Below are 115,343 nucleotides of genomic sequence, written 5' to 3'. Positions count from 1 at the left end.
ATCCGCAATTTTGATACGTATGACGATACAGAAGGCGTAGATGGCGAAACGACAGGCTTGCGCCAGCCGTCTTTCGTTACAAAGCTGGATCATCCGGTCCCTTATCTGGTAACGGAATATAACGGGCATATGTACCCGACCAAGCGTTTTGACCAGGAGGAACGGGTAATGGAGCATGCACTGCGCCATACGCGGGTCCAAAATGCTTCCTATGCCGATGAGGGCATTGCCGGAGCGATTGGCTGGTGTGCTTTTGACTATAACACGCATGCTGATTTTGGTTCCGGTGATAAAATCTGCTACCACGGTGTCATGGATATGTTCCGCCTGCCTAAATTTGCAGCGAGCGTGTACCGGAGCCAGAAGAACGTCGAACAGGAAGTCGTTATGGAGCCGGTCACTTACTGGTCGCGTGGCGAGCGGAATATCGGAGGCATCGTGCCGCTGGTCGTGTTCACCAATTGCGATGAGGTGGAGTTCATCTACGGTCATGAGCGCAAAGGTGTTTATCGTCCGAACCGAGAGAAGTACCCAGCGCTTCCTCACCCCCCTGTCGTGATCGACGAGTTGACAGGCCACTGGAGCATGAAGTGGGAAGACGCTGTATTCATTGGGTACGTAAATGGGCAAGAAGTAATACGTAGATACTATTCACGTAATCCGGTGCCGACAGAGCTGCGCGTAGCTGCAGATGATACAGTGCTGGAAGCCGGCGATTGGGATGTCACTCGAGTGGTAGTCGATGCTCTGGACGAATACGGCAATGTATTGCCGTTCTATGCAGATCCCGTTTCGGTGGAGGTCGAGGGAGTGGGTGAATTGATCGGTCCTTCGAGCTTATCTCTGATTGGAGGACGTATTGCATTCTGGATTCGGTCGAAGGGGGAGGCTGGACAAATTCGTGTGAAGGTTTCTGCGCCTTCCCGTTTCGGTCCGCAGGAATTGAGCCTTCACGTGCAATAATGAAGCAAAGGCAACATACAATCCTACTAGCCACTTTTTATAACGTTTGAGCCTTCCATTATTTAAAAAAGGAGTTGTCCGCAGATTCTGTAAAGGATCTGAGAGGGCAACTCTTTTTTACATATATAGGGTACGTTAATCTATGAGTCTTTTAAATTGTGTCTTATTACTGAGTCACTTAACGTTACGTTCATAGATTGGAAGCATAGAATACACTATCAAAAGCAAGGGAGGTGAAAACTATGGCGATTCTTTTACCTTCGCAATTCTACAATCTTGCTGCTGGTGTGGGTAAGTCCTTTTTTGAAAACCTGAGAGGCGGTAATAATGCTACAATTACCGTGAATAATACGGGTGCCAATCCGGTTGATCTTGTGGTTACCCGTGTCAATGCTCCTGTGATCACTTATGTTATCCCGGCGGGCAACAGTCTAACGTTAGAAGTTGCTTTGCTGCTGGTAGCTGCTCTTCAGGCGACTCCAGTTGGAGCAGTAACAGGTACAATCCAAATTGCTACATCTGATTTCTAACTTGTAACGACCTGACTCTCTAACTCTAGCTTTGCCGAAAGGCAAGGTTAGAGCTTTTTTTGTTTGAAATTTTCTGAAACTTTTTTCATATTGTGCCGATATATACATATAGCATAGCAAACAACAACATCGAAAAGGAGTACCCTGTATGAGCTTTAGCAATCCGGTTTTACGTGATGACATCTTTTTGCGCGAAGATGAAAGAGAAGCTAGTGAACAACGCATGACCATTGGAGGAACGGTGAACAAAACGTTGCTTCTGCTGGTTCTGCTCATCGTCTCTGGCAGTATTACCTGGTACATGACCTATGAAGGAACTGTAGAGGTGCTATCTTTGCTGACGGCAGGATTTATTGGTATGGCAGGCGTAGCACTTGCGATATCCTTTTTTCCCAAGACGGCTCCGTTACTCTCTCCTGTATATGCGATTCTGAGTGGTTTTGCTTTGGGTGGCGTTTCAGCCTTTATGGAGTATGAGTACCCGGGAATTGTGGCTAATGCCATTTTGCTGACCGTGGGTATTTTGTTCTTGATGCTCTTTATGTATACACAGCGAATCATCAAGGTGACACGCGGCTTTATCTCATTCGTGGTCCTGTGTACGATGGCGATTTTTCTGGTGACACTGGTTGATTTTATTTTGAATTTTTTCGGTATGAATGTTCCGTATATCCATGAAACGGGTTGGCTGGGCATCGGCATCAGTTTATTTATCGTGATTATTGCGGCATTGAATCTGCTGGTTGATTTTAATTTTATTGAAGAGCAAGCAGATCAAGGCGCACCCAAATATATGGAATGGTATGGTGCTTTTGCATTGCTGGTGACTCTGGTATGGCTGTATGTACGGATTTTGGACCTGTTGGCCAAGTTCAGTAAGAGGGACTAAGTGCAGGGTGAGAAGAAAGGGATGGCTGAATGCCGTCCTTTTTTGTATTTTAAATAGACGGTTTAAAAATTGCATTTTACGTTAAATACATAGAAGTTGGGTAAAACATTAAGACAGACAGGAGAGGAGTGAGTACATGTATCAAGTAGTGCTGGTTAGGCATGGAGAAAGCGTGTATAACCGACAAAACCTGTTTACGGGCTGGACGGACGTGGACCTGACTGAACAAGGGACTCATGAGGCCATTGAGGCGGGACGTATTCTCAAGGAGGCTGGATATACGTTTGATTTGGCATTTGCCTCTGTGCTAAAACGATCTATCCGCACGTTGTATCACATCTTGGATGAACTGGATCATCTGTGGATACCTGTGCAGAAGTCATGGAAGCTGAATGAACGCCATTACGGTGCCCTTCAGGGGCTTAGCAAGCTGGATTCTGCCGTTGAATACGGCGAGGAGCAGGTTCATATCTGGCGGCGTAGCCTGACAGTGCGGCCCCCCATGCTGGATGAGAAAGACGAGCGGAGTCCGCATCGGGAAGAGCGTTATCGCAATATTAAGCCAGAAGAGCTGCCGCTTGGGGAAAGTCTGGAGGACACAGTGCATCGGGTCGGCGAGTTTTGGAAGCAGCGGATTGTACCTTTGATTCTCAAAAAGGATCGAGTTATCATTTCTGCACATGGTAACACTTTGCGGGCTTTAATCAAGTATATGGAGAATCTGGACGAAACCGCATTGCTGGATTTGAATATTCCGACAGGTATTCCGCTGGTGTATGAGCTGGATGAGCATATAGATCCCATCCGGCGCTTTTATCTCGGTGATCCGAGTCATGTAGAGGCTAAGAAGCAGGCTGTGGCCAACCAAAGCAAGGTAACGGAGTGAGTTTTCATACACAAAGAGGACAGGGCGCTTCCTCGCATCCTGTCCTCTTTGTGTTGGGTATAGATTAAGCGTTCGCTTCTTCTTCTTCTGATTCCTGGCTGTCTTCCTCTGCGGGAAGTGCCCACACCGACACACTGCCGGCACGAACGGGAAATATGCCGTAGCCATCCTGCCCGATCTTTACGATATGATCGTGATGCCCGGTCAAATCTATCCATTCTTCCCCTGCACGTTGTTTACCTACGAACATGCGCTTTTCCCCGTCATTTGCGTTGGTGATCACCACAGCACATCCGGAGCCTTCCAACTCAGGCACGCCTTGACGAACCCATCCAATCGTATGGGGATCATCGAAATAATCTTTTTGCTCACCATAAGCTTTATGGTACCGGGCATATAGTAGCGGGTCTAGCTCAGCTTGCTTGCCTTTCACGGGCGTTTGCCCCTGAATACCGTAGTAATCGCCGTAGAACACGCAGGGATAACCGTCCTTGCGCAGCAAGATAAGTGCATAGGCGCTGGGCTTAAACCAGTCCTCCACCCAGGATTCGAGCGCTTCGTGCGGCTGGGAATCATGATTATCGACAAAAGTAACCGAGTTCAGGGGATGGGTATGAACCAGCGTATCCTCGAAAATGGTGCTTAGATCGAAATCCTTGCCACCCAAGGAAGCGCTATGTAGTTTGTAGTGGAGGGATACGTCAAACAGGTCGATTTTATAATCAATGGTATCCAGGAACTTTTGACATGATTCCAGATCCGGTTTCCAAAACTCGCCTACCATATAAAAATCCTGCCCGCGTTTTTTAATCATTTCTGTAGCAAACTCTCGTACAAATTCATGATTAATATGCTTGATTGCATCCAGACGGAATCCGTTGCATTGCAGAGTGTCCACCAGCCATTTGCCCCAGCGGATCATCTCTTTGCGCACATCCTGATGATTATAGTCAATATTGGCGAACATTAAATAATCATAATTGCCGAATTCATCATCTACATTTTCGCTCCAGCTTTTATTTTTACCTAAAATACGATAGATTCCTGTCCGGTCCTGGCTCGCATCGTAATCGGTTCCGTTAAAATGTTCAAAGTTCCATTGAAATGTGGAATACTTCCCTTGTCGGCCGGGGAATGTAAATTTAGTCCAGCCTTCGATATCAAAGGGCTCGGAAATGACCTCATTGCGGTTATCCGGGTTGACCTCGACGACCTTGAATACTTCGGTTTCATCCGCACCAGCTTTATGGTTCATGACCAGATCGACATAGACGGCCACACCGTGACGAACGCAGGCAGCAACAGCTTCCAGCAGGTCTTCCCTGGTTCCGTATTTGGTGCGCACCGCGCCTTTTTGGTCAAACTCGCCCAGATCGTAAAGGTCATAGACGCCGTATCCCGTATCCTCGGGCGACTGGCCTTTGGTGACAGGTGGAATCCATATCGCGTCAATTCCTTTGGCCTTCAGTTCCGGTGCCAGGCGGGCAAGCTTCTTCCAGTGAGAACCGTCAGCTTCGACATTCCACTCGAAAAATTGCATCATCGTATGGTTCCTTTTCATGTGCGTCCCTCCTTTATATATAACAAGTTACCCACCAAGTGAGGGGGGCTAAACGTCAGACGGTCAATATGATGCTGAATGAAGAACAAGGATCGCTGTATAACGTATGCTAAATCATTAAAATTTGTTATACCTGAGTGTTCATAATGTCTCAATAGCTAGAAAAGGGAACGTGAAAACGGTAAAATGAATCTAACTTAACAATAGTTCGGGTTTTGGGCAAACCGTGGACCGCGAGTAATAGAGGAAAGGAGGGGTGGACGTGACAGAACCGCAGCAGAACAAGGATGAAGCGAGCAAACCGCTGATAAAAAAATGTACGTATTGTCAGGAGATGAAACCTTTAACGGACTTTCAGCGCAGAACGGGTCGCCGGGCGGGTCCTTATTCCCGGCGTGGTCCTTGCCGTTCCTGCCGGGGGTTGGCCCCGCAAGAACGTGCGGCTACGTCCGCTCCTTCCGGCGAGGAAGCGAACCTCTCGGCTGCTCCCGTGACGCAGCATAGCCTTGAAGCAAATACGGCTGTGCACAGCCTGGAGGCGTCACTACCTATGGAGGCACAGCGCCCCCGCAGGAAGCCGGTCACGGATAAAGCACGCGAGCGCCATCGGCAACGGGTTCGGCATCTGCTTAGCAGGCTGAAGCCTGCGGATACTCGGGCGTTGCGGCTCAATCGTAATGGCATGATTCGGCTAAGAGGTAAAACCGATCAGGGGAGACGCTGGCATCAAGAGATTGAGCTTGATCTGGCCATGACCCTGGTCAGAGAGCGTATGGCGGTGATTGTTAATCCATACACCGTGCGCAGACTGTATAGCAACAAGGAATTTCGTCAATATGTGCTTAAGCGTGACCGCTATACTTGCTTTTTTTGCGGGGGCTACGGTGACACGATTGATCATTTACTGCCTCGGGCAAAAGGGGGGCACACGACGCCGGTCAATTGTGTATGTGCTTGCAATGAATGCAATCAAGTTAAGGCTGCCCGTGATGTAGATGAGTTCATCGAGTCTGGTGTGCTGCAGCCGTCTCCTAATGATTTCGAACCATCTGATATTCCTGATGCTTCTGAAGACACCCTACGTAGGTAGGGCGATTCTGCCAATGCAGCTTGTTCGCCCGACCCACAAGTGGTGATGATCGGGCCTCTGTATGAATATATTTTGGGTTATTTTCATATTATCGAACTGAAACGTACGCTCTCTATTACCCTCCTCTAGTCTAAAATGACCCTTTTTCAAGGGAAACTTGGACAAAAATCGAGCTTATTCTAATTTTTATCTAAAATAACAATAAAAAATCTGCAGAAATTTGTGCAAATTTAAAATTTCTTCGACGATTGTGTTGTGAAAGGTGTAATATAGAGGTATAGGGTTCCGTTTCGGCCTGTTGTAGTCACGAAGGAACGCTTCGTGAGATATTCCGCAGCAGTAACAACAGAATAACGTCTGAGCAATATACAATTGGCATCTGCGATAAATCAGTCTTGCCCTTTAGGGTATAGGCCGGTTTAAGCTGTGCTTCTTGTATGTTTAAGGGCGTGAATTCAATGAACGTTTTATTGCTAGAGTTTATGGATACAGGTTACGAGAGAGGATGGACTTCTATTTTCACAGTAAAGGAGGACGTTCACGCATGTCTGAAAACCAACAAGAGGTGGCAGTAACACAAGAAGCTACCAAAGAGTCTCGGGATGTACTGGACCAATTGATGAAACCGGAGGTTCAGCAATCGCTGACCGTACTGGTAGAGAATCTGCCAAAGTTGACTGAGATGGTTACTTTGATGACCGACGCTTATGATGTAGCTCGCAGTCTGGCAACTGACCCTGTCTTTATCGGAGATATGAAAAACTCCATGGGAGAGTTTGTGAAGCCTGTAACAGAATCGGCTAAAGGATTGGCTTCTGCTGCGATTGAAGCAAATGACCGTGTACAAACTACGGATGGCAGTGTAGGTCTGTTCGGTCTGCTCAAAATGCTTAAAGATCCGAATGTACAAAAAACGCTGCGTTTCAGCCAGGCTTTCCTGGATATTCTGAATGAGCGCCAACGCGAAAGCAAATAATTACCTGATCGAGAACGGAGGATGGACATGTCGAAGCAAATTTTGATCTTGGGCGGCGGATACGGCGGATTGCTGGCCGCTCTTACAGCACGCCAGCATATGGACGCTAGTCAAGCCACCATTACAGTGGTTAACCGCTTTGCGTCGCACCAAATTATTACGGAACTGCACCGTTTGGCGGCAGGTACAATTGCCGAAAAAGCTGTGGCGCTTCCTTTGGAAAAACTGCTGCGTAACAAAGAAATTATCCTGAAAGTGGATACGGTTTCCGAAATTAAGCCTGACGATAAAAAAGTAACCCTGGCCAGTGGTGCTACATTGAGCTATGACGCTCTCGTTATCTCCCTGGGCAGCGAAACGGCATACTTCGGTATTCCGGGACTGCAAGAGCATAGCTTCACGCTGAAATCCGTGGCAGAAGCCAATCGCATTCGCGCACATGTGGAAGCTCGTCTGGATGCTTACAAGCAATCCGGTAACCAAGCGGACGCTACAATCGTTATCGGTGGTGGCGGTCTGACAGGCGTTGAGCTGGTGGGCGAATATGCTGACAAATTGCCTGCAATTTGTCGCGAAAAAGGTATTAACTACGAAGATATCAACTTGTATTGTGTAGAAGCTGGACCATCTATTTTGGCAGGCTTCCCTCAACCACTAGTTGATCGTGCAGTAACAAGCCTTGAAAAACGTGGCGTTCAAATCGTAGCGGGTGTTCCGATTACAGAAATGAAAGCAGACGAAGTTCTCTTGAAAGACGGACGTTCGATCAAAACGAACACACTGATCTGGACAGGCGGCGTACAAGGTAATGCACTGGTTGGCGCATCTGGTATCGAAGTAAACCGTGGTCGCGCAACTGTGAATAGTGCACTGCAATCGACTTCTCACGAAGACATCTTCCTCGCTGGCGACAGCGCAGTGGTGTTCCCGGCTGAAGGCGAGCGTCCATACCCTCCAACGGCACAGTTGGCTTGGCAAATGGGCGAATTAGTTGGTTACAACATCTTCGCTTATTTCAACGGGGCGAAAATGGAAAGCTTTACACCAGTATTCTCCGGTACACTGGGCAGCTTGGGCAGAACAGACGCGATCGGCACTGTAGGCGCGAATGGCACCCAACTGAAAGGCGCTGTAGCCACTTTGATGAAGGAAGGCAGTAATATCCGTTACTTGTCCCACATCAAAGGACTTTTTGCATTGGCCTATTAATATTTCTTACTTTTATATGCTTTATTCAAAGAGAGTGCAATTCTGTGCTCTCTTTTTGTTTTGCAGTTTAATCCATTATAAACCAGTATATGTAAAATGTCATGTGTATTTTTGGATATATGTTGAAAATTATGGTTGATCTGATATTTCTGTGGCAGTACACTAGTAACGAACAATACGAGGAGGGCATTATGAAAATCAGGTTATTAATCAGCCTTATGATTGTATTAAGTTTTGGTGCTACAAATATGAATTTGGTATCTGCTCAAGCTCAAGGACAAACGCCCATACACCTGAAGGTCAATGATCATTACGTTTTATACACCTACCCTGCATCACCTTTTGTGGATAAGAAGGGGAGACTGCTTATACCGCTCCAAGCGGCTGAGGATATACTGGGCGGCAAAGTAAGTTATAATGCAGCGAACAAGACGGCTGCTGTTGATCTGTTGGGGCGTAATGTAACGGCTACGATCGGATCACCCGAAATATCGGTTAACGGCGAACCGGTGACAATGGATACAGTCCCTATCATGCTGAGTAATGCAATGTTTTTACCGGTATCCATTTTGTTGAAGGATACAGATGCGAAGATGGAGTGGGATCCCCAACGTGGCTTATTGAAGCTAAGACATGATAGCTTTACAGAGAGTCCCGTTCTTATGAGGTTTAAGGGACAAGACTTGGCTCAAGTCATTGATGCGAACGCGTTTAATCTTACTTCCTTTGATTGGGATCGAAAAAAAGGCGTATTGGATATTTATGCTACGTACGAGAGCAGCTTATCACCCGACTTCAAGCAAATCGACTTTAATCCCATGATTGTGTACAGCAAAGGGGGCCATAGCGTATATCCTTATTCTAAACCCAGTATGTTTTACAAAGTCCAAATAACCAGTCCTGGTCATTTGGTTTATACAATAAATATAGGCGCGAACAATGCGGATAAAGATTATATAAAATATATTACTTCTGTAGGCAGATTGATTGAGTAGTGGAATGTATGTTGCTTGTACATCACAAAAAAGCGACAAAGGCTTAAGGGCCTTTGTCGCTTTTTTGTGAAAGATTAATCTTAGAAAGTAATGATTTGACTATTGTTTCCTTTATTACGTACATATCCAACGACTTTGGATACAGACTGTTTATCTTTAAGATAATCAGTAACGCCATCTGTCAGGTTGTTTCTTTGATTGTTCGAAAGTTTATTCCAGTCATCCGAATTTACATAAACCTCGACGATAGCTTCATTGCTGTCGCCTCTTACGGTGAAATCAAAGCCGACTCCATTATAGGTGCCATATCTATCGGACAAGTTACGTTGGATCGTACTTGCATCCAGAGAAGAAGCTACATCCTTCAAAGTAACATCGCCTCTGCTGTTGGTTGTAAAGGTCGCCATTTTATCCCTATTACTGGAGTTTTTAACCGTACCCTCTACATCAGCATCTTTATACTCTTTCAAAATATCATCCACGATGTCCTCCAGGAAGCTCTCTTTTCTGCTGTTGGATAGGTCAGTCCATCTGGATTTTGTCATTTCGATGGTCACCGTAATATCGTTTTTGTTACCATCCAGCGTGATATCTGAGTTGGTGTTGTAGTCATCGCTGTGATCATCGTTCAGTTTCTTTTGAAGATCCTTCAAGGAGCTAGAGCTATTTTTGCTCGCTTCATCTTTTAGCGTCTGATTGTCTTTTTGCAGTTGAGCAATGGTAGCGTCTTTCGTCGTGTTTGCTGCTTTCGCTGTGTTGAGCTCTTGAGTCAGCGTCGTAATTTGGTTGTTCAACGCCGTAACTGTAGACTGATCAATCGGAACGCCGTTGTCAGCAATGACTACGCGTTTGTTCGTGCCATCCCATGTTACTTTTTTATCCAAAGCTGTACCTGCCAGCTTCAGCGGGATATACGTCACGCCATCCAGCAGAAATGGTTCTGTTTTAGCATCAGTAGGAACCTCGGTTCCGTTGTAGATAATTTTAATATTGTTATATACTGCTTGGATCGGCTTAGTCACTTGTGCGGCATATGTGGATTGGCTGAAAAGAGCCCCGGATATGGCCAAGGCGGATACGGCAGTGATGATGACAGGTTTTTTGATAGATTTCAGTGATTTCATTCGTTGGTCTACCCCTTTATTTAAGAATTATAGCCTGGTTCATAGACTAGAGTAACATTAATGCCTACAAAATCCAACAGCTTGGAGAGTCATTATGGGTTGTGCTTATATTGGTTAGACGCAACAGCAACCATAAAAGTTGCCCTGTTCGCGCAAAAGTTTTTCCAAAAGTATCCGAACAACACAAAACAAGCCCGCTGCACAAGACAGCGAGACTTGTAGGTAAAACAGTGCGCCGAAGTTATCCATTCAGGATTATTTGCCGTCCTTCAGTTTGCCTGCTGTTTTCTGAAGATGGCCTTTGGCCTTATCCAGTTTACCTTCGGCTTGAAGGGATTTATTATCGGTAGCGTTTCCGATTTGGTCCTTGATTTCACCTTTGGCTTTGTTCACATTACCTTTGATTTTATCGCTAATTCCGTTATCCTTCATGTTGAAGCCCTCCTTATGTGATCGAACTTTCATTCAGCATGCTGTAGTTAGTCATTACCCGAGCAAGGGTAATACGAAACCAGAGGCTGTATATCACAGACGGGGGTATAATGTTGGATACGGGTTAAATCAGAACGTGAAGTGGGGAGTGAGCGCATGCTCAAAATTTTATTATTTATTCTCGTTATTCAAATTATTTACGTATCGGCGTATACACTGCGCATGATTCTGACGCTGAAAGGACAGAAGTACATTGCTGCGCTCATTAGCACCGTAGAAGTTACGGTCTATGTATTGGGCTTGAATGTTGTGCTTAAGTATCTGGATCAAGTGGCAAGTCTTGCGGTATACGCCATTGGCTATGCATTGGGTATTCTGATTGGAGCATGGATTGAGGAAAAAATAGCGCTTGGTTATGTCACCGTTAAGGTGATCAGCAATGAGATTAATGGAGGAATTGCCAATGCGCTGCGGGACAAAGGATACGGCGTTACAGCCTGGCTGGGCAGTGGGCGTGATGGAGAGCGCCTGGTGATGGAAATTTTGGCTAAACGGAAAAACCAGAATAGGCTGTATCAGTCCATTCTGGAGCTGGACCCTAAGGCTTTTGTCATTACGGTAGAGCCGAAGCAATTTCATGGCGGCTTCTGGACCAAGGCTATCCGTAAATAAACATTTTGGTAAATTGCGCATATTTTTTGGAGCTTGGAGCATATTAATACCCGCACAGGTGAATTTTTCAAAAATCCTGGCACAGGTGGGGATTAACAGTAAAATGACAGGGGATATTACCCTATAAAAAACCGAGGGGGGATATAGATGTACAGACGCCAGGCCCCGGAAATCATTCCAGAGGAAAATACGGCTATTTGGTCGTGTACAAATGAGGGTTGCAATGGCTGGATGCGAACGGATTTCACCTTTTTGAACGAGCCAGCTTGTCCATTTTGCCAAGCCTCGATGGGGCAGGAAATGCGGATGTTGCCGATTCTCAATCGGGCGGGCAATTCCTTTGTCGCCCAGCGCTCCTAATCCAGGATTCTGCAAGATCCACAATGGAAAGTGAGTACGATGATCACACTGCAATACTTATGAACGTCAAAAGCCGCTCCAGCGACATGCTGAGCGGCTTTTGGTTGTGATATTGGAGTAGGGGTGACCTGTTCCAAAGTAAGGTACACGTTGATCATGGCCTCTCGATGGGCTGCACGGAGTCACGATATACAATATGACCCTGCACCAGGACCCGACCAAAGCGACTGCCGGGATGGCTTATTTTTTTCATCATCGAATCAATTGCGGTACGTGCCATCTGCTCGATGTCTACTCCGACTGTGGTCAGTTGCGGAACAATAAGAGTGGCGTATACATCATTGTCAAAGCCGACCACAGAGCAGTCTTCAGGTACGCGGTATCCCAGAGCAATGAGCTTGTGCACCAGATTGTGAGCGACCTGATCGCAATTACATACAAAGGCAGTCGGCAGCGGCTGAGGAAGCTCCATTTCAACATAAGAGCCTTCGTCGTCCCGGTCACTGAGCACCCACTCGTTACGGAGAGGCAACCTGTGCTCCAGCAAGGATTTATAGTAGCCGAGGAAACGATCCTGAATACTACTGGTGGAATAGAGGTTGCCCACATATGCAATATCCCGGTGTCCCTGGGCGATCAAATAGTTGGTCAGCTCGTAGGCCCCGTAAAAATTATCCGTCACCACGGAGTCGATATCGGCATGCTCATCATAAAAATCGAGAAACATTTTGGGCAGTTCCATGGTTTGTACAAGCTCAATATATGGCTTGCTCACTTGGCCTAGGAGAATGAAGCCGTCCACCTTACGGTCGTAATAGATACGTGGGAGATTAAGCTGTTCTTCGTCTTCGCGATGGAGGATGTGAAGAATGCCGTAGTAGCCGTATGGCTCCAGTGCCCGTGAAATTTGCTGGTAGATGTGCAGATAAAACGATTGGCCAGGGCCGGTAAAACGTTCGGGAATGACAACACCAATGTTATAGGTGAGGCCCTCCTTCATGGACTTGGCAACGGTATTGAAACGATAACCCATTTCGCCCGCGAGCGTCTTAATACGCTCTTTTAGCTCCTCGCTAACCCCATCCTTGTCATTGAGCGCCTTCGACACGGTCACGCTGCTTACTCCCAGCTTATCTGCAATATCCCGCATCGTTACGTTGCTCTTCATTCCTGTTCCGCCTTCCAATTTTAAAAAGATAAGCATCTTGCCTAAATCCAAAGAATGGATGCAAAATGCTGGGGGGATATATTAGTAGCTTAGCTGCCTGTAAAGATACAAAGACTGGCAGCGTAGCTGCCCATAGAACAACAATTAGCCTGCGGGTAACAGTTGTTCTATGGATAGTATACATGGTTCCGCAAGCAGGATAAAGCCTGCGGCTTATGTCTGCTGAGAAGGACGGGAGTGCGCTTTCAATAGCGCTTCATTGTGATGAATCAGATCACGGCGAACAGCGGCGCTGCTGAGAGAGCGCAGCGGGTCGGATGGTGTATTGAAGGTGTAGTCCTCCAGTCGAGCGATGGTGGTCGTCGCCACGTGGATACGGGTATCACTAGATGCGTAGTAGATAAAGACTTCATCTTGCTCGTTAACAACAGCCCCGTTGCAAAAAATAACATTCGAAACGTCGCCCACGCGTTCCTCATCATAAGGAGCTAGAAAGTGCCCGCCGGGCTTAGCAATGACGCGCGTAGGGTCTTCCAGACTGGTGGCAAAGGTATACAGCACATACCGCAGCCCGGCGGCCGTATTGCGTACCCCGTGAGCGATATGAATCCAGCCGCGGCTGGTCTTAATCGGGGCAGGCCCCTGTCCGTTCTTGGCTTCGTACACCGTATGATAACGGCGCTCATCAATGACGGTTTCGTGTTCAATCACGGGCTGTGTAATATCTTTGCACAGGCCGAAGGCAATGCCACCGCCCGAGCCGGTGGAAATAAACCCGTCCTGAGGACGAGTATAGAAGGCGTATTGACCGTCCACAAATTCAGGGTGCAGGACAACGTTGCGCTGCTGTGGGGACTGGGTAGTAATGTTGGGAAGCCGGGTCCATGTACGCAGATCACGAGTACGGACCAGTCCGGCCTGAGCGACAGCACTGGAGGTATCGTGAGGTGGCGCGTCAGGGTCCTTTTTTTCCGAGCAATAAATACCGTAAATCCAGCCGTCCTCATGCTTCACCAGCCGCATATCGTACATATTTGTTTCTTCCGGGTCGATATCTTCCCATACTAGGGGAGCGTCAATGAATCGAAATTGATCAATGCCGTTATCGCTTTCTGCCAAAGCGAAAAATGATTTTCGATCCAGTCCTTCGGTACGCGAAACAAGAATATATTTTCCTTCATGATAGATCGCCCCTGGATTCAATGCCGCATTTACACCCAGCCGCTCCATGAAAAAGGGATTAGTTTGCGCATCCAGATCGAACCGCCAGTGAAGTGGAACATGATGGCGTGTGAGCACTGGATAGAGGTAGCGCTCGTAGATACCATTGTAAAAGGTAGTTTTAACCTCATTAGGGCGTGTAATCAGTTCCTCTTGCTGCAATAGCAGCTCATCGTATTTGCTATGAATCATTGGTTTTCCATCCTTTCTAGCATTTCTATGCAAAATCGGCTGTTGTGATAAGGGCACTTCCAAGGGCCTGCAATCTCTCTCGCATCAGGCTTACCATCCGCTTGAACTGACCAGAACCATTCGCCTCCGGGGCGCGGATCTATGATATATTGCCGAGTATAGGCCCACAGATTACGCACAATTTGCAGAAATCGTTCGTCATTTGTACGTTGAAACGCATTGTAAAAACCAACCATCCCCTCGGCCTGTACCCACCAAATACGTGAGGTGTCTACCCGCTCTCCTTCCCGCTCGTTGATGAGCGATCCGTCTGGCTGAACAGCGCGCTCTGCTACCGCATTGGCAATATCCATCACCATATCCACGTATTCTGACGGGTAATAACCCAGCACATTCATAGCGTCCTCAATCAACCAGCTGGCTTCGATGTCGTGACCATATGAGGTCAGGTCAAGCAGAGAGCGCCATTCACGATCGAAGAATACCCCCAATCGTCGGGCAGAAGCATCGTAAACACGACGATATAAAATATCCAGTACGTTCGTCAGTGCATCTCGAACCTCTTCATTTGGCCAGACGCGCAGCAATTGGGTATACGCTTCCAAAACATGAATATGCGTATTCATGGTGATATGCGCGGTAACTCCATTTTCGCTGAGCAGCTCATTAGGCTGCGTGTTCCACAAGCGGTCATATTGTTCGCCGTATGCCTGCCGGGCGGGATCATATCCTTTTTGCTCCAGCAGGTGGAACAGCTCCATAGCTAGTGGCAATGCACTCGGGTCGTCTGTGGCACGTGCATACTCTGCTAGCGCATAGATCGCGAATGCCTGCGCGTATACATGCTTGCACGTGTCCACGGGTTGCCCGGTGTAGTCCACCATCCAATACATTCCTCCATGTAATGGATCAAGCAGGTGATCTCGCAGGAATGTGAATGCATCTCGTGCGGCTTCTGCATAGGTATCTTCCCCTGTTACACGGGCAGCCGCCGAGAAGGACCAGAGTAGCCGTGCAGTGGCAATCCCGCCTTTGTCGGCTTGGTTATGAGTGTGCAGATCCACATCCACCTCGCCGTAAAACCCACCGTGTGTCTCATCCTTCAGTCCAAGCCAGAATGGGAGTATGTGTTCCTTCCATTCCTGTCTAATTTCGTCCAGTAGTGTTGCCAAGAGACAAAGCCTCCTTCGGGAAAAATATTAGGTTATCGTTAACTTTACAGAATTATCATATCTAGCTGTTTGTAAACTGTCAACCATGCTAAATTGGTGTTTTTTCATAAGGTGTGACCGATTCCACTTCACAAAAAAAGAATATTGCAATTGACATAGTAAGCGCTAACATAATAAAATGATTTTGTTACTTTAACGATAACCTTATTAAAAAACAACAGGAGGAGTCGTCTCATGAAGTTGTCCAAGGTTTTGATGTCATTACTATCTGTGGTTTTGTTAGCTGGGCTGTTTACTGGCTGTACCTCAAAGAAGGATGAGCCAGCTGCCAGCTCTGATCCAAAGGCCGTGGAAGGTGAAATTACGGTTATCACACAGCGGACAGATATTGTGGATACGGTATTTCAGGACTACGCCAAGGAATTTAACAAGCTTTATCCGAACGTGAAGGTCAATTTCCAGGCATTGGCCGATTATGATGGTCAAATTAAAATTCGAATGGGGACCAGGGATTACGGGGATGTTTTGCTGATCCCTGGCAGTATTCCAGTTGAAGAGCTGCCCAATTTTTTCGAACCACTGGGTACTTATGAGGAGATGAAAAACAAGTATACCGGCATTGAAGAACGTACGGTGGATCATAACAGCTACGGTATTCCGATTGCGATGGTTTACTCTGGTGTGATTTATAACAAAAAGGTGTTCAAGGACGCAGGAATCACGCAGCTTCCCAAAACACCGGACCAATTCCTGACAGCGTTACAGCAGATTAAGGACAAAACCAAGGCAGTGCCGCTGTTTACGAACTATGCCTCTGGTTGGGCACTGACCCAGTGGGAGTCTAGTCTGGCAACATTGGCGGGTACAAAGGAATACGTGAATGTCACACAACCGAATACAGATGACAATTTCACAAAGGGCCAGCCTCACTATGAACTGTATAAGGTCCTATACGATGCAGCTAAAAAAGGCCTGATTGAAAAAGATCCAACGACTACGGATTGGGAGACCTCCAAGGCAGATCTTGCTCAAGGCAAAATCGGTACGATGGTGCTTGGCTCTTGGGCAATTGACCAGATCAAAAGCACAGCTCCTAACAAGGATGATATCGGTTTTATGCCATTCCCGACGAATGCCTCCAAGGTACTTGTACCGCTAGCTGGTGATTTTAATCTCGGTATTAACGTAAACAGTGAAAATAAAGTGGCGGCCCGTGCCTGGGTGGACTGGTTTACCGAAAAGTCCAACTATGCTGTAGAGCAGGCAGGCAGTATTAGTCCGCTGAAGGGTGCTCCAATGCCTAGCATTTTGAAGCAATACGAAGATCAGGGGGTCGTTTTTGAAACACTTACTCCATCTCCAAAAGGACAGGAAGGAATTGTTGATAAAATAGATAAAATGGGAGAAATTGGTCTATGGCAGCCTGATTTCAAGAAACGCATTATTGAGGCAGCGGTGGGTAACCGCCCGGAATCGTATGACGCCATTATGAAGGATCTGAACGATGCATGGGTGAAGGCGCGTGCTGAAGTGGCTGCTAAGGAAGCAAAATAGCCATCTGAACTGACGAAAAGAAAGGATCGACGTAGCAGTCGATGGACGGATAGCCAGGAGGTGCAGCATGTTAAAATTTTCGAATCTCAGCTACTCCAAACAAAGATTGGCGATTATTGTTGCCTTTTCATTTATTCCGCTAGCGCTGCTGATCACTTTTGCGTACTTGCCAGTGATCAATATGTTTAAGTACAGCTTTTCGGACTGGAACGGCTATAGTAAGCGTCTGGAATATGTGGGTTTTGAAAACTATATCAAAATCTTTACCGATCCCGAGTATTTCTCGGTGTTTAAGGTCAGTCTGTATTACTTTGTAGCCACGTTTGTACAGATGGGTCTGGCCCTTTATTTTGCAAGCATTCTCAGCTTTCAGACCTGGTTTAAAAATTTCTTTAAAGGCGTTTTGTTTTTTCCTTCCCTGATGAACGGGGTGGCCATTGGTTTTATTTTTCTATTCTTTTTTAAGCCAGACGGCACGCTCGATACACTGCTTCAGGCAGTGGGGCTGGGTTCGTATGTCAAGCTGTGGCTGGGCAACCCGGAGATTATCAATATTTCGCTGGCGGGCACGTCGATCTGGAGATACATGGGCTTTAACTTTATTGTGTTTCTAGGTGCGATTTCTTCCATATCCAGTGATCTGTATGAAGCAGCCGATATCGATGGGGCCAACCGCTGGCATCAGTTCCGCTCAATTATTTTGCCGAGCATCAAGCGGATTTTGCAGTTGAACCTCATCTTGGCCATTAGCGGTGCGGTCAGTGCATTCGATATTCCGTATATTATGACCGGTGGCTCCAATGGTAGCGAAACATTCGTCATTCAGACGCTTGATGTGGCATTCAAATACAGCAAGGTCGGTTTGGCCTCGGCGATGGCGGTTGTTCTGCTGCTGATCGTAATCGCTGTTACGCTGCTTCAACGGTTGCTAATTCGGGGAGAGGAGGACTAATCATGTATAAGCTGAAAAGAATACTGGCTAGCAGCATCAAGTATGCGGCGCTACTACTAGGTGCGTTCATTGCACTGCTGCCGATTGTCGTAATTTTGTTTGCATCTTTGAAGACGAAGACTGAATATGCGGCAACCAGTCCTCTGACTCCCCCCGTGAACTGGCTGAATTGGGCTAACTATACCAAAGCCTTTATTAACGGAAATATGCTGACCGGATTTGTGAACACAGCTTTTATCCTGTTGATTTCGATCATCGGAGCCACGTTAACGGGTTCCATGATCGCGTATATTTTGAACCGTTTTAAATTTAAGGGCAAAAGTCTTATGCTAGGTGCGTTCCTGCTCGCGACCCTCATTCCGGGGGTAACGACACAGGTATCAACATTCCAGATTATTAACAAGCTGGAGCTGTTTAACACGCCTTGGGCGGCGATCTTGCTGTATTTGGGAACGGATATTATTGCGGTGTATATTTTTCTGCAATTTCTGGATTCCATTGCGGTGGCGCTGGATGAATCGGCCATGCTAGATGGGGCCTCCTATCTGACGATCTACTGGCGGATTATCTTGCCCCTGCTGAAGCCTGCCATTGTGACGGTGATCATTATCAAGGGCGTTAATATTTACAACGACTTTTACACCCCGTTCCTGTATATGCCCAAAACAAGCCTTCAGGTCATATCGACGGCGCTGTTCAAGTTTAAAGGCCCCTATGGATCACAATGGGAAGTCATTAGCGCGGGCATTATCATTGCCATTATTCCGACGTTGATTGCCTTTTTATCCTTACAAAAATATATCTATAACGGATTCGCTCAGGGTTCGGTGAAATAGAATAACGACGAAATAAAAAAAGATGAGATCAAGTATCTCGGTGAGAGGAGAATATACGTATGAATAAATTGAATGTGGATTTGGGAGTAAATAGCGTGCGAATCGTGGGAGAGAGTCTGCCGAAAATGCCGTGGCAGGATAAGCCTGAGGGCAGTGAGGCTCCGGTATGGAGACATACTGAGAATCCGGTCATTGGGCGGAATCCGGTGCCGGGCATTGCCCGTATTTTCAACAGTGCAGTAGCTCCGTATGAGGGACGGTTTGTAGGGGTATTCCGGGCTGAAACAATTAACGGACGTCCGCATTTGCATCTAGGCTGGAGTGACGACGGGTTGGCTTGGGACATTGAGACAGAACGGTTGCATTTGGTTGATGAGGAAGGGAACGATTACCAACCTAATTATGCTTACGATCCGCGTCTGGTCCGCGTGGAGGATACGTATTATATCATCTGGTGTACAGATTTTTACGGTGCAGCGTTGGGGATAGCCCAAACAAAGGATTTTAAAAGTTTTGTACGATTGGAAAATCCATTCTTGCCGTTTAATCGTAATGGTGTGCTGTTGCCCCGCAAGCTAAACGGAAACTTTATGTTGCTATCCCGTCCGAGTGACAGTGGACATACACCGTTTGGCGACATTTTTCTGAGTGAAAGTCCTGACTTGGTCTATTGGGGCAAGCACCGTCATGTCATGAGTAAGGGCGGACAGGGCTGGTGGCAATCGGTAAAAATTGGCGGCGGACCGGCACCGATTGAGACGACCGAGGGCTGGCTGATGTTCTACCACGGGGTGACAGGCACGTGCAATGGGCTGGTATACAGCATGGGGGTAGCCGTTCTTGATCTGGATGATCCATCTAAGGTTAAATATCGTTCCTCCAACTTCGTGCTGACCCCGGAGGAATGGTACGAGGAGCGGGGCTTTGTGCCGAATGTGGTGTTCCCGTGTGCTACGCTGCATGATGCGGACACTGGAAGAATCGCAATTTATTATGGAGCCGCTGATACGTATGTAGGTATCGCATACACGACAGTATCCGACATTATGAAGTATGTCATCGCAACGGATGAAGTGGTCGGAGACGACCGTGAGTCGGGCCGGATGTAGCATGTAGGAGGGAACGTGAATGCCGGAGGATATGTCTTTACAGCAATTGCAGTCGTACATGGGGAGCAGCCCAAAGCCACCGGATTTTGACGCATACTGGGAACGGGCGCTACTGGAGCTGGAGCAGCAGCCACTGAAATATACACTGGAGCCTGCTGATTTTGTCTCTCCGCTGGTGGAGTGTTACCATCTATATTTTACCGGAGTGGGCGGAGCAAAGATTCATGGGAAGCTGGCTCGTCCCAAGCATCTTACGGAACAAGGTCCAGCTTTGGCCATGTTTCATGGATATTCCTGCGACAGTGGTGATTGGTTCGACAAGGTAAGCTACGCGGCACACGGATTCACCGTGCTGGCTATGGATTGCCGGGGGCAAGGAGGGCTGTCCGAGGACAATTTGCAGGTTCAAGGAACGACGGTGCGCGGCCATATCATTCGAGGGATTGACGACCCGGACCCGGATCGGTTGTATTACCGCAATGTATTTTTGGATACGGTACAGGCGGTGCGCATTCTAATGTCTATGGAGCAGGTCGACCCTGAACGGATCGGGGCATTTGGCTGCTCTCAGGGAGGGGCCTTAACGGTTGCTTGCGCTGCATTGGAGCCACGTGTCCGTATGGCAGTTCCGGTATATCCGTTCCTATCGGACTATAAAAGAGCCTGGGCGCTGGATGCCACTACATCCGCATATGAAGAACTGGTTTATTATTTTCGTTGGTTTGATCCGAACCATGTGCGCGAGGAGGAGCTCTTTCACCGACTAGGCTACATCGATATTCAACATTTGGCAGACCGTATTCGTAGTCGTGTGTTGTTTGTGACAGGGCTGTCGGATATCATTTGTCCACCCTCCACGCAGTTTGCGGTGTACAATAAAATCGTATCAGACAAGGAAATACTCCTGTATCACGAATACGGTCATGAGTATCTACCTTATCTGTCGGATCGTGCCATGATTGAATTTTTGCGGCTGTAGGGGGTTGAACTTAGCCACAGGCTCCTTTATAGTAATAGCTATAACCTTCGTGAATGCGTAATAAATGAATGCCCCATTTGTATAACCTCAATAATATGGTTTGAGGGTCTCTACCAGGAACCGATAAATCCTGATTACAAAAAGTGTACGTCTTGTACATTTCTTGTGGTCAGGATTTTTTTGCGTAATACGAGGGAATTTACATGACAGCAAAGGAGCTAATGTAATGAACTTCAAAGTAGTTATTTTAACGATTGCGACCTTTACGGTGGGGTTGGTGGAGCTGATTATCGGTGGCGTGCTGCCCCAAATTGCACAGGATTTGAATGTCTCCGTAAGTACGGCAGGACAGCTTATCATGATCTATGCGCTCGTGTACGCTATTGCTGGGCCAACTTTGTTGGCGTTGACCGCCAAAATCGAACGAAAACGACTGTACCTGTGGTCGATGTTTATCTTTATTCTGGGAAGTCTGCTGGCCTTCTGGAGTCCGAATTATGCAGTCTTGTTTGTATCCCGTATCATTACCGCTGCAAGCGGGTCGCTGATCGTGACATTGTCACTGACCATTGCAGTCAAAGTGGTGTCCAAGGCTTATCAGGCCCGTGTCCTCGGTGTCATCTCCATGGGGGTTAGCTCCTCCATCGTGCTTGGTATTCCAGCCGGGGTGCTGATTGGAAATGCGTTTGGCTGGCGGGTGCTTTTCCTGATTATTGCCTTGTTGACGGTCGTTGCTATGATCGTTATCAACTTGTTTATGGAACGGATTCCGACGGAACATGTTGTGCCTATGCGTGATCAATTGAAATCCTTAAAAAATGTTAAAGTCATCAGTGCTCATCTGGTGACCACGCTGACACTGGCGGGCCACTACACGCTATATGCGTATTTCACTCCGTTTTTAGAAAATATGATGGGTTTAAATGCTTCGTGGGTTAGTGTGGCCTATTTTGTCTTTGGGCTGGCGGCAGTGAGCGGTGGTTTTATTGGCGGTTCTTTGGCAGATCGGTTCGGGACAGCGAAAAGTATTCTAGTCGTCGTAGGCGTGTTTATCTCCGTGATGTTCCTGCTGCCACTCTCAATCCACTCGGTTTATGTATTTGCGCCACTATTGATCATCTGGGGCATACTGAGTTGGGCCTTGTCGCCCCCGATGCAAAGCTATCTTATTGAAAATGCACCCGAATCGGGTAGTATTCAGCAAAGCTTTAATTTCTCCGCACTCCAGGTCGGGATCGCTCTGGGTTCTGCCCTGGGAGGCGTAGTAATTGAGAATAGTGAATCTGTTGCTACGAACGCTTGGGTGGGTGGGGCATTTGTGATTGTTGCTTTTGTCTGCGGCGTATTTTCCATTACCAGAGCCGGGACATCGCAGGCTGTCAGAGGGCACCACTCTGTTTCATAGTTCGCTGGACCATCGCCCTCTTTTATAATACGAGCAAACATGTTATACTACACACAATTATGAAGAAGGAGGTGAGGTAGGTGAATCACGAGATGCTGAACAACCGTATTAGCCAGCTGCCGATTGCTATGGCTGGCATTGTTCATGCTTTTCCATACAACGGGAGAAGTCTGTCCAATTTTAATCATATGGTTGTAAACATCGCAAGAAGACGCCTACCTTAACTCGAACGGATTGCTGTATCTTCCGAAGAGTCGCGGGGTTGCTCCTGCGGCTCTTTTTGTGTTGCCCGGGTAAGGGTCTTCCTAAATAAAGGAGAGCCTGAACATGTATATAGTTAACGGTCAACAATTGAAAAAATACCACGCTGCCAATCTAATTTTGGATGGTGCATCGTTTGATATCCATACGGGAGAAAAGGTGGGACTTATTGGCCGCAACGGAAGCGGTAAAACCACCCTATTACGCCTAATCGCACGCTTGTCCCGCCCGGATGAAGGGCAGCTCGTCATCGCCAAGGATACGAAGATCGGCTATTTACCGCAAATTCCGGCGGAGTTTGAGAGCTTCACCGTGTACGAAACGCTGGCTTACGCCTATCGTGAGCTGAAGGATTGCCGCAATCAGATGAGCACACTGGAACGGGAAATGTCAGATCCGATTGTGGTAGCGGATACGGGTCTTCTGGAGAAGCTGCTGCAATCGTATGCTTCCCTACAGGAACGGTTTGAGCGCAACGGCGGCTATGAAATGGATGCAAATATTGATCAGGTAGCGGATGGTCTGCGTATTCCCAAAGGAATGTATACGCGCAGCTTCGGCTCGCTGTCTGGTGGAGAGAAAACAAAAATAGCGCTGGCATCACAGCTCATCGGACGACCGGATTTGCTGCTGCTGGATGAGCCGACCAACCATCTGGATTTGAAAGGGCTGGAATGGCTGGAGCATTTTTTGCAGGGCTACACAGGCGCGTGTGTGGTTGTGTCCCATGATCGTTATTTTCTGGATCGGGTCGCCGTTAAAATGATTGAGCTTGAGGATGGCGAGGCGTTTACGTATTATACGAACTACAGCGGCTACGTTAAGGAAAAGGAAGAACGATTGCTACTGCAATTTGAAGATTATAAGGAACAGCAAAAGCGAATCAAAAAGATGAAAGAGGCCATTCGGCGTTTTGAAGAGTGGGGTCGCAACGGCGATAACGAAAAGTTTTTCAAAAAAGCAGCCTCCATTCGTAAAGCACTGGAGCGTATGGAGCTGGTGAAACGACCTGTACTGGACCCACAGGGGGCAGAATTTCACTTAAAGCTGGAGGATCGTTCCGGTCGCCGAGTGCTACAGTTTGAAGATATTGTTAAAGCTTATGGAGAGCGTCAGATATTAAGCGGGGCAACGGGCAGCCTGGAATTCGGTGAAAAGGTAGCCTTGTTGGGCGATAACGGCGCAGGTAAAACGACGCTGCTCAAGCTGTTGCTTGGTCAGGAAAGCGTAGATGCAGGCACGGTCCAATGGGGTGCGCGCGTGGAGTATGGATATTTGGCGCAGCAAGAGAGAGAGCGGAATAGCCGGGCGACTGTGCTTGCTTACTTCAAGGAGGAAGCAGGGCTGGAAGAAGGTGAAGCACGCGGATTGCTAGCGAAGTATTTATTTTACGGTGCTGATGTGTTTAAACCCGTGAGCATGCTGTCCGGTGGCGAATGGTCCCGCTTGCGGCTGGCGTTGCTGGTCATGAAAAAGCCAAATTTGTTGGTGCTGGATGAGCCGACGAACCACCTGGACATTGACTCACGCGAGGCGCTGGAAGAAGCGCTGGACACCTACACGGGAACGGTGCTGGCGATTTCGCATGACCGCTACTTTGTGAACAAGCTGGCAGGGCGCGTGTGGGAGCTGGAGGCTGGAAAGCTGACCTTTTATCTAGGTAGCTTTGATGAGTACCGAGCGAAGAAGCGTGAGCTGGAGAACGCTCGTTTACAGAGCGACGGAGATGCCGGGGTACGCTCGGCATCTGCAGGTAGAGCCGCATCGGGTGGCGGCTCAGGCTCGGGCACAGCTGCACATTCTAGCGCAGCGAGCAATGGCGCGGGGACGGCTGCGCGGGCAGGAGCGACCAGCGGAGCCGATGCGAGCCGTGCTCGCTCCGGGTCGGCTGGTCGCTTGGGGGCACCCGATGCCCGGGGTGGGGCACGCGGAGCGAAGGCCGCGAAGCCAACCCGCTCGCCCGCTGTGTCCAGCGAGCGCTTGGAGCGAGCGATTGCCGCCAAAGAAGCAGAATTGGCGGTAGCGGATGCCGAGCTGGAACTGCTCGGCACAAGCGACGACACGATCCACATGGTGGAGCTGTGGGACGCGCGTGAGCGACTGCAAGCCGAGCTGGACACGTTGCTCGGCGAGTGGGTTGAGCTGGAGTAGGTGACAGACCGGTTGCTGGAATGGCAACGGTATATTTACTATAGAGGGTAGTCCTGAGGTAGAACGTTTACTGAAGGGCTACCTTTTTTACAGTGTAAAGAAAGACAAAGATATCATACAAAAATTAATGACCATTAATTAAGATAAATGGTATTGATATATTATTGTTATTATATTTTACATATAAAGAGAGTTGTTTGCATTTCGCAACATGTGATACTTTTTAAATGAATAAATAATATGAGTCATTGTTAAAAGAAGTTTATGTTATCCATCATGATCTTACATATCAAATGCACGCGTTGGGACTATGTTGTGATTTGTTATGGATGGAGGGAATTGTATGTCGGACTTCTTACTGGAGGTCAGTCAGGTAACGAAAAAAATGGGGAAAAGGCATTTGTTAGACCGTGTTTCCTTTAAGCTTCAGAAAGGGAAGATATATGGATTCATCGGACCTAATGGAGCTGGCAAAACCACAATGATGCGAATCATGACCGGATTAATGCAGCCAACCAGCGGCTCTGTAAAGATAGCTTCATATGATGTACAGACGGATCGGGAAAAGGCGTTGTCCAAGGTGGGGGCTATTATTGAATCTCCAGTCTTTTTTGATTATATGACAGGCAGACAGGTTTTGCGCAATTTGTCGCGGTTACACTCTAAGATTGCGCCCTCAGATCGGGAGATACATATTGAAGAGTTGCTTACAAAGGTGAGGCTGGAAACACGGGGAGATGACAAGGTGAAAACCTACTCGCTGGGAATGAAGCAAAGGCTAGGTATTGCGCAGTCCATGCTGGGTGCTCCAGAACTTTTGTTGCTGGATGAACCGTCCAATGGACTTGATCCTATGGGAATGCGGGAGCTGAGAGATATTGTGCTTCAACTACGTGATTCAGCGAATTATGCCTTTTTTATCTCCAGTCATCTGTTGGATGAACTGCAACAGATGTGTGACGAACTCATTGTTATCAAAGAGGGCAGGCTAGTTTGGCAGGGGCCTGCTGATCAACTCGTGGAGGACGGTCAACGGCTAGAGGATGCTTTTATGGGATTGATGGGACTATGAAATCATTAATATACAGTGAGTTCGAGCGATTATGGAGACGAAAGTGGTTCTGGCTCATGGCGTTATGTACGCCGATCCTAGCCTGTTCAACAGGAGTATATTTCTTGCGCACGAGGAAGATTCCTGTAGAGGTATTATCTTTAAACTTTGTCGTTACTGGTCTGCGTGAGAATTTGTTTTTAGTATGCAACATAGCTGTAGCTGCTTTAGCTGCTGCTGTATACACAGAGGAATTTCGAAGCGGGCAACTGCGTTTGTTATTTGTGCGCCGATTTACCCGCGGGCAGATTTTCTGGAGTAAGTTACTGGTTTTGAATGCGTCTATCTTGTTTCTTCTCATTGCATTTGCAGTATCCTCGCAGGTGATCGTCGAAGTATGGACTCTGTCATATGATATAAGTGATGCGGGGCTGTCTGGATCTCAAGGACTGCAGATGCTTGAATACTATGGTTGGGCACTTGCCTCATTATTAGCAATAAGCTCCTTCTATTGTTTTATCGCGATGTACAGCAAAAGTGTAACGTATGCCATCGGTGTTTGTATGGTATACAATCTGGGCTCTCTGTTGTTTGATTCATTGTATTTAAAACTGGCCTCTTTTGTTTCTCATATCCCATACCTGCACAATGTGATCGCATTTATGATTGTTCCGTATATGCAGCATACAGGATTAGACAGGTCCTTAAAGGGGAATTTGTCTGTGAATGGGGCGATTATTACCGTTGTTAGTCTATATCTTATCTTGTTTACTTGGGGCGCATACCGCCGTTTTGTGACCGATGATTATCTGTATTAGGGGGATTTCCTCATGCTAGCAATCTGGCAAAGTGAAATGGAACGGATTTGGAATCGCAAATCCACTCTTTTATTATATATAGCCTATATATTCCTCGTGGTTGCAATTATATGGAGCCATAAAGTAACGGGTACGAAGGTCTTACGTTTTGGTGAAGGAACTGTGGTCGTAAATAATCTGAACCTGCCGTGGCTGATGATGAGTGAGGTTGCTTTATTTCTAATTACAGCAATCCTGCCCATTCTGTACGTGGATCAGTTAAGCGGCGATCTCTATTCTGGAGCGTATAGGCTATATATGCTACGACCGTATCGACGTTTTCAGTTTTGGCTTGCCAAGTTGCTCGCACTATCGGCCTCAACGGTCATTTTTATGGGAACAAGTTTGCTTATAGGTGTTTTCGCTGGATGGCTGTTTTTCCCGCACAGCTCTACTTTTTTTAAATATGGTTCATCTATTGCCTCTTCCCCCTCAGACGCCGTAATCTACATACTTTCGTTTTATTTGGTATTAATGCTGGTTTGCTTGGTAAAGCTCATGTTGAGTAGCGCTGTATGTTTATTTATGTCACGGCCGCTATTTGCTTATATAGTGATTCTTATCCTATCTGTATTTCTCTTCGACTTGTTTAGGCCACTCATTATGTTAATGGACCCATTTCAGCAAATAATGCTTGCTTTAAGAGTAGAGGGTTCCTTTAATTTTTGGATGTGTGCAGGAGGGTTGATTCTGATAAGTATCATGATTAGTTTTACACGATGGCAAAAAAAGATTATTTAGAAATAAGACTATGTAACCTGAACATCATAAAGTAAAAGAAAGATCCAATCGACCGCTTGAGGTCGATTGGATCTTTTTTTAACATTCAGTCCCCCAGAGCCGATTTTATTGTTGTAATGCTTGAAATCCGTTGTATCGTTTCTTTTCCATAAGGGACGGGTATTAATTGTTTAGTCCTGCATAGATTGACATAGGGGAAAAGGAGGTATGAGCATGTGGAGTTGGGCCAAAAAGCTGTCTACACTGGCGGCGATCCTTTTGTTGGCTGTTTTTGTGAGCGCATGCAACAAGGGCGATGATTCAGGTAAGGTGAAAATTGAATTCTTTCAAAACAAGCCGGAGGCCAAGGGTTCATTCGATAAGCTAATCTCTCAATTCAATCAGGAACATCCCGGTATTGAAGTGACACAGGTCAACCCGCCAGAGGCAGAGACCGTGTTATTGACACGGGTTGTCAAAAACGATGTACCTGACATTGTGGGGCTTGGGGCTACCGATACCTACTCCATTTTGGCGCAGAGCGGTATTTTTACGGATCTGGCGAATACAGAATTGCCACGTACGGTGGACCCGATTTACCTCAAGATGCTTAAGGATGTGACCGGGGTCGATCCCGTGTATGGAATTCCTTATGCTGCGAATGCGAATGGTGTGATGTATAACAAAACGCTTTTTAAAGAAATGGGATTACAGGTGCCCAAAACATGGGATGAGCTGATTGCAACAGCGCAAAAGATCAAGGCTGCTGGCAAAATTCCTTTCTATTTTACATATAAAGATGATTGGCAAACGAACCTCCCTTTTAATGCACTGGGTCCGAATCTGGTGGGTATTGATTTTTTCCTGCAACGGCGTGAAAATCAAGTCACCTTTCAGGACAAGTATCGCGAGGTTGCTGAAAAGCAGCTGGAGCTATTGAAATACGGGCATAATGATAATTTTGGCAAAAACTATGCCGACGGCAATCGTGCCTTCGCTAACGGGCAGGGATTGATGTACATTCAGGGCTCGTGGGCCATTTCTGAGATTCGCAAAGCCAACCCGAAAGTGGAGCTTGGTTTTTTCCCGTTACCCACAGGAAATGACGCAAAGGCGGTCAAACTGGTGTCCGGGATAGATACGCTATTAGCCGTATCGGAGAGCACTCCGCATAAAAAGGAGGCCGAGGAGTTCATTGCCTTTTTGTTGAAGCCAGAGAATAGCAAGCAATACATTACAGAGCAAACGCTGTTTTCGGCGGTGAAGGGAGTCACGCAGGATGATCCAAGTGTGGCGGAGTTGTTGCCGTATTTTAAATCGGGTCGAGTCATTGATTTTGCCGATCACTATATTCCCAAAGCGGTCCAATTGAATTCGATTGTACAGGCCTTCCTGCAAAACAGAGATATCGACGCTTATCTAGCCAAGCTGGACCGAGAATGGGATAAGGTAGCTAACCGCCGATAAGAGAGGAGGAGGAGACATGAATAAGCGACTAACGACTTTTTACTGGATGACGGTGCCGGCGGTGCTTTTGTTTTTTTTATTTTTGACCTTGCCTGCCTTGCAGGGATTTTATTATTCACTCACGAACTGGAACGGCTTTGGTCATCAGTATCACTTTGTCGGGTTTAAGAACTATATTAATTTGTTTCAGGACGACAATGTGGGGAACGCATACTGGTTTACTTTCAAATTTGCGATTGTGGTTACCATTGCGACTAATATCCTCAGTTTGCTGATTGCAATGGGGCTAAACGCTAAAATACTGTTTAGCAACTTTTTCCGCGGTATTTATTTTCTGCCTAATATTTTGAGCGTGCTGATCGTGGGTTACATATTCAATTACTTGTTCTCGAACGTGTTTACAATTTGGGGGCAAAATTTAGGTATTACCTCATTGTCGACGAACATTTTGGGCAGCGAACAACTGGCTTGGGTGGGGGTTGTCATCGTAGCTGTATGGCAGGGGATTGCCTTTAATACGATTCTCTATCTGGCTGGGCTGCAAACCATTCCGACAAGTCTGTATGAGGCGTCCAATTTGGACGGTGCGGGTAAATGGCGCGAATTCTGGAGCATTACCTTTCCATTAATTGCCCCGTTTTTTACGATCAATATGGTATTGGCGATGAAAAATTCCTTGATGGTGTTCGATCAGATCGTGGCTTTGACGAATGGCGGGCCGGGACGGGCCACTCAGTCGATATCCCACCTGATATACACCGGGGGCTTCAGAGGCGGAGAATTTGCTTATCAGTCGGCTAACTCTGTTATTTACTTTATTGTGATCGCGATCATTTCCATCTTACAGCTGCGATTCCTCCAGAGAAGGGAGATGGATAACTGATGAAAACAAGCAGACGTACGAACTGGCCTGTACTGCTTCTGGTAGCATTGGGGACAATATTTATTCTGTTTCCTCTCTATATGACGGTGACGATAGCCCTTAAAAATCCCGAGCAGATGGCACATTCTGCCTTTGCCTTTCCGACCGAACTGCATTGGGAAAATTTTAGTCGTGCAGTGGAAATGACCAATTTCTTCAGCGCTTTTCAGAACAGTGTGATGGTCACGACATCGACGGTCATACTCACTTTGCTAACCAATTCGATGGTCGCTTATGCGATTGCCCGTAATATGCAGCGACGCTTTTTTAAGGGATTATATTTTTATTTTGTGAGCGCCATGTTTATACCGTTCCCCATCATCATGTTGCCGATTGTAAAACTGGCCTCGGGCCTTCATATGACTAATCTGTTGGGTCTCATTGTGCTGCATACGGTGTATGGTTTGGCGTTTAATGTCTTCGTGTATGTCGGTTATATTCGCTCCATACCGGTGGCATTGGAAGAGGCAGCTACGGTAGATGGTGCGACGACATGGGGGACATTTTGGCGCATTATATTCCCGCTGATGGCGCCGATTAGTGCTACGGTGGGGATTCTCACTTGTCTGTCCACCTATAACGACTTCCTGCTGCCGCTCATTATTATTAGCGATGCGGAGCAGTATACGCTACCGCTCGTCCAGTATGTATTTCAGGGGCAGTTCAATACCGACTTTAATTTGGCCTTTGCCTCGTATCTGATGGCCTTGCTGCCGATGATTATCGTCTATCTGATTGCACAAAAATGGATTATCAATGGCGTTACACAAGGTTCTGTGAAGTAGGGCGGGAGTCAATCGGTTTAGGCAGACTGTGCCTTACTAGGAACATAAAAAGGGGTTCGCTATACCACGGTTCACACAGGTATAGAGGACCCTCTTTTTATAGCATTGCTATTTAGATGCTTCGCTGTTGCTTGTCAGAGGCTGCAAGGATACGCTTGTCTCTGCTTCCGGGTCGTCCGTTGTATAGTAGAACATATAAATAGAAGCTTCCTTCCCTTTGAAGTTCTTGTAGACATCCACTGCCTTGTTATTGCCGTCTCCGGCGAAATTGACTGTGATCGGCTTGCCAATGATCCGTTCTTTACCCAGGCCAATATGCGTCTGGTTAATCCCTCCAAAGTGGGTGTCCTCGCTTTCGGTTTCTACGAATAAGTCTGATCCCTGTTTGTAGTAGGTCCACTTCACAGGATAGCCACCGATTGGCGTCGTTAGCGTCTGCTTTTGCTCAGAAATATCGGTTAAACGCTGTGGTGTTTTATCATCCGAATGGGTCGTAACCTTGTATTTGCCTGCAAAAGTAATAGGAGTGTCCTGGGTAATCACAAGATCGGACGGTCGTTCAAAACGGATTGTATTCAGATCGTGTTCCTGATCAGGTGAAGACCAGCGACTACCTTCTAACGTTGTGCCGTTCACAGAAAGAAAGTATTTTTGATAAGGTAACATGGCGAATTTCTTCTCGCTTCTGATTGTGACACGGATTTGTGTAGGTGTGACAATCATTTGTTCCAGCATGAAATTCGGATTACCGTTTTCCAGTGGAATATGCAGTACGCTTTTCATTGTCCCGCTCTCCATTTCCTTTTTACTTAGCTGCAAGTCAAAGTTTATGGGTTCATCTATATTTTTCTCAGTTTGCGCATATTGCAGTTTGAAAGTAGTCTGCCCTTTTGCTATATCCCCTTTAGTAAAATACTGTTGTGCCGTATATTCCCCGTTCTCTCCGGGTGTGCCAAAAGCCCCTCCAGGCTGCGACATTACAGGCTCGCCGCCTTTGTAAGCAACGATTTGCGGATTATCCCATCTCTTGGGTATCGACGAATCGAAGGTAATTGCCGAGGACAGCATCAGCTTATCCTTACCTTGTTCGAATACCTGTACCTTCATATCTTGTAAGCCGTTACGATCCAGCTTGAACGTCTGCATCTGAGGCGAGGTGATGTCGAGCGGCAAATCCAGTTCCTGCATGCTGGTGAGCTCAATATGATCTACAGTCAGCCGCACGTTCTCTACTTCTTGCTGCGGTGTCCAATCGCTTTCAAAGTAGCCGTTATAGCGTTGGTTTTTCTCGTCCCATTGCTGAAAGCTATATTCCCCTTCACTGCTTTTGCCCGCAGCACTTTTTAGCGATATGCCTTTGACATTCCAAAACTCGTTGTCTGCGCGTTTTCCGACCTCCAGGCTGTACAGAATCACGGTCCGGTTCTCATCAACTATAGCGGTATGCAACGTCAGCTTCATACCGTCTTTGGTGACAGACTGTTCTAACGGTTGTCCTAGGTTTTGAGCTAATGCCGTCTCGATCCCACTTCTTCCGTGCAGCAGATCGCCCCAATTATAATGGATGGCGGCATAGACGGGAACGGCAACGAGAAGCGCACTCAGAGAGGCGGCGATAGCTATTTTGCGCCAATTTCTATGTCGGTGCGGAGTGAATGAATCGAAAGTGTCGGTTAGCGTAGGGGCAGTATGCCCTGTCTGTTCCATCCGGTTCCACATCTCATCGAAGTCAGGATAGGCCATTTCCGAATCATTATTTAACTTGCGCTTCAATGCCTTTTCTACGTTGTTCATAGTTCTCTCCTTCCATCTCGGGAATTTCTACACCTGCATCCCGCAGTATTTGCTCCAATAACTTTAGCCCTTTATGAGTCCTCGATTTGACGGTTCCCAGCGGAATTTCCAGCAGTTTTGATATTTCTGCCAGTGTGAAATCATGCATATAGCGGAGGGTCAGCACAGCGCGGATTTTGGCTGGAAGGCGATTCATATAAACGATCCATTCTTCTGTCGATTCGCGTTCTTCCACCAGCTTGTCTACAGGCTTACCTTCCGCCCCGCTAAATAAATAGGGATTAGCCGATACTTTCAAATGCAGGCTTTTCCGGCGTTTAAGGTAATTCAGACAATGATTGACCGTAATTTTCATAATCCAGGCTTTTAGTTGTTCGATCTGTTCACGATTGCTGCGAAACAGGGTGATAAACACTTCCTGCGTTAAATCCTCTGCATCCGATGCGTTATGTACCATGTAGTAGCAGGTTCGGTATACATCTCGTTGATACAAATCAAACAACTCTCGATTACTCTCCAATGATGTGCTCTCCTTTCTTGTGCAGTTTATCTATATAACAACTGAGGCCCTCATAAGGTTCATTTGGTTGCGAAAAGTAAACCGTCTGATTCGATATATTTTGTTTTTCTTCAAATGTATCACACGAAAAAAGAAGCCTGTAAATCTCAAAAGTTCAGATTTACAAGCTTCTTATGTTTTGCAAAGCTAGACTCTACGGAATGAATATTTCCTCACGCAAAACCAGGTTAACAGATAGATTGCCGATATCTTTCTGCTTAGTCAGCCAGTCGTACAAGCGTTCTTCCTTGCGAGCGGGCTGCAAGGATGTCTTCGAGCGCGCTGGGCAGGTCGGCCAATCCGACTTCGCGCTCAACGAGCTGCTCTAGCTGTTCCGGCTTCCATTCGCTGCCAAGTCGCTTCCAGATCGCTACACGGGTGTCGTATGGGCAGAAGACAGAGTCTATGCCCAGCAGACTTACGCCGCGCAAAATAAACGGCAGCACCGTCGTAGGCAGCTTGGTTCCTGCCGTCAGGCCGCTCACGGCAACGGAGCCGTTGTAGGCGATCTGGCTGAGCAGCGAAGCGAGCGGCTTTCCGCCTACAGGATCAACAGCCGCTTGCCAAAGCTGCTTGCTCAGCGGGCGGATGCTCTCCGCGCCGTCGTAGACCTCCTCGCGAGAAATAACCTCGGCTGCTCCGAGCGCCTTGAGGTAATCATGCGCATCGGCCTTGCCACTGCTGGCTACGACATGATAGCCTCTCTTGTTCAGCAAGGCAATAGCTGCCCCGCCTACGCCGCCCGTCGCTCCGGTGACAAGTACCTTCCCCTGCTCCGGAGTAACGCCGTTTTGCTCCAGCCGATATAACGACAGGGCCGCGGTGAATCCGGCTGTCCCGAAAATCATCGCCTCTCTCGGCGTGAGTCCGTCTGGAAGTGGAACCACCCAGTCCGCAGGCACGCGTGCATATTGGCTGAATCCTCCGAATTGAGACACACCCAGCCCGTATCCGGTAACGAGCACCGCTTGTCCTTCGCTAAAGCGGCTATCCTCCGAAGAGACGACGGTTCCTGAGCAATCTATGCCTGGTACGAACGGATAGGATTTGACGATATTGCCATCCTTGCGGGCAGCAAGCCCATCTTTATAGTTGATGCTGGAATAAGCGACACGAATCAATACTTCTCCAGCAGGTAAACTGCTAGCTTCCAGAGAACGCACCTCTGCTTGAACTTCACCGTCCTGCGTCTGATCGACGACAAGGGCTTGAAATGATTGAGTCATCTGTAAAAGCCTCCTTTATTACCTTTTAACCCTATGAATGTCCTATATATTCCCTCTTTAATTCGTGAATTATGCTTAGGAAGCGTACAACAATTTTCACAACCTGTCAGCCGCAATGCTCACAGGCTCGTATTCTATTATACTCTTTAGCTCATAATTGCGTCGATAAGCCCAGATTTGCCGGTATATTCTTGTAATATCCTGTTTCAATAAAGTTCGATAATCAATTATAAAGAGGGTGATAAATGAATTCTTACGCATTTTGCAAATCATTTTACGTAAACGGGATGTATTTTCAGAATGACTATGCTAACATACCTTTTGATCGTTAAATAAATCTATGAAGAAAGGTGAATGAATGACAACCAGAGCACTAAAAAATGGTTCGGTATTGTCCGAAGCCAAGGAACTGAATTTGTTCCGTTTGACATGGCCTATTTTCCTTGAATTATTCCTGTTTATGTTAATGGGAAGCGTCGATACATTCATGCTCAGCTCTGTATCTGATAATGCAGTGTCGGGTGTGGGCGCGTCCAATCAAATTATTTCAATCGCTATCCTTGTACTGGAGGTTATCGGCAACGGCGCTGCTATCGTCGTAGCTCAATATATCGGTTCTAAGAAACTAGTCGAAGCGGCCCAGGTTACAGGTACGGCCATTACGTTGAATTTGATGGTAGGTCTTTTGCTAAGCGTAATTTTTCTTGTGTTTGGTACGCATATGTTGCAATGGTTGAATGTCCAGGGGGACATTCTTACGTATGCGGAATCCTATATGAGCATCGTCGGGGGGGCTATTTTCCTTCAGGCATTGATTAACGCGCTGGCGGCGACCATTCGTACGCACGGTTTTACCAAAGAAACGATGTATGTATCGGTTTTTATGAACGTGATCCACGTGGTCGGCAACTATGTTTTGATTTTGGGGCATTGGGGAATGCCAGCACTCGGTGTAGAAGGTGCTGCTATTTCTACAGTAGGTAGCCGCTTTATTTGTCTCTTGATCTTCTTCTGGCTGATGTACCGGGTCACTGAGGTTCGTGTCGAGTGGAAATATTACGTTCACTTGTCCAAAAAGTTTATCTCTAAAATATTGCGTATTGGTGTACCATCCGCGCTGGAGTCTATCATGTATCAGTCGTGTCAGCTCATATTCACACTGTATGTGACCTATCTGGGCGCAGAAGCGATGGCGACACGTCAATATGCCAATAATATTTCGAGCTATATTTATTTGTTCAGTATGGCCGTCGGTATGGGAACGGCTATCGTAGTGGGAAGGCTCGTGGGAGCCAGAGAGAAGGATACGGCTTATAAACGTGTATTGAACAGTGTGAAATGGGCGCTACTCGTGACTGTGATTATTGATGCGGTGGTTATCTTTTTCCGTGTACCTTTGCTCGGTTTATTTACAGAGAACCCTGAAATCATTCGTTTGGGAGCGCAAGTCATTTTACTTAGCATTCTGCTAGAAACTGGCCGGACGACGAATATCGTCATTATTAACTCGTTGCGTGCTGCTGGAGATGCCAAGTTCCCGGTTTTTATGGGACTAATCTCTATGGTCTGTATGAGCTTGCCGCTGGGTTATCTGCTGGTGTTCAAGCTGGATATGGGGCTCGCCGGTGTGTGGCTGGCGATTGCTGCTGATGAATGGACTCGTGCTGTCATCATGTATGCCCGCTGGAAAAGCCGGTTATGGGAAAAGCATGCGCTGATCGAGCACGATACACCAGATCAGTCTGCAACGCCTGTTCCAGCACACTGATCCGAGTAGTATTTAGGGCCAACTGGAACCTAGCTTTTCGATAGAGTTGTATACGTGGAGGCAGTTCAAGAGAACATCTTGAACTGCCTCTTTTGCTGCCGGGAGAACCATCCTTTTATACAGTGGCACGATAGGCAATTTTGAAGTTCAACTTATATCATAATGGCTTTCATAAATAGAAGTCTGGTAAATTTACTAAAAAAAAGATATACTTTTGTTGCACTAACGCAGTACATGAAAGACAAGGAGTGTACCGATGAAGAAGCCGACGATTGAAGATGTTGCCCAGAAGGCAGGAGTGTCTAAAAGCACTGTCTCGCAATTTCTGAACAAACGATATAAATATATGAGCGACCAGACAAGGGACCGGATTGCCGAAGTTATTCAAGAGCTGAATTATCAGCCTAACGGGCTGGCCCGCAGCTTGAAGCAGAACCGGACATTTATGGTGGGAGTCATTGTAGCCAACATTGATTATACGCTGTCGATCCAGTCTATCCGTGCGATTGAGGAGGAATTGCAGCTTTTCGGCATTCAGGTGATCATTTGCAACGCCGATGAAAACCCCGACAAGGAAGGCCAGTATATTGAGATGCTCAAGGCCCGTCAAGTGGACGGCTTAATTATCTTCCCGACAGGCAAGCATGCAGACATTTACAACCAGCTCATTCGTGAAAAGTATCCATTGGTGTTTTTGGACCGCTTGGTGGACGGTGTCAATACACGTAGCCTGCTGTTGGATAACGAAATGGCGATTAAGCTGGCGATTCAGGAACTTGTGGCTCACAAGCATGAGCGAATTGCGCTGATTACCTTGCCCCTTGGCTTGAATCGGATTACTCCACGAGTGGAGCGGCTCAGCGGATACAAGAAGGCATTGGAAGAGCATGGCATGCCATTTCGAGAAGAATATATGCACAGCGTGCCGAGAGAAGAAATCCAGCAGACGCTGAAGGAGCTTTTCCAACTGCCTGAGCCGCCGACTGCGCTGTTGGCCGGGAATGATATCGTGTTGGCTGAGGTGTTGAAGTATGTGAATGCCCGCCGTATACGCATTCCGGCAGAGCTGTCCATTATCGGAATTGACGATGCGGAGTTTGCCCATATTTACAATCCGCCGATTACGACCATTACGCAACCGATTGCGGATATGGGGAAGCAGGCGGCAAAAACGCTGCTGTCCAGTATTGAGGAAGGCGGCGAATCGGTTCCGATTATTTACCGATTTGTGCCGGATATCAATCGGGGAGAATCCGTCAAAACGCTGTAGACGAGCATCATGTCTTATATTATAAAATAGCCCGTATTCCTTTGTACGACCTGAGTATGCATATGCTGCTCAGGTCACACAAATGCGAATACGGGCTATTGGAAGTTAAGCCGACTTTGGATGCGGCCTTTGTTGAGCTTGCGCTCATAGTAGTGAAGGTTACGCGGGGGATGATCCCGGACTAATTTGTGCTGGCGCTGAGCAAAAAAGATTCCAGTTCGGCTCGCGTCGGATAGCCATCCATGTCTCCGGCTGACATGACAGCCAGCGCACCAAGTGCATTACCGCGTTTGACTGCCTCTGCCAGGGGCAAGCCTTCCAGTAGCGCGCTGATAACACCTGCGGCAAATCCGTCACCCGCACCGACGGTATCCACGACATGATCTACGCGGAAGCGTTTGACATATCCCTCAGCATCTGCGGATTTGTAATATGCGCCTTCGGTTCCCAGCTTGATGATGACCAGTGAGGTACCACGGTCAAGGTAGAACGAAGCAATATCCTCGGGCGAAGTATAGCCCGTCAATATTTTACCTTCATGAATCCCCGGTAGAAGCCAGTCGCATCCCTCAGATGCTTCGTTAATCGCCTCCACCATCGTTTGTGTGTCAGGCCATAATTTGGGTCTTAGGTTAGGGTCGAAGGATACAGTTTTGCCTGCCTTCTTCATGAATTGCCGCGCATGTCGTGCGAATTCGCGGCATTCAGCGGAGAGGGCAACGGAAATACCTGTAAAATGCAGATGGCGAGCCCCGGCAAAGTAAGCTTCGTTAAAATCAGCGATGCTCAGTGTGGAAGCGGCGGAATGCTTGCGGAAGTATTCCACCTCGGGGTCCCCACTTATAACTTTGGATTTAATCAGCATCCCGGTAGAGTGGTCTTTGGTAAACATGACATTCTGGGTGTCGATTCCTTCCTGACGTAGCGCATCGGCAATGAACTTGCCGAACGTATCCTCGCCGAGTTTGGTTACGAGTCCGGCTCGTAGCCCCAAACGCGACAAACCTGCCGAAACATTCGTCTCTGCCCCGGCCAACGCTTTGGTGAATGAACGCACCTCATCCAGAGAGCCTGCTTCATTGGCGTAAAACATGGCCATCGGTTCTCCGAAGGTAACAGCATCCAATGTTGCGGTCATTTGAATTCCTCCTTGTGTTTAGTAAACTTAATCTGTAAGCGCATGCACCAACTGAATAAATTGAAATTATCACATAAATCGGTTTTTCACAATGATGAAGTTGATATATTTGCTAAAAACTTTTTGGGTAATATAGATAAAAAAATGTGGTTTTGTTTATCAAAAGGTAAAAAACGTGTGAAACTTCGTGTGTATTAAGGGTTTTTCTAGGAAAATCGAAGTTTTAGGTTGACACCCCCTTAGATAATTATTACAATTCTAGCTAAGAAGTAGAGTTAGAAACCGCTTTTATAACAATTCCGTTGATAAAAAAGTTTATCTAAACAGGAGGAATGTTTTTATGGAAATGCGTTATTCAACTCATCCCGAACATGCCAAACATTTTACGACTGAAGAGTTGCGTCAGCACTATCTAATCCAGGAACTGTTTGTACCTGAGGAGGTAAAGCTGGTCTATACGCATGAAGATCGTGTCATTATCGGGGGCATTTATCCCGTGAATAAATCTGTTGCACTGGAAGGTAACGATCAAATCAAAGCGGAAACTTTCCTGGAGCGCCGCGAACTGGGCATTTTTAATGTTGGGGGTAGCGGTACGGTCAAGGTGGACGGTGAAACTTACGAGCTGGCCACAAAAGACTGTCTCTACGTAGGTAAAGGTGGCAAGGAGTTGATCTTTGAAAGCGATTCCAGTGGAAAGCCTGCGAAATTTTATATCGTTTCGGCCCTGGCTCATACCACGTATCCGACGACGAAACAGTCTTTTGCCGATGTACCGTCTGAAAGTCTGGGTTCGCAGGAAACAGCTAACAACCGTACGTTGCGTCGCTTTATCCATGATGAAGGCATTCAAAGTTGCCAATTGGTTATGGGGATGACGACGTTGGAAAACGGCAGTGTATGGAACTCTATGCCGACACATGTTCATGACCGTCGGATGGAAGTATATTTCTACTTTGAACTGGATGAGAACGCAAGAATGTTCCACCTGATGGGTGAACCGAACGAAACGCGACATCTGGTGATGAAGAATGATGAAGCCGTTATTTCTCCGCCTTGGTCTATCCACTGTGGTGCGGCTACGGGCAGCTATACCTTCATTTGGGGCATGGCCGGTGAAAATAAAACATACAAAGACATGGATCAGGTTGCCATGAGCGAGTTGCGTTAATCCGATTAGTGTATTGGAGCGTAAACCTGCAAGCGGCTGAGGTACATGGTCATCCCATTCGTGGAAAGGATCAGGAACATGACGAAAAAGAAAGTTTTGGAACATATCACTTCGGTAGGTGTCGTCGCAGTCATTCGGGGAAACACAGCGGAGGAAGCGTATCTCATGTCTAAAGCCTGCATTGAAGGCGGCTTGGATAATATTGAGCTTACATTTACGACGCCGGATGCGGATCAGGTCATTCGAAGATTGAAAGACGAATTTAAGGATCGGGCAGTGATTGGTGCAGGAACGGTACTAGAGTCACTGACGGCGAGAATTGCTATTCTGGCCGGAGCAGAGTTTGTCGTGAGTCCTTCTTTTGAAGAAGAAACAGCGAAGCTATGCAATTTGTACGCGATTCCTTATATGCCTGGCTGTATGACGCTGAATGAGATCAAGGAAGCCATGAAATTGGGTAGCGATGTCGTGAAGTTGTTCCCAGGCAGTGCAATGGGGGCGGACTTTGTGAAGGCCGTCAGAGGTCCAATGCCTCATGTGCAGATTATGCCAACGGGTGGCGTTGATCTGGACAATATGGAAACCTGGCTGCGTAACGGATGTGTAGCCGTGGGAATTGGGGGTAATTTGACGGCTCCAGCCAAGGAAGGTCGCTACGACTTGATCACAGAAAATGCAGCACGTTATGTAGCTAAATATAAAGAAGTACGCGCAGCGCTGTAGGCTTCAGGAAATATAGGTTTTTATACTAATTTGTGATGGAGGCGTAGACATGGGTCTGGACCATTTTTCATTGGATTTTTTCAGTCTAAAAGGTAAAACGGCGATTGTAACAGGAGGCAACACTGGTTTGGGTCAAGGGTATTCCGTAGCTTTGGCCAAAGCGGGTGCAGACCTGTTCATTGTAGCTAACAATGATGAGTATGAAGAAACAAGACGTTTGCTGGAGCCAACGGGTGTGAAGGTTGCCTTTTATCAGGCAGATCTGACAGAGAAAGAATCCATTAAAAAAATTGTAGAAGAATGCGTCAATGAATTCGGTAAAATTGATATCCTTGTAAACAATGCAGGTACGATTCGTCGCGCCCCTCTGCTGGAGTATAAAGATGAGGATTGGGACGCTGTCATGGAGATTAACCTGAATGCCGTATATCATCTGAGCCAGGAAGTGGCAAAGGTGATGGTAGAGCAAAAAAGCGGGAAGATTATCAATGTCGCTTCTATGCTTGCTTTTCAGGGCGGCAAATTCGTTCCGCCGTATACAGCGAGCAAGCATGCGGTAGCTGGTTTGACCAAGGCATTTGCGAACGAGCTGGCAGTTCATAACGTTCAGATTAATGCGATTGCGCCGGGTTATATTGCTACGGCAAATACAGCTCCAATCCGTGCGGATGAAAATCGCAATCAAGAAATCCTGTCGCGTATTCCTGCGGGTCGTTGGGGCGATCCGTCTGATTTGATGGGAGTTGTGGTTTTCCTCGCCAGTCAGGGTTCCGACTATATGAACGGTCATATCTTGGCGGTGGACGGCGGCTGGCTGGTACGTTAAGCAGCGCTGGTCGCATCGAAGTTTATGAACTGAAAGCTGCCTCAAAAGGAAACTATCCTTTCAGGCAGCTTTTATTTTTTCAATGAAGCTATATGCTGAACCTGATTTGGAGTGCTGTGTCGATCTGTCCTATGCATATGGTACGAATGCCTTTATAATTTAATGAGATAAAAATTGCTAGGCTCCAGCCGTACACTTGGTTGGAGCCTTTGAGCATAACACAGATAGATTGGAGAATGGAGAGATGAGTTCACAGCAACACCAACGAGCTTTGGTATACAAATCTTTGTGGCATGCCGGTCCTTGGGTGCTTGCCGTAGGGATCATTCTGGTAGGTGCCAATCTGCGCGCCTCGATTACCTCGGTAGGACCTCTTATCGGTTTGATTAAGGATTCTTTGCATATTTCGAATACACTGAGTGGCCTATTAACGACATTGCCGCTGCTGGCTTTTGCCCTGTTGTCGCCTTTTGTAGCCAAACTGTCGCGCCGCTTCGGATCGCCTCTTATTATTTTTGCAGCTTTGCTGCTGTTGACCGCAGGTATTGTAGTGCGCTCAACGTTAGGGGTTACTGCATTATTTGTCGGGACCGCCATGCTGGGACTGGCTATTGCCGTGTGTAATGTGTTGCTGCCCAGCTTGATCAAAGAGGAGTTTCCTCGCAACAGCGGACTGATGACCGGCGTATACTCAGTATCCATGAATGTGGTCGCAGCAACCGCATCTGGCCTGAGTATACCGCTGGCTATAAATGGAGGTATGGGCTGGCGAGGTGCCTTGGGAATATGGGCGATTGTGGGTGTCGTAGGTATTTTACTCTGGGTGCCCCAGCTCCTTAAGGCTCGCAAAACAGCTAATAAAGCAGCAGTATCTGCCCAAACCGTGAATGTGTATAAATCGTCTTTGGCCTGGAAGGTGACGCTGTTTATGGGGCTGCAATCTGCCTTGTTCTATGTTCCTGCCGCCTGGTTTCCTGAAATGATGAGCGGACAGGGAATGGATTCAGAAACTGCGGGCTGGATGCTGTCTGTGATGCAGTTTGCGCAAATGCCATTTACTTTTATTGTGCCTATTTGGGCGGCGCGAGTGAAGGATCAGCGGGTATTGGTTCTGATTATGGCTGCGCTCTATTTTATCGGTCTGGGTGGATTTCTGCTTGGGGCTACACAGTGGAGCGTGATTTGGGTCATATGTATCGGTATAGCGGGTGGTTTTGCCTTCCCGTTAGTGATGATGTTCTTCAATTTGCGGACGCGGACACCGCAGCAGGCAGCAGAGTTGTCGGGTATGGCGCAATCCTTTGGGTATTTGCTGGCAGCGACCGGGCCGACACTGTTCGGTTATTTGCATGATGCGACACAAGGCTGGACCATTCCGCTGCTGCTGCTCTTGTGCCTGAGTGTTCTGCTTATGTTTATAGGGCTGGGTGCAGCCAAGAAACGATATGTCGGAGGCGAGGTGGATGATCAGGCTACAATTTAATGCAGATGGCTACAGTGTCGTTTGTAATGCAGATCGTGTTATGTTGTTGGCTAAAGAATTTGCGCTGTTGCGCTTTCTGTACGATAACCGGAACCAGGTGTTCACCCGTGAACAACTGCTGGATCGGGTGTGGCCGCTGGAGTATCCGGTGGAGCGTACGGTAGATGATCATATCTACAGATTGCGCAAAAAACTTAAGTCATGGGATGGTCTCCGTATTCATACGGTCAGAGGGTATGGCTACAGCTTGACCTTGACTGACGTGCAGCCACAGAATCATCCGTCCTTGCACGATCAGGAGGTGCAAGACGCCGTACATGGACTATTCCGCAAATACCAGCTGTTGGGGCAGGGAAATTCCATCGTAGCGCTGGCTGCCCAGCAGGAGCAGATGGGTTTTGAATTGTCTGTCTTTTATCAAATGTATACCCGTTTTGTACAGGCGGATGTGCCTTGGTTCTTGGAACGGGAGGACTTTGCTCCCGCAGATCGATTGTATTGGATGCTACTGCTATATATGTGCACAGCAGGGGTGACGGATGAGGGGCTTGTCCTATGTGAGCGTGCGCTTTCCAGTGGATTGCTATCTGAAGCGCAGGAGCGGGAATTGCGTATTCTCAACATTCTGGAGGCTTATGTAGAGAACGGACAACCTGAACACGCCCAGGAAGGTCTGCCACTGACCATGATGGTCATGGAACGGGATAATCTCGATAATTTTGTGATGCCTGTTGCGCTGATGGAGATGTATATGCATCTGGTTGCCAATCATATGGAAAAGGCTGCCGAACTGTCTGATCGTCTGGAAGGCATGCTGTCGGAGGCCCCATTTTTGCGCGAGCTGGGCCGTTATCGGATGATGCGCGGGCTTATGCTGTTGCGTACTGGAGATGTGGATAACGCCGAGCGGCTCATGGATGAGGGATTGGATACCCTTGATATGGCTAAACAGGAATTGCTACAAATCAAAGCGGTATGTCAAATTCGCTCGTTCCTGAAGCTTTGCGGTTCCTATCCAGCGCTGGAAGAGAAGTATGCCGCTCAATATGACCAGCTTGACCGGGATAACAGTTTAATACTGCATCGTCCAGCGCTAAGGCGCTGGCTGGAGCAGACAATCTCAATGGCCTGATTTTTTAGCTGTCTGACTTTTCTCTGATATAGACCCGCTAGAATGTTCTTATTGCTAAAAAAGCTGAAAATGAGAGCAGGGTGAGTAGATAATGAAGGAAAAGAAGGAATTGCAATCCGCGCCTAGCATTTGGCGCAATGGCCGTTTTCGGCGGATGTTTGCGGCGCACACGGCTGCTTCTTTTGGCGATTGGTTTGATGCTATCGCCATTCAGGTGCTTGTTGCTTATCGCTGGGAAGCTGACCCTATGCTGATTGCGCTGATTCCGGTAGTGATGGCGCTACCGGGTCTGTTGCTCGGTTCCATCGCAGGCACGTTAGCTGACCGGGTACACAAGGCACGGCTGATGATCGTCTGCGATGCAGCTATTGCCTTATTGACGCTGGCCATTCTCGCCGTCCCGGGTCCGGTGTGGCTACTGCCTTTGCTCGGTCTGCGCGCGGCGGCTGGCGTATTTCAAATGCCTTCACAGCAAGGCTTGACCCGCACGGTAGTCGCAAGCGACGACCTGTTTCGGGCGACCTCGCTGAATGGGTTGGTCAATCAGGCCTCCAAAGTGGCAGGGCCATTACTGGGCGCTATGACCTTGACTGTGTTGTCTCCCCAGGCATGCATTATTCTCAATGCATTGCTGCGCCTCTGTTCCGGACTGCTGCTGTGGCCGCTGCGCGGAATCGGTCCGGCGCTGGTCAGCGCAGACCAACAAGCTGTTGCAGCCGAGCAGCAAGGAAAGTCGGCTACGCATACAGCGCCTGAGGCTGATGAAGTCCAAATGCGGGAGGAGCATGTTCGCGCATCTCGTTTTTTCAACCAATGGCGTGAGGGCTGGGCGTTCTTATGGCGCAGTCGAATGCTTTTGCATACGCTCATATTCGGACTTTTCGGCTTAATCGCCATTCTCATGATCGACTACCAGTTCCCTACGCTGCTGCGAGTGCTCGCTCCGGGTAATGAATCGCTGCTTGGCTGGCTGGTTTCAGCCATTGGTGCTGGCGCCGTCGGCTGCATGCTTGTGCTTAATCGCTTGAATCGCATAAGCGCAGGCTGGGGGCTCGGTGGTGGGTATGTACTGGTTGGCGGAGCTATTGCTGCTTTAGGCTGGGCGCAGCCCGGAACAGGATGGCCCGTCCTACTTATGATCGGAGCTGTGCTGGGCGTGGGCAACGGCCTGTACATTATCACCCAGAACTATATATTACAAGCCAAAACCCCTGCTGATATGGTAGGACGCGTCTTCGGTATCCAAAGTACCGTGATTGGAGCAATCATGGTCGTTTCGCCGCTTGCCGGGGGAGTATTGATCCGAATAGCAGGGGCGGGAACGGCTTTTGTCTGGATCGGAATGACTGTTGGAATTCTGGGTTTGGCAGGACTACTGCTTCAATCCGTAATTTGGCGCGAGTCCCTCGCTGATTCTAGCCTGACTACGGAGCAAAATGCAGACCTTGCGTAGTCGAACTTGCGCAATAATTTACTTCGATTTACGTTATTTATATTTTTAGCATGGGAGAGATCATGATGACTCAACAAACTTCAGCCCCAGAGCCTGTGGCACGGTTACTTGAAGGATCACGGGTATACTTGCGTCCCGTTAACGTGGAGGACACCGAGTTATACTATAATACATTGTTCCATCAGGATGTGCGGAGGCTGACAGGCACACAACGCAGCTTTACCAAGGATCAAATTGCTCGTTATATTGAAGCTAAAGGACAGGATTCCTCAAGCCTGCTGCTCTTGATTGCGCTTCGCGAAGATGATCGTGTCATCGGAGATATAGCTCTGCAGGATATGGACAGCCTGAACCGCAGTGCCAACATCCGTGTTGCGATCAATGAGCAGGGAAATCAGGGGAAGGGCTACGGCACTGAAGCGCTTGTACTCATGCTGGGTTACGGATTCGGTATCTGTAACCTGCATCGGATTGAGCTGAATGTATTTGACTTTAATGAACATGCCATTCGTTGCTATGAAAAAGTAGGCTTTCAGCGTGAAGGTGTACAGCGGGATGCTTTATTCTACAATTATGAATACCATGATTCGATTCTGATGAGTATGCTGGACCACGAATACCGCGACCGCTATGTGAAAAAAGCAGAAAATTGATTCAACACGTTTACACGGGTGGCACAGCAATATTTTACATCGGTGATCATTGCCATCATTCTGACGACCTTGGCTTCGCCTCCGATTCTCAAGCTGTGTTTTAGCGATAAGAGGGAGACTTCCGCTCACGATACAGAAAAGAAGGCCAGCATTGATAAGTTGTAATGAGAGTATCAACAGGTCATAACAAAAAGACCCTTCGGGTTCAGTTTCTCATAGTGTGCATGGAAAGTCCGATTTTAGAGTAGAGCGGACTTTCCATGCAGCATGAGAACATGGGCGAAGGGTCTTTTTTATGCTAAATGTGCTGCAAGAATAGAGAAATTAGGACTCGGACACCACTGTGAAGCGTTGGTTCAGATGTTGTGGTTTTTCGATTTCGTCCACTACGGCAACCGCATAGTCCTCGTAGCTGACATAGCTTGCACCTTTGGAATTAACCAACAGCGTGTCTTTTCCTACTTGGTAAGAGCCTGTACGTTTACCCAGTGCAAATTCCGCAGAAGGGCTAATAAAGGTCCAGTTCAGGTCGTTGGTACCACGCAAAATTTCCAGGTTTTTTCCTTGGTTGTTGGCTGTTGGATATACGAAATCAGGGAAGCCAGGAGCATCTTTTACCAAAAGTGTTTGGGATTCGTCAGTGAACAAGCTGCCTGCACCACCTACGACAATCAGGCGAGTACCGGATACATTACGCAGGGCTTCGATCAGTACGTTACCTGCATCGACATGCAGATGCTCTTGTCCGAGTGGAGCGGCAAATGCATTAACGACTACGTCAAAACCTTTCAGATCATCTGTTTTCAGATCAAAAACGTCTTTTTGTACCACAGTAGCACGACTTTCTGTTACTTTGGACGAGTCACGGACGATGGCGGTTACTTCATGCCCTCTATCTAATGCTTCTTTTACGATATTATTTCCTGCTTTACCGGTTGCACCAATAACTGCAATTTTCATAATAGATAGCCTCCTATAAATATGATGTGGATGATTCATTCGTTTGATCGTAAGTGTACTCAGTGCATTTACGAACTTTAATATGTAACAATTATAGTTACAACATAAAATAAAAGTCAAGCTCTTCTGTTGGGCAAACTAAAGTCCTCCGATTGGAAGGAGAGGAACTCGTTTAAATATATAAAGTGAAACTGAATGAGCAAACTTAAGCCATATTGGATATATGTAGACCACAGATAAGAAAGGAAGAGTGAATCGATATGAGTAAAAAAGTACAGCTTGAACCCGCAGCACAGAAATTTGCAGACGATAATGCCAAGCCTCCATTTCTATATGATTTGGGTCCTGAAAAAGGACGTGAAACGGTCAATGAGGTTCAATCCGGCCCAGCAGACAAACCTGCCGCAGATGTAGAAGATCTAACCATTCCAGGCGGGCCTGGCGGTGAGGTGAAGGTCAGAATTGTTCGCCCACAACAGGTGACAAGCGATCTCCCGGTCATTGTATATATTCACGGAGCAGGCTGGGTATTCGGTAATGCTCATACGCATGATCGCCTGATTCGTGAATTGGCAGTCGGCTCACAGGCAGCAGTTGTATTTCCAGAATACAGCTTGTCCCCTGAAGCTAAATATCCGACGGCGATTGAGGAAATTTACGCGGTCGTTCAATGGGTGGCACAGCACGGACGCGAGCATGGGTTGAAGCCCGATACGCTGACGGTAGCCGGAGACAGTGTGGGCGGTAATATGACGGCGGCCGTAACACTGCTGGCCAAAGAACGTAGCGGCCCTACCATTCGCCAGCAGTTGCTGTTCTATCCAGTGACGGATGCTTCCTTTGACACAGAATCATATCATGAGTTCGCCACAGGATATTTCCTGAGCCGCGAAGGAATGCAATGGTTTTGGGATCAATATACGACGGATCCCAACGAACGAGCGCAGATCACGGCGTCCCCATTACGTGCCACCACAGAACAGCTCGAAGGGCTACCACGTGCGCTGGTCATTACAGGTGAGGCCGATGTGCTGCGCGATGAAGGCGAGGCCTATGCGGACAAGCTACGTGAAGCGGGGGTGGATGTGACCGCTGCACGCTTTCAGGGCATCATCCACGACTTTGTGATGCTGAACCCATTGTCTGAAACCGCGGCCAAGCGCGGTGCGATCATGCTCGCTACCTCATGGCTGCGCCAAGGGTTTGAGGGCTAGTACACTATAGAGCATTTTAAGGGTGTCGTCGTGTGATTTGATCCAGTTCTTTGAATGATTAGGCTGTCTTCTTCCTGCTGACATCTATTGCAGGGAAGGCAGCCTTTATACATATCTGCAATGAAACCGCTTCACGTTCGTCGAACAGAGTGATAATATAAAATTTGAACGAGTTTGACCGACATTCAGCCTAAGGGGGATATCCATGCCATTTCAGGGACAACGCATTTTACCTGCAGCTAAGCATATGAAGCAGCTGGAGGGTATTTTGGACAGTTCTTATGAGTATGCGGTTTTTCTGGATACGCATGTAGCGCAGCTGCGTAGCCTGTACCAGATGGCTAGAAGTCGCAGCAAGCAAATGCTCCTGCATGCCGATCTGGTGCAAGGCTTGAAGAATGACGAGTATGCGGCTGAATATTTGTGTCAGGAAATTAAGCCATTTGGGATTATTTCGACCCGGTCCGGGGTGATCGCAACTGCTAAAAAGAAAGGAATTCTTGCTGTACAGCGGGTGTTCCTGCTCGATACGATTGCACTGGAAAAAAGCTACGCGCTGGTAGAAAAAACGCGCCCGGATTATATTGAGGTGCTGCCCGGTGTTGTTCCACCGATGATTAAGGAGGTCAGCGAACGCACTGGCATTCCTATTTTGGCAGGCGGACTTATTCGCACCCCTGAGGATGTGGAAGCGGCGTTGGCTGCGGGAGCCACAGCAGTTACGACCTCCAATAAACAATTGTTCGAGCATTATAAGCCATAGCCTTTATTTGAATCAAGTGGGCAACAATACATAAAATGCAAGGAGGCTGGAAAACGATGGAGCAATACATCCTTGCCTTGGATCAGGGCACAACCAGTTCGCGGGCCATCTTGTTTGATCGGCAGGGAAAAGTGGTATACAAGGCACAACGGGAGTTCCCACAGTATTTTCCCAAGCCCGGGTGGGTAGAGCAAAACGCCAATGAAATATGGAGCTCTATTTTGGCCGTCATCGCCTCCTGCTTGTCGGAATCAGGTGTGAAAGCCAGCCAAATTGCCGGGATTGGTATTACGAATCAACGGGAAACCGTAGTGGTGTGGGATAAACATACGGGTCTGCCTGTATACCATGCGCTGGTATGGCAGTCACGGCAAACAGCAGGGATCTGCGAGGAATTGAAAAGCCGTGGATTTGATCATATTTTTCATAGCAAAACGGGACTACTCATTGATCCCTACTTTTCTGGCACCAAGGTCAAATGGATACTCGACAACGTCGAAGGGGCACGAGTTCAAGCGGAGCGTGGGGATTTGCTGTTTGGTACGATTGATACCTGGCTAATCTGGAGATTGTCTGGTGGTAAAGCACATGTAACGGACTACTCTAATGCGGCCCGCACACTCATGTACAACATTTATGAGCTAAAATGGGATGAGGAGCTACTGGATATTCTCGGCGTTCCTGCGTCTATGCTGCCAGAGGTGAAATCATCTTCTGAGATATATGCGCATACGGTGGATTATCACTTTTTTGGACAGGAAATTCCTATTGCCGGAGCGGCGGGTGATCAACAAGCAGCTCTGTTCGGTCAGGGATGCTTTGACAAAGGTATGATTAAAAATACATACGGTACGGGATGCTTTATGCTGATGAATACCGGAGATGAACCCTGTGACTCGGAACATGGACTGATTACGACGATTGCATGGGGGCTGAATGGTCAGGTGAAGTATGCGCTGGAGGGCAGCATTTTTGTAGCCGGGTCTGCTATTCAGTGGCTGCGTGACGGGTTGCGCATGTTCCGCGAGGCCAGAGATAGTGAAGCGTATGCGGCGCGTGTGACCTCGACGGAAGGGGTATATTTTGTCCCGGCCTTTGTGGGTCTGGGCAGCCCGTATTGGGACAGTGACGTGCGCGGTGCGACATTTGGTTTGACGCGGGGAACGACCAAGGAGCACTTTATACGAGCGGTACTGGAATCGCTGGCCTACCAGACTAAAGATGTCCTAACTGCCATGGCGAGCGATTCGGGTGTACCTGTGCGTTCAATGCGTGTAGATGGAGGTGCAGTGATGAACGAGTTCCTGATGCAGTTCCAGAGCGATATTCTCGATCTGCCTGTAGAACGACCTGCTGTGAACGAGACAACTGCACTCGGTGCGGCGTATTTAGCGGGACTGGCAGTCGGCTTCTGGAGCAGTCTGGATGAAGTCCGGGGATATGCGCAAAGTGATCATACCTTTACTCCGTCCATGAGTGAAGACGTGCGGGCTGATCTTTATGGTGGCTGGAAAAAGGCAGTTCATGCCGCAATGGCGTTCAAGTAGCAGGCAGATTTCCCTTTTCATAGCGTATCGTGTGTGCTACGATATAGATAAGTTAATACTCGTCAGGAGACTTGGAGAGACCATGAACCGCTCGGCATCCGCCGCAGCGATGTTCGTGGTCTTTTTTTGTACCTTATGATGAGTCGGTTGGCAGATTGCATCGTGAATATATACAAAGCTGGAGGGATACATGATGGGAGAACAGGGATTTGCTGCGCAGGAGAGAACCGCTGTCTTGGAACGTATGGGACATGAGCATTTTGATATATTAATCATTGGCGGCGGCATTACAGGGGCGGGTATTGCGCTGGATGCGGCGGATCGTGGTTTGAAGACAGCATTGGTGGAGATGCAGGATTTTGCAGCAGGTACGTCCAGCCGCTCGACCAAGCTAGTGCATGGGGGTCTTCGTTATTTGAAGCAGTTGGAAGTTAAGATGGTAGCTGAGGTGGGGAAGGAGCGGGCAATTGTATTCGAAAATGGTCCACATGTGACCATACCGGAGCGTATGTTGCTTCCTTTTCACAAGGGCGGCACGTTTAACGCATTTACCACCTCTGTCGGGCTGCTGGTATATGATTTCCTTGCTGGTGTTAAGCGTAGTGAGCGCCGTCGTATGCTGGACATCCAGGCTACACTAGAGCGCGAGCCTTTGCTGAAGCGTGATGGACTGAAGGGAAGCGGCAGCTATGTGGAGTATCGTACAGATGACGCTCGCCTGACGATTGAGGTCATGAAGGAGGCTGTTACACGAGGGGCGCTGGCGGTGAACTATGCCAAGGCTGACAAGCTGCTGTATGACGAAGGACGAATAAGCGGTGCAAGCGTAACGGACCGGGTAACGGGAAAACCATACGAAATTCGAGCTTCGCTGGTTATTAATGCAGCTGGACCATGGGTAGACACGCTGCGGGAAATGGATCGCTCCAAGGAGGGTAAGGTGCTACGCCTGACGAAAGGTATTCACCTAGTGTTCGATGCTGAGCGCTTTCCGCTCAAACAGGCAGTGTACTTCGATACACCGGATGGACGCATGGTATTTTCCATCCCGCGTGATGGAAAAACTTATGCAGGTACGACTGACACGGTGTATGAGGGGGATACGGCGCATCCCCGGATGACCGTCGAAGATCGGGCGTATGTGCTTCAAGCGATCAACGGAATGTTCCCGGATGTGAAGCTGACTGTTACGGATGTAGAATCCAGTTGGGCAGGGGTACGGCCGCTCATTTATGAAGACGATAAAAGCCCTTCAGAAATTTCACGTAAGGACGAAATTTGGGAATCCCGTTCAGGTCTGATCACGATTGCAGGCGGCAAGCTGACGGGCTACCGGAAAATGTCCGAACTCGTCGTGGATCGTGCGGTACGGGAGCTGGGGCGCTTGCATGGGCAGAGCTTCCGGGCATGCCGCACCAGACACATCCCGATTTCGGGTGGCAGCGTAGGCGGCTCGGCGGGCTGGGACGCGTACGTAGGTAAGCAAACCGCAGCAGGTGTTGCACTCGGCCTGTCGCCTGAAACGGCTAGAGCATGGGCAATCCGCTATGGCTCCAACACAGAGCGGCTGTTTGCGATAGCGGCACGCAGCATGAAGGAGACTACCGAGAAGGAAGCGGCACTGCCTGTGGAAGTGCGTGTCCCGCTCCTGTATGCGATGGAACAGGAAATGACGGTGACACCGTCTGATTTTTTCATACGGCGAACGGGAGCACTTTTCTTCCAGATTGACGAGGTGAAGCGCTGGAAACAGCCCGCCATCGCATGGATGTCTGAACATGCAGGCTGGAGCGCCGCGCAAGAACGACAATATACGGCTGAGCTGGATGCTTACCTGTATGAAGCTGTAACGCCTTTAGAGGTAGAGGTGAAACAAGGTGACGTTAAAGCCATCTAATAGGAACGAGGATGCGTATCCTTTACCGCTCCGCTTCTCTACCATCGTTTCGTTCTCACCGCTGCTTTATGCGGAAAAGGGGCCTACAAAACAAAAGCAGCGATTCTCTATTTTTAAGAGAATCGCTGCTTTTGTTGTATGCAGATTGTTTACAGCATCAAGTGGAACAGGAACGGGGCGGCTGCCAAGGTAAAGAGAGCGGCGAGCACCATCGAGATGCTGGATATCGTCCCCGTCAGCAAACTGAACTCGAATGCTTTGGAAGTGCCCGTACCATGAGCACCGGTACCGAGCAGTACCCCACGGGAGACTTCATTTTCGATACGGAACAGTTTTACAATCACTGGACCAATAATAAGACCGCTCAATCCGGTCAGAATAACGAATACAGCTGTGACCGTCGGATTGCCGCCAATCGTTTGCGATACATTCATCGCAATGGGTGTCGTAATGGAGCGAGGAATCAGGCTGCTCAGCAGCGAAGAATTCAGGTGCATCCACTTGGCAAGCGCCATGGAGGACAACACGGCTACAACAGATCCAGACAGCACGCTAAGCACGATTTGGGTAGCGTGTTTTTTTAACACTGGGAAATATCGGTACAAAGGGACAGCAAATGCAATCGTAGCTGGCTGTAGCAGCATGGACAGCAAGTGGGCGCCCGAATTATAAGAACGGTAATTCACACCCGTCAGCGTCAAAATCAAAATGATAACAACAGGTGTAATGAGCAATGGAGACAAATACACCTTGGGCAGTGTGCGGTACATGCGTTTGGCCATCCAGTAAATAGCGAGTGTCAATACAATACATAGAAGACCGATCATGATGATTTATGCTCCTTTCGTTTACCAAGCAGACTGGCGACCATACCTGTGCAGGCCATCACCAGAAAGGTGCCGAGCAACACGACCAGCATAATGCTCATACCATCGTGTTCCAGCATCGGCCAATAATTCATGACGCCGACAGCGGAGGGAATAAAGAATAATAGCAGCTCGGCCAGCAACCAGTTTGCGCCAACTTCAATCCAGCTTAGCCGGACCAAGCCGGTTTGCAGCAGAATAAAAAGGATTAGCATACCAATGATACTACCGGGTATAGGCAGGTGGAGCCAGGAGACTACCGCGTTCAGGATGAGCGAAAAGGCCATCAGGACGGCGATCTGGAGGACACCGCGTATGAAGCTTTTCATATATAATGACTCCTATCTTTGTGATCGGTTATTTTCAAACTGTAATGAAATTTTACATCACAAGCTTTCATGAGTAAAATGCATATAAAGAATGTAATCTATTCCGTTTGTCTATGGGAGAAGGTGTAGGTTTGGATATCCGACATTTACAATATTTTTTGGAAGTCGCGCGTTTGCGTAGCTTTACAAAGGCAGCCCAGAGCATGTTTATTACCCAGCCGACGATCAGTAAGACGATTAAAAGTCTGGAAGATGAACTGGGGGTCGCTTTGTTCGACCGAATTGGCAAAAGAATCGAATTGACGGACGCGGGAAAGGTCATTGAGCTTCAGGCACAAGCAATTGTAAAGTCCTTTCAGAGCCTGTCCTCGGAGCTGAGTGATTTGATGAACCTGAAAAAGGGACATATCCGTATTGGCCTGCCCCCTATGGTCGGATCGAGCTTTTTTCCGCGTGTCATTGGAGAATTCCATAAGGCATATCCTGATGTGACCATTCAATTATTTGAGGACGGGGCGAAGAAAGTGGAACGGGACGTAGAAGCCGGGGCATTGGATATCGGGGTGATCGTGCTGCCCGCAGTTGGAGATATGTTTGAGACATTTCTGTTTGTGGAGGAAAAGCTGAATTTGCTCGTTCATCCTACGCATGCATTGGCAGAGTGCAAGGAGGTACCGTTATCTGCGTTGGCGGAGGAGGCATTTGTACTGTTTCGTGAGGATTTTACGCTGCATGACCGTATCATTGCGGAATGTGTTCGTGCTGGCTTTCAGCCGCGTGTAGTGTACGAAAGCTCACAATGGGATCTGATTAGCGAAATGGTTGCTGCAAACCTGGGAGTAGCTCTGTTGCCGGAGGCCATTTGCCGAGATCTGGATTCTGAGCGCTTGCGTGTTCTTCCATTGGTAGACCCCGTCATTCCTTGGCATTTGGGGATGATTTGGCGGAACGATCGCTACCTGTCCTTTGCCGCCAGAGAATGGATATCGTTCACACAGCAATTGTTGCGGACGGAATAGGGCGGGAAGTAGTCAGTCCGCGAGAAGGTGAGTACGATGCAGAATAAAAAAGCTGCCCTGAGGGGCAGCGATGTAGCTTGCTTCTATGAGTGTGTTTGGTTTATTGCACGCTTGGTGTGAAGGTACTTGTCCATAATACGGTCAAGTCTGGAGGATTTGTCCAATACACGTTCATCTTTTAATCCGTGTAAGTCAGCCATGCGATTCAGTTCACGGCGTTCTTTTTCCATGAGTTTTTCCAATTGTTCGAGGTTCACAAAGCCCACCCCCCATGTCGATTGTAAGGCATGTCTCCACTAGCGGCAGAAGTTTTTTTGATAACGATGTTATTTCCATTTTACCACTTTTTATTAACAATAATCCAGCTTTCCTGACATTTAGCGACTAATATTTATGGTTTTGCCAGTTCTACCCGATTGCGTCCTGATCGTTTAGCTTCATACAATGCCTCGTCTGCTTTTTCCAATAAACGCCTCGATGCAATAACAGGAGAGCTGCCTGCCCCGATGGATACGGTTAAGGAGAGTATGGTTCCGTCATTCAAGAGAAAACATTCATTTTCCACAGCTTTTCGAATCTTCTCGGCAAAGCTTGCCGCCTTTTCGGTATCACAATCTCCGAGTAGAATTGCGAATTCCTCTCCGCCTTTACGGGAGGGGTATGCTCTCGTTGTAGATTCCCGATTTAACAAAATTCCCAATTGGCTTAAGACGGCGTCTCCGTTCAAATGGCCATACGTATCATTAATTTTTTTAAAGTGGTCAATATCTAGCATCACAAGTCCAAAGGGTTTTTTTGTAGTCTTGGAAGCATGAAGTACCTCTTCGAACAGCGCATCAAAAGCACGCGGACTGTATAGCCCGGTTAAATGATCGCGGTTCGCAGCCTCTTCCAGCAGGTGAATAGCCCGTTCTGTTTTTTTGATATGGGACATCATAAAATAAGTGAACAAGCCGCCAAGAATCTTCACGGTTGTGATCATTATTATAGATTCTAAGTTGGGTGGATCATCCACAAAAAAAGCAGATAACAGCGACACAACAACAGCCCCAAGCACGGCTGACATCCATTTGCCGAGGGCTAGCTTTTTTTCTCGAATAAAGATAAGTGAAAGGACTAGTGTCATGAAGCAATTAACCGTAACAGTCAGAGTAATATCCGTCCATCCCCCTGTGATGTAAATACGATACAGGATGACGATCAGGGTGGTCAGCAGACCGGATACCGATCCTCCTATATAAACAGATATGATAATCGCCAATTGGCGGAGATCAACCACAAAGTGCCCACGGATCCATAAACCGGTCATCATTAACAGAATGCTAAACACGCCCAGCATTAAACCGTTTAATATCTGATGAATGAGTGCATGATTTGTCAGGTAACGTTCATATTTCCGGGAAAATAAATTTCCGAAGAATAAGAAGCTCGTTAATAACGCAAAATTGTTAATTAATTCTTTTAACATATCCCTATCCTTTATGCTGTAATGAGAGTTGTAGTATTGTGGGGAATAAAGCAAAAGGCCTCGTTTCTATATTTCGGTAAAAAGTAGGCATGAGTGAATACCAATCGACCATTAAACGATTCTTCTGTCCCTTACGTTTCGTTTATCTACGTGGTACAGTGAAAGGACTATGACCGGAACGGGTGATCGTATGAAGGAACCAATTCACATATCGGTGCGTCCACTTGTGGAATATGTGCATCGGAGCGGCAGCATTCATAGCGGCTTTCGATCGAATAGCAGTATGCTCGAAGGAACTCGCGTGCATCAGGTTATCCAGAAAGGTTACAAGGAGCATGACCGCAAAGAGGTACATTTACGTACAGAAATTCAGTATAAGGACGAATTGTTTATCATTGAAGGCCGCTGTGACGGACTGATTGAGCTGGATGGCGTATGGACGGTCGATGAAATTAAATCGATCTCTTTGCCTCTCGAAGATATTCAGGGTGACGGTCAACCCGTACACTGGGCGCAAGCATTTCTGTATGCCTATATGATTGCTCGTGAGGAACAACATCATTCCATGCAGGTCCAGCTTACTTATGTGCAGGCACACAGTGAAGACATTCGCCGATTTAGGCGCGAGCTATCCTTTACTGAGCTGGAAGCTTTCGCGCAGGAGATGATTGCTGGTTATGCACCGTATGCATTCCTGCTGAGAGCACATGCGGAAAAGCGGGATGCCAGCATTGCTATGTTGGACTTTCCCTTTGACACGTATCGTTCGGGTCAGCGAACGCTCGCGGGTTCGGTGTACAAGACGATTGCCGAAGGGGTTAACCTGTTTGCCAAAGCGCCTACGGGTATCGGTAAAACGGTATCCACTTTGTTTCCTGCGATCAAGGCGATCGGTGAGGGGCAGGTTAGGCGAGTATATTATGTAACGGCTCGTACCACCACTCGGGCAGCAGCTGAAGAAGCTTATGCCAGAATGCAGACCCAAGGGCTGCACATGCATGTGGTGACTTTGACTGCGAAGGATAAAATTTGCTTTAAGGATGAAAATGATTGTGACGCTGGATCATGCAGCATGTGCGAGGGCTACTACGACCGGATCAACGGTGCGGTATCCGATATTTTGGCGAATGAGACGTTAATGACCCGGGCGGTGATTGAGCGTTATGCGCGCAAGCATAAGGTTTGTCCCTTTGAATTTTCGCTGGATGTGGCGTATGCCTCGGATGGTATAATCAGTGATTATAATTATGTTTTCGATCCACGGATTTCTCTGAAAAGATTGCTGGAGGAGCACAAGCGAAAAGGTGTCGTACTGGTGGATGAGGCGCATAATCTGGTAGAACGCGGCCGGGACATGTTTTCGGCGGAAATTTTGAAATCTTCTTTTTTGGAACTGAAACGAGAATTTAAGCTGCTAAGTCCAGAGATTGCTGCGACTGCGAGTGCAGTGAACGCACATATGATTACGCTGCGCAAGCAATATGCAGACACAGGAAAAGCAGTGGAGACAGTAGCGCCGCAAGAGGTGCTGGAGCTGCTGGTGCCTTTTGTGGAAGCTGCTGAACGTGAACTGGTAACGGGGAGTAGTACAAGTCGCGCAAGCAGTGAAAGTACGGCCTACGCATTGCTTCTGGATACGTATTTTACTGCTCAGAATATGCTGCGGATTGCTGCTTTATATGATGAACGGTACGTTACTTATGTGGAAGCAGGGCGCAGTGAAGTGAGGGTCAAGCTGTTCTGCCTCGATCCTTCTCACTTGCTGGGACAAGCTATTAAGGGCTACCGCTCAGCCATTTATTTTTCCGCGACGTTGACACCGCTTGCTTATTATCGGGACATGCTCGGAGCAAACGAGGAAGATTATACGTTACAGGTTCCTTCCCCTTTCCATCAGGAGCAATGGGATGTACGTCTGCTGCCGCTCTCCATCCGTTATCGGGATCGCGAGCGTTCCAAAGGGGCGATTGCGGATATGCTGGCTGCATTGGTTGTGGAACGGAAAGGAAATATGCTTGTGTTTTTCCCGTCCTATCCATACCTGCGTGAGGTATATGAGGAGTTCATGCTTCGGGACGTGTCCGCAAATACGTTGGTACAAAGTCCGGGGATGACCGAACCAGAGCGGGATCGATTCCTAGAGGCCTTCCAGCCTGGGCAAGAGCACACCTTGCTTGGCTTTGCCGTATTGGGTGGTGTGTTTGCTGAAGGTGTTGATTTACCCGGGGATCGCTTAAATGGGGTAGTCGTCGTCGGCGTTGGCTTGCCGCAAATTGGAGCAGAGCGAGATGTGCTGCGGGATTACTTTTCGGAACAGGGACGGAATGGTTTCAACTATGCGTATGTATATCCAGGGATGAACAAGGTTCTTCAGGCAGGTGGCAGGCTTATCCGCACAGAGCACGACGAAGGATTGTTGGTCCTGGTAGATGATCGTTTTGCCAAGGAACCGTATGCTTCTTTGCTGCCAGATGAATGGAAAAGCTACCGTCTGACGGAACAAGCGGGATTAAGGAAGGAATGGATAGACTATGAACTTTAATTTTCATAATGACTCCATACGCGGGGTGCTGCGTAGCTTTGGACATGAGGATGCCGAAGTAGATAATATAGAGACTTTTGTGACATTTGCGCGCTTGGCTAACGGTATTTTCAGAGAAATGGATACAGATTTGACCAAGTTGGGGGCTTCTCAGGGTCGGATTATCGTGCTTAGCCTGTTGCATTGCCACTCGCCGCATCGCATGACACCATCGGAGTTAGCGGAAAAAGCGGATGTCACGCGTGGGACCATGACGGGACTGATCGACGGATTAGAGCGAGATGGCATGATTGAACGTGTGGCTCATGAGAGTGACGGACGGATGGTGACTGTCGGATTAAAAGAGGCAGGACGAGAGCTATTAAGTAAGATAGTCCCTTATTATACGAAGCTGATTCGGTCGTGTATGTCTGAGTTTACGCCGCAGGATCATCAGATGATGAAGGGTTTGCTGGGGAAAATGAAAGGCGGTTTTGAGCGGTCCTTGCCGAAATGCTGAATTCCTGATATAGGGAATAAGGAATAGGAGAGAGAACATGTTCTTTTATACAGATGAGGTCTATGAAGACCGTGATTTTGGATCAATGGATGCCAGAGAAGGCGAGTGGAAAAATTGCGAGTTTACCCGATGTCGCTTTCGGGGTGTGGAGATGAATGAGTCCCTTGTGGAAGGCTGTACTTTTGTGGACTGTGATTTTACCGGGGCCATTCTGAATGCATCTCACTACAAGGAGTCGGCTTTTACCAATTGTTTGTTCACCAGCGCCAATCTGTTTGTAGTCCGGTTTGATAACTGCAAGCTGGTAGGTTCAGATTTTGCGGGGGCGAATATGGATGGTATCACAATTACGGGCGGAGATTGGTCTTATACGAATTTGCGTCATGCAGATTTAAGAAAACAAGATTTGCGAAAAATACGATTCAAGGAAGCCGACTTATCCGAATGCAATTTGGAAAAAGCAGATTTGCGAGAGGCTGATCTTAGCCGGGTAAGACTGCACAAAGCCCATCTTCAAGGAACAGACCTGCGCGGTGCGAAGATGGATGGCGTGAATTTTAAAGATCTGGACATCACCGGAGCCAAGTTGGATATCGAGCAGGCAGTAGCGGTGGCTCGCTCCTATGGAGCCAAGGTAGAAGGCTAAAAAGCACGGGATACCGATGCTGGTTTTGATCTGGAGTACCCCGTGCGGGTGAAATGGACGGTTGATTCGAAATTGAAGGACTTAATCTTTAGTGGATGCCGGCAGTAGTGGAATTGCTGCTTCCGGGTTCTGGTTTGGCAAATGATCAATTCCCACAGGCTCTAGAGGCTGCTGTGGAACCGTCCAGTTGCGCGCGATATCTACGGCAGTTCGCTGTTCCAGCAAGCGTTTGGCTACTTCATAACATTGATCGACATGCCGATTGCCAATGGTTCGCATAGCAGTAAAGCCAATTGCCGCGGCTAGCCCTTGCCCCAGAAGGGGAACAAACTTGCTAACCTGCTTGGTAGCGATCCGAATGCCCATCTTTTGCAAAATCTGCACGATAACTTCACGGGTGATGAGTCGCCCAATCAGCTTGCTGCCAATCGAAGTGATAAAACCATACACCATGGATTTGGTTTCTGCGTCCAGACCTTCCAGCTGCTTCTCAGATAATCCGAACTTTCCATTAATGGCTGGCAGTAGCTGCATCAAAATGCCAACATCAGCAAGAACGTCAGCCCCTGGAACTGGAACTAATACCGCTCCACCCGAAGCCGCAGCTCTTTTTGTCACCATGGATTTACACTCTTTACGGATCTGCTCCAACTCTTCTATTGTTTGGGCTGTCATATGCATCTCTCCTTCATACGCTTCCGATTAGGACCCATGATTCTACCCTGTTATTACACACATTTCTACCTATCTTAAGCATGGCGCAAGCAAAAAATCCCTGATTCACGCACTATCGCACATTTACTCCTGTGAAGCGATCAGGCATAATGAAGGGTGGTTGCCGATAAGAACAAGCCTGCTTACGGGGATAAAGGAAGGAAGAGACAGATGAGTCAGACAAACGTTTATTTTAATCATGATGGTGGAGTGGATGATCTAGTATCCCTTTTTATGCTGCTTCAGATGGAGCAGGTTCATTTGACCGGAGTATCGGTGATTCCAGCAGATGGTTATCTGGAGCCTGCGACGGATGCCAGCCGTAAAATTATTGATCGTTTTGGACAAAATAAAGGGCCTGTGGAAGTCGCAAAGTCTAATTCACGCGGTAAAAATCCGTTTCCTGCCGCTTGGCGTTTACATTCCTTCTATGTGGATGCATTACCCGTACTGAATGAATCGGGGCGTATGGAAGCACCGCTTTCATCCCTGCCAGCTCATCAGCATCTGATCGAAAAGGTACGCGGAGCTGAAGGTAAAACGCTGTTGCTATTCACTGGACCGCTAACCGATCTGGCGCGGGCGCTGGATGAAGCACCGGATATTGAAGCAAAGATTGAAAAGCTGGTATGGATGGGCGGCACCTTTGAAAAAGGGAATGTGGAAGAGCCGGAGCATGACGGCACAGCAGAGTGGAATGTATTCTGGGACCCAGAAGCGGCATATCGGGTGTGGCAAAGCGGCATCACGATTGATCTGGTAGCGCTGGAAAGCACAAGCAAAGTACCATTAACTCCAGCAGTACGCAATCGTTGGGCTGCCGAGCGCCGATATGAGGGCGTGGATTTCCTAGGCAACTGCTACGCGGGATGTCCGCCGCTCGTCTATAGCGAAACGAACTCAACCTACTACTTGTGGGATGTACTGACCACTGCATCCGTAGGACGCCCGGACATTGTCAAGAAAAAGACGGTGCATTGCAGCGTGATCGCAGAAGGGCCAAGTCAGGGCAGAACGATGGAACAGGCGGATGGACGTCCTGTGAATCTGGTGTATGATACAGACCCGGAAGCCTTCTTTACGTATATGGCGGATTTGGCCAAGCTGGCTGCTCCCAAACGTTACTAAGTCTGGCAATGTACAGACGTGCGGCATAGGGCGATAATACTGCCTAGTGAGACGTACCCATAACATAAAGCCCGTGAACGTTATGCGTCACGGGCTTCTATTACATGATATACCATATCATCACTAGCTAATTTCAGTTTTAGGCAGACTCCTGGTATGTTTTCAGGGTGAATTGGAGCGTTATCTCCGTCCCGCTACCAGGTTCACTCCTCCCTGTCATCTTACCCTTCATTCGTTTTAATAGATGTTTGGTAATCTGCCAACCCAAGCCTGGATTACCATATGAGGGGGAGTACCCACGGTCATGTTCAAGCCACAATTTCAATTTATTCGGAGATATACCGATTCCAGTATCCTTCACCTTTAATTCCAGTTCAACCTCAGGTGCATCGGTCACAGATCGGGTGTTTGCAGATAAAGTGACGGTTCCTGTGTTTGTAAACTTCACTGCATTATCTACCAAATTAATCAACATACGGCGAATTTTAGCCTCATCCCCGATAAAAATAGGCGAGCTGGTGAGATTCCAGTCAAGCTTCAACTCTAGATTCCGCTGTGCGGCTACCTCTGTATACAGACTCAATACATTTTCCATCATCGTTCTCAGATCAAACGGATCTTCAATATCATCGATCTGCCTGGACTCTATATTGCTGTAATCCAAAATATTACTCAACAACGTCATAAGCGAGCGACTGCTCGACTCCATGATGCTCATATATTGCTGTTGTTCCTCTGTTAACTCTGTCGTCAGCATGAGGTCGGTGGCTCCCCATATTTCGGTTAGCGAAAACCGAATTTTATTACTCAGGGAAGAGATCAAATCCAGCTTGCTCAGGGCAGAGATCTCAGCATCTATCTTTTCTTTCTCCAGTTCCACCACATAACCCAGAAATACAGCCATAGCCTGTAGGGCCTTCAGTTCGGATTCTGTCAAATGTACAGATGGTGCGTCCAAGATACAAATGGTTCCGTAAGCCTGACCATTTTTCATGCGAATAGGGATTCCTGTAAATGAGTGGTTTCCGATAGTTTTAGTCACATCTAAGTCGCATGTGTGCGGGTGAATAGTCGTTTCTGAAATCGTGAGGTGATCCGCAGGATGATCCAACACCAGACTGCAATAGCTAAGCTCAAAAGGGAGCACATCCCCTTTCTTAACGAGTATCTCTTCCCGGTTAAATGAATCAACGATTACATTCGTAATCCCATCATTAGCGGTAATAAAAATGGTGTTTACATGTAAAATATCACTCAACACATCAATGACGTGCGCGGTAGCCTCTTGAATACTATTATAAAAACCTGTAGGTGAAGTAGTCATGTATCTCCAATCCTGATGCAAAGTGGTGGTTATCCAAAAACTTTAGCAGTTTGTGTATCCCATTCTCGATCCTCTGAATGTGCTTTTGGAGCGTATTGTTAATTATACATGATTATTTCATTATAAACCGATCTTTCTACTTCCATTTACCTATTCGCTTGCGCAAACCTTCATTTTTTAGGTCTAATGCTAGCCTTTCTGGGAAGGTTTTTGTTTGTATTATTACACATTCACGAAAATATATGATTATTTTCATTCTATTTTCATAAATTCATATGTAATCTCATGATATGAAAATTGTGTAATAAAATAGGAGGATAGAACCAGTAATATCATGTAAATATTCTATATAATAGGTTCAGAGGTGGAATTATGAATAGACAAGAAGCCCTAGAACACTTCCTTAAGACCTATGCAGAAGATGTATTGAACCAGAAATTACATCAGGCAGCGTCTTTGTATGAACAAAGAAAAGATGAGCTCATCTCTTCTTTTATTCAATCCTTTCAATCGATCTGCCTGCAAGCCCATTCTTCAGAAGTGGCCAAGACAAGGATCGGATACATTACTTATTCTATGAGGCGCACGTATCTGGTGGATCGCAACTATAACTATGTCGTCGAAGCCTATGATAAAAATTGGTTCTTTGATCCTCAACCTTGTTATGGAATCTATGATGCAGGCTGGGCATTCAGCTTTTTAGCAGAATTGGAGGATGAATTGAATCAGCTTCGAAAACCTTATATGAACAAGATTTTTCAGCCTGATGTGGAGCGATTTGTACTCCAGGCTGCAGGGGAATTTCATCAATATATTCTGAAATTAGCGAAAGATGCTATTCAGCAGGTTGTACATTTACCTGAATTCAAGGCCTTGAAATGTGAGGACGATTTGGAAGTAAGAATAGGGGAGTATAAAGGAATCAGTGAGGTGGTGTATTCAAGAGCTTATGGAGTACTACATGATTCAACAGGATAATCGTATTACGGAGTATATGTATCCAGTAGGGACGAATCGCCGGCAGTTATTGGAATGGGCAGAAAGCTCATCATGTGCCGATGAAGAATCTATTTTACAATTTTATGTATCAGGTGATGCGGACTATATTGATTTTATAGAGCATCCGTTACCCATCGTTTCGGAACAACTAAAGGAAATCTTTGATATATATCAAGCCGGATTAAGCTGGAAGTTAGTTGTTTTTGCCGATATGCAGCGAATGCAGCAAACAAGGTATTGGCTGGCAAATCCGCCTAGCCTGATGTGTTTATCACCACGCAGTGAATATCATAGGGACGGTACACTGAAGAAAATCATTTTAGATGAATATGCAGTCGAGAATCATAAAATATTCAGGGTTCAGGGTGCCAATCATCATATCATTGTAGACCTCGATGTGGCTGAATGTATTTTGAAGTTCAATCTGGCAGGCTTGAAATTACAAAAGGTCGATACAGAGGGGCCATCTATACAAAGGAGAGTCTAAGAATGAGTGAGAGCTATGTAGTGGATGGGGCACAGATACATTGCAGCTATGGAAGTCATACAGGAAGATTTAGTGTTTCAGCTAACAGGGGAATTAGTATTGGTGACAAACTACAAGGGAATATTCAGGATTTTCACCCGCAGACGCATATCCCTTCTTTCGGAATGTGTCGTAGTATGCATAATCCTGCAGTCTCTTCTGCTAACAAAGGGAATTCCGGGAAAATCATTCCGCAGTCCTGCAAACCGAGCGTTTCTATGCCTTGGTTGAATGGAAAAAAGGATGTATACGTAGATCAATCTCCGGCTCTGATGAGCTGCTCCACGAACTTATGCATGTGGTGTGGAAAAATCTCGTTCACCACAGACGGGCAGGAATAGTTAACAGATTGTAGGATTTGCATCACATGAAAAGCAACCGGGGGGAGTAAGATGGGACTGGCAGGAACTGTGCTGACTTATGGAAATATTAAAGTAAATGCACCGTATGAGATTATCAGGCTGCTTGATTTTGAATTGACACAGAAGATAAATGAGCACGGCAAGGTGTACATTACTGCTCTCATACCGGATGAGGACCATGCGAAGTATGACGGTTTAGCACATGATGAGGATGTGCTAGAGGTATATGAGATGGATGAAGACCGAGGGACAGTTAGCATCTTTAAAGGAATCGTCACCAATATTAGAATTGCATTCAAAAATGGCGTATATCACATGTACATCGAGGCTGCCTCTTTTACATATCTGATGGATCAACAAAGGAAAAACCGTTCGTTTCAAAACGGCAAATTGACATATTATCAACTATTCCGCGAACTCATAGATGCCTATCCACATGGGGATTTTATTGACCTGACGGACAGCAATCAAAAGTTAGATGGCTTTACTATTCAGTATGGGGAGAGTGACTGGGAGTTTCTGAAAAGAATGGCTTCTCATCTACAAACTGGACTGATTGCCGAGATTACGTCCGTGTTCCCGAGACTATGGCTAGGTGCCTCAAAAGAACAGGTGAAAGGTGAACTGCGCAGCATTAACTTTTCCCTCCAAAAAACAAAGTCAGGCCCCCGGTATACATATGCTGAAGTGGAGGATACGAAGCGTTTTGAACTTGGAGATGTCGTCGTGTTTCGACGAAAGCATTGGGTTATTGATCAAATTCATGCAGGGATGAAGCAAGGTATTATGACATATGACTATGTTCTCGTTCCTGAAGAGGGTATTCCGAGGGAGGTCATACATAATCAGTTTATTAAAGGTACCTCTATTGAAGGGAAAGTTATTGATTTAAATAGTGAAAACGAATCCGTTAAACTTCATCTGTCCGTGGATTCCATGCAGTCCAAAGTTGAAGGGTGCTGGTTTTCTTACCCCACTATGTATACCGGAGATGGGATCGGTTGGCATTGCATGCCTGAGCTGGGGGATCATGTCCATTTGTATTTTCCATCTAACAAAGAAAAGGAGGCTCGTGTAGTTCAATCCCTGCGTAAGAGAGACTACAAAGGAGATGAAATCAGTCAACCGTCAAGAAAGCTATTTCATACCAAAACACAAAAAGTGGCGAGATTCGATGATAAGGAATTAGCCCTCTCCACCCAGAAAGACAAGATACTGGTACGCTTAAACCCTGCATCTGGTATTCATGTGTACAGCCATCACGATCTCACCTTTCACGCCGATACAGACCTAGTGCTGCATGGCAAAAAGGTACAGATGACCGCTACTCGCGAAATATCTCTGACGTGCAAAACTAGCTATATCCGAACCGATGGAGCACTTCATATCAAGGCTAGTAAGTTCATGAAAAATCAGGTGCCTGATGCCGAACTGAAAGCTTATAAATCCCTGATTCAAGAATTGAAGGGAAAAGGGTATCCGCAATGGGTGCAGAATTTGCTGCTTCAATTTAAAACGGACTACTACAAAGCCGTGGCAGCCGGGGACAAAAAAGGGGCCAAGGAAGCAGCATCCAAGGCCAAACAATTGCGTCAGCAGGTGGCAGAAATAGATCGTATGCCTGCCTGGGCCAGAGCGCAAATGCATGAATACACGTCCCAGTGGTGGGAAGCGCATGGAGCCAACGACAAGGCCAAGCAAAAGCAGATGCATCTTCTCGCCAACCAACTGCGTGACAACGTGCTAATCAACGAGCTGATTCGTGGTCATTCAGCCAAATCCTATCTGGATGCGAATCGGCTGGAGGAGTTGTCCGGACAATACGCAGATGCGGCCCATAAGCTGACCATAGCTGATCAAAAGGCTCTAGCCAAGGAAGCGGCCGATCTGCGGAGTAAGTATGGCGTAAACAGCCTGCTTGCCAGAGAGAATTTGAACAAGCTTGCCAAGAAGTATCCAGACAGCTTCTCGTACAAGCTACCAACTACAGGCGATTGGGATAAGGAGTTCAACGCCGCTTTGCATGATTTTGCGAAAAAATACGGCCTGGAAAATAAGGGATATGGTCGTGATGTGCTCGCAGTGTACCTGCATCAAGTAGCCAATGGCATTCTTCCATGGCCTAAGGTTAATAAGGCTGCAACGCCAACAGTTCCAGCAACGACAACAACGAAAACGGAACCGGGCAAGAAGCCGCCGACTACTCCTGAAAAGCCAACGCAGGAGGAACCAAAGCCTACTCCATCCAACAGTTCTGCCGAGGAAAAAAGGAAAGCAATTGTAGAATTCGCTAAGAAGTTTTTAGGCAAGATTCCTTACTGTATGGATACTAAAATTACAACGATGAAGCTGGACCCCAACAATCCACCTATTTATATGGACTGTTCTGATTTTAGTTCCTCGGTGTACTTTACCATATTAAATGTGCGTATAGGCGGTACTACAAGCGATCAAATCCATCGGGGAACAGAGGTTGACTACAAAGCTTTACGATCCAGTGGGGATTATAAAAATTTGAAGTTAGGTGATTTAATCTTATTTGATTGGGGGAGTGGGGGGAAAACCAAATTCAAAGTAGATCATGTAGGAATATATGTGGGAGATGGAAAGTTCATTCACGAGCATGGTAATGCACAAACTCTTGCTGAAATGAAAAAGGACCTCAAGCCATCTCATAATGTAACAATAGATAAATTAAACACAAATTGGGGAAAAGGTTATGGTCTTATATATTCAAACGTTATCGCAATTAGACGTATTATACAAGATGATGGCTCAATAATTAACAAATAAGAAAATAAGAAAATAAGAAAATAAGAAAATAAGTAGTAGCTTAAAACATCATAATAATATTTGATTCCAAGGTATTCTCAGGAGAAAATAGTGCTGCCCCGTTTAGCTAGGTAGGCTTTATTGAGAACGGAAGAGGGAGTGGTAAGAAAGTGAATTTTATAAAAATCATATTGATTGTTACTTTTGTAGCCATTATATCGGCATGTAGTGGGTTTAAAGGAGAGGAAGCTTTCTCGTCTCCTCACCCCCAAGAAATATCATCACACAGGGTCACACAAGATAATAGAAATGTTACTGAAAAAGAAGCACGGTGGCTTTTAAATGGAGAAGAAGACCCATATCCGACTCAATTTTTGACCAATTTAGATGATCCTACAGGGAAGACCTATATACGAATCGATGACTTGGTAGATGCGATGCAAACTAAAGAAGAGCGAATAAAATATCGCGGCTCCCAAGTAACTGTCAGTAGAGTATCAAATGATGGAAGTCGAATGGCGATCGTAAGGACAATCTCTGATGTGGAAGAAGGGGGCGAAAAACACATTCTTGAGGTATATGATCTGAACTCAGGAAAAAAAGAGTCCGAGTTTGAACTGCCTTCAACGTCTTACCCTGTAGTCTCTCCTGATTTAAGTAAATATCTTTATGAGTTGAATGGGCAAGTGTATTTATATGATGCAGTAAAGAGGAAAACGACAAAAATAGACATTGGGAAACGTAAAATAGATTTAGGTATCATTAGTTCAGGATTATTTTCTCCAGATGGCACTAGATTCTGTTTTGAGGAAAATGACCAACCAGGCATCATTATGCTGAATCTGTCCGGTATTAGTGGAGTAAAACGTTTACTTACAGGGTCTATGGTTTCGCTTTTGCAATGGGATCAAGAAGATAAATTAATTTATACAATTTCTGAAGAGGACGACAATTACACAAAAGATGTCTATTCATTTGATATAGAGAGCGGAGAAAAAAGGTGGATAACTAAAAGTACGGCACCATTTATACTATCCCCTGATCAAAAATTGGCGCTGTCCGCAGAATACGAAGCATCAAAAATGTATCTGGTTCATCTGAGCGATGGAAGAAAGGAGGATATATCCTCTTTTACTAAAAACCAAGGAATACGCACGGCTCCAATACAGTGGATCGAAGCAAAAACCAATTATATGAAGTATAGCAACAAGGTTAAAGTGAAAAGAATTACTGCCTCTTCTACGCTACCTGATCAGGGTATTCGTTCTTTTAATGTGGACAATTTAACGGATGGAAATTATTCAACCTCTTGGTGTGAAGGAACCAAGGGGGGCGGAGTAGGGGAAACGGTAACTATAGATTTGGGTTCAACTCAAGAGATGAGAGGTATAGATATAACCGATAACTTCATGTGGGTTAATAATAAGTATTTAGACGTAAGTAAAATCAAAAAAATGAAACTTGATTTTTCGAATGGGCAATCTGAAGTGTTTGAGGGCAGTGGGGCACGTTTCAAATTTGATGAACCTATACGGACTTCTTTCGTTAAGATTACCATCCTGGAAGTGAAAAAAGGCGCGGACTTCCCAAATACATGTATAGGTGAGCTGAAGTTATTGTGATGAACAGTAGAAAACGGAAAAAAACTGCAGTATGGATAAGTAAAATTACGTTATTGGTCATGATCTTTTCCATGCTATGCGGGTGTATACAATCGAATGAGGGGCAAAAAGTAGGACAGGAGCGGAATGAAACTTATGCTTCTGTCTCTCAGTCCAAGAAACCTCCTCCAACAAAAAGGGCTGTAAATTGGTTGCTCTTTGAAGCGGAAAATGAAAACATGCCTGTGGACTATCTCGTTGATATGGATGATCCTACAGGCAATACGTTTATTGATACAACTGATATTATTGATCGGTTGTACGCAAGTGAGAAAGAGGATTTCCCTAGAAGTGAGCTGGAAATAATGCGATTTTCTAGTGACGGCAAGACTATAGCACTGAGCAGATATACACATATGATAGATTACAGTGCCATTTTTATTTATGACTTATCCACATATAAAAAGTTGTATGAATTTAATATACCTGATAGGGAATACGTCGTAATATCACCGGATTTAAGTAAATGTGTGTACACCAATAATGGAGATTTTTTTCAATACAATATTCAGGGACGAGTCACTCAAAAACTATCTATTTCCAACTATACTGGTTCGGAAGAATCTATTGGATATAGTGTGTTTTCTCCTAATAGTTCAAAATTATGTATTGAAGATAATGGTACTCTATATATTTTTGATCTGATGGCGAATAAAGAGGTTCAACGAATCACAGTGACCAAGGCAATGCAGGTTTATCAGTGGCTTTATAATAATAAGATAGTTTACCGTTCCTATGATGACGAAAAGTGGTACATGTTGAATTTAGATGACGGAAAGAAGAGGATGTTGGCAGAATTCTCTGAGAACCCTGTTTTAACTTTAGATAACCACAGGGTTGCTTATGTGAATTCGAAGGGTGAAATGCAACAACGAAACATCCAAACAGGTTTGCCTATAAAATACTCCAATCTATTTCACAGGATAGGCTATAACGTGTCCCCTACACAATGGATACAAACAACAACGGATTTAATGAAATATCGAAAAAGTATCCCGGCACGGAAAATCATTGCCTCTTCTACACTTCCAGACCAAGCAGGAAATTCCTATGCTGCCCAAAACATCATGGACGGAGATGCGAGTACAGCCTGGTGTGAAGGAGTTAAAGGAGACGGGATCGGGGAGTGGATCAAAATTGATTTCGGCTCTATGCAAGAACTGAAGGGGTTTGAACTTTTTAATGGTTTAGCCAAGTCATCCAAAGCCTTCCAAGCAAATAATAGAGTTAAACGAATGAAACTGGAGTTTTCAAACGGGCAGACCAGGGTGATAGATAATGATTTTATAAGAAACGAATTTCTTGATAACCCCATTCATACCTCTTTCGTGAAAATAACGATTGAGGCCGTAGAGCGAGGAACTAAATATCACGATACCTGTATGTCGGAGATACGATTCTTCTAGCATTTCTAACAAAGGAGAAGACATATGAAATGGAAAGAGCCAACGTTTGGTGCAACCCCTATGTTGAGAGCTTTAACAACTGCTAATGCACACAGGAAAGCACAGGCATTTGATCTTGCAGCAGAACAGAAAAAACAAAAACTAAGCTACCCAGACTGGGCCCAGACCTGGATGCGTAAATACAAAGAAGATTGGTATATTGCTCAAGTCAATGGTGACGAGGTAGGTATGCGTAAAGCGCAAAAACTGGCAGAAGGACTTCGAAGCAAATTACGCGAAATGGCCACATTCCCCAAGTGGGCTCAAGAGCAAATGCAAAAAGAAACCGTTCGTTGGATGACTGCGGAGGCAAGTGGAGATATCAGGGAAAAGCTGGCTGCCGAGAAGGCGGGACGAGCTATACGCGAGAAGCTAGGTCTGATTGATATGAGTACTAAAGCATCACCACCATCTGATGATACTAAGAAGAAAGAAGAAGTTAAACCTCCAAATACGCCAAAAACGGACGGGATTGAAACAGGAAAAGGTGATAAAGGCAGTTTTGGATCTGTTGCTGAATTCAAAAAGAAGTATGGTGACGTTATTAAAAAACTAGGAGCAGAGTTAAACGTCGATCCTAACTTACTTGGAGCCGTTATTCTTGTTGAATCAGGAGGCTCAGGTTTTAGAAATGGCAAGTTAGTAATAAGATTTGAAGTGCATCATTTTGTAGAGCATCCAACTTCATTGTTTACATTTTTAGATAAACCAAAAAAACATTGGAAGGAGCATAGATATCGAGAAAGTGTTGAAATGAAGTGGAAAGAAGTGCACACTAATCAGAGCAGTGAATATGCTACTCTGAATTTTGCCATCACTCAGAATGAAAAAAAAGCTTATGCTTCTATAAGTATGGGATTGGGGCAAATATTGGGCTCTAATTATAAAATGGCGGGATACAGTTCTGCTAAAGATATGTTTCTGGCATTCAGTTCTGGGCATGAAGAGCAGATAAAAGGGTTCTCCAGATATATAAAAAACTCTAAAAATCTACTTAGTTCTTTACAAACAAATGATTTAAGACGCTTTGTACGTGGATATAACGGACCAGCAAAAGTAGATGATTACACAAAAAAGCTAAAATCAAATACTGACTTGTATAAGAATAGTTAATATATATGTTTAAATGAAGAGCTCAAGGGGGCAAGTGCATGTATAGAGTGTTTATCTTCATAATTGTTATATCCAGCTTTTTAAATGGGCTTAAGGCTATGGGATTATATTCAGCTATTCCTCAAGAGACTGCAACCTTAACTAAACCGATGCAAAGTTCTATAACGCGTAACAACGTAAATAGTAATATCAAAAAACTAAACACAGATAAGTATACCATTAACGAGGAGCAGTCTTTTCAAACTACTCTTGAGGGCTTTGGGAAAGTACGGTTTGTATCGACTAAAACAAAAAAAGATGAAATTCCTAAAAACTTCTTTTTTCTATTAGATGACCGAGAACGAGTTGTATATTCATTTCCTGATTTATATGGGAATGAATGGTGGTATGCTGATGAAGGCATAGAAGCGGTGGCCTTCAAGGATCTAAATAAGGATGGATTAAAAGACGTTATCATTATCGCTTATTATGAAACGGGGTCTGGACCAGATGGTGCAAAACCATTCCCTATAGCGGACATTTATTTTCAGAAAAAAAATAAAACTTTTACCACAATTCCTGCATTAGATGAGACCCTTAACGATAAGGGACATAATCAAACTATTAACGATGTCATTCAATACGTAAGCAAACAACGGATAAACGTAAACTAACCGACAAAAGGGAGCGGTAACATGGGATATCCAATCATCAAGTATAATGGAACGGTTTTATCTCTTAAAAATCCAAAAGTTAAAGTTGTACAGAAAATGAATGAGCATGTGAAAGTCTTTTTGACAGGTGTGTTAACGGGTGCCCAAATGGAAGAGTACACAGATCATATGGAAGCAGGGGCGAAGTTAGTCGTTTCTTATGTGAATGATGATCAAAAGCAGAGTGTATTATTTAGGGGATTAGTCACGCAGTTCAGAATCAAGTTGGTGTCCAATGTAGCTTATTTGGTCGTCGAGGCCCTCTCCTATACAAGCCAGCTGGATGAAGTGCTTCATAGACAATCCTTTCAAAATGTGAAGATGAAGGTGCAGGCATTACTTGAACATGTACTCAAATCCTATCCCAAAGCCAATTGTACGAGCCGCTTAAAAGATCAGCTTTTACAGGAATTTACGATGCAATACGACGAAACGGACTGGTCGTTTCTAAAACGTATAGCGTCTCGGCTTGGTTGGGGACTAATACCTGATCCGATTGGTGAAAAACCTCAGTTTTATTTTGGATTGCCGGATGGCGTCAATCAAGGTGAGCTCAAACAGTATAACTACTCGATGACGAGAAAAACCAAACCAGGAGCCAGCAAGGATGACAACCTTCTATATTATAAAGTGCAAACAACAGGGGCTAGAGATGTCCTGCTGCAAATTGGGGCGGAGGTTAAATTTAAAGGGAAAGCTTTATACGTCCTGCAGTCTGTTGCGTTTATACGACATAGTGCTTTGTGGCATGAATATGTGCTGACTACAGCGGATGGAATGAAACAGGATTTGATTGTAAATGAGGACATTCGGGGCATGTCATTGAAATCCAAGGTCATTGGAATCGAGCAGGATCATGTGAAGGTTTTCTTTTATGAAATGGATAAGGTCAAGCCTAACGTCAAGGAAACCTTCGCTTTTCCAACGGCTACATTTTATACATCGGAAGGGAATACGGGATGGTACTGCATGCCGGAGCTGTTTGATTTTGTAGATATCTACTTTCCGACCTCTAAAGAAAAAGACGCTATTGTGACCCACTCGATCAGAAAGAGATCCAAAGGCGGTGACTTTATTAAGGACCCGTCGACGAAGATCTTTATGACCAAGTACCGCAAAGCTATTATTTTTGAGAAAAATGAAATTTTAATCACGGGGAACAACGATGAAGTGGTGATTCGACTGCTGGATGACCATGGAATTGAACTACGAAGCAAAAAGGATATCCGTGTAAAAGCAGACGGGAACCTGGTGTTCAATGCGGGTAACACAATACAGGTCACCGCGAAGGATGCTATCGGTTTAAAATGTAAAACGAGTTTGGTAGAAATGGATGGTAACATCAAAATGACTGGAGAAAAGATAAAGACGCAATAACTAAAATCAACAAGAGAGGGTAAACCAATGGCTAAAGTAACTACAGGAGCAATCGTAAACGAGAAACCGCCAACCCAGGAAGATATGATTCAAGAATGGAAACGTAAAATAAGCAAAGGCGAATATCCTTTTATTCATGTAACTAAGCATAGCACCAAAGGTGAAGAGCGCTAAATATGACTAACGACGACTGGAAGAGGCCCCTAAGGGGCCTTTTCTGCAATCATGGTTCAATATTCTACTTCTTTTTAGGATTCCTACTGTCGATGAACCAAGCAGGTCCTAATACATCTAGGACTTCTTTTTTTTCAAAATCGTAAGCAATGGATATCGAGTGACCTTCATGTCCTTTTATATAGCCGATTAGATAAATCGTGTTATTAACATAGCTACCTATATAGTCATAACTCTTAAATATGAAATCTGCCCTATAGTATTCCTTAATGTACTCTTTTCCAATAGGTATGCCTGTCCGAACGATTTCTTCTTTTTGGCATTCGATGCGTACTGCATGTAAAAGAAAACTCCTACCAGAATGACAAGTGATATAAAGACAAAAAGCCATAGTTGTTTCTTTTTCAAGTTGAAGTATTCTCCTTAAAATTGAGCTAAATATGCTATAAGCTTTCTTAGGAATAAGGTGCATTCTTATCTATAACCTTACTATTAATAAACCAATCCGGTCCCGTAACATTGACGATTTCTTTTGAGTCCAAGTCATAGGATATCCTAATTAAGTCTGTATCGTTTCCTTTTATATAGCCGTAAAGATGTACTCTTGCAAAGACACTGTTTTCTTCAATATTGTAATTTTTTAATACGAAATCCGTATTATAGTGAGTTTTAATATATTTGATACTGACAGTAGTAGCAGACTCCACTACCTCTTCCTCTTGAGCGGTAGAAAAACCACAACCGCCCAGAATGGTTAATATTATGATGAGAATTGTGCAACATTTAAGGATTGTGTTCATTTACGCAACATTCCCCTAACATGCTATTTATAATTTAATGTGAACTACAACCAGAATGCAGTGAACAATGACGTGGTTCTTATTTTTGTTGCAAATATCTCTCAGTAACAGGAAGTATTTTAATGATATTACTTCTTCATATTTAGGAAAAAGTCATCTGTTAGAGGGCATTTGAATACAGACTTGATTTTAGAATGGCGGAACAATTTTATTAGGATTCCTACTGTCGATGAACCAATCCGGTCCAGTTACGTAGAGTACCTTTTTTTTCTTATAGTCGTAATTTAGTGAGATTATCTGACCGTCATGTCCTTTTATATAGCCACGAAGATAAACGGTAGAGTTAACATAGCCGCCAATAAAGTCGTAATTTTTGTATATAAACTCGGCATTATAATGTTTTCTAATGTATTCTTTTCCAATAGGTATGCCAGATTGGACGTACTCTTCTTTTTGTACATCCTCCGTATATTGCATGTAACAAAAGATTCCAACGAGGATTGAAATACTATAAAGATGCTTCCCCAATCCTTTTTCTTCTTCAAGTTGAATTCTTCTCCTTAGTATCTCCTGACTATAAACTCATAACATTAGTGCTTTTTATAATAATAGTAGGATAGCTCATTTATTTAATAAAAGGATTAGCTCGGTACAACGTTTAAAAATTGTGTTCATATACGCAAATCTCTTCTAACATACAGTTACAAAGTCCTAATCGTTATTAGGTATGAACTGCGACCCAAAATGCAGTAACCAACGACTTTATACTTATTTTTACTTTCAACTATACCGCAAGTAAACAGGAAGTATTATAATGATTTCACTTCCTTAGATTGGAAAAATATATTCTTGAACTGGAATGAATCATATGTGTTTTTTTTTTTTGCATACAAATCTTGATATTTAAAATGGTGGAACATTCTTTTTAGGGTATCGACTGTCAATGAACCAATCCGGTCCGGTTACACTAAGCACTTCTTTTTTTTCAAAATCGTAAGCGATAGATATCGATTGATCTTCATGTCCTTTTATATAGCCGATTAGATGAACCGTATTATTAACATAGCTACCTACATAGTCATAACTCTTAAATATGAAATCAGCCCTATAGTATTTTTTGATGTACTCTTTTCCAATAGGTATACCTGTTCTAACGGCTTCTTCTTTTTTTATATTTGATGCGTAGTGCATGTAATAGAGAGCTCCTATTAGGATGAAGAATAAGATGAGAGCAGTAACCCAAATTTTTTTTCTTTTCAATTTTTAGATGCTCCTTTTTTGAAAGTATCAACTTTTTCTAACTTTATAATATATTAGGTGATTAGACAAGGTGGGGTAATAATTGCAGTATATTAGTGAAAAAACATACTGGAAGATAGCAGATGAGGCTTACCTATTGGATATTGATCCAAAGACTTATAAAAATGAAGATATTCCTGGTTGGAGGGTTGTTGATTTAGACGAAAAACTATTACATGACACGAACGGTTCCGGATTTGATGCGACCGTTTTTCACAATGAGAATAGCAATCAGGTGATTATAGGATATAGGGGAACTGAACCAGGGGGAAGACCAATATGGAGTAGAGCGATGGACATAGGAACGGACATTAGCGATGTTGTGGGCGGACGAGCGAAAAATTTAAATCAAGTTCACGATTATTATATAAATAATCAAGAAGAGATAAAAAAGCTCCCCCCACAGGTACAAAGTTCATTTCATCAGTATGAGTCACAGTATCAGGATAATCAATTTACAAAAGCCCAAACACTGTATGACGAAGTGAAGAAGAAGTACCCCGCTGCTGAAATTTCTACGACAGGCCATTCTTTAGGCGGTGCAGAAGCAGAATATATTGCAGTGAAAAATGGTTTATCATCCGTGAGTTTTGCTGCTCCGGGTATTGTACATTTATTGCCTGAAGATCTTCAAAAGAGGGTAAAAGCAGGAGAATTCAAGAAGACTAATGTGGCTTTTGCCCATCCCGGAGATAGTGTTGGTGGGGGAGCCACTAAGGCTAACCAACATGTGGGGGAAACGTATCATATTGGGAGTGATTATAAGACTGCCAATGTAGCCAAGTTTACTATTCCTGTTTCAATTCCCTTGGAAAGAAAAACCGAATTGGAAAGACTAATTCTTGGCCCAAAATGGACTCCTATTGTTTATGTTCCGATTACATTGCCTATGATACAGCAAGATGCATTCACCAAATTCTATAATTCTGTATTAGGTGGAGAGAACACTCATAGCATGGGAAACTTTACGTTTGATGAAAATGGCAATATCAGCAATCCACTGTACACGATGGACGGTCAATTGGTGGAAGGCAATCCACGGGTGCAGGCATACGAGCAAATGCTGGCCGCGCGAGCAGAGCTCAAGGAAGTCATGGGCGATCTGGTTGAACGCTATGGGGGACAAATGGGGGCCTTCGGGCAGTTTGCTGCTACTGCACTGGGTGTGAATTTGATGGGAGCAGGACAACAAGATGGTCGCGCTAATGTTGGGGCATATTTTGTGGGCAACAAAAATGGAGGCACAATTCAATTAACACCTGAGGAGCTAAAGCATGCGGCTAATCAGATGCGTTCTAGCTTGCATGGATTTTCCAGTGATACCCGTGCGTCCATTCAGTTATTTCAGGCTCATATCGGGACAAGTGAAAGTCAGTCTTTGACCCCGCTTGCGCATAGTGCTACGGCGACACTGGATCGGATTAATCGCTGGTATCAGGAATCGATTACAGAGATAGCAGAGTACATCGATCGCAAGGGTCAGGAATTCACAATGGTGGACCAATAAGAAAGAGCAACTGGAAGAACACAACGGGGGGCAAAAGAGATGGGCAGAATATCTTTGAGCCTGGGGGATCTGCGTAGGGCTGTTCAGCAATGCGAGCAGCTAAAGCAAAGACTTCAGCATCAGGAGCAGCAGATGAAAAATATATATGGTAGGCTGCAAGACTGGCGGGGCGAATCGGCTGCTGAATTAACACGTAAAATGGAGACGTTTCTCCAAGGCACAACTGTACGAATACAGGAATTGGACGACCATAAAGAGCAGTTGAAACGTTATATTCGGAAAATGGAAGAAGCTGATCGGCGTGAGGAGAGACGCAAGCGGGCTGCACAATGGTGATACAGACGGACTGCAATAGTTAGGAGAACATCATGAAAGATCAAAATGCATTTGTCATTTTACTTATATTGAATATCGTTTATGGCTTAACGTTATTTGCCTATCCGGCCATGCTGATGGTGGTCGCATTTTCTTTCGATGCACCAACAGCTGGAGATTATCTCAGCAATTATATTTTTGCCTATGTCATAATGAGCTGCCCGATAGGAATATTCATATCTTGGATCTGTTGGTATTTTTATCATCGTTATGCTTTTAAGAAGGCATATATTATTGCTAACTTTATGCTGCTGTGGCCAGCTACTCTTGTAGTGTCCTCGTGGATTCAATCGGCTTTTTCTTGAAGGGGTTCCCATCTGGCCAGTCAGCTACATAATAAAAAAACCGTACAATCGCTAGGGGACGACTCCCGCGGGGTACGGTTAAATGCATTTAAGTAAAAACTACATATATAGTAGAAGGAAAAAAATTTCCTCTGGAATGACGACGATAAAACCCTTGGCCAGAGATTTACCGGAGTCTACTTTAAAATTACCCTGTGGGCGAATATAGCAGCGTTCGGAAGCTTGAGGATGAGTTAAAAAAGGTGTAAAAATGTTGAAAAGCTACAAAGTTCGACATATTGTTCGCTTTTTCGCATCATATGTGATTGGATTAGGGATTTTTGTTTGCTATTTATCGTATATTTATGTATAATCTATCGTGTTGAAAGATTGATTGTACGTAATATGCTGATGAGGGTGGGTTCATGACGCTGCTCGACAGTAACGAAAGCAAGAAGCGGATGTGCCAGATTTACAATGAAGTTTCAAAGGAACTGTTCGGCTTCGGGACCACGCTGCTGCGGGCCACCGTTGAGAACAACATTGTTACCTTTGTGGCGAAGCACCGGCGTTCTCCACGCTCGGCGGCATTGGAAGTGGAAGCCCCCGGCTTGAAGCTGGAAGTGGATTTCCGAATGTCCATGCTGTACAAGAAGAGACTTCGCGAGAAGCTGATTGAGGATATGGAGCTCGATATAGATGCTTTACTGCGTGATTATGATTCAGCAACGCAGTGGGCTATTACGAACATCATTCTGAAGGAATCCTAATAAAATTGGATATTCGGCTTTTCGCTTCGGATCTATCTGAGGGGAGAACCTGTTATAACGCGCAGCGGGATCAACTTATTCTTTGTTTACGAAGAAAAGTATTCTTGTTTTACAAGAGTACTTTTCTTTTTTGTGTCATAAGGTGTGCATAATAAAAAATAGGGGGAGTTTCATATGAAGAAATGGTTTAAAGGGTTTATGGCTGTGACCTTGGCATCCGTGGTACTTGCAGGTTGCGGCAGTAATGCTACTGGCGGTCAGACAGATGGAAAAGATGGTTCAGCTGATGGGAAAAAGAAACTAGTTATTTCCACATGGGGCTTTTCCGAGGACTTTTTTAACAAAGAAGTGTACGAGCCTTTTGAAAAAGAACATAACGTTGATATCGTGGTCGAAATTGGAAATAACGCGGAACGGTTGAACAAAATCAGTCAAGGCAGCACAGACGTCGATCTGATTTATCTGTCCGATTATTATGCTCAACAAGGAATCCAACAGGGATTGTTTGAGAAGCTGGATCGCAGCAAGGTGCCGAACCTGAACCAAATTTATGATATTGCCAAAGCACCGCTGGGTGAGGAGTATGGTCCTGCTTATACGGTCGGGCGTCTCGGTATTGCCTATAATCCGGAGCTGGTGAAAAAGAATGTGACCTCTTGGGCTGACCTGTGGGGAACTGAGTTCAAAGGAAACGTGACTTTGCCGAATATTACGGCGACTGCCGGACCGATGATGGTAGATGCAGCCTCCAAGGTAGCGGGTAGTAAGGAGTTTAATGAAGACCAAGCCTTCGGAAAACTGAAAGAGCTGAGTCCGAATATCGTTAAGTTTTATAGCAAAACATCTGAGTTTGTGAACATGTTTAGTCAACAAGAAATTGCCGGCGGTCCAATCATGGAAATGTACTTCAAAGATTTGCAGGCGGCTGTGCCAGGAGCGAAATTTGTAGCTCCTAGTGAAGGTGCATACGCAGTAATGAACACAATTAATGTAGTGAAAGGCTCCGACCAGAAGGAACTGGCTGAGGAATTTATCAACTGGCAGCTGAGTAAGGAAGTTCAAGAAAAGTCTGCCAAGGCAAAGGTTGATTCCCCGGTGAATACGCAGGTGGTACTGTCCGGTGCGGATACAGAGGGAATTACGTACGGTACAGAGGTAGTGAACAAGCTGACCAAGCTGGATATGAAGTTCGTTAACGATCATATCAAGGCATGGACAGATCGCTGGAACCGGGAAGTTGCACAATAATGAAGAAGGTTATATTAGATGTAGATACGGGCATTGATGATGCGTTGGGTATTTTACTAGCCGCCAAAAGTGGTCAGCTGGATATCCAAGCGATTACTACGGTATGCGGTAATGTTTCACTTAAACAAGCAACATTGAACACATGCAAAATCCTCGACCTTTTGGATAGACCGGATATTCCGGTTTATCGGGGGGCGGAGGCCCCCTTAATACGTAAAGGCCTGCACGAGCATCGTGTCCATGGAGAAGACGGCATTGGAGGCGCACTGAGTGGAGTAGTCCCAGCCATGTCTGCGTCCGAAGGTTTTGCATCGGATATCATTATTGACACCGTGATGGCTCACCCGGGGGAAGTGACGCTCATTTGCACCGGGCCACTCACCAATCTGGCACTGGCGCTGCTGAAGTGTCCCGAACTGACGGATCACGTCGATGAAGTCATTTTTATGGGCGGTGTTATTCACGGGTGCGGCAATATTACACCTGTAGCGGAGTACAACATGTATGCTGACCCTGAAGCCGCACGAATCGTATTTCATGCGGGATTTGGTCGGTTGATACAGGTGGGACTGGATGTAACACGGAAGGCTCTGCTGACTGCCGATCATATTGCTCGTCTGTCCCATCCTGGAATTCGTAATTATGTAGCTCAAAGCACGGCCGTTTATACCAAGCGTTATGAAGAACGCAACGGGGTAAAGGCGTGTGCGCTTCATGACCCGCTTGCCGTGGGTGTCGCATTGAATTCGGGGTTAGTCGATACCTCGTCGTTGTATGTCGACGTGGAAACCTCCAGTCGTATATGTGACGGACAAACGGTGGGCGATGTGCAGAACCGCCTCAATCATAGCCCCAATATGAATGTATGTGAACAGGTGGACAGCGAAGCTTTTCTGGAGCTATTTATCCAGGTGCTGAATAAGGAATAACATTTTGATAACCGCAAGGAGCTACCCATGAAGAAAACATACTTGTATTGGCTGCTGCTGCCAGGTCTGCTCTTTCTGGCGGTGTTCATGGTCATTCCGATTGTGTTGACGATCGGTTCGACCTTCGTACAGAACAGCTCATTCACCCTAGAAGGCTATCTCCATTTCTTCAAGGACCCTTACTTTCTGAAAATATTGCTGACTACGCTGGAAGTCAGTGTCGTAACGACACTCGTGTGCGTATTACTTGGCTTCCCGACGGCTTATTATATTTCGCAAAAGGCCCCGCGTCGTAAAGGGATTTTGTTAGCGCTGGCTATCTTCCCCTTGTTGACGAGTCCGGTGGTGCGGTCATTCAGCTGGATGGTCATTCTGGGTCGCAAGGGACTGTTAAATAACGTGCTCATCGGTTTAGGACTTGTAGATGAGCCGCTGAATATTTTGTATACTCCGGCAGCGATGATTATTGGTCTGGTTCATTTGTTTTTACCGCTGATGATTATTTCACTGATTGGTGTACTCGAAAATATCGACGGTGATCTTGTTCATGCTGCTCAGAGCCTCGGGGCCTCCAGATTCAGCGCATTTCGTAAAATCGTATTTCCGCTGTCTGTGCCTGGCCTGATCATTGGAAGCATTCTCGTTTTCGTGGGCAGCCTGACTGCATATACGACACCAGCACTACTTGGAGGAAAACAGCGGGTTATCGCTACATTTTTGTATCAGAACGCGATGACGCTAAACGACTGGTTTTTAGCTTCTGTTATTGCAACAATTATGATTGTTATTACATTTATCGTGGTCGGTCTCTTAAATAAGGCGGCCCATAAACTCAATCCGAAGGGGTAGGTGGATATGCGGGAGAAACATTACGGACTAGGCTTCTTTAGCCTGCTGGTCTTCATCTTTCTGCTCGGTCCGCTGTTGATCATATCGGTCACTTCTTTCGAGCCGGGCACGGTATTAAAATTCCCTCCGCAGGGCTTTTCCTTGCGCTGGTATGAAAATATTTTTGAAGTGGATTTGTTTATGTCCACGTTCAAAACGTCCATTGTGGTCTCTCTGCTAGGCAACATCTTGGCACTGCTGATTGGTATGCCTGCCGCCTATGCGCTTAGTCGTTTTTCGTTTCGTGGGAAGGATGCGCTGAATGCTTTGTTCCTTTCTCCGTTGCTCATACCGGGTATTGTGCTTGGTTTTACACTGCTGCGCTATTTGATCATAGTTTACCATTTACCAGTATATGCTGGACTATTGATCGGACATACGGTGATTATGTTGCCGTTCATTATTAGAGTCATTGCATCCAGTTTGTCTAACTTTGATTTTGCGATTGAGGAAGCAGCGCTTAGTTTGGGGGCTGGACGGCTGGAAACCTTTTTCAAAGTGGTTCTGCCCAACATCCGCTCAGGCATTATTGCGGCTATCCTGATTGCCTTTCTGGAATCATTCAACAATGTCGACATTTCCGTCTTTATGACAGGACCGGGATTCAGCACCCTGCCCATTCAAATGCTGACTTACGTCGAAAATTATTTTGACCCGACGATTGCGGCGATTTCGGTTATGCTGATGATTTTAACCGGTATCCTGATGTTCTTGATTGAACGACTGATGGGATTGTCTTACTTCACTAAAAGGTAATGGAGGCTTCAACCTTATGGCACTGCTTACTCTGGATCGCGTATCGGTCGCTTATGACAACCAACTGATCTTGCAGGATTTCGATTTGCAGCTTGAACGGGGGCAATTGCTCTCGTTGCTCGGACCGAGTGGTTGTGGCAAAACGACCACACTTCGTCTCATTGCAGGATTTCTCGAAGCTAAACAAGGAACATTTTTGTTTGGCGATAAGGATTATACTCGGGTTCCGGTGAATAAACGGAACTTCGGCTTTGTATTTCAAAGTTATGCACTCTTTCCGCATTTGTCTGTTTTTGATAATGTTGCCTTTGGTTTGCGGTTACGCAAAGTAAAGGAAGATGATATAAAGCGCCGCGTTATGAAGATGCTGGGAACGGTTAGCCTGGGGGGATTTGAAAAACGTTTCCCCGGTGAATTATCAGGCGGACAGCGTCAACGTGTTGCGATTGCGCGAGCGCTTGTGATTGAACCCGATCTGCTGTTGTTTGATGAACCTCTGAGTAACTTGGATGCTAACCTGCGTGTAAATATGCGTGTGGAAATCCGCCGTATTCAACAGGAACTGGGCATCACTACCGTGTATGTATCGCATGATCAGGAGGAATGTTTTTCGATTTCTGACCAGGTTGCGATTATGAATAAGGGGAACATCGAACAATTAGATGCTCCATCGACCATTTTTAAATATCCGACGACCGAATTTGTCGCCCGTTTTATTGGGTTTAATAATTTTCTAAGCTTTGACGAGCGTACTGAAGAAGGGGATCGTATTCGACTGAATACAGGTGATCTTTCATTCGGCGTAGCGCGTAATCAGGGTACGGCCCAGCTGGGTGCTCGTCAGGGCGCTATTCGTCCGGATGATTTGGTCATTCGAACAGAAGGCAACGAGACAGGAGAAAATGAGCTCCCCGGTATTATTAAGGTAAGTACTTACCTGGGGCGTAGCTATCAGTATGTGGTAGAAACGGCGAAAGGCAACTTTACGGCTAATCAGGAAATGGATACGCCCTACCTGAGTGGTCAGCGGGTTACCCTGCATTTTCCGGCAGATAAAATGGTGCTGGTCCAATAATCAGCGGGTTCGATGAAGGAGATACATCATGCGTGCAGACAAAATGATTTTACAAGTTAAGGTGTATAACAGTTACTACAAGACGTTCGAAGAAGGCAATGTAGCTATACTTGATGGCAAGTTTATGTATATCGGTCAGCGTGGTCTGGAGTCTTTCGAGGCTGCTGAAATTGTCGAAGGGCACGGGAAATATATGATTCCCGGCCTAATCGACATCCATTTGCATATCGAAAGCACAATGGTGACACCGGCAACCTTTTCCTATGGGCTGATTCGCAATGGGGTAACGACGATTGTACCTGAACCGCACGAAATGGCGAATGTCTTCGGATTGGAAGGCATTCAGGAAATGATGGAAGCCAGCAAGGATTGCGTGGCTGATATGTTCTACGGCATCCCAAGCTCTGTCCCGGCAACGCCGCTCGAAACCTCAGGAGGCGAGATCGGTATTCCCGAAATTGATGCGCTGCTGCAAACCGGTGAAATGATCTGCCTGGGTGAAATTATGAACTATGTGGATGTCATTCGTGATCCGGAGAGCAAGACGAATCGCATCTTACGCCATGTTCGTGAGCACTACCCGGAGCTGATCATTGAAGGTCATACGCCACAGTTGCTTGATCTGGACCTGCATCAGTTGATCTATGCGGGGATAGGCTCAGACCATACTCATCAAAGTATTGAAGGTATGAAGGCGCGGATGGCTGCGGGGATGTTTATTGAAATCCAGGAAAAATCCATGACCCCTGAAGTGATGGACTATCTTATTCAGGAAGATGTGGCACAACATTTTTGCTTTGTAACGGATGATGTGATGCCAGACTCTTTCGTAGAGCGAGGGCATCTAAACCATATTGTAAGTAAAGCAATCGGAATGGGCATGAAGCCTGAGGATGCCATTTATGCAGCTACGTTTACTCCTGCTGCACGGATGCGTATGCATGACCGCGGAACCATTGCACCGGGAAAAATAGCTGACTTTGTACTGCTGTCGGATCTTGGTCAATTTGATGTGGAGCAAGTCTATAAGGACGGACTCAAGGTATTCGATAAGTTCGAGGAATACCATCAAGCACCAATAAAATGCCGCTTCCCCGCCCACTTTTATCAAAGTGTGAAGCTCAATCCCCTCACGGAGCAGGATTTTACTGTAAAGATGGATGTAGCTGATGGCACACATCAATGCCGTGTTATGATGGTCAAAGATGGCTCTACTTTTACAAGTGAACGGATTGCACCTGCACAAGTAGAGCAGGGGGAACTGGTATGGGAACATGGTGAACATGGACTGATTGCTACGTTTGAGAGGTATGGAAAGAATGGCAACCGTGCTTACGGTTTGATCGGAGGAGATACGATTAAACGTGGGGCAGTGGCAACCACCTATTCGCACGATAACCATAACTTGCTGGTCGTAGGGCATAACAAGCAAGATATGATACTGGCTGCGAATACGGTTCTTGCCAGCCAAGGCGGTTTTTGCGTAGTTGAAAATGGCAAGGTGCTGTCCCATTTGCCTTTAACCGTAGGCGGGATCTTAACAGAAGGACCGCTGGAAATGGTTGCGGCGCATGTGAAGGAGCTGCGTTCAGCCTTGCTGTCGCTGGGCTACCGCCATTACAATCCAATCATGTCGCTGAGCACGCATTCTTTGCCGGTCAGCCCGGCCTTGAAAATTACCGATCACGGCCTGATTGATGTAAATGCTGGCAAGGTTGTACCTTTAATCGTGGAAACTTCAGAGATGCAAGAATAATAAAAGAGCCGACCCTCTTATGGGCCGGCTCTTTTTTGATGCTTTAGCAGACAAAGTTAACATCTTCTATCCTCCTATTGATGTAACCTATGTATAAAAGATAAACAAGTCTTGATTCTGGGTACCCGATTGCATGTAGAGTTTGCTTTACAATTAGTTCATGTAATCTTCATGATTAAAATCGAATAAGGACTTGAAAAACATCGTCACAGTGTTATAATTAAAACAGGATTTAGATTAAGTCTAAATTAATTGATTAAGATTTATTAGATTGACGCATGGAATTTTGAAGAAAATCAGACACTACTGCTAACGAGCATCCAAGCTTTACACCAACTATATTTGAACGAGAGGGGATTTTAAACATGAGTACATTAAATCATACGAACGCACCTACACAAGAGGCTATTCAAGAATTGCACAAGGCATTGAATCGTCAGGTAGCTACCTGGTCTGTATTGTACACGAAACTGCATTATTTCCACTGGTATGTGAAAGGACCTAAATTCTTCACATTGCATGCTAAATTTGAAGAACTTTACAATGAAGCAACAGCTAATCTAGATACGATTGCTGAACGATTGTTGGCTATTGGTGGCCGTCCGGCTGCGACCTTGAAGGAGCATTTGCAACTTTCAGCTATTCAGGAGTCCGCAGGTGAGCAGACAGCTGAGGATATGGTGAAGTCCGTTGTTGCTGATTTTAAAACCATCACTGTTGAGCTGGCTAATGGGATGGAAGCAGCGGAAGCGGCACAGGATAAAGCGACAGAGGATCTTCTTAACGGCTTAAGAGAAGCAATGGATAAACATATCTGGATGCTGAGTGCGTATTTGGGATAACCCATTGGTATAGACTTCCATGTATATGGAGATCAGGTGAACAAGACACACATCCCGTTGGTTCCACTCTGCCACTGGAGTATAATAACGAGAAGGCGTGGAAGACCACAGGCTCTAGAGTTATAGAGCTGCCGGGATGGGGTGTGTGTTATGGAAGTGAAACAACAGCTTTTGCATGAAGCGGAGCAGTTTATATATACATGTTATGAGGAGCTGGGCCGAAGCCGCGATGAAGCGGAGGCCCGGCTTCTTAATATTCGTCACGACATAGAGACTACGGGAACGTATGATCATACGTACGAAGAGCTGGAGCACGGGGCACTTATGGCTTGGCGCAATAGCAATCGTTGCATCGGTCGCTTATTTTGGGACAAGCTTTTGGTCAGGGATGCGCGGGGCGCGTCAGATGCAACGGAAGTGGTTCGCGAGCTCTTGGAGCATATACGCATAGGAACGAATGGCGGTAAAATTAAGCCAACGCTTACTGTATTCCGCGCCTCCAAGCCAGGGCAGCCGAATATCCGCATCTGGAACCATCAACTCATTCGTTACGCTGGATATGAAACCGATCAAGGGGTCATCGGGGACCCGATCTCGGTAGATTTTACCAATGCTTGTAAAGACATGGGCTGGCAAGGAGCGATGACCCCTTTTGATATATTGCCACTGGTTGTGGAAGCAGGCGGGCGGCCTCCCGAGCTATATGATATTCCTGAACATTTGGTAATGGAGGTGGCCATTGAGCATCCAGAAATCTCGGGTTTCGCTTCCTTGGGATTACGTTGGTATGCTGTGCCTATGATTTCGGACATGACGCTGGAGATTGGCGGTATCATCTATACAGCGGCTCCCTTTAACGGCTGGTATATGGGAACAGAAATCGGCGCCCGCAATTTTGCGGATACCTTCCGCTATAATATGTTGCCACAGGTGGCTAAGCTGATGGGGCTGGATACGACGAGTGAAACAACGCTTTGGCGTGATCGGGCGCTGGTGGAATTGAATATTGCTGTGCTGCATTCTTTCAAAAAGGCGGGAGTCAGCATTGTCGACCACCATACCGCAGCGGCACAATTCAAGCTGTTTGAGGAACGGGAAGCCAAGGCTGGACGCGCACTGACAGGCAATTGGACATGGCTGATTCCCCCGCTATCCCCGGCGACAACGCATATTTTTCATAATTTCTACGATAATCGGCTTGTGAAGCCGAATTTCGGAGTTCAAGAGAAGTCGTATATGTCGAGACAGGCTAATACAGTATCAGATACAGTGCTTCAGCAGAAACGCCAAGGCTGTCCTTTTCATTCCGGATAACGATGGGAATGACCTGATTGCTGCATTAGGACTCGAGCTTATCCCATGCAACGATAAATAGGGTAGCCAGTGGTCCTATTAATAGGGAGAGAAAAAACCAATTTAGCCCGCTCCGATTTTTGGATTGTGCCAAGCCGGCATTAATCAGGGCAAGTGTTCCCCACCCTACATAATAATCTTCTGACATGGTATTCTCCTTTGTAAAAAGGTATAATATCGTACTGTGTATGGTATGAACACATCCATGATTTCATGAATTTAGAGTAAATATACCTTTATATATTCTAGTTTGAGGAGCGAAGCTAAGTTGGAAAGATATCAGGCAGAGCGCATTGTCGCTGAGCTTTTGGAACGGGCTGCTATAGGTGTGATAGTCAAGCTGGAGAAACGTTTTCCTGGCGGAAGGCTGATTGGGGGTAAATATGCTATGAATGCTCACGCCATTACCATGTATACGGACGTTATCGAAACACAGTGTTTACAGATGTTCGGCAGCATTGATCGAGTTGAGGAGTATTTTACAGTTGTGCTTGCACATGAGATTGGACACGCCGCCGATACGGAATTAGTGGACCTCTCCGATGCGTTGGAGCAAGAGAGTGGGATAGGGACCCGGCAACGACTTGCGCTGCAAATTGAAGAAAACGCATGGAATTATGCGCTTGGGTTGGTGCCTGAAATAGATGCAACGTTTATTTCTGCCGTAATAGACGAGTCCTTGCTGGCCTATCGGGTCCCGATTATGGAGCAGTCTGACATTGCGTAACAAAGATGATCCGAGAGCCGTCAGGCTCTTTTTTTGTTGATTAAAACAGACGAGATTGGGTCGGATGATCTAAAGGAGTAGCTTTTTAAGCTGCGACACGCGTCCCTGGGATAGTTCGAGCATTTCGGCTAATTCTTTTTGAGATACATTTGGGTGCTCCTGCATGAGCTGTTTTAGTTTATTCAGGAGATCATTCTGATTTCTGTAACTCCTTCTTTTCTTGGGCTGGACAGGACGTGCTTCACTCAAATGACTAGAAGGATTATCGCTCTTCAGATTTTCAATACAACTTTTACATATCAGATGATCCCTGAAATAGCTCAAATGATCTACGGCACCACAAAAATAGCAAGAAACCCCCGTATACTTGCGAATCATCAGTCCCTCTGGGGTAATAAAAAAATCGAGGGCATCTCCAATATTAATATTCATAGAATTGCGCAGCTCCTTAGGCAGCACAATGCGGCCTAAATGGTCTAATGGCCGTGTCATTCCTGTGTTCTTCATCATTTTTCCCCTTTCCTGAAATGCGCTTATAGTTGTAGGAATTGTATGTATATATGCTGGAAGTACAAAGCGCTTATATTACAGTTTGTTTTGGTATAGCTATGCTGAAAAAAAAGCTCCGGCATGACGAACAATTACGTCTGCCGGAGCATTGTACAGCCAATGAATCTAAGATGTCATGTCGAATTACTGTGGGTTGGTTGTCCAAATACCGGCTACTTTTAATTGAACCCGTGGAGGCAGTTTCAATGTGGCTAATGTCAGATCGGCCAAATCCTGCGGTTGAAGCATGCGATCCTCATCACCAATAGGTAATCCTGCGTTTGCCGCCAGTTCTGTATTGACAGTGCTTGGAGTCAGCGCGGTGACGCGAATGTTAGATTTGCGAACTTCCTGCATCAGTGCTTCTGTGAAGCCCATCAAAGCAAATTTGGATGCGCAATATGCCGAGCCTGTTGCAAAACCTCGTTCTCCTGCCGTCGAGGAAATATTAATAATGTTTCCGCTCTTTTGTGCCAGCATGCTTGGAAGCACAGCATGTGTGACATAATAGGTTCCCATCAGGTTTACGCGAATAATACGTTCCCACTCTTCGGGGTCCATCTCCGCGACTGTGCCAAAGGTAGCAATGCCTGCATTGTTAATCAAAATGTCGACAGCGCCTAGCTCATGTTCTAGTGAAGCTACAGCGGCAGCGGCCTGTGAGCGATCCGATATATCTGCAACAGCACTCACCACTTTCACACCGTATGTACTCCCCAGTGAATCCTGCAGCTTTTGCAGGTCAGTCAATGTGCGTGAAATTAATCCCAGGTTAACGCCTTCCTTAGCTAAAGTTTCGGCAATTGCTTTACCGATTCCTTTACTGGCTCCTGTAATAATAGCTGTTTTATTCTTAAGTTCCATCCAGTCTCCTCCTTATTAATCTATAATGTGGTTGTGCATCTGGGCACATGGTTACATTATACAAGGTTAAACTCATTGAACCAAACTTCGCCTCTGAAGAGGCATTCATTTAGAGGTCTCTATTTGGAAATATAAATATCCCCTGAAGTGGTTTCGACCTTAATCACGTTCACACTACCGGGAACAGATTCGGGAGTATTGATACTCCCAGAGTCAGAGCGGACATTATAAACACCTTTAAAATCGGGAGCTTGCTTAATCTTCACGTCACCAGAATCAGCATTCACTTCCAAGTTGGCTACGGCACGTTGCGTAATATTTGTCTCCCCTGAGGTTAGGGAAATAAGGCCATTACCGCTATAATCGCGAATGGTAACATCACCTGAAGTAAGCTTTAACTCCATATCTGCTGCAAGCTGACTGGCTGTAAAATTGCCGGATGTTAAATTTGCGATCAGGTGGGTACTTTGGAGGTTTGTAATCTCGGCAGTGCCTGAAGTAGCGGTGATGGAAGTATTCTGCACGGAGGCATCCTGAAGTTTTACATTCCCTGAATGTGCATCTACCTGTAGGTCAGTTAGTGTTTCGCCAGAGGGCATCTCTACGGTAATCGTTTGATCCAAATCAGGAGTGATCGAAAAGAATGACAAGGAAGGGGCCGGCTCCGATTGAATCGTAAGCTTACCGTTCTCAATTCGGGCATTATGAATTTGGTCGGCTACCTTTGTCTGAACTTCTCCACTAATGCGTATCGTACCTTGGTCGCCAGAGTCAGGAGTAAACAAAATAGAGACATCATCAGAGCTGTCCACCTTCAGCTTCTGTAGCTGACCACGTGTAAACGTCCATTTTTTGTTAATCGCAGTTGTTTCCTTCATGACTTGTTGACTCCATGGGGCACCGTAGGCCACCATTCCGGCTACACCGATGACAATGCACAGACCTGCTGCAATAAACCACTTTTTATTCATGTTGTTAGTAAGCTCCCCTCAGGGTAGTCAGATTCCATTTCCAGTATCGTACAGTGCCCCTGACCATAAGGAGTAAGAGATAACGTACTCCAGGCAGCAGCAATAGACCTATACCCGTCAACGTGATAGAGAAAAAGAATTTGGCCGGGTAAAAGGTGCTGTTTAGCGCATAATCAGTAACGGCGAGAAGGGGGGCTGCAATGAAGCTAACCGCTACCACGGTCAATGAAACCCATACTACCCATAGGGTAGCCATAATCGGGATGGAGATCAGCAAGTTAAGAAACAGTAGCCCTAAGAAAGTAAAAAGATTGCGTGCGAAGCTTCCCTGGCGAAGCGGAGGAGAAGCGTTCCAGGCTGCATTGGGATCATCCAACGCTTCTCGGGCAATATCCTCTGGGTTACCCAGCTCATGGGCAATCTCACTTTCGCTTTTGCCATTAACCAACCCGTAGTCAAAATGCTGGCTCAAATCACTAAGCAGCTCATTGCGTACCTCTGCAGGGAGAGGAGAAAGACGCTGTTCCACCTCTGTAAGAAACTGTTTTCTATTCATCGGAATTTCCTTCCTCCAGTAGGCTTGCGACATTATGGACAAAATCATTCCATTCCCGCGTAAGTATTCTTGTATAATGACTGCCAGTATCGGTCAGCCGATAATATTTGCGAGGAGGCCCCTCGGTCGATTCCTGTAAATACGTTGTGCAGTATCCTTCTGATACCAGACGGCGAAGCAGTGGATATAGGGCTCCCTCGGCTACTTCAATATGACGGGAGACGGCTTGCGCCAACTCGTAGCCATAACGGTCTTTGCGTCCAATTAGAACTAGAACGCACAGTTCCAGTACCCCTTTTTTGAATTGGATGTTCACATTCACGAGCGGTGCTCCCTTCCTGGATGTTATCAATAATTCATAGGTGTCGTTCGGAATAAGGGAAAGAAACGTGTGTTTGTGCATAATTTGTCACGGGTACTAATTATAGAACAGTAGTCAGGTATAATTTAACATCATGTACTGATTAATGCAAGGTACTAAATTTTTAATAATAAAATATTTGTGTCAAAATGGACAGATTTCCTTCCTTGGAGGCTTTATTGAGTAGCGAATGTTGTAGAAAAAAGTATTTTTATTTGGGAATTCATCGAAATATGGCTGGAAGCACAGATAGGATGCCGCTTTAATTTCATTCATTAAAATGATAGATTGTAAAGTATTCAACAGGGTTAAAAATTACTTTTTATGAAGAGGTGGATAAAGAATGGACTGGAAACATTGGTATATGGAACTGGAACAGGATGATGAGTCTTGGGATGTATCTGAGGAGATTGTTCTGCGTGGTGTAGTGCAACTTGATTTTTGCGGGCAGCCCTCGGAAGTAGAAGTCGAATTTATCGTGGGAGCCGATTCCGAAGAACAGGCACAGACTATAGAAGAACCTACACTGTTGCAAAAAAAGACATGGGAGCAGTATATGGAATATTCATCAGCTATTCATCCTCAAGTGTTGGAATCCATACACCATCATTATGCTGGCATCGTGGAAAAGTATCGGAATGCTTACAGTACATGGGGAGAGGACCCGGATGAATATGCGCCTTATGTGGAGCGGCCGGAACAATTGTTGAATCGAATACAGCTTATGTCTATATTGATTTCCGACTCATCGGCAAAGGATGAACTGTATTTGAATTTTAGTTGTTCCTGGGATCGAGAACATGGCTTAGGCGTACATATGAAGCAGATGAAAATGGAGCATATTCAAGGCGCTTATACATTATATGACCTAGAATAAATCCCCTTCCCGGGCTTTTAGCAGAAAGGACCGGAAAGGGGAACAGAATATGTTGAAAATGAAGGCGTGATTCGAAACGATAAAAAATTAGTTGGATACAGCCAATGCAGCCCGGGCTGCTTGAGCCGCTTGTACCATTTGTCGCAAGGCGGCGACAGATTCCTCTTTGGTGCGGGTTTTCAGACCACAATCCGGATTAACCCAGAACAAATCTGATGGCAGTACGCGCAGGGCACGCTGGATCATGCTTAGCATTTCAGATACATCGGGGATGCGCGGACTGTGGATATCGTACACGCCCAGACCGATGCCTTTGTCGTATACCTGATCTTCAAAGCTGACAATCAGTTCTCCGTGGCTTCGCGAAGTTTCAATAGATATAACGTCGGCATCCATGTCGGAGATGGACTGAATCATATGCTGAAATTCGGAATAGCACATATGCGTATGGATTTGGGTCGCAGGTTCAACGGTGGCCGTGGTCACAAGGAAGGCTTGAACTGCCCAATCCAGATAGGCTTGCTGTTGTTCTTTTTTCAGCGGAAGCCCTTCACGAATTGCGGGTTCATCGACCTGAATCATGCTGATGCCCGCTTGTTCCAGTGCCTCTACCTCTGCCCGTAATGCCAGAGCCAATTGTAAAGCAACTTGGCTACGCGGAATATCATTGCGTTCAAAAGACCAGTTCAAAATGGTCACAGGGCCTGTAAGCATTCCCTTAACAGGCTTGGAAGTTAACGATTGAGCGAATGCCGTTTCTTCCACAGTCATGGGCTGATCGAAGGAGACGTCTCCGTATATAATCGGCGGTTTGACACAGCGGGAGCCGTAGGACTGCACCCATCCGTTTTGTGTAAAAGCAAAGCCATTCAGCTTTTCGCCAAAAAATTCAACCATATCGGTCCGCTCAAATTCCCCGTGTACAAGCACGTCAATGCCAATGTCCTCCTGAATATCAATCCATTCCTTGATTTGCTGTTGGATGAACGTCCGGTATTGCTCGGCAGACCATTCTCCTTTGCGATAGTGCAGGCGGGCCTTGCGGATCTCGGCGGTTTGCGGGAAGCTACCAATGGTCGTCGTAGGCAGTGGAGGCAACTTCAGCTTATTTTGCTGAATCTCACGACGCTCGGCGAAAGGAACGCTGCGTGTTAGAGGCTCCTTTGCCAGCAAGTCAGCCAGATCGTCAGCTGTTTGTACGCGTGCCGCTGAGCTGTTGAAACGGGCTACCGCATCTGCACTTTGTCCAAGCTTGGTGAGTGCGGATGGATCGTGTTTGCCAAGTGCAGCCGTCAGGACGGCGATTTCCTCAAGCTTTTCATCGGCAAAAGCCAGCGCTTGCACCAGTTCTCGATCCAGCTTGTGCTCTGCTTCCAGACTGACTGGCACATGCAGCAGACTGCATGATGGCTGTACGATAAGCTGCTCGGCAGTGGTCTGTTCTGCTAACTGACCCAGCAGGGTAGCCACAGCGTTAAGGTCGCTGCGCCATATATTGCGCCCGTCAATGACCCCAGCGCCCAGCGTTTTTCCTTTAGGGAAACCATACTGCAATATATGCTGGAGATTTTCGCCATCATCATACACAAAATCAAGACCCAGTCCCTGTACCGGAAGTGCGGACAGACGCTCATAATGGTCCAGGCTGCCAAAGTAAGTTTGCAGCATTATATTTAAAGAGGGCGCAGCTTGGGCCAAAGCTTCATAGACTTCCTGAATAATGTCCAGATCCTCTACTGGGAATGAGGTGGTCAGGACAGGTTCATCGATTTGGACCCACTGAACACCTTCTGCTGCTAGTTCAGACAGGACACGGGTGTATAAAGGCAGGAAGGTTCTTATAATAGAAGCAAGCTCCTTGCGATCATAGCCTTTGGAAAGGGTAACGAATGAATAGGGGCCGATGAGGACCGGTTTCCCATCAATGCCTAGCTCTTGTTTTGCTTCACGATAAGCCCGTAAAGGTTTATTTTCAGTGAACACCGGGACTGCGTTTGCCAATTCAGGAACGATGTAGTGATAATTGGTGTTCATCCATTTGGTCATTTCACTGGCGGTTGCTCCCTTCTGTCCACGAGCGATCCCGAAATACACGGACAGAGGAATCGGACCTGCGGGACGATGGTTGAACCGTTCGGGTACGAGACCAAACATCACAGATGTATCCAGCATGTGATCATAATAGGAGAAGTCTCCGACAGGAATGCGATCAATCCCCTTGTCACGCTGCTTGCTCAGATGCTCCAACCGTAATCTTTTCATTTCCGTTTGCAGTTCGCTTTCGCTAATACTGCCGTTCCAGAAGCGTTCCAGTGCTTTCTTCCATTCCCGGTTTTCGCCGATACGCGGATATCCTAGATTACTGCTAATTAAGCCGGACAATTCAGGCCATTCAATGACGGACATGTACTTTTCCTCCTAGTGGGTGGCTGTTTTATTTTTACGTACCAAAAAAGGCATTCTTCCCCCCAGAGTTAAAAATAAGTAGGGGAAAGAATGCCTCCGTGATTAAAAAATCAAAAATACGGCGACTGCTCTTAACACCTCCCTATCTTCCGTAGGTACTTGCGATGTTGTTAAAATAGGCAGGTCTCCTGACTTACGGATCATGACTCTCAGCATCCCTTCCCGGTCTGTGGACCAGTGGTTGTATGAACAGCTGGAAGTTCCCCGTTTACAGTGGCGGGACCGTGCCGGATTTGCACCGGCTTCCCTTTTAAGCCTGATCTGAATAGAACAGACACCTATCTCCAAGCTATGCGGTTAAGGTATGACGAATAATTATGCACTCGTATACTTGTTCACCATCATAAGTGAAACTTGCAGGATGCGCAATAGAAACTGCAATGGAATCTGTTAGGGATATGCAAAAAAAAAGACAAGCCTCATCCATGATGGAGACTTGTCCTAGATTAGATATAGCATTTGCCGAGTAACCTTCGCCTTAAGTCAATGAAACGGTGTAACCTGCCTGAATGCTGGCTTTTACATCTACTAGACGCTGATTGCGGCTGCCCCGGAAGGGAAGGGTCAGGTCCTTTTGCTGTTCTACAAAGCGACCATCCACAATCACATCGCACAAAAGTGCTAGCTCTTGTCGCTCCTGATCTGTGAGTAGATCTTCATAAACAAAGCCAGTGTAAGCCCACACGGTTCGGTCGGGACAGGCCGCACGGAAGTCACGCACAAATTGCGAGCATTCTGCTGCTGAGAAAAACGGGTCTCCCCCGCAGAGAGTCAGTCCATCCAACAACGGATTATCCATGATGTCACGAATGACTTCCTGTTGTCGTTGGGGTGTGAATGGCTCACCTGCACGGAAGCTCCACGACGCTGGATTAAAGCATCCGGGACAGGCATGACGGCAACCGCTAATGAACACGACGGTGCGCAGGCCGTATCCTTCGTTCAGAGATTCCGGAATGTAGCCACACAAATTCACTTATGTTTCACCCGATCTCGAACTTCTGCTTGTTTTGCAGCATTAAAGCGAACGGTATAATCCCCTGTCAGATATCCGGTTACCCGACGTAAGCGCTGAAAGTGTGTGTGCTCCTCATCTGTGCCACATTGGGGGCAGCTTGTCCCGATAATCCCTTCATAACCGCATTCCGTACAACGATCCACCGGATGGTTGATGGAGAAGTAGCCGATATTCTGATGCAGCGCGTATTGAACAATTTTAAGAAACGCATCCGGGTTATTCCGCGCATTACCGTCCAGCTCAATGTATGATATCGCACCAGCGTTGCATAGGTTATGGAACGGAGCTTCCAAGCTGATTTTACGAGCAGCCGGGAGCGTGTAATACACGGGAATATGAAAAGAATTCGTGTAATATTCTCGATCATTCACCTCAGGAATAATCCCGAAATCACGTTGATCCAGCAAGGTGAACTTGCCCGACAGACCTTCGGCAGGCGTAGCGAACAATGTAATATTCAAATTGTGATATTCACTCATTCGATCGCAATACACGCGCATAGAAGTGATGATTCGCTGTGCCTCGCGGTATACGAAATCATCCTCCCCGTGGTGTTTCCCGTATAGTGCCTTCATGCACTCAGCCAGTCCGATGAATCCGATCGAAAGCGTACCGTGTTTTAGTATGCTTCCCACCTTATCATCTGGCTCTAGTTGTTCTCCACCTTCCCATACCCCTTCGCGCATCATAAAGTCCGAGGCTTTGGCCGGCTGGCTGGTCTGGATTTGATAGCGATGGATTAAGCCATCCACCGCAATGCGCATAACTTCTTCTAGTCTCGCATCAAAGCGATCACGGTCAGGTGTCAGGCGTTTGCCTGTGCAAATACCATACTCAATGCCAAGCCGCACCAGATTAATGGTATTGAAGGAGAGATTTCCCTTACCACTCTGCCGATTTCTACCGAAACGGTCAGAAATGGTGCGGGTACGGCAACCCATTGTCGCTATAATGGTATCCGGGTCATCAGCACGGTAAAAAGGCAGGTTAAAGGTGGCATCCACATTCACAAAATTGGGATACATCCGTCTGCTAGAGCATTCTACCGCCCGTAAGAACAAATCATAATTGACGTCGCCTTCTGCCTGATTGATTCCCTCTTTGCATTGGAAAATATGCTGTGGAAAAATAGGAGTTTCCCCGCTACCCAAGCCGCGAATCGTGGCCTCCAGCAGCGATTGAGTAACAAGCCGTCCCTCAGCAGACGTGCACATTCCGTAATTCAGTGAAGTGAATGGAATCTGTCCACCTGCGCGACTGCTCATGGTGTTCAGGTTATGAATGAGCGATTCAGCAGCCTGTCGGGTTTCCGTCTCCGTCTCTTCGCGAGCGAATGCGTATGAACGAGGGCAGACTTCTTGCAAATGGGGATTGGCCATATGTAGCTCATCGTCAGTCAGACTGGATTCTATCTCTTCCTCGAACAGCCGAAGTCCCTTGCGCAGATGCTTGCGGAAGGACCGGGCAACGTATGGGGCAAGGTCCCAATCTATTTTATTGGCGGAGACACCTCCGAATTGGCTATTTTGCTGAGACTGGAATATGATGGCAACTAGTGCCATAGCGGACATAATCGTTTGCGGTGTGCGTACAGAGCCATTGCCTGTATTGAATCCGTCTTGTAGTAACCGGCCAAAAGGGATAAAGATACAATTCGTAGTTCCGAGTGCGTATTGGTCCAAATCGTGAACATATACATATCCGTGATCAATCGCGTTCGTCAGTTCGGGCGGAAGTACCCGCAGGCGCGCATACCATTTGGCATACTCGGACCCAAGCTTGCTCATTTTGCCGCTGAACGATTCTCCATTCAAATTTGCATTCTCCCGCAGCATGTCCAGATCTTGTGCCCCAATGACCCGCTCGCCGATGTCGTATAATTGATGTTCCTCCAGCACCTTCATCGTAAAACCCTCCATATAGTAAAATATATATATTTTTCACAAAAACAACATATTGATGATATCTAGTGATAACCAATTGTTTCGATCTATATATTGTATATACGTATACATCGGGAGTATGTGACTATTGTCACATTGGCAAGGGCGGCCGACACGAAAAAGCCAGGTATAGAGTAAGGGGCACATCCGTAGATATGCGCCTTACTCTATACCTGGCAATCGAAGTTGTGACAAAAAAATGAATAGGGTCGTCGGTACATTGTGTATGATTTTGGGATATAGATTTAGAAGGTTTAGAGTAGCTTTTTCAACTGGGACACCCGGCCTTGGGAGATATCGAGCATTTCTGCATACACTTTTTGTGGCAGGTTCGGGTGATCCTGAATTAGCTTGCGAAGCTTTTTTACCATTTCACCTTGCTGCACTCTGGATTGCTTGGGCTGCCACGTTGTGTTGTTTCGGATCGGCTGGGTATGTTCTTGAGCCTGGATAGCATCATTGCTTGTGGCATGCACATTTTCATCGGTCTTTAATAATTGAATGCAATCAGCGCAGATAAAGCTGTCCCGAAAATAAGTTAAGTGATCCACCGCGCCGCAAAATTTGCAGGAGACACCCGTGTATTTTCTTAATACAAATCCTTCTTCATCTACGAAGAATTCAAGCGAATCACCGATATTGATATCCATTGTGGTGCGCATTTCCTTAGGGAGTACAATTCGCCCCAATTGATCCAGGGGCCTTGTCATTCCGGTATTTTTCATCAGCGCTTCCTCCTTCAATGATATATCCTGATTATACCAAAAAATATTATTTTTAGCTTTGTATATTGAAGGTAAAATGCAACTTTTTTTGTCTTTATGCTGCAACTCTCTTTCATCCAGTATAGGATGTTTTCGGTATTGTTGCCGGGATACTCCTTTTTAGCTATGATATATTAAAACGCTTTCATGTATGCCCTTTCATTATATTCTTAAAATGGGATAAGGAGATGACGGATATGAGTCATGAAACAACGGATATCGAATATTTATTTCAAGATCCGAAGATTCATCTGGATGAGCGTGTACGGGATCTCGTGTCACGACTAACCTTGGAGGAAAAGATCGAATCCATGTTGCAATATCAGCCGGCCATTGACCGATTGGGAGTCGCAGCTTACAAGCACGGTACGGAAGCGGCACACGGGATAGCATGGTTGGGTGAGGCGACTTCATTTCCTCAGCCAGTAGGATTTGCATGTACTTGGGATACGGAATTAATGCGTCAAATCGGATCTGTTATCGCAGATGAGGCGCGTGTCTACTATCGTCGTGATCCCAAATTAAACGGTCTGACCCTGTGGGCACCTACGGTGGATATGGAGCGTGACCCAAGATGGGGACGCAATGAGGAAGCTTACGGCGAAGACCCATATTTGACGGGAGAACTGTCAAAGGAGTTAGTCAAGGGGATACAGGGCGATCATCCGGTATATTTGAAAGCGGTCGCTACTTTAAAACATTTTCTGGGTAACAATAATGAAGTGGATCGGGGAAGTGGCTCCTCCAGTATAGATCCACGAAACCTGCGAGAATATTACCTAAGAGCCTTTGAGAAGCCTTTTATGGAAGGCGGCGCCCAGTCGATGATGACTTCCTACAACCTGATTAATGGAACGCCTGCTACGTTATATCATGGGGTTAACGATATTGTCAGGGACGAATGGGGGATGGACGGCTTTGTCGTAAGTGATGCGGGTGATGTCATGGGGATTGTCAACGATCATCAGTATTACGATTCCCACACGCCAGGTGTGGCCGAATCTATTCGGGCGGGAATTGACAGCATTACAGATGATGCGGAGCTCTCCAAGCGGGCGATTCGAGAAGCTTTGGCACAAGGATCGCTGCAAGAAGAAGACTTGGATCGGGCATTGTTTCATACGTTCCGTGTCCGTTTTCGGTTGGGGGAATTTGATCCGGCTGCAGACAACCCCTATGCCTCGATCGGAGAGGAAGCTCTCATGACAGAGCAAGCCCGTGAATTGTCGTTGCGTGCGGCGAGGGAGCAGATCGTATTGCTTAAAAATGAGCATGAACTCTTGCCATTGGACCCTGCCCGGTGTGGCAAAGTAGCGGTCATTGGTACGCATGGCAATGAGGTGTACCGCGACTGGTATTCCGGTACGCTGCCCTACCGGGTTACACCGCTGGAGGCGATTCGTACCAAGCTGGAAGGTGAGGACGAGAAGGAACGCGTCGTGTACCGTGATGCCAAGGATCGCGTGACCTTGACGGCGGCGAATGACGGATTGAAGCTCGCAGTTGATTCTTCTGGTGAGATGCGCCTATCCCAGGATGGAGACCCAACGGTATTGACCATGACGGATTGGGGCTATGGCAGTGTGACGTTACATGATGAGCATCTGGGTACTTACGTGACGAGTGATGAAATAACGCTTCGTGTGACAGCTGATGAAGCGTATGGCTGGTATGTCAAAGAGGTCTTTGGGCTGACTCCTGTTGGACAAGGAGAGCATCTGTGGACGACATGGAATGGAAAACCAGTCATTGCCGGAACAGAGGGCTCATTAAAGGTAGTGGAGGCTGAAAAATCCGCACTTAACGCTGTAGAGTGTAACGCCTCGACAGCCTCGACAGTTTCAGGACAGAGCCATACAACATTCCAGGTAGAGACGGTGTCAGATGGTTTAGCGGAAGCGATAGCCGCTGCGCAAGCGGCAGATACAGCAATTGTATTTGTTGGAAATCACCCGCTCATCAATGGAAAGGAAGAGAATGATCGCCCAGGCTTGGAACTGGCAGCTTCCCAGCAACGGCTTATCGAGGAAGTGTATCGCGTCAATCCGAATACGATTGTGGTTCTGACGGGTAGCTATCCATTTGCCATCCCTTGGGTTCAGGAGCATATTCCAGCGATCGTATACACGTCTCATGCGGGACAAGAGCATGGTACGGCAATAGCGGATGTGTTATTTGGAGATTACGCGCCAGCGGGGCGTTTGAACATGACCTGGGTTCAGAGCGAGGATCAATTGGGCGACATCAAAGATTACGATATTATTCGCGGTGGTCGTACCTATCAATATTTTGAAGGTGTATCCTTGTATCCATTTGGCCATGGATTGACGTATTCGCCTTTTGAATATAGTGACCTGCGTACAGATGCCCTGAAGGATAGCGTAACATCTATTGCTGCACTGGATGCCATGGATACGCTCCAGGTGTGGGTAGAGGTGACGAATCGGGGCGTAGCTGCTGGTGAAGAGGTTGTGCAACTCTATGTACGGCCTGGTGCCTCACGAGTAAAGCGACCATTGAAGACATTGTGCGGTTTTCAACGTATTCGCTTAGAGGCAGGTGAGACGCGAACGGTTTCCTTTACGATTCGGATAAAGGATTGGGCGATCTGGGATGTTACGCGGGATTGCTATTGCGTTGAATCGGGTGAATATACACTGCTGGCTGGTGCTTCCTCAGCGGATATCCGATTGGAGCACCCTGTGTACGTTCGAGGCGAAGTCATTCCACCACGCCAAGCCGGACGAAGTATCCGCGCTGAAAACTTCGATGATTGCTCCGACATCGTACTAGATGAAAGCAAGGAGCAAAAGGAGGCCTGTGTACGTCCGCGCACACCTCAACGTTCTGGTTGGATTGCCTATCATGGCGTAGACATGGATACGGTGAGTGTGACCGAGCTTCAGTGCCGTGTGTCAGGCAACAGCAGTGATGCCACAATTGAGCTGTGTTTGGATGCACCCGATAGTGAAGCCGTGGCACGTGTGAACGTGGGCAATACAGGAGGGGCGCAAGCATGGGTTACACTCTCCGAAGCGGTACATTCAGTCTCTGGCATACGTGATGTATATCTGTTGTTGAGCGGGGAAGTGCGGTTAGCCCATTTTATTTTGGGCGATCATGCTACAGAGGATTCCGGCTTTCAGGCTTGAACTTACTTCTGACATCACGTACAATGCATTCAACGAAGTTTCTACAGCTTAGGGGTGTCATCTCATTTGAATAGTGAAAAAAGACTGCGCACCGCAACGCCCAGATGGCTTGGGGTGGCGGTAAAGGCGCTTGTCTATTTGGAAAAGCACGGAGAACTCTGTGCCAGTGGTTCTATTGCCCGTTCCATTGACTGCGAAGTCACTTTGGTGCGCAGGGTGCTGACGCGACTTGTACAGGCAGATTTGATTGCAGCACGCGAAGGTCGTGAGGGAGGCTATGTGCTTACCCGTTCGGCCGACCATATTACACTTGCCGATATATACCACGCCATTGAAATATGTGATCCAATTTTCCCGGGTATGATGCATGAACCGGAAACCAATCCTTTTTGTGAGGAGTTGGCGATAGCCGTATCCGAAATTTTAGCCGAGAGCGAACGACGTATGCTGGAAGTATGGGGGGCCCATACGCTGGCTTCGCTTGCCAAGCGTACATCACTCGTGGTGGGGAAATGCAATCATAATGAAGATTCAAAATGATAATAGCCGATACGACTCTCAAAAGAGGGTTGTATCGGCTATTTCTATGAAATGGTCATGCCTCAAATTATATTTCATATGAGCAAACCCGGTTACGTCCTGCATTTTTAGCTTCGTATAGAGCTTTATCTGCCTGCTCCAATAGGGCTGCCCCGGACATATCTTCCCCGGTACCAGGAAAGGTCGTCACGCCGATGGACACCGTGACTTTAAGAACAAGATCGTCCGCTAAAATAAACTCGTGCTGATTTACTCCACTAAGAATCTGATTAGCTATGCGAAGTGCTTGCCGAAAAGCGCAATTCGGCAAGAGTACGGTGAATTCTTCTCCCCCGCTGCGGGTAACTACATCATTAGGACGACATTTTTCCATTAAAATCTGTCCAAGCTGGCGCAGCACTGCATCTCCTGCGGCATGTCCGTAGGTATCGTTGACTTCCTTGAAGTGATCAATATCTAACACCAGTACGGATAAATGCTCATGACGTTGGCGAGCTTGAGGGAGCTTCTCTTCCAATGAGAACTCAAGCTGCCTTCTGTTGCTTAAATTAGTGAGATGGTCTGTGTAGGAGTTATGCTCCAGACGAAGTAACAGCTCATTGGATGTGTTGATAGATTCAGCAATGAGGTACAGAAGACATCCGCCGACCATGGAAATGAAGAATTGGAGCGGATACACGTGCAGAACATCATCAAGATTTTTCAAATTAATCATAAGGGGACAGAATATAATGCCCAAAGCAAAAACGTTCATAATCATCAGCTTGGGTAAACGTGACCAGGACAGATGTGACAATAAAGCGCACCCCAGGCCAACGAGTATCATAAAAATAGCGCCTACGATGGCTTGATCGTTAATACCAAACAGCAATAATCTACCTATACATATAAACAGAGTAGCCGTGAGCGCTGCTGGGCCGCCGATGTAAGTGGCGGTAGCTACGATGGCCAGATGACGAAGATCGGCAATCGTATTAAATCCTACTGGAATTGAATAGTACATCATGACAATGCCGTAGCACCCAAAAAGGGCGCCTCCAATCCAATGCATCTTACGCTTCAAGGTGTGCAGACGGATTTTATATCTTTGTGATATGAGGCCGGTTATGTACAAAAAGGTGACAAGGATACAGGTATTTACAAAAAACGTACTGAACAAGATGTTAACCCTCCCGAGAGGCATATTTCTTCATTTTATCAAAAAAACTGACATTAAGCTTGCAAATGAAGAATTTATTGAAATTTATTACGCGGGTACGCTTATAACGTTTCGTTCACGTATTTGGTGCATAACTGGGAATAGATTGAGCATACTCCAAAGATACAAGAATAAGGAAAAATGGGCGGTATCTATTGCTGCCTTACTGGAGATGAGGTTTGCTCATGATTCGCTATCCCTATCGCAAACATAATAAAAAGTCGGGTGCGGGTAAGAACAATGGAAATTCTCCGCGCTATCTAAAAATCGATACTTGTTTGGAAACCAACTTGCAGCAAATTAAGAAATTGACGTCAGATAGCCCAGACTTTCTGATGCGTCGCTTTAAATTGGGGCTGAGGGCGGAGGTTCCCGCCGCTATTGTGTTTCTAGATAGTATGGCTAAAACGGATACGGTGAATGAACTCATCATGAGATCCATGCTTAGCCGCCCATCTGCTGAAGTGGCTGCTGAGGCGGAGAATGCAGAAGCGCTGTACGTAAGAATACAGAGTCATGCGCTTGCACTGGGAGAAGTGAAGGACTGCGATGATTGGAGTTCCATGATGGAACAACTGTTAATGGGGGACACGATCATCTTATTGGAAGGCTGCGAAAAAGCGATTGCGTGCGGCACGCGTGGGGGAGAGACACGCGCAGTCAGCGAGCCAACAACACAGACAGTCGTCAGAGGACCGAAAGAGGGATTTGTAGAATCCCTATTCACGAATATTTCTCTGGTCCGGCGACGGATTAAAAGCTCCGATCTTACACTGGAGATGTTCCAAGTGGGAAGCACGTCTCTCACGAATGTGGCCATGCTGTACATGAAGAACATTGCAAATCCAGGCGTCGTAGATGAGGTTCGTAAACGGATAGAAAACATCAATATTGACGCTATATTTGAGTCCGGCATGGTTGAGGAGATGATACAAGAAAATCATTTCACACCATTCCCAACGATTTTTAACACGGAAAGACCCGACACCATCAGCAGCAATATTATGGAGGGCCGAGTGGCGCTCATCGTAGACGGGACTCCGTTTGTACTGGTGATGCCTACAGTATTTGCCCAATTTTTTCAGAGTTCTTCGGATTATGAAGAGCGTTACGATATGGCGACTGTTGTTCGGCTCATTAGATATATCAGCTTCATTATTCTTATTCTAGGGCCTTCTCTCTACATTGCCTTAACAACATACCATTATGAAATGATACCGACTCCACTACTGATCAGCATATTGGCTCAGCGGGAATCCGTTCCTTTTCCGGCATTTCTAGAGGCGTTTATTTTGGAGATTACCTTTGAGATTTTGCGTGAGGCGGGTATTCGAATGCCGCGTGCGGGTGGTCAAACGGTTTCCGTTATAGGAGCGCTTGTGTTGGGTCAAGCGGCCGTGGAAGCCGGAGTCGTCACCCCGCTGCTCACAATTGTAGTAGCCCTGACGGGAATAGCCAGTTTCGCAATCCCAGCCTATAACATGGCAGTGGCCGGGAGATTGTGCCGGTTTATTTTCATGATACTGTCAGCGTTTATGGGGCTATACGGCATTACATTGGGGTTGATTGCGCTGATTGCTCATATGAACAGTCTGAGTTCTTTCGGGGTGCCCTACATGGCGCCTTTCAGCCCTTTTGTGCTGGAGAGTCAAAAGGATGCCGTATTGCGACTCCCGTTCTGGATGATGAGGAAGCGTCCTAAAAGCATTACATCTAAGAACCAGAAAAGAATGAAGGATGGAAGCGGGATTTCCTCTTCTGATAAAACCACACCGATGCAGGAGGGGGGCAATCAGGGTGTATCAGCGGAAGAGGAATGAACAAAGTGCAGTAACTTTTAAGAGGAGAATAGGGGGGCTGTGTTTGGTTTTACTACTGTTCGCTCCCTTGTTATCCGGTTGCTGGGATTCTGTGGAGTTAAACCAGAGAGCAGTAGTAGCTGGGATAGGAATTGATTTGGTTGGGGAGTCGGATTATGAGGTTTCCCTACAGGTGATCGTAGCAGATGAAATCGCCGGAGCCAAAGCGAGAGGAGATACTCCAGTCGTTTTGTATCGGGAAAAGGGAAAAAATCTGTTTCAAGCGCTCCGCAGAGCCTCACAAAGGGTTCCGCGGATCATTTCTTTGGCGCATACCAAACTGATCGTTATTGGTGAAAAGCTGGCACGGGCTGGAATCGGCGATATGATGGATTCTCTGGAAAGGTCTACAGAAATCCGTCTGCCGGTGAAAATGCTGGTGGCACGCGGTAATACTGGGAAGGATGTACTGGCAATCATGACCGCAATCGGTCGTATTCCCGCCAATGATATTTCAGGAAAGCTGGAAACATCGGAGCGTTTGTATGCCGGGGATTACGCGGTGACTATCGACGATGTGATTCGCAGCATGTCTCATAAGGGTGGCGGTCCTGTGCTGACGGGCATAGGGGTCAATGGGAATTTAGAGCAGGCCTCAAGCAAGAACAATGTGGACAATATTTTACCGAAAGCTATTGTTCATATTAAGGGAATGGGGGTGTTCAAAAAGGATCGGCTTGTCCGCTGGTTGGATGATGATCAGGCCATTGGACTGTCTATGATCAACAACAAGGTGAAAGGTGCCCAAACAACACTGAGCTGCGGTAAGGATAGGGAAACCATTGGCATCGAAACCTTGTTCTCTTCAACCAAGATACACACACGGATGGAGCAAGGGGAGCCTGTTTTTGTGATTAACCTAAAACAGACCGGGGCGGTACAGGAAGCCGAGTGCTCGATTAACTTACAAAGTCCGGAGGCGATGAAAAGACTGCAGGAGAAATGGACAGAGGAGACGAAAAAAGTGATCACTTCAACAGTCAGAGAGGTTCAGCGTACCCGTAGCGATGTAATAGGCTTTGGCCTTGCGCTGGAGAGGAGCTATCCCAAACAATGGAAAAGACTCTCTTCCGAATGGAGCCGTAATTTTGCGGAAAGCACCGTCCGTATTCAAGTGACTTCTGTACTGAAACACACTCAGTCGCGGACTAACCCATACTCCAAGGGGGAATCAGACTAGTGAAAATAGAGCAAGGAGGGAAGGCCATGAAAAAAAAGACACGGATAGGTGCAAAAGAGATGATCTCTCTTATGGTGTTGTTTGAGATGGGCACATCCATGATGTCTATTCCCGGAAGGAATGCGGGCAAGGATGCGTGGATCGCCATCCTCATTTCCACGGTTTTGGGGGCAATGCTTTTTGTATGCTATGGCAGCCTTCACCGACGTTTTCCCGACTTGCTCATGACACAGTACTGCAGAGCCCTTTTGGGCAAGAAAGCAGGGAGTGCGCTTGCTTTTATATATATCGTGTTTTTTCTTTACGGCGGAGCACGGGATCTTCGGGACACGGGGATCCTGATTGCCGACCGGACACTTCAGCATACGCCGTTGACAGTCATTTGTGCCTTAATGATTGGACTTGTAATGTATGTGGTGTATTTGGGAATCGAGGTTGCAGGCCGGACGGCCATCATCATGTTGATTTTGCTGCTACTGCTGGGCCTGGCTACGAATATATTAGTTTTGTTGGCAGGCATTGTAGATGTGGGCAATATACTGCCCATAGCCGAGCATGGCTGGCAGCCGATATGGCAAGTTGTTTATTCGCAAGCTGTGATGCTACCGTACGGCGAGATGGTTACGTTTGCGATGATTCTCCCCACATTAAAAAAAGGCTATCGTGCCAATGGGGTAGGGGTCTCTGCTATATTGCTGGGGGGGCTGCTCCTGTCTATGGTTACACTGTCCAATGTGCTTGCACTGGGAGAGGATGTGTTCAAACGGGCGACTTACCCGCTACTCTCGATGATCAGCAAGGTCGAAATATCTGATTTTATCGACAGAGTCGATGTCATCGGCGTTATGAGCGTTATTATCTTTGATTTTTTTAAAATTTTCATCTTCTATTATGCCGCGGTTAAAGCCGCAGAGGATGTATTGAGAGTGTCTTACCATAAACTGATCCTGCCATTTGGGATTATCATGTTAGTCTCTTGTGTATTGATGGCACTGAGCTATCAAGATCACCTTCAAACAGGCGAGTTAGTGCTGAAATGGCTGTTTCCGATATTTGCCGTGTTTTTTCCTATCTTGCTGCTAATCGTGTCGTGGCTGAGAAAGACCCGGAATAAAAAAGGAGAGGAAAATGTCTCATGAGTCATCGTCTTGCCGACAAAAAATACATCGGTACCGGTCAAATGCTCATTTTGATGTTCCATTTTATTCTGGGAGATGTGGTCATTATTAATATGGATAGTGAATATGAACGGAATACATGGATTGCCACTTTGAATTTGGACGACTGTCCCTTATCTATATTCATCCATTATTTGTTTGCGTTTTCCCTTGTTTATTCTTTCTGATGGCTCTGTTGCGGAGAATCAGAGGAAGAAGTAGGAACTTTGAGGAAACGTGACCATTGTGAGAACAGGAAGCGAAATGCGTTTCCTCTTGGCTTTTTGCCCACATTTATAAAGAACACTATAAGCATTCCTGCCAGGACGACATATTCTGATGGTCGCATAGTGAAAAAAGCCAATGAAATAGGCTCCCAAGGATGATGAACACCAGAAAGCCATTTTATCGATATACTTGTTCCGAGCATTAGCAGCATAAAGAGCGTGAATATCCACACTATCTTCATAAAATATCCCTCCGATTATAAATAAGCTAAGCATGTACTCCTGTATACATTGTGTTGCAAAGCCGTTCAATTTATCCGATACCATTGACTTGAAATAAATTAAGATTTATACTTATTCTAAATTGATCTTTAATATGATTGTAAGTTTGTAATTAATATAATCTGCGTTGGTTAAGGGAGATGCGGTATGAGAACTTTAAATTTAACTTCGCAGCGCCAAGCGGTATATGATGTGGTTCGTGAAGCTCACGATCATCCTACTGCGGCCGATGTTATGAATCGGTTGATGGAGCGCGGATATAATCTGGCCTATGGAACGGTATATAATTCACTGCGTTATTTGACGGATAAGGAATTAATCCGTGAATTGAAGCTGGGGGAAGCTGCGAGTCGCTATGACGGGCGGATGGACGATCATCAGCATATTATTTGTCAGGTATGCGGCCGAGTAGATGAAGTGATGAGTGAAGTCCCACATGATTGGATTGACACGGTTGCGCATGAAACGGGGTATAATATTGCCCATGCCCATGTCGTATTCGGAGGAGTGTGTAAGGAATGTCAAAGCAAGCGAATCAGATAACGAATCGTTTTAAAGTGGCTGACATGCCTAGACGGGTGAAGGGCAGTTGGACATCGATGTTAGCTGCTCCCTCTACACCTACGGTGCAGACCGTTCCTTCCAATGAGCCCTTGTATTGTCCAACTACACGTCGTATCATTCTGATCAGTTCGGTACCGGGTGTAGTTCACGGGTTGGTGCGTACGCTGTCAGATGCGTGTTTTGATGTGATGGTTTTCCATCGCTGGGAACCTGAAGTGCAGCGTCATCTGGGAAGCGATCTCTTGATTTACGATTTGACCGCTACCGAACCACAGAGTGAATTACTGGATATTCGCAATCGTCTTGAGGTAGAACACATGAAAGACACACCAGTTATGTACGTGGTTCAGGATCGGGTGTCTGTACATGCTCATGAGCTGCTTCCTTCAGAAGAGGTGCTGGTGTGGCCGCTGGCTTCCAATCATATGGTGCATGACATTGAACGGATGATTGTACGCCATCCTGCAACTTCCCGTCAGGCAGCGCAAGCCAGCCGTCGTACGGTGTTCAAGGACATCTGGATTGACCGAGATAAAATGCTGGTATATAAAGAAGAGAGTCAATTGAATCTGACTAAAACAGAATACGATTTGCTGCTGAAGCTGATTGATGCTCAAGGCAAAGTGATCTCCCGCGAGCAAATGATGCACGATATCTGGGAGACGGATTTTGTAGGCGGCAGCAACGTTGTAGATGTGCATGTCAAAAGTTTGCGCAAGAAGCTGGATGATCGGCCTGCAGAACCTGAATATATTGCAACCGTAAGAGGTGTAGGATACAGATTGGCAGATTGAACTGAAGGTTATGAATACCGATGAATTTCCGCCGGATGGAGACATTCGGCGGTTTGTATATGATTCCATGAAGAAACTGACATTAGGTGTGACGGTTGACTTTGTCAGGAGATATACACTACAATCGGTAGTGTGAGGTGCTTCTTATGAAACGACTGAATTTTAAAGCTGGCGAAACCGGGCTTAACCGATTTTTCGGACCTCTGGAAGCCAAAATTATGGATATTTTATGGTCCACTTCGGATCGGAGTATCAAAGAAGTGCAGACCGCGTTGGAGGGGGATCGGGACTTTAACTTCAATACGGTAATGACCGTGATGAACCGTTTAGTGGAAAAGGGAATACTGAGTAAGAGTATACGTGGGAGAACGTCTTTATATCGTCCAGTTTTAAGCAGGGAAGAATTCATGGATGAGCAATCCAAGGGACTGAGTCACGAATTGGTGGACGAGTTTGGTCCGCTTGCTGTCAATCATATGATTGATGCTCTGGAGGTGGCCGATCCGAAGTTGATCGAACGTCTGGAACAAAAAATTAAACAATGGAAAAAGGATATGTAGCGATGTGGAAAACACGTTCTAAATTACTGTTTACAGCAGGCGCCTTGATTTCGGGTTTCGCCCTTATACAGATGGGTATGTACGCCGGGCAGCATGTTTTCGGCTGGAAATTGAATTATAACGTGTTTCAAATTTGCAGAAGTTTGTTACAGCATTACGGAATCGGCTACATGGTGGATGCGCTCAGCGGGCTGGTTTTCGTTACCTTCGCTATCGCCGGAGGAGAAGCAGTCAGACAGTGTATGGCTACTAGGGCAGCTTTTCGCAGACTGCACCGAATGCGTGACCTGCCGCTGACCGAAGCACTGGGTGAGCGATATGGTGAACTCGGGACCGATCGGATATGGGTCATTGATTATGCCAAGCCAGCCGCCTTCACCATGGGATTATGGAAGCCACGTATTGTATTGTCCTCTGCACTATTGTCTGTACTGGACAAACACGAAGAAGAAGCTGTCATATACCATGAAGCCTATCATATGAAACATTATGATCCGTTGAAGACCTGGTTGCTGCAAGTATGTGCTAAACAGCTGTTTTACTTGCCGGTGCTACGTCACATTACCCATCATTATAAGACGGCCCGTGAAATTTTGGCTGATAACGAAGCGATTCATCGAGCGGGTTCACCAGTTGGGATTGGGAGCGCATTGCTCAAGCTTCTGAGTATGACGCCTGCCAATACTCGCCTGGTAAACTCCGCCACTTGTTCCTCGTTTGCAGAAACGTCCATTAACTATCGTATCTCACGTATTTTAGACCCTCAGCAAGAACCTGTCATTCGGATGCCTTGGCGTTCGATTATGTTTTCCAGCTATGTGCTAGTGATGCTGACACTTATGTTTGCACTGGCGCTAATCTAAGTTTGGCAAGATGTTTCCTACAGGTGGCGCTTTTTGCGCTACCGATTCTCAATGTGTAATACACTACATTGTGTAGTTTATTGCGGGGTTTTTATACAATTTAAAAGGAGATGAGCAAATGAATCAAACGCTTATGAATATTGGATTATTGTTGGTACGGATTTTTACAGGGGTTATTTTTATCGTTCACGGTGCACAAAAGTTTCAGGGACTAGACGGAACCTCCGGTTTCTTCCAAAGTATCGGACTCCCTGGTTGGATGGCTCCTGTAGTCGCCACGGTTGAGCTGGTTGGAGGAATTGCACTGGTTCTGGGTATCGGAACACGATTGGCTGGAGCGGCATTGACCATCGTTATGATCGGTGTATTGCTCACTGCTAAAAAAGGACAGCCTTTTGGCTCGATTGAATTTGATCTGCTGATTCTGTTCACCAGCCTTCAGCAAGCGCTTGTCGGTGGACGCTTTCTGGCAGTGGATCAGTTATTTGGCCGTAAAAAGGTTGAAAACAGTAACGTACAGGTCTAAATATTCATATAACCGCGCCCTTAGTCTTATAGGGCGCGTTTTTTGTTTTTCTCCTTTGTGAAATTTTATTGTAAATCATTTGCTACTTTCAACCGATATAACTAACACGGAATGTAATTCAAATATATCGTTTTATGAGCAAAGGGGAAAAAACATGGGAACAACGCGAAAGAGAAAAACGATATGGACACTCAGGAACAAGCTAAGTTTGGGCTTTTTACTTGTTTTGCTGATTCCGAGCTTAAGTATTTCCATTGCGACCTATAAATCATCATATAATGCTATGGAAAAACAGCTCCACGGCAGTGCGAATCAGGGGGTAGCGACAGCTAACTCAATTATTGAATACGCAATCGCCAGTAAAATTAAAGATGCGAGTTATTTGGCGGAGCGTCTGGACGGCTTGATGATAGATGGTCGAAACAGCCCTTTGATTCAGCCGAAGCTGATCCAATACAAGGGTTTGCATGAAGATGCCACGGATATTTTTGTTGGAACACCGGAGGGGCTGATGATTCGGGGGGTGCCCAAGGAGGATGAAGGGACATTTGATCCTCGCACACGCCCATGGTACATCGAAGCGATGAAGCAGCCCGGTAAGGTTGCAATTACGCCTGTTATCATCAATTCATCGGGTATTCCTGTTGTCGTAGTATCTCAGACGCTTTCCGACAAGTCCGGGGTTATCGGGATTTCTCTAAATCTGGAAAGTGTACGTAAACTGGCCTCCATCAAAGTGGGCCAGGAGGGGTATATCATCATTTTGGATCATACGAAGAAGTTCGTAGTCCATCCTACGGCTAAAGCGGGCTCATCTCCTCAGGAGAATTCGCTTGATACGTTGTATACTGCGCCGAGCGGGAACTTCAACTATATGCATGAAGGTCGCGAGAAATATTTGACCTATGTAACGAATACGGATACCGGCTGGAAAATTGCAGGCACCTTCTATCAATCCGAGATTAGCGATGCCACCGCTGCCATGCGTTATGTAACCATTTTCGTGCTGGCTGCCTCACTGGTGATTGCGCTTATCGCGATTTTCCTGATTACCCGCTCTGTTTTGGTACCGATTCGTAAGCTGCAAAAATCAGCAGAACGAATCAGTGAAGGAGATTTGACGGGCGATTTGGAAACTGGAAAAACGGATGAGGTAGGCGAATTGTCTGCTCACTTCCAAACCATGGTCGACAGTTTGCGCACGATGATTCGAAGCGTACACGAAACGACAGATCGGGTAAGTTCTTCAGCGGAGGAACTGGCTGCGGGTGCAGATCAGACAACTCAAGCGATTGAGCATGTCACCATTGCTATCCAGGAAGTGGCTGTGGGCAGCGAACGTCAGGTGCAGAGCGTTAAGCACGGCTCTGTAAATATGGAGGAGCTTGCTCAGCAAGCAGCGAACGTATCCGAGCGTATGGTGGGCGTATCTGAACATGTAAAAATGAACGCCGAGTCAGCTCAGGAAGGCAGCAAGGCTGCTACGCAGGCTGTCCAGAAGATGCATGACATCGACGAGACCGTTAACGATCTCGGACAGGCTATGGACTCCCTCAATGAGCGCTCCAGTGAAATCGTGAATATTATCAGCGTTATATCGGGTATCGCCAAACAGACCAATCTGTTGGCACTGAATGCGTCCATTGAGGCCGCACGTGCCGGAGATCATGGCAAAGGATTTGCCGTGGTTGCTACGGAGGTGCGTAAGCTGGCTGAGGAATCAGCGAAGTCGGCTACCTTGATCTCGGAGCGCATTGAAGCGATGCAGGTGGATATGAATCATGCTCTGGACGCTATGCATCGAGCGCGGACACGGGTGACAGAAGGCATTGATTCGGTAACCACGTCTGAGCAATCCTTTGCGGAAATCAGCCAGGCCGTGGAACGAGCTATGGGGCATATCAATGACATTACCGGAGTGACTCAGGAAATGGCACGGGGGACGGTAGGTGTCGTAGATATTATGAGCGATATTGCCCACATTTCGGACGAGGCAGCGAGCAACACCGAGTCGATCTCAGCGGCAGCTGAGCAACAGCTCGCTTCTATCGAGGAAATTGCTTCATCTACAGCGGATCTGAGCCAAATGGCAGAGGAATTGCGCCAACTGGTTGGACGTTTCCAGGTTGAAGGAAAGTCATAAAAATAATAAAAAGCGCCGGGATACAGGAGATTGTACTCTGTATCCAGGCGCTTTTTTAATGTTTTTAGCATGATTTTTGGTTTGCAGAGTTAGAAGTTAACGTTGGAAGGACTTGCGGCGGTCCAGACGGAAACGGACATCCCGTGAGTCGGAAGGACGCAGCGAACTTCTCTGAAACATATTGTTCAGAATCAGTGCGAAAATGACTAACACTGTCCCATATAGTTCAAAACGGCTAATGGCATAACCTTGGAAGTACATGAGTCCCAGCGTGGTAATCGGTACAAAGTTAATAAATAGAATTCCGTTCAGTGGAGATAGCTTTCGGATTCCGGCATTCCAGCTAAGTAGGGCCGCTAACCCTGGAAGCAGGATCATAAAGCTCATTTCGTATTTAACTGACCACACAGCCTGCCAGTCCGGCACCACAATCCAGTTGAAAGCAGAGGCAAATGTGACGACTACGAAGGAGACGAGAGTTCCGAGCAGGCAGGTTAGGGTTGAATACCGAAGAGTAGACCATCCTGCAAAATGGCTGCCTCCCATGGAATATACGACCCATCCGACGACGCCTACGAAAATAAGCAGCAGCGGTAGCAAATGTTGTCCGGCAAGTGTGAAAAAGGTCCATTTTCCGTTCGTGATCACCAGTAAAGCCCCGGCCAGCGCAATCACCATGCTGATTAGTGTATATCTCGGAGGCATTTTACGGGTCATGACCCACACCATCGCAATAGAAATCATCGGCATTAGCACTTCCATTATAGAGGCAACCAGAGTGCCTGCTGCCCCCATCGCGTGCTGTCCCTGGAAAACGGCCATATTATAAATGGTGAATCCCATGGTCCCGAAGAATAACAACGTCTTGCCCTTGCCCTCAAAGCGAAATGCAGTCCTTCCCTCTTTGAGCCACAATAGTACGACTAAAATGAGTGTAACCGATAAATAGCGCAAAAATGAAAAGTACAGTGGATTGATGTGTTGTAATGCAATGTGCGAAACCGGAAACATCGCCCCCCAGGACATACTGGCGATTAGGCATAATAAAGATCCGGTCATGATTTGTCTGTTCATGGTGTGCAAAAGCTCCTCCTTGCCGGTCTCAGCGGACATATCTTATGGACAACATCATAAAGGATGGGAAGCTGTTGGTAAAATGATTGAAAATAAACATTATGATCATTTAAAATGATAATAAGTGACAAGGCGCGTCAATTTTGATGGCCCCTTGCCTTTCACAATAAGGAGGAGCAGTAGTGGATCTGAACGATTTAAACATTTTCCAGACGGTGGCTGCGCATGGCAGTGTCAGCAAGGCTGCAGCCGAGCTTAGCTATGTCCAGTCCAATGTAACGGCCAGAATCAAGCTGCTCGAAAAGGAACTGCAAACGCCTTTATTTAATAGACATAAGCGGGGGATGATCCTCAATGCCGAGGGCAAGCGTCTGCTGCAATATACGAAAAGCATTTTATCGCAATTTGAGGAAATGAAACATGCGTTTCAGAATACCTCTGCACCTTCGGGGGTACTGGAGATTGGCATTGTGGAGACTGTCATTGCCCTTCCGGCCATTTTACATGCTTACTATAGCAAGTAC

112 protein-coding genes, 1 pseudogene and 2 riboswitches (2 of these 115 only partly in view) are annotated in these 115,343 nt (G+C 46.3%); of the genes and pseudogenes, 80 read left to right on the top strand and 33 right to left on the bottom strand.

The features are described from left to right. From MKY16_RS23825 to gpmA, 4 genes are all read left to right on the top strand, one after another. On the top strand, positions 1 to 963 hold the 3' portion of the coding sequence (locus tag MKY16_RS23825) for a glycoside hydrolase family 2 protein (RefSeq protein WP_340957304.1). Its footprint begins 1,332 nt before the window's first position; 963 of the gene's 2,295 nt are visible here — the last part of the coding sequence; its start codon lies off the left edge, out of view; it ends in the stop codon at positions 961 to 963. Positions 964 to 1,205: 242 nt separating this feature from the next. Continuing rightward, entirely contained in the window at positions 1,206 to 1,493 is a 288-nt protein-coding gene (locus tag MKY16_RS23820; protein ID WP_029518700.1) for a hypothetical protein, read from the top strand. A 148-nt stretch (positions 1,494 to 1,641) separates the two neighbouring features. Further along, the gene (locus tag MKY16_RS23815) at positions 1,642 to 2,382 is read left to right on the top strand and encodes a Bax inhibitor-1/YccA family protein (protein ID WP_023990900.1); all 741 of its coding nucleotides are present in this window, start codon (positions 1,642 to 1,644) and stop codon (positions 2,380 to 2,382) included. A 136-nt stretch (positions 2,383 to 2,518) separates the two neighbouring features. Beyond that, positions 2,519 to 3,268 (top strand): 2,3-diphosphoglycerate-dependent phosphoglycerate mutase, encoded by a 750-nt coding sequence (gene gpmA, locus MKY16_RS23810; protein WP_029518698.1) that lies wholly within the window; start codon positions 2,519 to 2,521, stop codon positions 3,266 to 3,268. A 64-nt stretch (positions 3,269 to 3,332) separates the two neighbouring features. Here gpmA and MKY16_RS23805 read toward each other — a convergent pair whose 3' ends face one another. After that, on the bottom strand, positions 3,333 to 4,829 hold the full coding sequence (locus MKY16_RS23805; RefSeq protein WP_029518697.1) for an alpha-amylase: 1,497 nt from the start codon (positions 4,827 to 4,829) through the stop codon (positions 3,333 to 3,335). 262 nt (positions 4,830 to 5,091) lie between these two features. On the opposite strand from MKY16_RS23805, the gene MKY16_RS23800 reads away from it, so the two are divergent. From MKY16_RS23800 to MKY16_RS23785, 4 genes are all read left to right on the top strand, one after another. Then, positions 5,092 to 5,919, top strand: a complete 828-nt coding sequence (locus tag MKY16_RS23800; protein ID WP_340957301.1) for an HNH endonuclease — start codon at positions 5,092 to 5,094, stop codon at positions 5,917 to 5,919. A 544-nt stretch (positions 5,920 to 6,463) separates the two neighbouring features. Beyond that, on the top strand, positions 6,464 to 6,895 hold the full coding sequence (locus tag MKY16_RS23795) for a DUF1641 domain-containing protein (RefSeq protein ID WP_029518696.1): 432 nt from the start codon (positions 6,464 to 6,466) through the stop codon (positions 6,893 to 6,895). Positions 6,896 to 6,922: 27 nt separating this feature from the next. Beyond that, positions 6,923 to 8,104 (top strand): NAD(P)/FAD-dependent oxidoreductase, encoded by a 1,182-nt coding sequence (locus MKY16_RS23790; protein ID WP_029518695.1) that lies wholly within the window; start codon positions 6,923 to 6,925, stop codon positions 8,102 to 8,104. Between the two features lie 191 nt (positions 8,105 to 8,295). Continuing rightward, entirely contained in the window at positions 8,296 to 9,099 is an 804-nt protein-coding gene (locus MKY16_RS23785) for a copper amine oxidase N-terminal domain-containing protein (RefSeq protein ID WP_340957298.1), read from the top strand. 80 nt (positions 9,100 to 9,179) lie between these two features. Here MKY16_RS23785 and MKY16_RS23780 read toward each other — a convergent pair whose 3' ends face one another. Both MKY16_RS23780 and MKY16_RS23775 read right to left on the bottom strand, forming a co-directional pair. Next, positions 9,180 to 10,223: a stalk domain-containing protein gene (locus MKY16_RS23780; protein WP_340957296.1), complete on the bottom strand. Its 1,044-nt coding sequence runs from the start codon at positions 10,221 to 10,223 to the stop codon at positions 9,180 to 9,182. A 255-nt stretch (positions 10,224 to 10,478) separates the two neighbouring features. After that, positions 10,479 to 10,655 (bottom strand): CsbD family protein, encoded by a 177-nt coding sequence (locus tag MKY16_RS23775; RefSeq protein ID WP_340957295.1) that lies wholly within the window; start codon positions 10,653 to 10,655, stop codon positions 10,479 to 10,481. Positions 10,656 to 10,811: 156 nt separating this feature from the next. Here MKY16_RS23775 and MKY16_RS23770 point away from each other — a divergent pair, with 156 nt between their 5' ends. Both MKY16_RS23770 and MKY16_RS23765 read left to right on the top strand, forming a co-directional pair. Continuing rightward, a complete protein-coding gene (locus MKY16_RS23770) occupies positions 10,812 to 11,327 on the top strand; it encodes a DUF2179 domain-containing protein (RefSeq protein ID WP_013312523.1) in 516 nt (171 codons plus the stop codon). 147 nt (positions 11,328 to 11,474) lie between these two features. Next, positions 11,475 to 11,687 (top strand): cold-shock protein, encoded by a 213-nt coding sequence (locus MKY16_RS23765; protein WP_025721956.1) that lies wholly within the window; start codon positions 11,475 to 11,477, stop codon positions 11,685 to 11,687. Between the two features lie 154 nt (positions 11,688 to 11,841). Here the strand turns inward: MKY16_RS23765 and MKY16_RS23760 are convergent, their stop codons facing one another. The 3 genes from MKY16_RS23760 to MKY16_RS23750 all read right to left on the bottom strand — a co-directional run bounded on the left by MKY16_RS23760 (position 11,842) and on the right by MKY16_RS23750 (position 15,440). After that, a complete protein-coding gene (locus MKY16_RS23760) occupies positions 11,842 to 12,855 on the bottom strand; it encodes a substrate-binding domain-containing protein (RefSeq protein ID WP_029518692.1) in 1,014 nt (337 codons plus the stop codon). Positions 12,856 to 13,068: 213 nt separating this feature from the next. Then, positions 13,069 to 14,268 carry a glycoside hydrolase family 130 protein gene (locus MKY16_RS23755; protein WP_318627716.1) on the bottom strand — a complete coding sequence of 400 codons (1,200 nt, stop codon included), beginning with the start codon at positions 14,266 to 14,268 and terminating at the stop codon, positions 13,069 to 13,071. Further along, positions 14,265 to 15,440: an AGE family epimerase/isomerase gene (locus MKY16_RS23750; RefSeq protein ID WP_340957293.1), complete on the bottom strand. Its 1,176-nt coding sequence runs from the start codon at positions 15,438 to 15,440 to the stop codon at positions 14,265 to 14,267. Before MKY16_RS23750 ends, MKY16_RS23755 begins: the two co-directional genes overlap by 4 nt. Before the next feature lie 234 nt (positions 15,441 to 15,674). On the opposite strand from MKY16_RS23750, the gene MKY16_RS23745 reads away from it, so the two are divergent. The 14 genes from MKY16_RS23745 to MKY16_RS23680 all read left to right on the top strand — a co-directional run bounded on the left by MKY16_RS23745 (position 15,675) and on the right by MKY16_RS23680 (position 30,489). After that, positions 15,675 to 16,994: an ABC transporter substrate-binding protein gene (locus tag MKY16_RS23745; RefSeq protein WP_039271804.1), complete on the top strand. Its 1,320-nt coding sequence runs from the start codon at positions 15,675 to 15,677 to the stop codon at positions 16,992 to 16,994. A 67-nt stretch (positions 16,995 to 17,061) separates the two neighbouring features. Continuing rightward, the gene (locus tag MKY16_RS23740; protein ID WP_039271802.1) at positions 17,062 to 17,946 is read left to right on the top strand and encodes a carbohydrate ABC transporter permease; all 885 of its coding nucleotides are present in this window, start codon (positions 17,062 to 17,064) and stop codon (positions 17,944 to 17,946) included. A gap of 2 nt (positions 17,947 to 17,948) precedes the next feature. Beyond that, positions 17,949 to 18,782: a carbohydrate ABC transporter permease gene (locus MKY16_RS23735; protein WP_023990883.1), complete on the top strand. Its 834-nt coding sequence runs from the start codon at positions 17,949 to 17,951 to the stop codon at positions 18,780 to 18,782. A gap of 59 nt (positions 18,783 to 18,841) precedes the next feature. Beyond that, positions 18,842 to 19,891 carry a glycoside hydrolase family 130 protein gene (locus tag MKY16_RS23730; RefSeq protein WP_340957290.1) on the top strand — a complete coding sequence of 350 codons (1,050 nt, stop codon included), beginning with the start codon at positions 18,842 to 18,844 and terminating at the stop codon, positions 19,889 to 19,891. A 19-nt stretch (positions 19,892 to 19,910) separates the two neighbouring features. Continuing rightward, on the top strand, positions 19,911 to 20,870 hold the full coding sequence (locus MKY16_RS23725) for an acetylxylan esterase (protein WP_340957289.1): 960 nt from the start codon (positions 19,911 to 19,913) through the stop codon (positions 20,868 to 20,870). 57 nt (positions 20,871 to 20,927) lie between these two features. After that, a riboswitch (purine riboswitch) is annotated at positions 20,928 to 21,027 on the top strand. A 69-nt stretch (positions 21,028 to 21,096) separates the two neighbouring features. After that, positions 21,097 to 22,275, top strand: coding sequence for an MFS transporter (locus MKY16_RS23720; RefSeq protein WP_340933607.1), 1,179 nt, complete (start codon positions 21,097 to 21,099; stop codon positions 22,273 to 22,275). A gap of 80 nt (positions 22,276 to 22,355) precedes the next feature. Beyond that, positions 22,356 to 22,499 (top strand): RAxF-45 family protein, encoded by a 144-nt coding sequence (locus tag MKY16_RS23715; protein WP_165145821.1) that lies wholly within the window; start codon positions 22,356 to 22,358, stop codon positions 22,497 to 22,499. 103 nt (positions 22,500 to 22,602) lie between these two features. Beyond that, positions 22,603 to 24,687 (top strand): ribosomal protection-like ABC-F family protein, encoded by a 2,085-nt coding sequence (abc-f, locus tag MKY16_RS23710; RefSeq protein ID WP_340957288.1) that lies wholly within the window; start codon positions 22,603 to 22,605, stop codon positions 24,685 to 24,687. Between the two features lie 343 nt (positions 24,688 to 25,030). Then, positions 25,031 to 25,759 (top strand): ABC transporter ATP-binding protein, encoded by a 729-nt coding sequence (locus MKY16_RS23705; protein ID WP_340957286.1) that lies wholly within the window; start codon positions 25,031 to 25,033, stop codon positions 25,757 to 25,759. Further along, the gene (locus MKY16_RS23700) at positions 25,756 to 26,556 is read left to right on the top strand and encodes an ABC transporter permease (RefSeq protein ID WP_340957284.1); all 801 of its coding nucleotides are present in this window, start codon (positions 25,756 to 25,758) and stop codon (positions 26,554 to 26,556) included. Before MKY16_RS23705 ends, MKY16_RS23700 begins: the two co-directional genes overlap by 4 nt. A gap of 12 nt (positions 26,557 to 26,568) precedes the next feature. After that, positions 26,569 to 27,336, top strand: coding sequence for an ABC transporter permease (locus tag MKY16_RS23695; protein ID WP_340957282.1), 768 nt, complete (start codon positions 26,569 to 26,571; stop codon positions 27,334 to 27,336). 213 nt (positions 27,337 to 27,549) lie between these two features. Then, positions 27,550 to 28,782 (top strand): ABC transporter substrate-binding protein, encoded by a 1,233-nt coding sequence (locus MKY16_RS23690; RefSeq protein WP_340957280.1) that lies wholly within the window; start codon positions 27,550 to 27,552, stop codon positions 28,780 to 28,782. A gap of 16 nt (positions 28,783 to 28,798) precedes the next feature. Then, entirely contained in the window at positions 28,799 to 29,665 is an 867-nt protein-coding gene (locus tag MKY16_RS23685; RefSeq protein ID WP_340957278.1) for a carbohydrate ABC transporter permease, read from the top strand. Continuing rightward, the gene (locus tag MKY16_RS23680) at positions 29,665 to 30,489 is read left to right on the top strand and encodes a carbohydrate ABC transporter permease (RefSeq protein WP_340957276.1); all 825 of its coding nucleotides are present in this window, start codon (positions 29,665 to 29,667) and stop codon (positions 30,487 to 30,489) included. The genes MKY16_RS23685 and MKY16_RS23680 overlap by 1 nt, the downstream gene beginning before the upstream one ends. A 108-nt stretch (positions 30,490 to 30,597) precedes the next feature. On the opposite strand, the gene MKY16_RS23675 is transcribed toward MKY16_RS23680, so the two are convergent. The 3 genes from MKY16_RS23675 to MKY16_RS23665 form a co-directional block, all read right to left on the bottom strand. Further along, positions 30,598 to 32,283, bottom strand: a complete 1,686-nt coding sequence (locus tag MKY16_RS23675; protein WP_340957274.1) for a DUF4179 domain-containing protein — start codon at positions 32,281 to 32,283, stop codon at positions 30,598 to 30,600. Beyond that, complete coding sequence (locus MKY16_RS23670) at positions 32,243 to 32,803, bottom strand: RNA polymerase sigma factor (protein WP_029518671.1); 561 nt, start codon at positions 32,801 to 32,803, stop codon at positions 32,243 to 32,245. The genes MKY16_RS23675 and MKY16_RS23670 overlap by 41 nt, the downstream gene beginning before the upstream one ends. 257 nt (positions 32,804 to 33,060) lie before the next feature. After that, positions 33,061 to 34,068, bottom strand: coding sequence for an acrylyl-CoA reductase family protein (locus MKY16_RS23665; protein WP_165145886.1), 1,008 nt, complete (start codon positions 34,066 to 34,068; stop codon positions 33,061 to 33,063). Positions 34,069 to 34,426: 358 nt separating this feature from the next. Between MKY16_RS23665 and MKY16_RS23660 the strand changes: the two genes are divergently transcribed. Continuing rightward, the gene (locus MKY16_RS23660; protein WP_029518669.1) at positions 34,427 to 35,836 is read left to right on the top strand and encodes an MATE family efflux transporter; all 1,410 of its coding nucleotides are present in this window, start codon (positions 34,427 to 34,429) and stop codon (positions 35,834 to 35,836) included. 256 nt (positions 35,837 to 36,092) lie between these two features. Continuing rightward, a complete protein-coding gene (locus tag MKY16_RS23655) occupies positions 36,093 to 37,106 on the top strand; it encodes a LacI family DNA-binding transcriptional regulator (RefSeq protein WP_029518668.1) in 1,014 nt (337 codons plus the stop codon). Positions 37,107 to 37,287: 181 nt separating this feature from the next. Here the strand turns inward: MKY16_RS23655 and MKY16_RS23650 are convergent, their stop codons facing one another. After that, positions 37,288 to 38,244 (bottom strand): sugar kinase, encoded by a 957-nt coding sequence (locus MKY16_RS23650; protein WP_039271772.1) that lies wholly within the window; start codon positions 38,242 to 38,244, stop codon positions 37,288 to 37,290. Between the two features lie 340 nt (positions 38,245 to 38,584). On the opposite strand from MKY16_RS23650, the gene kduI reads away from it, so the two are divergent. The 8 genes and pseudogenes from kduI to MKY16_RS23610 form a co-directional block, all read left to right on the top strand. Next, entirely contained in the window at positions 38,585 to 39,415 is an 831-nt protein-coding gene (gene kduI, locus MKY16_RS23645) for a 5-dehydro-4-deoxy-D-glucuronate isomerase (RefSeq protein WP_029518666.1), read from the top strand. 78 nt (positions 39,416 to 39,493) lie between these two features. Beyond that, positions 39,494 to 40,138: a bifunctional 2-keto-4-hydroxyglutarate aldolase/2-keto-3-deoxy-6-phosphogluconate aldolase gene (locus MKY16_RS23640; RefSeq protein ID WP_029518665.1), complete on the top strand. Its 645-nt coding sequence runs from the start codon at positions 39,494 to 39,496 to the stop codon at positions 40,136 to 40,138. 49 nt (positions 40,139 to 40,187) lie between these two features. After that, complete coding sequence (gene kduD / locus MKY16_RS23635) at positions 40,188 to 40,964, top strand: 2-dehydro-3-deoxy-D-gluconate 5-dehydrogenase KduD (protein WP_069010990.1); 777 nt, start codon at positions 40,188 to 40,190, stop codon at positions 40,962 to 40,964. A 244-nt stretch (positions 40,965 to 41,208) separates the two neighbouring features. Then, positions 41,209 to 42,447, top strand: coding sequence for a CynX/NimT family MFS transporter (locus MKY16_RS23630; protein WP_039271770.1), 1,239 nt, complete (start codon positions 41,209 to 41,211; stop codon positions 42,445 to 42,447). Then, complete coding sequence (locus MKY16_RS23625) at positions 42,428 to 43,579, top strand: winged helix-turn-helix domain-containing protein (protein WP_340957273.1); 1,152 nt, start codon at positions 42,428 to 42,430, stop codon at positions 43,577 to 43,579. The genes MKY16_RS23630 and MKY16_RS23625 overlap by 20 nt, the downstream gene beginning before the upstream one ends. A 91-nt stretch (positions 43,580 to 43,670) precedes the next feature. Next, positions 43,671 to 45,032 carry an MFS transporter gene (locus MKY16_RS23620; protein WP_322251581.1) on the top strand — a complete coding sequence of 454 codons (1,362 nt, stop codon included), beginning with the start codon at positions 43,671 to 43,673 and terminating at the stop codon, positions 45,030 to 45,032. Between the two features lie 62 nt (positions 45,033 to 45,094). Further along, positions 45,095 to 45,685: a GNAT family N-acetyltransferase gene (locus MKY16_RS23615; protein ID WP_340957269.1), complete on the top strand. Its 591-nt coding sequence runs from the start codon at positions 45,095 to 45,097 to the stop codon at positions 45,683 to 45,685. Between the two features lie 18 nt (positions 45,686 to 45,703). Continuing rightward, a pseudogene (locus tag MKY16_RS23610) lies at positions 45,704 to 45,850 on the top strand (sodium:proton antiporter); the annotation flags it as partial. A 159-nt stretch (positions 45,851 to 46,009) separates the two neighbouring features. Here MKY16_RS23610 and MKY16_RS23605 read toward each other — a convergent pair. Further along, positions 46,010 to 46,645: an NAD(P)-dependent oxidoreductase gene (locus tag MKY16_RS23605; RefSeq protein WP_322251578.1), complete on the bottom strand. Its 636-nt coding sequence runs from the start codon at positions 46,643 to 46,645 to the stop codon at positions 46,010 to 46,012. A 260-nt stretch (positions 46,646 to 46,905) separates the two neighbouring features. Here MKY16_RS23605 and MKY16_RS23600 point away from each other — a divergent pair, with 260 nt between their 5' ends. The 4 genes from MKY16_RS23600 (at position 46,906) to MKY16_RS23585 (ending at position 52,066) form a co-directional block, all read left to right on the top strand. Further along, entirely contained in the window at positions 46,906 to 47,859 is a 954-nt protein-coding gene (locus tag MKY16_RS23600) for an alpha/beta hydrolase (RefSeq protein WP_029518657.1), read from the top strand. 205 nt (positions 47,860 to 48,064) lie between these two features. Beyond that, entirely contained in the window at positions 48,065 to 48,622 is a 558-nt protein-coding gene (locus MKY16_RS23595) for a glycerol-3-phosphate responsive antiterminator (protein ID WP_340957267.1), read from the top strand. A 56-nt stretch (positions 48,623 to 48,678) separates the two neighbouring features. After that, positions 48,679 to 50,169 (top strand): glycerol kinase GlpK, encoded by a 1,491-nt coding sequence (gene glpK / locus MKY16_RS23590; protein ID WP_340957265.1) that lies wholly within the window; start codon positions 48,679 to 48,681, stop codon positions 50,167 to 50,169. A 193-nt stretch (positions 50,170 to 50,362) separates the two neighbouring features. After that, positions 50,363 to 52,066: a glycerol-3-phosphate dehydrogenase/oxidase gene (locus tag MKY16_RS23585; protein ID WP_340957622.1), complete on the top strand. Its 1,704-nt coding sequence runs from the start codon at positions 50,363 to 50,365 to the stop codon at positions 52,064 to 52,066. A gap of 149 nt (positions 52,067 to 52,215) precedes the next feature. Here MKY16_RS23585 and MKY16_RS23580 read toward each other — a convergent pair whose 3' ends face one another. Both MKY16_RS23580 and MKY16_RS23575 read right to left on the bottom strand, forming a co-directional pair. Further along, positions 52,216 to 52,893 carry a CidB/LrgB family autolysis modulator gene (locus MKY16_RS23580; protein WP_029518653.1) on the bottom strand — a complete coding sequence of 226 codons (678 nt, stop codon included), beginning with the start codon at positions 52,891 to 52,893 and terminating at the stop codon, positions 52,216 to 52,218. After that, positions 52,890 to 53,261, bottom strand: a complete 372-nt coding sequence (locus MKY16_RS23575; protein ID WP_029518652.1) for a CidA/LrgA family protein — start codon at positions 53,259 to 53,261, stop codon at positions 52,890 to 52,892. The genes MKY16_RS23580 and MKY16_RS23575 overlap by 4 nt, the downstream gene beginning before the upstream one ends. 131 nt (positions 53,262 to 53,392) lie before the next feature. Between MKY16_RS23575 and cidR the strand changes: the two genes are divergently transcribed. Then, on the top strand, positions 53,393 to 54,280 hold the full coding sequence (gene cidR / locus MKY16_RS23570; RefSeq protein WP_328801165.1) for a cidABC operon transcriptional activator CidR: 888 nt from the start codon (positions 53,393 to 53,395) through the stop codon (positions 54,278 to 54,280). A gap of 83 nt (positions 54,281 to 54,363) precedes the next feature. On the opposite strand, the gene MKY16_RS23565 is transcribed toward cidR, so the two are convergent. Together MKY16_RS23565 and MKY16_RS23560 are read right to left on the bottom strand one after the other, a co-directional pair. Next, positions 54,364 to 54,537, bottom strand: a complete 174-nt coding sequence (locus MKY16_RS23565) for an aspartyl-phosphate phosphatase Spo0E family protein (protein ID WP_013312483.1) — start codon at positions 54,535 to 54,537, stop codon at positions 54,364 to 54,366. A 134-nt stretch (positions 54,538 to 54,671) separates the two neighbouring features. After that, complete coding sequence (locus tag MKY16_RS23560; protein ID WP_209947700.1) at positions 54,672 to 55,748, bottom strand: GGDEF domain-containing protein; 1,077 nt, start codon at positions 55,746 to 55,748, stop codon at positions 54,672 to 54,674. A gap of 169 nt (positions 55,749 to 55,917) precedes the next feature. Between MKY16_RS23560 and MKY16_RS23555 the strand changes: the two genes are divergently transcribed. From MKY16_RS23555 to MKY16_RS23545, 3 genes are read left to right on the top strand one after another with little or no spacing between them, the layout of a single operon-like run. Further along, positions 55,918 to 58,290, top strand: coding sequence for an ATP-dependent DNA helicase (locus MKY16_RS23555; protein WP_340957261.1), 2,373 nt, complete (start codon positions 55,918 to 55,920; stop codon positions 58,288 to 58,290). After that, entirely contained in the window at positions 58,280 to 58,789 is a 510-nt protein-coding gene (locus MKY16_RS23550; protein WP_029518649.1) for a MarR family winged helix-turn-helix transcriptional regulator, read from the top strand. Before MKY16_RS23555 ends, MKY16_RS23550 begins: the two co-directional genes overlap by 11 nt. 37 nt (positions 58,790 to 58,826) lie before the next feature. Further along, the gene (locus MKY16_RS23545) at positions 58,827 to 59,435 is read left to right on the top strand and encodes a pentapeptide repeat-containing protein (RefSeq protein WP_029518648.1); all 609 of its coding nucleotides are present in this window, start codon (positions 58,827 to 58,829) and stop codon (positions 59,433 to 59,435) included. Between the two features lie 81 nt (positions 59,436 to 59,516). Here MKY16_RS23545 and MKY16_RS23540 read toward each other — a convergent pair whose 3' ends face one another. Continuing rightward, positions 59,517 to 60,110, bottom strand: coding sequence for a hypothetical protein (locus MKY16_RS23540; protein ID WP_165145925.1), 594 nt, complete (start codon positions 60,108 to 60,110; stop codon positions 59,517 to 59,519). Positions 60,111 to 60,320: 210 nt separating this feature from the next. On the opposite strand from MKY16_RS23540, the gene MKY16_RS23535 reads away from it, so the two are divergent. Beyond that, positions 60,321 to 61,277 (top strand): nucleoside hydrolase, encoded by a 957-nt coding sequence (locus tag MKY16_RS23535; RefSeq protein WP_340957259.1) that lies wholly within the window; start codon positions 60,321 to 60,323, stop codon positions 61,275 to 61,277. A gap of 139 nt (positions 61,278 to 61,416) precedes the next feature. On the opposite strand, the gene MKY16_RS23530 is transcribed toward MKY16_RS23535, so the two are convergent. Further along, positions 61,417 to 62,601 carry a GAF domain-containing sensor histidine kinase gene (locus MKY16_RS23530; RefSeq protein WP_029518646.1) on the bottom strand — a complete coding sequence of 395 codons (1,185 nt, stop codon included), beginning with the start codon at positions 62,599 to 62,601 and terminating at the stop codon, positions 61,417 to 61,419. 372 nt (positions 62,602 to 62,973) lie between these two features. On the opposite strand from MKY16_RS23530, the gene MKY16_RS23525 reads away from it, so the two are divergent. The 10 genes from MKY16_RS23525 (at position 62,974) to MKY16_RS23480 (ending at position 73,722) form a co-directional block, all read left to right on the top strand. Beyond that, complete coding sequence (locus tag MKY16_RS23525) at positions 62,974 to 63,579, top strand: hypothetical protein (protein ID WP_029518645.1); 606 nt, start codon at positions 62,974 to 62,976, stop codon at positions 63,577 to 63,579. Beyond that, positions 63,563 to 64,087 (top strand): hypothetical protein, encoded by a 525-nt coding sequence (locus MKY16_RS23520; protein ID WP_165145931.1) that lies wholly within the window; start codon positions 63,563 to 63,565, stop codon positions 64,085 to 64,087. Before MKY16_RS23525 ends, MKY16_RS23520 begins: the two co-directional genes overlap by 17 nt. 2 nt (positions 64,088 to 64,089) lie before the next feature. Next, positions 64,090 to 64,467 carry a DUF4280 domain-containing protein gene (locus MKY16_RS23515; RefSeq protein ID WP_029518643.1) on the top strand — a complete coding sequence of 126 codons (378 nt, stop codon included), beginning with the start codon at positions 64,090 to 64,092 and terminating at the stop codon, positions 64,465 to 64,467. A gap of 51 nt (positions 64,468 to 64,518) precedes the next feature. Further along, on the top strand, positions 64,519 to 67,281 hold the full coding sequence (locus MKY16_RS23510) for an NlpC/P60 family protein (RefSeq protein WP_340957257.1): 2,763 nt from the start codon (positions 64,519 to 64,521) through the stop codon (positions 67,279 to 67,281). Between the two features lie 149 nt (positions 67,282 to 67,430). Then, positions 67,431 to 68,882 carry an NADase-type glycan-binding domain-containing protein gene (locus tag MKY16_RS23505; protein ID WP_069010974.1) on the top strand — a complete coding sequence of 484 codons (1,452 nt, stop codon included), beginning with the start codon at positions 67,431 to 67,433 and terminating at the stop codon, positions 68,880 to 68,882. After that, complete coding sequence (locus MKY16_RS23500) at positions 68,882 to 70,327, top strand: NADase-type glycan-binding domain-containing protein (protein WP_340957254.1); 1,446 nt, start codon at positions 68,882 to 68,884, stop codon at positions 70,325 to 70,327. The genes MKY16_RS23505 and MKY16_RS23500 overlap by 1 nt, the downstream gene beginning before the upstream one ends. Before the next feature lie 24 nt (positions 70,328 to 70,351). Next, positions 70,352 to 71,479 carry an N-acetylmuramidase domain-containing protein gene (locus MKY16_RS23495; protein ID WP_340957252.1) on the top strand — a complete coding sequence of 376 codons (1,128 nt, stop codon included), beginning with the start codon at positions 70,352 to 70,354 and terminating at the stop codon, positions 71,477 to 71,479. A gap of 38 nt (positions 71,480 to 71,517) precedes the next feature. Beyond that, a complete protein-coding gene (locus MKY16_RS23490) occupies positions 71,518 to 72,132 on the top strand; it encodes a hypothetical protein (RefSeq protein WP_340886718.1) in 615 nt (204 codons plus the stop codon). 21 nt (positions 72,133 to 72,153) lie between these two features. Beyond that, positions 72,154 to 73,548 (top strand): contractile injection system protein, VgrG/Pvc8 family, encoded by a 1,395-nt coding sequence (locus tag MKY16_RS23485; RefSeq protein ID WP_340933561.1) that lies wholly within the window; start codon positions 72,154 to 72,156, stop codon positions 73,546 to 73,548. A 27-nt stretch (positions 73,549 to 73,575) separates the two neighbouring features. Continuing rightward, positions 73,576 to 73,722 carry a hypothetical protein gene (locus tag MKY16_RS23480; RefSeq protein WP_023990839.1) on the top strand — a complete coding sequence of 49 codons (147 nt, stop codon included), beginning with the start codon at positions 73,576 to 73,578 and terminating at the stop codon, positions 73,720 to 73,722. 64 nt (positions 73,723 to 73,786) lie between these two features. Here the strand turns inward: MKY16_RS23480 and MKY16_RS23475 are convergent, their stop codons facing one another. The 3 genes from MKY16_RS23475 to MKY16_RS23465 form a co-directional block, all read right to left on the bottom strand. Next, positions 73,787 to 74,194, bottom strand: coding sequence for a hypothetical protein (locus MKY16_RS23475; RefSeq protein WP_239645242.1), 408 nt, complete (start codon positions 74,192 to 74,194; stop codon positions 73,787 to 73,789). Beyond that, on the bottom strand, positions 74,178 to 74,522 hold the full coding sequence (locus MKY16_RS23470) for a hypothetical protein (RefSeq protein ID WP_340957249.1): 345 nt from the start codon (positions 74,520 to 74,522) through the stop codon (positions 74,178 to 74,180). The genes MKY16_RS23475 and MKY16_RS23470 overlap by 17 nt, the downstream gene beginning before the upstream one ends. Positions 74,523 to 75,425: 903 nt before the next feature. Next, on the bottom strand, positions 75,426 to 75,782 hold the full coding sequence (locus tag MKY16_RS23465; protein WP_029518634.1) for a hypothetical protein: 357 nt from the start codon (positions 75,780 to 75,782) through the stop codon (positions 75,426 to 75,428). A gap of 82 nt (positions 75,783 to 75,864) precedes the next feature. On the opposite strand from MKY16_RS23465, the gene MKY16_RS23460 reads away from it, so the two are divergent. From MKY16_RS23460 to MKY16_RS23405, 12 genes are all read left to right on the top strand, one after another. After that, positions 75,865 to 77,328, top strand: a complete 1,464-nt coding sequence (locus MKY16_RS23460; RefSeq protein ID WP_340957246.1) for a hypothetical protein — start codon at positions 75,865 to 75,867, stop codon at positions 77,326 to 77,328. A gap of 39 nt (positions 77,329 to 77,367) precedes the next feature. Further along, positions 77,368 to 77,664 (top strand): WXG100 family type VII secretion target, encoded by a 297-nt coding sequence (locus MKY16_RS23455; protein WP_340957244.1) that lies wholly within the window; start codon positions 77,368 to 77,370, stop codon positions 77,662 to 77,664. 32 nt (positions 77,665 to 77,696) lie between these two features. Next, positions 77,697 to 78,008, top strand: coding sequence for a hypothetical protein (locus MKY16_RS23450; RefSeq protein WP_340957243.1), 312 nt, complete (start codon positions 77,697 to 77,699; stop codon positions 78,006 to 78,008). A 404-nt stretch (positions 78,009 to 78,412) separates the two neighbouring features. Continuing rightward, on the top strand, positions 78,413 to 78,757 hold the full coding sequence (locus MKY16_RS23445) for a hypothetical protein (RefSeq protein ID WP_029518631.1): 345 nt from the start codon (positions 78,413 to 78,415) through the stop codon (positions 78,755 to 78,757). Between the two features lie 174 nt (positions 78,758 to 78,931). Further along, positions 78,932 to 80,005, top strand: coding sequence for an ABC transporter substrate-binding protein (locus MKY16_RS23440; RefSeq protein WP_029518630.1), 1,074 nt, complete (start codon positions 78,932 to 78,934; stop codon positions 80,003 to 80,005). Then, entirely contained in the window at positions 80,005 to 80,934 is a 930-nt protein-coding gene (locus MKY16_RS23435) for a nucleoside hydrolase (protein WP_069012571.1), read from the top strand. Before MKY16_RS23440 ends, MKY16_RS23435 begins: the two co-directional genes overlap by 1 nt. Positions 80,935 to 80,961: 27 nt before the next feature. Beyond that, positions 80,962 to 81,783: an ABC transporter permease gene (locus tag MKY16_RS23430; RefSeq protein ID WP_013312457.1), complete on the top strand. Its 822-nt coding sequence runs from the start codon at positions 80,962 to 80,964 to the stop codon at positions 81,781 to 81,783. Between the two features lie 6 nt (positions 81,784 to 81,789). After that, positions 81,790 to 82,578: an ABC transporter permease gene (locus tag MKY16_RS23425; RefSeq protein WP_013312456.1), complete on the top strand. Its 789-nt coding sequence runs from the start codon at positions 81,790 to 81,792 to the stop codon at positions 82,576 to 82,578. Positions 82,579 to 82,594: 16 nt separating this feature from the next. Further along, positions 82,595 to 83,653, top strand: coding sequence for an ABC transporter ATP-binding protein (locus MKY16_RS23420; protein ID WP_209947717.1), 1,059 nt, complete (start codon positions 82,595 to 82,597; stop codon positions 83,651 to 83,653). Between the two features lie 28 nt (positions 83,654 to 83,681). Further along, positions 83,682 to 85,409: an adenine deaminase C-terminal domain-containing protein gene (locus MKY16_RS23415; RefSeq protein WP_340957241.1), complete on the top strand. Its 1,728-nt coding sequence runs from the start codon at positions 83,682 to 83,684 to the stop codon at positions 85,407 to 85,409. A 365-nt stretch (positions 85,410 to 85,774) separates the two neighbouring features. After that, positions 85,775 to 86,251 (top strand): Dps family protein, encoded by a 477-nt coding sequence (locus MKY16_RS23410; RefSeq protein WP_039271713.1) that lies wholly within the window; start codon positions 85,775 to 85,777, stop codon positions 86,249 to 86,251. A 150-nt stretch (positions 86,252 to 86,401) separates the two neighbouring features. After that, positions 86,402 to 87,565: a nitric oxide synthase oxygenase gene (locus tag MKY16_RS23405; RefSeq protein WP_340957239.1), complete on the top strand. Its 1,164-nt coding sequence runs from the start codon at positions 86,402 to 86,404 to the stop codon at positions 87,563 to 87,565. A 25-nt stretch (positions 87,566 to 87,590) separates the two neighbouring features. Here the strand turns inward: MKY16_RS23405 and MKY16_RS23400 are convergent, their stop codons facing one another. After that, a complete protein-coding gene (locus MKY16_RS23400) occupies positions 87,591 to 87,752 on the bottom strand; it encodes a hypothetical protein (protein WP_176715742.1) in 162 nt (53 codons plus the stop codon). A 120-nt stretch (positions 87,753 to 87,872) separates the two neighbouring features. Here MKY16_RS23400 and MKY16_RS23395 point away from each other — a divergent pair, with 120 nt between their 5' ends. Beyond that, entirely contained in the window at positions 87,873 to 88,331 is a 459-nt protein-coding gene (locus MKY16_RS23395) for a hypothetical protein (RefSeq protein WP_069012080.1), read from the top strand. 69 nt (positions 88,332 to 88,400) lie between these two features. Here MKY16_RS23395 and MKY16_RS23390 read toward each other — a convergent pair whose 3' ends face one another. The 5 genes from MKY16_RS23390 to MKY16_RS23370 all read right to left on the bottom strand — a co-directional run bounded on the left by MKY16_RS23390 (position 88,401) and on the right by MKY16_RS23370 (position 91,593). Continuing rightward, a complete protein-coding gene (locus tag MKY16_RS23390; protein WP_029518622.1) occupies positions 88,401 to 88,838 on the bottom strand; it encodes an AbrB/MazE/SpoVT family DNA-binding domain-containing protein in 438 nt (145 codons plus the stop codon). Positions 88,839 to 89,024: 186 nt separating this feature from the next. After that, entirely contained in the window at positions 89,025 to 89,744 is a 720-nt protein-coding gene (locus tag MKY16_RS23385; protein ID WP_039271709.1) for a 3-ketoacyl-ACP reductase, read from the bottom strand. A 119-nt stretch (positions 89,745 to 89,863) separates the two neighbouring features. Then, a complete protein-coding gene (locus MKY16_RS23380; protein WP_340957237.1) occupies positions 89,864 to 90,715 on the bottom strand; it encodes a DUF4097 family beta strand repeat-containing protein in 852 nt (283 codons plus the stop codon). A 4-nt stretch (positions 90,716 to 90,719) separates the two neighbouring features. Further along, complete coding sequence (locus MKY16_RS23375) at positions 90,720 to 91,271, bottom strand: DUF1700 domain-containing protein (protein WP_340933551.1); 552 nt, start codon at positions 91,269 to 91,271, stop codon at positions 90,720 to 90,722. Further along, positions 91,264 to 91,593 (bottom strand): PadR family transcriptional regulator, encoded by a 330-nt coding sequence (locus MKY16_RS23370; RefSeq protein ID WP_029518618.1) that lies wholly within the window; start codon positions 91,591 to 91,593, stop codon positions 91,264 to 91,266. Before MKY16_RS23370 ends, MKY16_RS23375 begins: the two co-directional genes overlap by 8 nt. A gap of 382 nt (positions 91,594 to 91,975) precedes the next feature. Here MKY16_RS23370 and MKY16_RS23365 point away from each other — a divergent pair, with 382 nt between their 5' ends. Next, positions 91,976 to 92,509 (top strand): DUF6985 domain-containing protein, encoded by a 534-nt coding sequence (locus MKY16_RS23365; protein ID WP_039271702.1) that lies wholly within the window; start codon positions 91,976 to 91,978, stop codon positions 92,507 to 92,509. Between the two features lie 87 nt (positions 92,510 to 92,596). On the opposite strand, the gene metE is transcribed toward MKY16_RS23365, so the two are convergent. From metE to MKY16_RS23345, 4 genes are all read right to left on the bottom strand, one after another. Beyond that, positions 92,597 to 94,915, bottom strand: a complete 2,319-nt coding sequence (gene metE / locus MKY16_RS23360; protein ID WP_069012086.1) for a 5-methyltetrahydropteroyltriglutamate--homocysteine S-methyltransferase — start codon at positions 94,913 to 94,915, stop codon at positions 92,597 to 92,599. A gap of 161 nt (positions 94,916 to 95,076) precedes the next feature. Then, a riboswitch (cobalamin riboswitch) is annotated at positions 95,077 to 95,272 on the bottom strand. A 181-nt stretch (positions 95,273 to 95,453) separates the two neighbouring features. Next, positions 95,454 to 95,951, bottom strand: a complete 498-nt coding sequence (nrdG, locus tag MKY16_RS23355; protein ID WP_039271699.1) for an anaerobic ribonucleoside-triphosphate reductase activating protein — start codon at positions 95,949 to 95,951, stop codon at positions 95,454 to 95,456. Next, positions 95,948 to 97,897 (bottom strand): anaerobic ribonucleoside triphosphate reductase, encoded by a 1,950-nt coding sequence (locus MKY16_RS23350; protein WP_340886703.1) that lies wholly within the window; start codon positions 97,895 to 97,897, stop codon positions 95,948 to 95,950. Before MKY16_RS23350 ends, nrdG begins: the two co-directional genes overlap by 4 nt. Before the next feature lie 293 nt (positions 97,898 to 98,190). Beyond that, positions 98,191 to 98,661, bottom strand: a complete 471-nt coding sequence (locus MKY16_RS23345) for an AbrB/MazE/SpoVT family DNA-binding domain-containing protein (RefSeq protein WP_029518613.1) — start codon at positions 98,659 to 98,661, stop codon at positions 98,191 to 98,193. Between the two features lie 236 nt (positions 98,662 to 98,897). Here MKY16_RS23345 and MKY16_RS23340 point away from each other — a divergent pair, with 236 nt between their 5' ends. Then, positions 98,898 to 101,852, top strand: a complete 2,955-nt coding sequence (locus MKY16_RS23340; RefSeq protein ID WP_340957234.1) for a glycoside hydrolase family 3 C-terminal domain-containing protein — start codon at positions 98,898 to 98,900, stop codon at positions 101,850 to 101,852. 66 nt (positions 101,853 to 101,918) lie between these two features. Beyond that, positions 101,919 to 102,392, top strand: coding sequence for an Rrf2 family transcriptional regulator (locus MKY16_RS23335; protein WP_029518611.1), 474 nt, complete (start codon positions 101,919 to 101,921; stop codon positions 102,390 to 102,392). Positions 102,393 to 102,459: 67 nt separating this feature from the next. Here MKY16_RS23335 and MKY16_RS23330 read toward each other — a convergent pair whose 3' ends face one another. Next, positions 102,460 to 103,551, bottom strand: a complete 1,092-nt coding sequence (locus MKY16_RS23330; protein WP_340957232.1) for a GGDEF domain-containing protein — start codon at positions 103,549 to 103,551, stop codon at positions 102,460 to 102,462. 224 nt (positions 103,552 to 103,775) lie between these two features. Between MKY16_RS23330 and MKY16_RS23325 the strand changes: the two genes are divergently transcribed. The 4 genes from MKY16_RS23325 to MKY16_RS23310 are packed head-to-tail and all read left to right on the top strand — an operon-like array spanning position 103,776 to position 107,974. Further along, positions 103,776 to 105,410 (top strand): spore germination protein, encoded by a 1,635-nt coding sequence (locus MKY16_RS23325; RefSeq protein ID WP_029518609.1) that lies wholly within the window; start codon positions 103,776 to 103,778, stop codon positions 105,408 to 105,410. 43 nt (positions 105,411 to 105,453) lie between these two features. Further along, positions 105,454 to 106,629 (top strand): Ger(x)C family spore germination protein, encoded by a 1,176-nt coding sequence (locus MKY16_RS23320; protein WP_029518608.1) that lies wholly within the window; start codon positions 105,454 to 105,456, stop codon positions 106,627 to 106,629. Between the two features lie 26 nt (positions 106,630 to 106,655). After that, complete coding sequence (locus tag MKY16_RS23315) at positions 106,656 to 107,768, top strand: GerAB/ArcD/ProY family transporter (RefSeq protein WP_340957227.1); 1,113 nt, start codon at positions 106,656 to 106,658, stop codon at positions 107,766 to 107,768. Further along, a complete protein-coding gene (locus MKY16_RS23310) occupies positions 107,765 to 107,974 on the top strand; it encodes a hypothetical protein (protein ID WP_165145422.1) in 210 nt (69 codons plus the stop codon). The genes MKY16_RS23315 and MKY16_RS23310 overlap by 4 nt, the downstream gene beginning before the upstream one ends. Here the strand turns inward: MKY16_RS23310 and MKY16_RS23305 are convergent. Next, positions 107,962 to 108,255, bottom strand: a complete 294-nt coding sequence (locus MKY16_RS23305; RefSeq protein ID WP_049817035.1) for a hypothetical protein — start codon at positions 108,253 to 108,255, stop codon at positions 107,962 to 107,964. The two genes, MKY16_RS23310 and MKY16_RS23305, sit on opposite strands and share 13 nt — an antisense overlap. Before the next feature lie 187 nt (positions 108,256 to 108,442). Between MKY16_RS23305 and MKY16_RS23300 the strand changes: the two genes are divergently transcribed. The 6 genes from MKY16_RS23300 (at position 108,443) to MKY16_RS23275 (ending at position 113,745) form a co-directional block, all read left to right on the top strand. After that, positions 108,443 to 108,838 carry a Fur family transcriptional regulator gene (locus tag MKY16_RS23300; protein WP_023990809.1) on the top strand — a complete coding sequence of 132 codons (396 nt, stop codon included), beginning with the start codon at positions 108,443 to 108,445 and terminating at the stop codon, positions 108,836 to 108,838. Continuing rightward, the gene (locus MKY16_RS23295; protein WP_025720336.1) at positions 108,814 to 109,653 is read left to right on the top strand and encodes a response regulator transcription factor; all 840 of its coding nucleotides are present in this window, start codon (positions 108,814 to 108,816) and stop codon (positions 109,651 to 109,653) included. The genes MKY16_RS23300 and MKY16_RS23295 overlap by 25 nt, the downstream gene beginning before the upstream one ends. 146 nt (positions 109,654 to 109,799) lie before the next feature. After that, entirely contained in the window at positions 109,800 to 110,213 is a 414-nt protein-coding gene (locus tag MKY16_RS23290; RefSeq protein WP_013312429.1) for a BlaI/MecI/CopY family transcriptional regulator, read from the top strand. 2 nt (positions 110,214 to 110,215) lie between these two features. Beyond that, on the top strand, positions 110,216 to 111,076 hold the full coding sequence (locus MKY16_RS23285; RefSeq protein ID WP_340957224.1) for a M56 family metallopeptidase: 861 nt from the start codon (positions 110,216 to 110,218) through the stop codon (positions 111,074 to 111,076). Positions 111,077 to 111,194: 118 nt separating this feature from the next. Next, positions 111,195 to 111,602, top strand: a complete 408-nt coding sequence (locus tag MKY16_RS23280) for a DoxX family protein (RefSeq protein WP_069012095.1) — start codon at positions 111,195 to 111,197, stop codon at positions 111,600 to 111,602. Positions 111,603 to 111,756: 154 nt separating this feature from the next. Continuing rightward, positions 111,757 to 113,745 (top strand): methyl-accepting chemotaxis protein, encoded by a 1,989-nt coding sequence (locus MKY16_RS23275; RefSeq protein ID WP_340957223.1) that lies wholly within the window; start codon positions 111,757 to 111,759, stop codon positions 113,743 to 113,745. 96 nt (positions 113,746 to 113,841) lie between these two features. Here the strand turns inward: MKY16_RS23275 and MKY16_RS23270 are convergent, their stop codons facing one another. Then, positions 113,842 to 114,819 carry a DMT family transporter gene (locus MKY16_RS23270; RefSeq protein ID WP_340957221.1) on the bottom strand — a complete coding sequence of 326 codons (978 nt, stop codon included), beginning with the start codon at positions 114,817 to 114,819 and terminating at the stop codon, positions 113,842 to 113,844. Positions 114,820 to 115,001: 182 nt separating this feature from the next. Here MKY16_RS23270 and MKY16_RS23265 point away from each other — a divergent pair, with 182 nt between their 5' ends. Further along, positions 115,002 to 115,343, top strand: partial view of a LysR family transcriptional regulator gene (locus MKY16_RS23265; RefSeq protein WP_340957219.1) — the 5' portion only. Its footprint extends 516 nt past the window's final position; 342 of the gene's 858 nt are visible here — the first part of the coding sequence; it begins with the start codon at positions 115,002 to 115,004; the stop codon falls past the right edge of the window.

This window comes from Paenibacillus sp. FSL L8-0641, assembly GCF_038006265.1.
In the GTDB taxonomy this organism is placed as follows: Bacteria; Bacillota; Bacilli; order Paenibacillales; family Paenibacillaceae; genus Paenibacillus; species Paenibacillus polymyxa_D.
The sequence above is the reverse complement of the archived record's forward strand: the minus strand, read 5'-3'. Positions and strand labels throughout refer to the sequence as shown.

Coding starts and splice junctions, on each gene's coding strand:
- MKY16_RS23820 (WP_029518700.1), top strand. CDS start 1,206: ATGGCGATTCTTTTACCTTCGCAATTCTACAATCTTGCTGCTGGTGTG.
- MKY16_RS23815 (WP_023990900.1), top strand. CDS start 1,642: ATGAGCTTTAGCAATCCGGTTTTACGTGATGACATCTTTTTGCGCGAA.
- gpmA (WP_029518698.1), top strand. CDS start 2,519: ATGTATCAAGTAGTGCTGGTTAGGCATGGAGAAAGCGTGTATAACCGA.
- MKY16_RS23805 (WP_029518697.1), bottom strand. CDS start 4,829: ATGAAAAGGAACCATACGATGATGCAATTTTTCGAGTGGAATGTCGAA.
- MKY16_RS23795 (WP_029518696.1), top strand. CDS start 6,464: ATGTCTGAAAACCAACAAGAGGTGGCAGTAACACAAGAAGCTACCAAA.
- MKY16_RS23790 (WP_029518695.1), top strand. CDS start 6,923: ATGTCGAAGCAAATTTTGATCTTGGGCGGCGGATACGGCGGATTGCTG.
- MKY16_RS23785 (WP_340957298.1), top strand. CDS start 8,296: ATGAAAATCAGGTTATTAATCAGCCTTATGATTGTATTAAGTTTTGGT.
- MKY16_RS23780 (WP_340957296.1), bottom strand. CDS start 10,223: ATGAAATCACTGAAATCTATCAAAAAACCTGTCATCATCACTGCCGTA.
- MKY16_RS23775 (WP_340957295.1), bottom strand. CDS start 10,655: ATGAAGGATAACGGAATTAGCGATAAAATCAAAGGTAATGTGAACAAA.
- MKY16_RS23770 (WP_013312523.1), top strand. CDS start 10,812: ATGCTCAAAATTTTATTATTTATTCTCGTTATTCAAATTATTTACGTA.
- MKY16_RS23765 (WP_025721956.1), top strand. CDS start 11,475: ATGTACAGACGCCAGGCCCCGGAAATCATTCCAGAGGAAAATACGGCT.
- MKY16_RS23760 (WP_029518692.1), bottom strand. CDS start 12,855: ATGAAGAGCAACGTAACGATGCGGGATATTGCAGATAAGCTGGGAGTA.
- MKY16_RS23755 (WP_318627716.1), bottom strand. CDS start 14,268: ATGATTCATAGCAAATACGATGAGCTGCTATTGCAGCAAGAGGAACTG.
- MKY16_RS23745 (WP_039271804.1), top strand. CDS start 15,675: ATGAAGTTGTCCAAGGTTTTGATGTCATTACTATCTGTGGTTTTGTTA.
- MKY16_RS23740 (WP_039271802.1), top strand. CDS start 17,062: ATGTTAAAATTTTCGAATCTCAGCTACTCCAAACAAAGATTGGCGATT.
- MKY16_RS23735 (WP_023990883.1), top strand. CDS start 17,949: ATGTATAAGCTGAAAAGAATACTGGCTAGCAGCATCAAGTATGCGGCG.
- MKY16_RS23730 (WP_340957290.1), top strand. CDS start 18,842: ATGAATAAATTGAATGTGGATTTGGGAGTAAATAGCGTGCGAATCGTG.
- MKY16_RS23725 (WP_340957289.1), top strand. CDS start 19,911: ATGCCGGAGGATATGTCTTTACAGCAATTGCAGTCGTACATGGGGAGC.
- MKY16_RS23720 (WP_340933607.1), top strand. CDS start 21,097: ATGAACTTCAAAGTAGTTATTTTAACGATTGCGACCTTTACGGTGGGG.
- abc-f (WP_340957288.1), top strand. CDS start 22,603: ATGTATATAGTTAACGGTCAACAATTGAAAAAATACCACGCTGCCAAT.
- MKY16_RS23705 (WP_340957286.1), top strand. CDS start 25,031: ATGTCGGACTTCTTACTGGAGGTCAGTCAGGTAACGAAAAAAATGGGG.
- MKY16_RS23700 (WP_340957284.1), top strand. CDS start 25,756: ATGAAATCATTAATATACAGTGAGTTCGAGCGATTATGGAGACGAAAG.
- MKY16_RS23695 (WP_340957282.1), top strand. CDS start 26,569: ATGCTAGCAATCTGGCAAAGTGAAATGGAACGGATTTGGAATCGCAAA.
- MKY16_RS23690 (WP_340957280.1), top strand. CDS start 27,550: ATGTGGAGTTGGGCCAAAAAGCTGTCTACACTGGCGGCGATCCTTTTG.
- MKY16_RS23685 (WP_340957278.1), top strand. CDS start 28,799: ATGAATAAGCGACTAACGACTTTTTACTGGATGACGGTGCCGGCGGTG.
- MKY16_RS23680 (WP_340957276.1), top strand. CDS start 29,665: ATGAAAACAAGCAGACGTACGAACTGGCCTGTACTGCTTCTGGTAGCA.
- MKY16_RS23675 (WP_340957274.1), bottom strand. CDS start 32,283: ATGAACAACGTAGAAAAGGCATTGAAGCGCAAGTTAAATAATGATTCG.
- MKY16_RS23665 (WP_165145886.1), bottom strand. CDS start 34,068: ATGACTCAATCATTTCAAGCCCTTGTCGTCGATCAGACGCAGGACGGT.
- MKY16_RS23660 (WP_029518669.1), top strand. CDS start 34,427: ATGACAACCAGAGCACTAAAAAATGGTTCGGTATTGTCCGAAGCCAAG.
- MKY16_RS23655 (WP_029518668.1), top strand. CDS start 36,093: ATGAAGAAGCCGACGATTGAAGATGTTGCCCAGAAGGCAGGAGTGTCT.
- MKY16_RS23650 (WP_039271772.1), bottom strand. CDS start 38,244: ATGACCGCAACATTGGATGCTGTTACCTTCGGAGAACCGATGGCCATG.
- kduI (WP_029518666.1), top strand. CDS start 38,585: ATGGAAATGCGTTATTCAACTCATCCCGAACATGCCAAACATTTTACG.
- MKY16_RS23640 (WP_029518665.1), top strand. CDS start 39,494: ATGACGAAAAAGAAAGTTTTGGAACATATCACTTCGGTAGGTGTCGTC.
- kduD (WP_069010990.1), top strand. CDS start 40,188: ATGGGTCTGGACCATTTTTCATTGGATTTTTTCAGTCTAAAAGGTAAA.
- MKY16_RS23630 (WP_039271770.1), top strand. CDS start 41,209: ATGAGTTCACAGCAACACCAACGAGCTTTGGTATACAAATCTTTGTGG.
- MKY16_RS23625 (WP_340957273.1), top strand. CDS start 42,428: ATGATCAGGCTACAATTTAATGCAGATGGCTACAGTGTCGTTTGTAAT.
- MKY16_RS23620 (WP_322251581.1), top strand. CDS start 43,671: ATGAAGGAAAAGAAGGAATTGCAATCCGCGCCTAGCATTTGGCGCAAT.
- MKY16_RS23615 (WP_340957269.1), top strand. CDS start 45,095: ATGATGACTCAACAAACTTCAGCCCCAGAGCCTGTGGCACGGTTACTT.
- MKY16_RS23605 (WP_322251578.1), bottom strand. CDS start 46,645: ATGAAAATTGCAGTTATTGGTGCAACCGGTAAAGCAGGAAATAATATC.
- MKY16_RS23600 (WP_029518657.1), top strand. CDS start 46,906: ATGAGTAAAAAAGTACAGCTTGAACCCGCAGCACAGAAATTTGCAGAC.
- MKY16_RS23595 (WP_340957267.1), top strand. CDS start 48,065: ATGCCATTTCAGGGACAACGCATTTTACCTGCAGCTAAGCATATGAAG.
- glpK (WP_340957265.1), top strand. CDS start 48,679: ATGGAGCAATACATCCTTGCCTTGGATCAGGGCACAACCAGTTCGCGG.
- MKY16_RS23585 (WP_340957622.1), top strand. CDS start 50,363: ATGGGAGAACAGGGATTTGCTGCGCAGGAGAGAACCGCTGTCTTGGAA.
- MKY16_RS23580 (WP_029518653.1), bottom strand. CDS start 52,893: ATGATCGGTCTTCTATGTATTGTATTGACACTCGCTATTTACTGGATG.
- MKY16_RS23575 (WP_029518652.1), bottom strand. CDS start 53,261: ATGAAAAGCTTCATACGCGGTGTCCTCCAGATCGCCGTCCTGATGGCC.
- MKY16_RS23560 (WP_209947700.1), bottom strand. CDS start 55,748: ATGTTAAAAGAATTAATTAACAATTTTGCGTTATTAACGAGCTTCTTA.
- MKY16_RS23555 (WP_340957261.1), top strand. CDS start 55,918: ATGACCGGAACGGGTGATCGTATGAAGGAACCAATTCACATATCGGTG.
- MKY16_RS23550 (WP_029518649.1), top strand. CDS start 58,280: ATGAACTTTAATTTTCATAATGACTCCATACGCGGGGTGCTGCGTAGC.
- MKY16_RS23545 (WP_029518648.1), top strand. CDS start 58,827: ATGTTCTTTTATACAGATGAGGTCTATGAAGACCGTGATTTTGGATCA.
- MKY16_RS23540 (WP_165145925.1), bottom strand. CDS start 60,110: ATGACAGCCCAAACAATAGAAGAGTTGGAGCAGATCCGTAAAGAGTGT.
- MKY16_RS23535 (WP_340957259.1), top strand. CDS start 60,321: ATGAGTCAGACAAACGTTTATTTTAATCATGATGGTGGAGTGGATGAT.
- MKY16_RS23530 (WP_029518646.1), bottom strand. CDS start 62,601: ATGACTACTTCACCTACAGGTTTTTATAATAGTATTCAAGAGGCTACC.
- MKY16_RS23525 (WP_029518645.1), top strand. CDS start 62,974: ATGAATAGACAAGAAGCCCTAGAACACTTCCTTAAGACCTATGCAGAA.
- MKY16_RS23520 (WP_165145931.1), top strand. CDS start 63,563: ATGATTCAACAGGATAATCGTATTACGGAGTATATGTATCCAGTAGGG.
- MKY16_RS23515 (WP_029518643.1), top strand. CDS start 64,090: ATGAGTGAGAGCTATGTAGTGGATGGGGCACAGATACATTGCAGCTAT.
- MKY16_RS23510 (WP_340957257.1), top strand. CDS start 64,519: ATGGGACTGGCAGGAACTGTGCTGACTTATGGAAATATTAAAGTAAAT.
- MKY16_RS23500 (WP_340957254.1), top strand. CDS start 68,882: ATGAACAGTAGAAAACGGAAAAAAACTGCAGTATGGATAAGTAAAATT.
- MKY16_RS23495 (WP_340957252.1), top strand. CDS start 70,352: ATGAAATGGAAAGAGCCAACGTTTGGTGCAACCCCTATGTTGAGAGCT.
- MKY16_RS23490 (WP_340886718.1), top strand. CDS start 71,518: ATGTATAGAGTGTTTATCTTCATAATTGTTATATCCAGCTTTTTAAAT.
- MKY16_RS23485 (WP_340933561.1), top strand. CDS start 72,154: ATGGGATATCCAATCATCAAGTATAATGGAACGGTTTTATCTCTTAAA.
- MKY16_RS23480 (WP_023990839.1), top strand. CDS start 73,576: ATGGCTAAAGTAACTACAGGAGCAATCGTAAACGAGAAACCGCCAACC.
- MKY16_RS23475 (WP_239645242.1), bottom strand. CDS start 74,194: ATGCACCTTATTCCTAAGAAAGCTTATAGCATATTTAGCTCAATTTTA.
- MKY16_RS23470 (WP_340957249.1), bottom strand. CDS start 74,522: ATGAACACAATCCTTAAATGTTGCACAATTCTCATCATAATATTAACC.
- MKY16_RS23455 (WP_340957244.1), top strand. CDS start 77,368: ATGGGCAGAATATCTTTGAGCCTGGGGGATCTGCGTAGGGCTGTTCAG.
- MKY16_RS23450 (WP_340957243.1), top strand. CDS start 77,697: ATGAAAGATCAAAATGCATTTGTCATTTTACTTATATTGAATATCGTT.
- MKY16_RS23445 (WP_029518631.1), top strand. CDS start 78,413: ATGACGCTGCTCGACAGTAACGAAAGCAAGAAGCGGATGTGCCAGATT.
- MKY16_RS23440 (WP_029518630.1), top strand. CDS start 78,932: ATGAAGAAATGGTTTAAAGGGTTTATGGCTGTGACCTTGGCATCCGTG.
- MKY16_RS23435 (WP_069012571.1), top strand. CDS start 80,005: ATGAAGAAGGTTATATTAGATGTAGATACGGGCATTGATGATGCGTTG.
- MKY16_RS23430 (WP_013312457.1), top strand. CDS start 80,962: ATGAAGAAAACATACTTGTATTGGCTGCTGCTGCCAGGTCTGCTCTTT.
- MKY16_RS23425 (WP_013312456.1), top strand. CDS start 81,790: ATGCGGGAGAAACATTACGGACTAGGCTTCTTTAGCCTGCTGGTCTTC.
- MKY16_RS23420 (WP_209947717.1), top strand. CDS start 82,595: ATGGCACTGCTTACTCTGGATCGCGTATCGGTCGCTTATGACAACCAA.
- MKY16_RS23415 (WP_340957241.1), top strand. CDS start 83,682: ATGCGTGCAGACAAAATGATTTTACAAGTTAAGGTGTATAACAGTTAC.
- MKY16_RS23410 (WP_039271713.1), top strand. CDS start 85,775: ATGAGTACATTAAATCATACGAACGCACCTACACAAGAGGCTATTCAA.
- MKY16_RS23405 (WP_340957239.1), top strand. CDS start 86,402: ATGGAAGTGAAACAACAGCTTTTGCATGAAGCGGAGCAGTTTATATAT.
- MKY16_RS23400 (WP_176715742.1), bottom strand. CDS start 87,752: ATGTCAGAAGATTATTATGTAGGGTGGGGAACACTTGCCCTGATTAAT.
- MKY16_RS23390 (WP_029518622.1), bottom strand. CDS start 88,838: ATGAAGAACACAGGAATGACACGGCCATTAGACCATTTAGGCCGCATT.
- MKY16_RS23385 (WP_039271709.1), bottom strand. CDS start 89,744: ATGGAACTTAAGAATAAAACAGCTATTATTACAGGAGCCAGTAAAGGA.
- MKY16_RS23380 (WP_340957237.1), bottom strand. CDS start 90,715: ATGAATAAAAAGTGGTTTATTGCAGCAGGTCTGTGCATTGTCATCGGT.
- MKY16_RS23375 (WP_340933551.1), bottom strand. CDS start 91,271: ATGAATAGAAAACAGTTTCTTACAGAGGTGGAACAGCGTCTTTCTCCT.
- MKY16_RS23365 (WP_039271702.1), top strand. CDS start 91,976: ATGGACTGGAAACATTGGTATATGGAACTGGAACAGGATGATGAGTCT.
- metE (WP_069012086.1), bottom strand. CDS start 94,915: ATGTCCGTCATTGAATGGCCTGAATTGTCCGGCTTAATTAGCAGTAAT.
- MKY16_RS23350 (WP_340886703.1), bottom strand. CDS start 97,897: ATGAAGGTGCTGGAGGAACATCAATTATACGACATCGGCGAGCGGGTC.
- MKY16_RS23345 (WP_029518613.1), bottom strand. CDS start 98,661: ATGAAAAATACCGGAATGACAAGGCCCCTGGATCAATTGGGGCGAATT.
- MKY16_RS23340 (WP_340957234.1), top strand. CDS start 98,898: ATGAGTCATGAAACAACGGATATCGAATATTTATTTCAAGATCCGAAG.
- MKY16_RS23325 (WP_029518609.1), top strand. CDS start 103,776: ATGATTCGCTATCCCTATCGCAAACATAATAAAAAGTCGGGTGCGGGT.
- MKY16_RS23315 (WP_340957227.1), top strand. CDS start 106,656: ATGAAAAAAAAGACACGGATAGGTGCAAAAGAGATGATCTCTCTTATG.
- MKY16_RS23310 (WP_165145422.1), top strand. CDS start 107,765: ATGAGTCATCGTCTTGCCGACAAAAAATACATCGGTACCGGTCAAATG.
- MKY16_RS23305 (WP_049817035.1), bottom strand. CDS start 108,255: ATGAAGATAGTGTGGATATTCACGCTCTTTATGCTGCTAATGCTCGGA.
- MKY16_RS23300 (WP_023990809.1), top strand. CDS start 108,443: ATGAGAACTTTAAATTTAACTTCGCAGCGCCAAGCGGTATATGATGTG.
- MKY16_RS23295 (WP_025720336.1), top strand. CDS start 108,814: ATGTCAAAGCAAGCGAATCAGATAACGAATCGTTTTAAAGTGGCTGAC.
- MKY16_RS23290 (WP_013312429.1), top strand. CDS start 109,800: ATGAAACGACTGAATTTTAAAGCTGGCGAAACCGGGCTTAACCGATTT.
- MKY16_RS23285 (WP_340957224.1), top strand. CDS start 110,216: ATGTGGAAAACACGTTCTAAATTACTGTTTACAGCAGGCGCCTTGATT.
- MKY16_RS23280 (WP_069012095.1), top strand. CDS start 111,195: ATGAATCAAACGCTTATGAATATTGGATTATTGTTGGTACGGATTTTT.
- MKY16_RS23275 (WP_340957223.1), top strand. CDS start 111,757: ATGGGAACAACGCGAAAGAGAAAAACGATATGGACACTCAGGAACAAG.
- MKY16_RS23270 (WP_340957221.1), bottom strand. CDS start 114,819: ATGAACAGACAAATCATGACCGGATCTTTATTATGCCTAATCGCCAGT.